This window comes from Vibrio sp. D420a, from assembly GCF_030248625.1.
In the GTDB taxonomy this organism is placed as follows: Bacteria; Pseudomonadota; Gammaproteobacteria; order Enterobacterales; family Vibrionaceae; genus Vibrio; species Vibrio fortis_A.
This window is the reverse complement of the sequence record NZ_JAHGAN010000002.1, coordinates 461,372-576,714: the sequence shown is the minus strand read 5'-3', so window position 1 is coordinate 576,714 and position 115,343 is coordinate 461,372. Positions and strand designations below refer to the sequence as shown.

99 protein-coding genes and 2 tRNA genes (2 of these 101 running past the window's edge) are annotated in these 115,343 nt (G+C 44.1%); 53 read left to right on the top strand and 48 right to left on the bottom strand.

The genetic code is table 11. From position 1 onward, the window contains the following. Positions 1-4,840: the 3' portion of a transporter substrate-binding domain-containing protein gene (locus tag KI743_RS03380; protein WP_373417791.1), read on the top strand. It extends 65 nt beyond the left edge of the window; 4,840 of the gene's 4,905 nt are visible here — the last part of the coding sequence; the start codon falls outside the window, past its left edge; its stop codon occupies positions 4,838-4,840. A 22-nt stretch (positions 4,841-4,862) separates the two neighbouring features. Here KI743_RS03380 and KI743_RS03375 read toward each other — a convergent pair whose 3' ends face one another. After that, the gene (locus KI743_RS03375; RefSeq protein ID WP_285464943.1) at positions 4,863-5,759 is read right to left on the bottom strand and encodes a LysR family transcriptional regulator; all 897 of its coding nucleotides are present in this window, start codon (positions 5,757-5,759) and stop codon (positions 4,863-4,865) included. Between the two features lie 160 nt (positions 5,760-5,919). Here KI743_RS03375 and KI743_RS03370 point away from each other — a divergent pair, with 160 nt between their 5' ends. From KI743_RS03370 to KI743_RS03360, 3 genes are all read left to right on the top strand, one after another. Then, on the top strand, positions 5,920-7,095 hold the full coding sequence (locus KI743_RS03370; RefSeq protein ID WP_285464941.1) for an MFS transporter: 1,176 nt from the start codon (positions 5,920-5,922) through the stop codon (positions 7,093-7,095). 252 nt (positions 7,096-7,347) lie between these two features. Then, the gene (gene lpxL, locus KI743_RS03365; protein WP_150896603.1) at positions 7,348-8,283 is read left to right on the top strand and encodes an LpxL/LpxP family Kdo(2)-lipid IV(A) lauroyl/palmitoleoyl acyltransferase; all 936 of its coding nucleotides are present in this window, start codon (positions 7,348-7,350) and stop codon (positions 8,281-8,283) included. 217 nt (positions 8,284-8,500) lie between these two features. Beyond that, entirely contained in the window at positions 8,501-10,063 is a 1,563-nt protein-coding gene (locus tag KI743_RS03360; protein WP_285464938.1) for a methyl-accepting chemotaxis protein, read from the top strand. Between the two features lie 76 nt (positions 10,064-10,139). Here KI743_RS03360 and KI743_RS03355 read toward each other — a convergent pair whose 3' ends face one another. Beyond that, entirely contained in the window at positions 10,140-11,102 is a 963-nt protein-coding gene (locus KI743_RS03355; protein ID WP_285464936.1) for a hypothetical protein, read from the bottom strand. A 152-nt stretch (positions 11,103-11,254) separates the two neighbouring features. On the opposite strand from KI743_RS03355, the gene KI743_RS03350 reads away from it, so the two are divergent. Further along, positions 11,255-11,725 (top strand): Lrp/AsnC family transcriptional regulator, encoded by a 471-nt coding sequence (locus KI743_RS03350; RefSeq protein WP_150896600.1) that lies wholly within the window; start codon positions 11,255-11,257, stop codon positions 11,723-11,725. A gap of 49 nt (positions 11,726-11,774) precedes the next feature. On the opposite strand, the gene tkt is transcribed toward KI743_RS03350, so the two are convergent. After that, positions 11,775-13,766: a transketolase gene (gene tkt / locus KI743_RS03345; RefSeq protein ID WP_285464933.1), complete on the bottom strand. Its 1,992-nt coding sequence runs from the start codon at positions 13,764-13,766 to the stop codon at positions 11,775-11,777. Positions 13,767-13,845: 79 nt separating this feature from the next. Beyond that, entirely contained in the window at positions 13,846-14,796 is a 951-nt protein-coding gene (gene tal, locus KI743_RS03340) for a transaldolase (protein WP_004737207.1), read from the bottom strand. Positions 14,797-15,254: 458 nt separating this feature from the next. On the opposite strand from tal, the gene KI743_RS03335 reads away from it, so the two are divergent. Further along, positions 15,255-16,262 (top strand): sugar-binding transcriptional regulator, encoded by a 1,008-nt coding sequence (locus KI743_RS03335; protein ID WP_152469676.1) that lies wholly within the window; start codon positions 15,255-15,257, stop codon positions 16,260-16,262. Positions 16,263-16,353: 91 nt separating this feature from the next. Here the strand turns inward: KI743_RS03335 and KI743_RS03330 are convergent, their stop codons facing one another. From KI743_RS03330 to moeA, 7 genes are all read right to left on the bottom strand, one after another. After that, the gene (locus KI743_RS03330) at positions 16,354-18,651 is read right to left on the bottom strand and encodes a bifunctional diguanylate cyclase/phosphodiesterase (RefSeq protein ID WP_285464924.1); all 2,298 of its coding nucleotides are present in this window, start codon (positions 18,649-18,651) and stop codon (positions 16,354-16,356) included. Between the two features lie 187 nt (positions 18,652-18,838). Next, positions 18,839-19,681 carry a sulfurtransferase gene (locus tag KI743_RS03325; protein ID WP_285464922.1) on the bottom strand — a complete coding sequence of 281 codons (843 nt, stop codon included), beginning with the start codon at positions 19,679-19,681 and terminating at the stop codon, positions 18,839-18,841. 66 nt (positions 19,682-19,747) lie between these two features. Then, on the bottom strand, positions 19,748-20,071 hold the full coding sequence (locus tag KI743_RS03320; RefSeq protein WP_150870293.1) for a hypothetical protein: 324 nt from the start codon (positions 20,069-20,071) through the stop codon (positions 19,748-19,750). A gap of 145 nt (positions 20,072-20,216) precedes the next feature. Further along, complete coding sequence (locus tag KI743_RS03315; protein ID WP_373417790.1) at positions 20,217-20,753, bottom strand: hypothetical protein; 537 nt, start codon at positions 20,751-20,753, stop codon at positions 20,217-20,219. Between the two features lie 5 nt (positions 20,754-20,758). Further along, positions 20,759-22,903 (bottom strand): LruC domain-containing protein, encoded by a 2,145-nt coding sequence (locus KI743_RS03310; RefSeq protein WP_285464918.1) that lies wholly within the window; start codon positions 22,901-22,903, stop codon positions 20,759-20,761. A gap of 254 nt (positions 22,904-23,157) precedes the next feature. Then, positions 23,158-23,916, bottom strand: coding sequence for a molybdopterin-synthase adenylyltransferase MoeB (gene moeB, locus KI743_RS03305; RefSeq protein WP_285464916.1), 759 nt, complete (start codon positions 23,914-23,916; stop codon positions 23,158-23,160). Positions 23,917-23,928: 12 nt separating this feature from the next. After that, a complete protein-coding gene (gene moeA, locus KI743_RS03300; protein ID WP_285464912.1) occupies positions 23,929-25,164 on the bottom strand; it encodes a molybdopterin molybdotransferase MoeA in 1,236 nt (411 codons plus the stop codon). 188 nt (positions 25,165-25,352) lie between these two features. On the opposite strand from moeA, the gene folE reads away from it, so the two are divergent. Continuing rightward, complete coding sequence (gene folE, locus KI743_RS03295; RefSeq protein ID WP_150870299.1) at positions 25,353-26,006, top strand: GTP cyclohydrolase I FolE; 654 nt, start codon at positions 25,353-25,355, stop codon at positions 26,004-26,006. 524 nt (positions 26,007-26,530) lie between these two features. Here folE and KI743_RS03290 read toward each other — a convergent pair. The 4 genes from KI743_RS03290 to KI743_RS03275 form a co-directional block, all read right to left on the bottom strand. Further along, positions 26,531-27,076 carry a hypothetical protein gene (locus KI743_RS03290; protein ID WP_285464910.1) on the bottom strand — a complete coding sequence of 182 codons (546 nt, stop codon included), beginning with the start codon at positions 27,074-27,076 and terminating at the stop codon, positions 26,531-26,533. Positions 27,077-27,086: 10 nt separating this feature from the next. Further along, positions 27,087-27,626 (bottom strand): YaeQ family protein, encoded by a 540-nt coding sequence (locus KI743_RS03285; RefSeq protein WP_285464909.1) that lies wholly within the window; start codon positions 27,624-27,626, stop codon positions 27,087-27,089. A 112-nt stretch (positions 27,627-27,738) separates the two neighbouring features. Further along, complete coding sequence (locus KI743_RS03280; protein WP_032552737.1) at positions 27,739-27,948, bottom strand: cold-shock protein; 210 nt, start codon at positions 27,946-27,948, stop codon at positions 27,739-27,741. Between the two features lie 496 nt (positions 27,949-28,444). Then, positions 28,445-29,518 (bottom strand): PQQ-dependent sugar dehydrogenase, encoded by a 1,074-nt coding sequence (locus tag KI743_RS03275; RefSeq protein WP_285464907.1) that lies wholly within the window; start codon positions 29,516-29,518, stop codon positions 28,445-28,447. Between the two features lie 227 nt (positions 29,519-29,745). Here KI743_RS03275 and KI743_RS03270 point away from each other — a divergent pair, with 227 nt between their 5' ends. Continuing rightward, positions 29,746-30,936 (top strand): multidrug effflux MFS transporter, encoded by a 1,191-nt coding sequence (locus KI743_RS03270; protein ID WP_285464905.1) that lies wholly within the window; start codon positions 29,746-29,748, stop codon positions 30,934-30,936. Between the two features lie 26 nt (positions 30,937-30,962). On the opposite strand, the gene KI743_RS03265 is transcribed toward KI743_RS03270, so the two are convergent. Beyond that, entirely contained in the window at positions 30,963-31,748 is a 786-nt protein-coding gene (locus tag KI743_RS03265; protein WP_152469668.1) for an ABC transporter ATP-binding protein, read from the bottom strand. A 44-nt stretch (positions 31,749-31,792) separates the two neighbouring features. After that, positions 31,793-32,566 carry a siderophore ferric iron reductase gene (locus KI743_RS03260; protein ID WP_285465108.1) on the bottom strand — a complete coding sequence of 258 codons (774 nt, stop codon included), beginning with the start codon at positions 32,564-32,566 and terminating at the stop codon, positions 31,793-31,795. A 212-nt stretch (positions 32,567-32,778) separates the two neighbouring features. Between KI743_RS03260 and KI743_RS03255 the strand changes: the two genes are divergently transcribed. The 11 genes from KI743_RS03255 (at position 32,779) to KI743_RS03205 (ending at position 45,445) form a co-directional block, all read left to right on the top strand. Beyond that, complete coding sequence (locus KI743_RS03255; RefSeq protein WP_150896585.1) at positions 32,779-33,696, top strand: AraC family transcriptional regulator; 918 nt, start codon at positions 32,779-32,781, stop codon at positions 33,694-33,696. A 192-nt stretch (positions 33,697-33,888) separates the two neighbouring features. Beyond that, positions 33,889-36,018: a TonB-dependent siderophore receptor gene (locus KI743_RS03250; RefSeq protein WP_285464902.1), complete on the top strand. Its 2,130-nt coding sequence runs from the start codon at positions 33,889-33,891 to the stop codon at positions 36,016-36,018. A 140-nt stretch (positions 36,019-36,158) separates the two neighbouring features. Beyond that, positions 36,159-37,040 (top strand): iron-siderophore ABC transporter substrate-binding protein, encoded by an 882-nt coding sequence (locus KI743_RS03245; RefSeq protein ID WP_306416754.1) that lies wholly within the window; start codon positions 36,159-36,161, stop codon positions 37,038-37,040. Further along, a complete protein-coding gene (fhuB, locus tag KI743_RS03240) occupies positions 37,040-39,034 on the top strand; it encodes a Fe(3+)-hydroxamate ABC transporter permease FhuB (RefSeq protein ID WP_285464900.1) in 1,995 nt (664 codons plus the stop codon). Before KI743_RS03245 ends, fhuB begins: the two co-directional genes overlap by 1 nt. Positions 39,035-39,204: 170 nt before the next feature. Further along, positions 39,205-40,017 (top strand): crotonase/enoyl-CoA hydratase family protein, encoded by an 813-nt coding sequence (locus tag KI743_RS03235; protein WP_285464897.1) that lies wholly within the window; start codon positions 39,205-39,207, stop codon positions 40,015-40,017. Positions 40,018-40,114: 97 nt separating this feature from the next. Next, positions 40,115-41,269 carry an OmpP1/FadL family transporter gene (locus KI743_RS03230; RefSeq protein WP_285464896.1) on the top strand — a complete coding sequence of 385 codons (1,155 nt, stop codon included), beginning with the start codon at positions 40,115-40,117 and terminating at the stop codon, positions 41,267-41,269. 26 nt (positions 41,270-41,295) lie between these two features. Continuing rightward, complete coding sequence (locus KI743_RS03225) at positions 41,296-41,961, top strand: hypothetical protein (protein ID WP_285464894.1); 666 nt, start codon at positions 41,296-41,298, stop codon at positions 41,959-41,961. 185 nt (positions 41,962-42,146) lie between these two features. Continuing rightward, positions 42,147-42,782, top strand: a complete 636-nt coding sequence (locus KI743_RS03220; RefSeq protein WP_285464892.1) for an SDR family NAD(P)-dependent oxidoreductase — start codon at positions 42,147-42,149, stop codon at positions 42,780-42,782. Positions 42,783-43,013: 231 nt separating this feature from the next. Continuing rightward, complete coding sequence (locus KI743_RS03215) at positions 43,014-44,126, top strand: NADH:flavin oxidoreductase (protein ID WP_285464890.1); 1,113 nt, start codon at positions 43,014-43,016, stop codon at positions 44,124-44,126. A gap of 190 nt (positions 44,127-44,316) precedes the next feature. Further along, on the top strand, positions 44,317-45,063 hold the full coding sequence (locus tag KI743_RS03210; protein ID WP_285464889.1) for a helix-turn-helix domain-containing protein: 747 nt from the start codon (positions 44,317-44,319) through the stop codon (positions 45,061-45,063). 154 nt (positions 45,064-45,217) lie between these two features. Then, complete coding sequence (locus tag KI743_RS03205; protein WP_285464887.1) at positions 45,218-45,445, top strand: hypothetical protein; 228 nt, start codon at positions 45,218-45,220, stop codon at positions 45,443-45,445. Between the two features lie 72 nt (positions 45,446-45,517). Here KI743_RS03205 and KI743_RS03200 read toward each other — a convergent pair whose 3' ends face one another. The 3 genes from KI743_RS03200 to KI743_RS03190 all read right to left on the bottom strand — a co-directional run bounded on the left by KI743_RS03200 (position 45,518) and on the right by KI743_RS03190 (position 46,163). Then, the gene (locus KI743_RS03200) at positions 45,518-45,766 is read right to left on the bottom strand and encodes a hypothetical protein (RefSeq protein ID WP_032552721.1); all 249 of its coding nucleotides are present in this window, start codon (positions 45,764-45,766) and stop codon (positions 45,518-45,520) included. 208 nt (positions 45,767-45,974) lie between these two features. Further along, positions 45,975-46,049 (bottom strand) — tRNA-Gly (locus tag KI743_RS03195). A gap of 39 nt (positions 46,050-46,088) precedes the next feature. After that, positions 46,089-46,163 (bottom strand) — tRNA-Gly (locus KI743_RS03190). Positions 46,164-46,522: 359 nt separating this feature from the next. Between KI743_RS03190 and KI743_RS03185 the strand changes: the two genes are divergently transcribed. Next, a complete protein-coding gene (locus KI743_RS03185; RefSeq protein WP_032552720.1) occupies positions 46,523-47,686 on the top strand; it encodes a threonine/serine exporter family protein in 1,164 nt (387 codons plus the stop codon). Between the two features lie 318 nt (positions 47,687-48,004). Continuing rightward, a complete protein-coding gene (locus KI743_RS03180) occupies positions 48,005-48,559 on the top strand; it encodes a hypothetical protein (RefSeq protein ID WP_285464882.1) in 555 nt (184 codons plus the stop codon). Between the two features lie 66 nt (positions 48,560-48,625). Here KI743_RS03180 and KI743_RS03175 read toward each other — a convergent pair whose 3' ends face one another. After that, a complete protein-coding gene (locus tag KI743_RS03175; protein WP_285464880.1) occupies positions 48,626-49,231 on the bottom strand; it encodes a LysE family translocator in 606 nt (201 codons plus the stop codon). Between the two features lie 99 nt (positions 49,232-49,330). On the opposite strand from KI743_RS03175, the gene KI743_RS03170 reads away from it, so the two are divergent. Continuing rightward, a complete protein-coding gene (locus KI743_RS03170; RefSeq protein ID WP_285464878.1) occupies positions 49,331-50,251 on the top strand; it encodes a LysR family transcriptional regulator in 921 nt (306 codons plus the stop codon). A gap of 29 nt (positions 50,252-50,280) precedes the next feature. Here the strand turns inward: KI743_RS03170 and KI743_RS03165 are convergent, their stop codons facing one another. Further along, complete coding sequence (locus KI743_RS03165; RefSeq protein ID WP_285464876.1) at positions 50,281-51,393, bottom strand: AraC family transcriptional regulator; 1,113 nt, start codon at positions 51,391-51,393, stop codon at positions 50,281-50,283. Between the two features lie 21 nt (positions 51,394-51,414). Here KI743_RS03165 and KI743_RS03160 point away from each other — a divergent pair, with 21 nt between their 5' ends. After that, positions 51,415-53,421, top strand: a complete 2,007-nt coding sequence (locus KI743_RS03160) for a TonB-dependent siderophore receptor (RefSeq protein ID WP_285464874.1) — start codon at positions 51,415-51,417, stop codon at positions 53,419-53,421. 195 nt (positions 53,422-53,616) lie between these two features. Here KI743_RS03160 and KI743_RS03155 read toward each other — a convergent pair whose 3' ends face one another. The 5 genes from KI743_RS03155 to KI743_RS03135 all read right to left on the bottom strand — a co-directional run bounded on the left by KI743_RS03155 (position 53,617) and on the right by KI743_RS03135 (position 58,455). Beyond that, a complete protein-coding gene (locus KI743_RS03155) occupies positions 53,617-54,540 on the bottom strand; it encodes an amino acid ABC transporter permease (protein WP_285464872.1) in 924 nt (307 codons plus the stop codon). 157 nt (positions 54,541-54,697) lie between these two features. Further along, a complete protein-coding gene (locus tag KI743_RS03150) occupies positions 54,698-55,507 on the bottom strand; it encodes a transporter substrate-binding domain-containing protein (RefSeq protein WP_285464870.1) in 810 nt (269 codons plus the stop codon). A gap of 12 nt (positions 55,508-55,519) precedes the next feature. Then, complete coding sequence (locus KI743_RS03145; protein ID WP_285464868.1) at positions 55,520-56,317, bottom strand: amino acid ABC transporter permease; 798 nt, start codon at positions 56,315-56,317, stop codon at positions 55,520-55,522. Further along, a complete protein-coding gene (locus KI743_RS03140; protein ID WP_150897381.1) occupies positions 56,317-57,033 on the bottom strand; it encodes an amino acid ABC transporter ATP-binding protein in 717 nt (238 codons plus the stop codon). The genes KI743_RS03145 and KI743_RS03140 overlap by 1 nt, the downstream gene beginning before the upstream one ends. 273 nt (positions 57,034-57,306) lie before the next feature. Then, a complete protein-coding gene (locus KI743_RS03135) occupies positions 57,307-58,455 on the bottom strand; it encodes an iron-containing alcohol dehydrogenase (RefSeq protein ID WP_285464864.1) in 1,149 nt (382 codons plus the stop codon). 183 nt (positions 58,456-58,638) lie between these two features. Between KI743_RS03135 and KI743_RS03130 the strand changes: the two genes are divergently transcribed. The 8 genes from KI743_RS03130 (at position 58,639) to KI743_RS03095 (ending at position 69,504) form a co-directional block, all read left to right on the top strand. Continuing rightward, entirely contained in the window at positions 58,639-59,523 is an 885-nt protein-coding gene (locus KI743_RS03130) for an AraC family transcriptional regulator (RefSeq protein ID WP_285464862.1), read from the top strand. A 564-nt stretch (positions 59,524-60,087) separates the two neighbouring features. Beyond that, a complete protein-coding gene (locus tag KI743_RS03125) occupies positions 60,088-61,704 on the top strand; it encodes a polysaccharide lyase 6 family protein (protein ID WP_285464861.1) in 1,617 nt (538 codons plus the stop codon). Between the two features lie 263 nt (positions 61,705-61,967). Then, on the top strand, positions 61,968-63,065 hold the full coding sequence (locus KI743_RS03120; RefSeq protein WP_285464860.1) for a YcjF family protein: 1,098 nt from the start codon (positions 61,968-61,970) through the stop codon (positions 63,063-63,065). Next, positions 63,052-64,704, top strand: a complete 1,653-nt coding sequence (locus KI743_RS03115; protein WP_285464858.1) for a GTPase family protein — start codon at positions 63,052-63,054, stop codon at positions 64,702-64,704. Before KI743_RS03120 ends, KI743_RS03115 begins: the two co-directional genes overlap by 14 nt. 710 nt (positions 64,705-65,414) lie before the next feature. Then, positions 65,415-66,887, top strand: a complete 1,473-nt coding sequence (tnaA, locus tag KI743_RS03110) for a tryptophanase (protein WP_285464856.1) — start codon at positions 65,415-65,417, stop codon at positions 66,885-66,887. A gap of 210 nt (positions 66,888-67,097) precedes the next feature. Next, on the top strand, positions 67,098-67,601 hold the full coding sequence (locus KI743_RS03105) for a GNAT family N-acetyltransferase (RefSeq protein WP_285464854.1): 504 nt from the start codon (positions 67,098-67,100) through the stop codon (positions 67,599-67,601). A gap of 90 nt (positions 67,602-67,691) precedes the next feature. Beyond that, complete coding sequence (locus KI743_RS03100; protein ID WP_285464852.1) at positions 67,692-68,585, top strand: transglutaminase-like domain-containing protein; 894 nt, start codon at positions 67,692-67,694, stop codon at positions 68,583-68,585. A gap of 217 nt (positions 68,586-68,802) precedes the next feature. After that, positions 68,803-69,504 (top strand): lipoate--protein ligase, encoded by a 702-nt coding sequence (locus tag KI743_RS03095; protein ID WP_285464850.1) that lies wholly within the window; start codon positions 68,803-68,805, stop codon positions 69,502-69,504. Positions 69,505-69,613: 109 nt separating this feature from the next. Here the strand turns inward: KI743_RS03095 and KI743_RS03090 are convergent, their stop codons facing one another. After that, positions 69,614-71,200, bottom strand: coding sequence for a BCCT family transporter (locus KI743_RS03090; protein WP_285464848.1), 1,587 nt, complete (start codon positions 71,198-71,200; stop codon positions 69,614-69,616). Between the two features lie 452 nt (positions 71,201-71,652). Between KI743_RS03090 and KI743_RS03085 the strand changes: the two genes are divergently transcribed. Continuing rightward, on the top strand, positions 71,653-74,820 hold the full coding sequence (locus KI743_RS03085; RefSeq protein WP_285464846.1) for a chitinase C-terminal domain-containing protein: 3,168 nt from the start codon (positions 71,653-71,655) through the stop codon (positions 74,818-74,820). Between the two features lie 242 nt (positions 74,821-75,062). After that, positions 75,063-76,538, top strand: coding sequence for a diguanylate cyclase domain-containing protein (locus tag KI743_RS03080; RefSeq protein ID WP_285464845.1), 1,476 nt, complete (start codon positions 75,063-75,065; stop codon positions 76,536-76,538). Between the two features lie 50 nt (positions 76,539-76,588). Here the strand turns inward: KI743_RS03080 and KI743_RS03075 are convergent, their stop codons facing one another. Beyond that, positions 76,589-76,843, bottom strand: coding sequence for a YgjV family protein (locus tag KI743_RS03075; RefSeq protein WP_032552699.1), 255 nt, complete (start codon positions 76,841-76,843; stop codon positions 76,589-76,591). Positions 76,844-77,112: 269 nt separating this feature from the next. Here KI743_RS03075 and KI743_RS03070 point away from each other — a divergent pair, with 269 nt between their 5' ends. Next, on the top strand, positions 77,113-77,685 hold the full coding sequence (locus KI743_RS03070; protein WP_285464842.1) for a DUF4136 domain-containing protein: 573 nt from the start codon (positions 77,113-77,115) through the stop codon (positions 77,683-77,685). 165 nt (positions 77,686-77,850) lie between these two features. Then, entirely contained in the window at positions 77,851-79,017 is a 1,167-nt protein-coding gene (locus KI743_RS03065; RefSeq protein ID WP_285464840.1) for a D-alanyl-D-alanine carboxypeptidase family protein, read from the top strand. 129 nt (positions 79,018-79,146) lie between these two features. Here the strand turns inward: KI743_RS03065 and KI743_RS03060 are convergent, their stop codons facing one another. Further along, positions 79,147-80,046 (bottom strand): LysR family transcriptional regulator, encoded by a 900-nt coding sequence (locus KI743_RS03060; RefSeq protein ID WP_285464839.1) that lies wholly within the window; start codon positions 80,044-80,046, stop codon positions 79,147-79,149. A 117-nt stretch (positions 80,047-80,163) separates the two neighbouring features. On the opposite strand from KI743_RS03060, the gene KI743_RS03055 reads away from it, so the two are divergent. Further along, positions 80,164-80,529 (top strand): DoxX family protein, encoded by a 366-nt coding sequence (locus tag KI743_RS03055; protein ID WP_285464837.1) that lies wholly within the window; start codon positions 80,164-80,166, stop codon positions 80,527-80,529. Between the two features lie 33 nt (positions 80,530-80,562). On the opposite strand, the gene KI743_RS03050 is transcribed toward KI743_RS03055, so the two are convergent. From KI743_RS03050 to KI743_RS03025, 6 genes are all read right to left on the bottom strand, one after another. Continuing rightward, positions 80,563-82,251, bottom strand: coding sequence for an RluA family pseudouridine synthase (locus KI743_RS03050; RefSeq protein ID WP_285464835.1), 1,689 nt, complete (start codon positions 82,249-82,251; stop codon positions 80,563-80,565). Between the two features lie 109 nt (positions 82,252-82,360). Beyond that, positions 82,361-82,978: a glutathione S-transferase family protein gene (locus tag KI743_RS03045; protein WP_285464834.1), complete on the bottom strand. Its 618-nt coding sequence runs from the start codon at positions 82,976-82,978 to the stop codon at positions 82,361-82,363. Positions 82,979-82,987: 9 nt separating this feature from the next. Then, a complete protein-coding gene (locus KI743_RS03040; protein ID WP_285464832.1) occupies positions 82,988-84,016 on the bottom strand; it encodes an NADP-dependent oxidoreductase in 1,029 nt (342 codons plus the stop codon). Positions 84,017-84,152: 136 nt separating this feature from the next. Further along, entirely contained in the window at positions 84,153-84,740 is a 588-nt protein-coding gene (locus tag KI743_RS03035; RefSeq protein ID WP_285464830.1) for a TetR/AcrR family transcriptional regulator, read from the bottom strand. Positions 84,741-84,908: 168 nt separating this feature from the next. Further along, on the bottom strand, positions 84,909-85,382 hold the full coding sequence (locus KI743_RS03030; protein WP_032552689.1) for an FKBP-type peptidyl-prolyl cis-trans isomerase: 474 nt from the start codon (positions 85,380-85,382) through the stop codon (positions 84,909-84,911). Between the two features lie 45 nt (positions 85,383-85,427). Next, positions 85,428-86,054 carry a thiol:disulfide interchange protein DsbA/DsbL gene (locus KI743_RS03025; protein ID WP_150869693.1) on the bottom strand — a complete coding sequence of 209 codons (627 nt, stop codon included), beginning with the start codon at positions 86,052-86,054 and terminating at the stop codon, positions 85,428-85,430. 300 nt (positions 86,055-86,354) lie between these two features. Here KI743_RS03025 and KI743_RS03020 point away from each other — a divergent pair, with 300 nt between their 5' ends. Next, positions 86,355-86,999: an OmpA family protein gene (locus KI743_RS03020; RefSeq protein ID WP_285464827.1), complete on the top strand. Its 645-nt coding sequence runs from the start codon at positions 86,355-86,357 to the stop codon at positions 86,997-86,999. Between the two features lie 135 nt (positions 87,000-87,134). Here the strand turns inward: KI743_RS03020 and KI743_RS03015 are convergent, their stop codons facing one another. After that, the gene (locus KI743_RS03015) at positions 87,135-87,494 is read right to left on the bottom strand and encodes a glutaredoxin (protein WP_032552686.1); all 360 of its coding nucleotides are present in this window, start codon (positions 87,492-87,494) and stop codon (positions 87,135-87,137) included. A gap of 88 nt (positions 87,495-87,582) precedes the next feature. Continuing rightward, positions 87,583-89,184, bottom strand: a complete 1,602-nt coding sequence (norR, locus tag KI743_RS03010; RefSeq protein WP_032552685.1) for a nitric oxide reductase transcriptional regulator NorR — start codon at positions 89,182-89,184, stop codon at positions 87,583-87,585. 353 nt (positions 89,185-89,537) lie between these two features. Here norR and hmpA point away from each other — a divergent pair, with 353 nt between their 5' ends. Continuing rightward, positions 89,538-90,734: an NO-inducible flavohemoprotein gene (hmpA, locus tag KI743_RS03005; protein ID WP_285464825.1), complete on the top strand. Its 1,197-nt coding sequence runs from the start codon at positions 89,538-89,540 to the stop codon at positions 90,732-90,734. 689 nt (positions 90,735-91,423) lie between these two features. Continuing rightward, positions 91,424-92,257: an EAL domain-containing protein gene (locus tag KI743_RS03000; RefSeq protein ID WP_285464823.1), complete on the top strand. Its 834-nt coding sequence runs from the start codon at positions 91,424-91,426 to the stop codon at positions 92,255-92,257. A gap of 160 nt (positions 92,258-92,417) precedes the next feature. On the opposite strand, the gene KI743_RS02995 is transcribed toward KI743_RS03000, so the two are convergent. Together KI743_RS02995 and clcA are read right to left on the bottom strand one after the other, a co-directional pair. After that, positions 92,418-93,392, bottom strand: a complete 975-nt coding sequence (locus tag KI743_RS02995) for a TDT family transporter (protein ID WP_172974277.1) — start codon at positions 93,390-93,392, stop codon at positions 92,418-92,420. Positions 93,393-93,599: 207 nt separating this feature from the next. After that, positions 93,600-95,006, bottom strand: coding sequence for a H(+)/Cl(-) exchange transporter ClcA (clcA, locus tag KI743_RS02990; RefSeq protein ID WP_285464820.1), 1,407 nt, complete (start codon positions 95,004-95,006; stop codon positions 93,600-93,602). A 569-nt stretch (positions 95,007-95,575) separates the two neighbouring features. On the opposite strand from clcA, the gene KI743_RS02985 reads away from it, so the two are divergent. The 3 genes from KI743_RS02985 (at position 95,576) to KI743_RS02975 (ending at position 98,830) form a co-directional block, all read left to right on the top strand. After that, positions 95,576-96,559 (top strand): GTP-binding protein, encoded by a 984-nt coding sequence (locus tag KI743_RS02985; RefSeq protein WP_032552680.1) that lies wholly within the window; start codon positions 95,576-95,578, stop codon positions 96,557-96,559. 159 nt (positions 96,560-96,718) lie between these two features. After that, complete coding sequence (locus KI743_RS02980) at positions 96,719-98,005, top strand: DEAD/DEAH box helicase (protein ID WP_150869688.1); 1,287 nt, start codon at positions 96,719-96,721, stop codon at positions 98,003-98,005. A gap of 204 nt (positions 98,006-98,209) precedes the next feature. Continuing rightward, the gene (locus tag KI743_RS02975) at positions 98,210-98,830 is read left to right on the top strand and encodes a LysE family translocator (RefSeq protein WP_285464815.1); all 621 of its coding nucleotides are present in this window, start codon (positions 98,210-98,212) and stop codon (positions 98,828-98,830) included. Between the two features lie 213 nt (positions 98,831-99,043). On the opposite strand, the gene KI743_RS02970 is transcribed toward KI743_RS02975, so the two are convergent. Then, positions 99,044-101,068, bottom strand: a complete 2,025-nt coding sequence (locus tag KI743_RS02970) for a PhoX family phosphatase (RefSeq protein WP_285464813.1) — start codon at positions 101,066-101,068, stop codon at positions 99,044-99,046. Positions 101,069-101,305: 237 nt separating this feature from the next. Between KI743_RS02970 and KI743_RS02965 the strand changes: the two genes are divergently transcribed. The 5 genes from KI743_RS02965 to KI743_RS02945 all read left to right on the top strand — a co-directional run bounded on the left by KI743_RS02965 (position 101,306) and on the right by KI743_RS02945 (position 105,532). Next, a complete protein-coding gene (locus tag KI743_RS02965) occupies positions 101,306-101,644 on the top strand; it encodes a YggL family protein (protein ID WP_032552676.1) in 339 nt (112 codons plus the stop codon). A gap of 268 nt (positions 101,645-101,912) precedes the next feature. After that, positions 101,913-102,596 carry a spondin domain-containing protein gene (locus tag KI743_RS02960; RefSeq protein WP_152469621.1) on the top strand — a complete coding sequence of 228 codons (684 nt, stop codon included), beginning with the start codon at positions 101,913-101,915 and terminating at the stop codon, positions 102,594-102,596. Between the two features lie 9 nt (positions 102,597-102,605). Next, entirely contained in the window at positions 102,606-103,289 is a 684-nt protein-coding gene (locus KI743_RS02955; protein WP_150869683.1) for a spondin domain-containing protein, read from the top strand. 79 nt (positions 103,290-103,368) lie between these two features. Then, positions 103,369-104,100 (top strand): response regulator transcription factor, encoded by a 732-nt coding sequence (locus tag KI743_RS02950; protein ID WP_285464809.1) that lies wholly within the window; start codon positions 103,369-103,371, stop codon positions 104,098-104,100. A gap of 43 nt (positions 104,101-104,143) precedes the next feature. Beyond that, entirely contained in the window at positions 104,144-105,532 is a 1,389-nt protein-coding gene (locus tag KI743_RS02945; RefSeq protein ID WP_285464807.1) for a HAMP domain-containing sensor histidine kinase, read from the top strand. A gap of 31 nt (positions 105,533-105,563) precedes the next feature. On the opposite strand, the gene KI743_RS02940 is transcribed toward KI743_RS02945, so the two are convergent. Beyond that, entirely contained in the window at positions 105,564-106,019 is a 456-nt protein-coding gene (locus tag KI743_RS02940; protein ID WP_032552671.1) for a hypothetical protein, read from the bottom strand. Positions 106,020-106,100: 81 nt separating this feature from the next. Next, on the bottom strand, positions 106,101-107,051 hold the full coding sequence (locus tag KI743_RS02935; protein WP_285464804.1) for a DMT family transporter: 951 nt from the start codon (positions 107,049-107,051) through the stop codon (positions 106,101-106,103). A gap of 152 nt (positions 107,052-107,203) precedes the next feature. Between KI743_RS02935 and KI743_RS02930 the strand changes: the two genes are divergently transcribed. Beyond that, complete coding sequence (locus KI743_RS02930; protein ID WP_152469616.1) at positions 107,204-107,662, top strand: Lrp/AsnC family transcriptional regulator; 459 nt, start codon at positions 107,204-107,206, stop codon at positions 107,660-107,662. 107 nt (positions 107,663-107,769) lie between these two features. Here the strand turns inward: KI743_RS02930 and KI743_RS02925 are convergent, their stop codons facing one another. Further along, complete coding sequence (locus tag KI743_RS02925; RefSeq protein WP_084181908.1) at positions 107,770-108,012, bottom strand: hypothetical protein; 243 nt, start codon at positions 108,010-108,012, stop codon at positions 107,770-107,772. Between the two features lie 203 nt (positions 108,013-108,215). Then, the gene (locus tag KI743_RS02920) at positions 108,216-108,794 is read right to left on the bottom strand and encodes a hypothetical protein (RefSeq protein WP_285464800.1); all 579 of its coding nucleotides are present in this window, start codon (positions 108,792-108,794) and stop codon (positions 108,216-108,218) included. Positions 108,795-108,895: 101 nt separating this feature from the next. Between KI743_RS02920 and KI743_RS02915 the strand changes: the two genes are divergently transcribed. The 5 genes from KI743_RS02915 (at position 108,896) to phaC (ending at position 114,412) form a co-directional block, all read left to right on the top strand. Beyond that, positions 108,896-109,570: a hypothetical protein gene (locus KI743_RS02915; RefSeq protein WP_285464799.1), complete on the top strand. Its 675-nt coding sequence runs from the start codon at positions 108,896-108,898 to the stop codon at positions 109,568-109,570. A gap of 551 nt (positions 109,571-110,121) precedes the next feature. Next, positions 110,122-110,862, top strand: coding sequence for an SDR family oxidoreductase (locus tag KI743_RS02910; protein ID WP_032552666.1), 741 nt, complete (start codon positions 110,122-110,124; stop codon positions 110,860-110,862). Between the two features lie 20 nt (positions 110,863-110,882). Then, on the top strand, positions 110,883-112,094 hold the full coding sequence (locus KI743_RS02905) for an acetyl-CoA C-acetyltransferase (protein WP_285464798.1): 1,212 nt from the start codon (positions 110,883-110,885) through the stop codon (positions 112,092-112,094). Between the two features lie 103 nt (positions 112,095-112,197). After that, the gene (locus KI743_RS02900) at positions 112,198-112,542 is read left to right on the top strand and encodes a phasin family protein (protein WP_032552664.1); all 345 of its coding nucleotides are present in this window, start codon (positions 112,198-112,200) and stop codon (positions 112,540-112,542) included. Positions 112,543-112,630: 88 nt separating this feature from the next. Next, on the top strand, positions 112,631-114,412 hold the full coding sequence (gene phaC, locus KI743_RS02895) for a class I poly(R)-hydroxyalkanoic acid synthase (RefSeq protein WP_285464797.1): 1,782 nt from the start codon (positions 112,631-112,633) through the stop codon (positions 114,410-114,412). Positions 114,413-114,515: 103 nt separating this feature from the next. On the opposite strand, the gene KI743_RS02890 is transcribed toward phaC, so the two are convergent. The 3 genes in view from KI743_RS02890 to KI743_RS02880 are tightly spaced (at most 25 nt apart) and all read right to left on the bottom strand, a layout consistent with a single transcriptional unit that may run on beyond the window. Then, positions 114,516-114,653 carry a TIGR02808 family protein gene (locus tag KI743_RS02890; RefSeq protein ID WP_084181907.1) on the bottom strand — a complete coding sequence of 46 codons (138 nt, stop codon included), beginning with the start codon at positions 114,651-114,653 and terminating at the stop codon, positions 114,516-114,518. An 11-nt stretch (positions 114,654-114,664) separates the two neighbouring features. Further along, entirely contained in the window at positions 114,665-115,243 is a 579-nt protein-coding gene (locus KI743_RS02885) for a NapC/NirT family cytochrome c (protein WP_150869674.1), read from the bottom strand. 25 nt (positions 115,244-115,268) lie between these two features. Beyond that, positions 115,269-115,343: the end of a nitrate reductase cytochrome c-type subunit gene (locus KI743_RS02880; RefSeq protein WP_032552661.1), read on the bottom strand. 381 nt of this gene lie beyond the right edge of the window; only the last 75 of its 456 coding nucleotides appear in the window; its start codon lies beyond the right edge, outside the window; it ends in the stop codon at positions 115,269-115,271.

Genomic DNA, 115,343 nt, shown 5'->3' with positions numbered 1-115,343 from the left:
CTCTGTTAGTGCTGCTGAAGTGTCGGAGGGCGAGTTGGAACGATGGTTGGCTGACAAACCAACTCTGACTTTTATCGCGCTTACAAACCACTACCCTTATTCCTTTCTTGATTACAACGGAAAGGTTTCTGGGATCATCAAAGATTGGACACAAGATCTTGAAGAGAGGTTTGGCGTTCATGTGAGATTTATTAGTGTTAGCTCGCGCAGTGAAGCGAAAGCTGCGTTACTTGATGGTCGAGGAGATGTTTTCCCATTCCAACAATTTGACCCGAGTGACGGCGGACGTTTTTTAGCGAGTGAACCGTATATACCGTATCAGGTTGCTGTAATAGTCCCTACTGACAACAGAATAGATGGAAACTTAGACCAGAATACTAAACGACGCATTGCAATGGTTAATGAGAACATTGACTTGCAAAGAGCAGGCGTGCAGTTAAGTTCTATAGAAAGGGTCGATTTCGAAAATGTGGCTGATGCAGTACGTGCATTAGGAGAGGGGAGTGTTGATGGCATTGTTGGAGAGCCGATTACCACAATGGATTTGGCAAGCAAAGTGGGCGTTCATGATCTTGCCGTTAACTACGTATTGGAGCATTGGAAAAAATTAGAAGCTTCAATGGTAGTGAGAACTGGTGAAGTAGAAATTCTGAAGCTATTAAACAAACAGATTCAAACATTCTCCATAAGTAAAAAGAACAAAATTCTTTCGAAGTGGTTAGATAGTTCGCCTTATCGACCAGCTTTAAAAGGTGTGTTTGGTTTCGGTAATCCTCCTTATATGTATCCCGGTAGCACGGCTGTGGGCTTAGAGCACGACATAATACAGCGCGCTTTAAATGATATGGGGTACAAGTTAGGTGATGTTGTTACTTTGCCACCCAGCGCAGCTCGTAAAGCTATTGAAAATAACAATTCAATCTCCTTTGTATCTGGCGTTCAACTTGATGACCCAGATGCGCACTTCTTAAGTAATAGTGTGATTGATGTTGAGTTTGTGCCGGTTTCATTAGTGCGACGCAATCTGAACCTACAATCCAAAAGTGATCTCTCGTTAGGGGCTCTCTTATTCGACGATACCTCTCCAATTAAAAACTCAGTTGAAGTTCTGACTAGCCAGTTAAACATTGAGCGGGTTGAAGACTATGAGAGCCTTGAGTCAGCATTTGCGCAATTGAGAGCACAAAATGTCGACCTTTTAATGGTCGAGAAACGTGTTTTGAAATGGTTTATCACTAACACTCGTTTCATTGAAATGGCGGAATTGCAGCTGCACGAGGGTTATAAAGTCACATACCCTATTTATGTAGATTTTAAGACTCAAGAATTGAGGGATAGTTTTAATGCGGCGATCTCAAACCTAAAACAGACAGATGACTTGCGTCAAATCATCGAGAACCATGTCCAAAGTGACCTGAGCCAAATATTAAAAAAGGCGAGTATAATCGCGCAAATTTCAGCGTACTTCATCGTAAATGATCGTTTTGATGACCTGTCGGAGCTCTTCGACGTTTTTGATACGGATAGCACTTTTCAAGTGATTACCGCTCAAGCCGAGAACAACAATCGACCAATTAAGTCTTGGTATATCGGCAATTTAGTGGATGATCTCGGCGAGAAAAAAAATACTTCTCATTTTGCGTCGGTAACAAAGACTGCAAATTATAGAACTAAAGCTGGCGCGATTAATTCTGGCTCAATGACCTTCTATTTTGATACCCAGTCTCCAGTGCGTAAACACGTTTACTTTCCCAACATAGAACAGTTTAGCCAGTTCGGCGATGCTGCGAAGCGTTACATTGCAGATGTGTATCAAGCGAATAACTTAATTGGGGAAATATTAGATTTAAGCCCAGATGAAAGGTTGTGGGTCAAACAAAACCCTAACGTTAAGATCGGTATTGATCCTAATTCACTTCCTTATGAAGCGGTTTCGAGTGCCGGTGAGTATATTGGAATGATTGACGATTACTTGAAACTCATCGAACAAAAAACAGGGCTAAATATTGAGCACGTTGATGTGGCGAGTTGGTCAGAAACCAGGGGTTTAGTCGATCGCCAGCAGGTCGAGCTAGTCTCTGCAGCTAAAGAGAACAAATCGTTAGGTGAAAACGTTAGAGCAGCGAAAAGCTTGTTTTCGAGTCGTTTAGCCATAGCGTCCAGACGAGATGTAAGTAGTTTGGTATTAGAAGAAGCTTCGGGTTGGAAGATTGGTATCTTAAAAAATGCCGCAAATACCGATGCGATAGTTAAGAAATACCCTAATGTGGAATGGGTGTTGGTTGAATCAACAGCCGATGGCCTCAATAAACTTGATGACCAAACCTTAGATGGGGTGATAGATACTGTTGATGTCCTTAATTATCTTATCGACTCATTTGGCCATCGTGAGGTGGGAATTATTGGTCGACTCGACTTTTATCTCTCCCCCACACTACATGTAACTAAAGCAGAGCCTCATCTTTATTCAATCATTAATAAGGCTATCGAAAGTATTTCCGCAGAAGAACACCAACAGATATCTGCAAAATGGGCTGCACCTAAAGCGATAGAAAGGGTCGACTACCAATTAGTTTATACGATCTCAATTTTTTCTCTGGTAATTGTTCTGCTTATCATTTTTTGGAATCGAGAGCTCGCCAAACAGATTAGTATTGCAAACGAAGCGACGAACGCGCTTAAGAAAGCTCAAGCGGAGCTTTATAACATGCTGAATAGTTCGCCAATAGCGGCTGCTGTTGTGTTTGAGGAACAAGTTCGTTACGCAAACGATACAGCGAAGCAGTTGTTTGGAGTTGAGGATATGGAACTGAACTCGATAGATATTGCGTCTATTCATGTTTCATTGGATGTTCGCGATGATATCCACAATGAGCTCGGCGTGTATGGCAAGGTTGAGAACAAAGAGTTGGTACTCAAAAAACTTGATGGTACGCAATTTGTAGCCCTAGTCAGTTATTATTTGTTTGAGCTGGATGGTGGAGTTGCCACGCTGTTTTGGGCTTTCGATATATCTGAGATGAAACGTCTTAACGAACAATTGGGGGAAGAGAAAGAGAGGGCAGACCTAGCAAGCCAAGCCAAATCTGAATTCTTGGCAAATATGAGCCATGAAATTAGGACGCCAATGAACGCCATTATTGGTTTGTCTTATTTGGCTCTTGACGAGCTAACTAACCCTGTCGCTAAAAACTATATTGAGAAAGTTCATCGTTCAGGTCAGTCGCTACTCACTATTATCAATGACATTCTGGATTTTTCTAAGATAGAGGCTGGTGAGCTTGGCATTGATAGCATTCCGTTTAGTCCGTTTCAGCCTTTGAATGAAGTGGCAGAGTTAATGGAATCGAAAGCGATCGAGAAGCGGCTTGTTTTGCGAACAGATTTCAATATCCCAGAGCAACTTGCACTTGTTGGCGACCCGTTGAGGCTTTTCCAAGTCCTACTCAACTTAGTCGGTAATGCGATTAAGTTTACTGAGCATGGGAGAGTCACCATTCAATGCCACGTGGTAAGAGAGTCTTTAGACACAGCAACGTTAGACATTTCCGTCATCGACACCGGAATCGGCATATCGAGTGAGCATAAGAAACACCTCTTTGAAGCGTTCAAACAAGCGGATAGCACAACGACGAGACGTTTTGGTGGCACTGGGCTTGGTCTCAATATTAGTCAAAAACTCATTCAGGCTATGGGCAGTGAGATACATATCGACAGTGAGTTAGGGAAGGGTAGCCGCTTCTACTTCGAACTTGAGCTGCCTAAGACGTCACAAGCCGAAGTCGCTAAATTTAGAACAGAAGAAGCGGCAAAAACGCAAACTGTGTTATTTAACGGAGAGCGCGTGCTGTTAGCTGAAGATAACGAATTGAACCAAGACCTAGCGATGGCGTTTCTTAAAAGAATGAACTTAACGGTTGATTTAGCAGAAAATGGCCAGCAAGCGATAGATTACGTTAAAAACAATGACTACAAGCTTATCTTGATGGACTTGCAAATGCCGGTCATGGATGGCTATGCGGCAACTCGCCACATCAAGCAACTTAAGCGCGAAATCCCAATTATCGCCATGTCTGCGAACGCATTTTATGAGGCGAAGAAACGTGCAGTTGAAGCTGGCATAGATGACTTCATTGATAAACCTATTGTGCTTGATAAAGCGATGTCGACGATTGCACATTATTTGGGAACTGGTGTTGTGAGCGGCACGCCAAAAGAGAGTGAATTGCAAACAGTAAGTCAATGTCCAATGACTGCACCGAACGATGGTAATGACATACTGTCAGTGAATATTCTAGATCGATCTACTCAAGGTGATGAGTCGTTAAAACAGAAGCTATTCGCCCGTTTCAACGACCAAGCTCAACCTATGCTCAATAAGGCGCAAGGTTATCTGGATAATGGAGAGTGGGAGGGTTTAGAACGCGAACTTCACACGCTGAAAAGCATGTGTGGTGCCATTGGAGGAAGTAAGGCTCAGGGTGCATTTGCTGATTTTGAAGGTAAAGCGCAAGATAAGGCTTTGACTGATGCCGACTTAAAGGTTGCTACGAAAAGAGTCATTGAGCTGGTGGAAACTATTCAACCCTTAATCACAAAGGGGTTACAAGGCAATGATAGCTTGACCGATGAAACGCCCGATAATAAGCAAATGGCGGTTTCTCAAGAGCAGATACAGAAGTTGACCGAGCTCATCTCAAATTACGACAGTGAAGCGCTCGATTTAACCAATCAACTACTGTCGAGCACTGAGGTGTTATGGTTAAAAGGGGTGCAGCAAGCCCTTGAACAGTATGATTTTGATAGGGCGTTGGAGCGTATTACTGACGTGAAATCATAACTGCTTTAGGGCTAGAATATTTTTATAGGCTGTTAGCGAAAGTCTGTTTTATCAAGTCAATCACAGTGTCGTATCGACGTGGTAGGGTACGGTTTCTCTTCTGTACTAAGTAGAGTGCCTCTTCCACTTTGACCTTGGGTGGAACTACATGCAGTTGGTCTTTGTTTGGGAAGTTATCAACTGCACCTTCAGGCAGCACCGTAAATCCAAGTCCTTTGGAGACGGGCAGTAGAATTTGATGGAGCTGGTTAATGTATCCCGTTTTAGGAAGCTCGTTGATATTGAGCTTTTTCAGCGCGTCATCACCACATAAATCGAAATACAGAGAGAGATAATGGGTTGAGTCAGGGTGAGCGATTAGGCCCAACTCGTGGAGCTTTTCAGGAGTAATCTCGACGTTTTCCAAGCTCTTGTGAGTAATCAGACACAAGGCTTCCTTACCAATCATTTCTGTTTGATAGACTCGATCATTCGGTAGTTGAGTCACGATGCCTACATCAATTGTTCCTTGTAACACATCATTGAATATTCGTTGGTTGGGTGAAGCCTCGACGTGAATACTGAGCTTTGGATGCTCGGTTTGCAGTTCGAGAAAGTCGGGGTAAAGCTGCAGAGCAAGGGTACCAGAGCAAGACAGGTTGCATTGACCTGCAAAAGGGTTGTCAAACCGCAGAGATTCAAACAGCTCTTCTTGCTCTTTGTTTAACTTAAGCGCGTAGCGATAGATAATTCGACCTTGCTCGGTTAGCTCGAAGGTTTTGTTTTCTCGTGAGAGCAGGGAGCAGTTGCAGGCTTGCTCTAGTTTCTTGATATGTTGGCTGACTCCCGGTTGAGTCATATAGAGTTTTTCTGCCGTTTGAGTGAAGTGACCCACTTCCACAAGTGTTTTAAAAGTATTAAGCCAAAGCGGATTAATCATTACGCGCCCTATATAACAAATCATTATCACAATCTCTAATTAGCATAACCCATAGTAGTCAGAATGGATAAAGATATCGTTATAAATCTCAGCGATTAAAGGGTTGCAAGTTTGTTGTTGATTTGTTGTAGTTGCCACCTAGTGCATAAAAGGTGGCAAAATGAACAGGAACGTTTGGATACTCTCTCTCTGTCAGGCTCTATTGATGACGGGCAACATTCTTCTTATCTCGGTGATTGGTTTGATCGGTAAACAGATCGCGCCGAGCCAAAGTATGATTACTTTACCTGTTGCACTGCAGTTCCTTGGTTTAATGGCGGCGACCATTCCTGCGTCTCTCATCTCTGGAAAGCTTGGCCGTAAGCGTGGCTTTAGTATCGGTAATATCGTGGGTATATCAGGGGCGAGTTTGGCGACGTTCGCTCTCTCAACTCAACACTTTTACCTGTTCTGCTTTGCGACCTTTTTACTCGGCGTTGGTATCGGCTTTGGTACTTTGTATCGATTTGCTGCGATTGAAGTGTGTAGTGAAGATGCGCGCCATCGAGCGATATCGATTTCAATGGCAGGTGGTGTTCTGGCAGCCGTATTAGGGCCAAACTTGGCGGTAATGTCTCAGCAGTGGTCACAAGATAGTCTTTATATCGGCGCTTTTGCATCTCTAATCGGGCTGAACGTACTGGCACTGCTTATTCTCCAGACTGTTCAATTCCCTAAGTTCAATCTAACAACCCAACAAGTCAAGCCAGACCCTGTGTGTACCATGATCAAAGCGCCCAATTTCGTGGGTGCGGTGTTTGCCGCTATGGTCGCTTATGCCGTGATGAACATTCTAATGACAGCAACTCCGCTTGCGATGATTGGATGTGGTTTTGATTTCACCAAAGCCGCCGGTGTGATTGAGTGGCACGTATTAGGTATGTTCGTCCCTGCATTCTTCACGGGTGGACTCATCGAGAAATTTGGGGCAAAACGTATGATTCTAGCTGGAGCAGTACTGTTCTTGTTGTGTATCGCTATCAATATTCACGGTGAGTCAATTTGGCACTTCAGATCGGCGCTTGTGTTACTGGGGGTAGGTTGGAACTTTATGTTCATTGCGGCCACAGGGTTATTTAGTCAATCTTACCAAGCGAAAAACAAGTCTAAGGCGCAGGCCCTGAATGAGTTTGTGGTATTTAGCTGCGTTAGTGTCACTGCTCTTCTCTCTGGGTGGCTTGAATCTACGGTTGGTTGGCAAATGCTTAACATCTACGTATTACCGTTTGTTCTTTTGGTGATCATGGTGTTTGCGTTTAGTGCTAAGAAAGCGAGCCGCCCTTCATTGACTCAGTAATTCAATCAACATCAGCTTCTATAAACCCACTTTAATTGAAGTGCTCGCCCTGTTTAGGTGAGCACTTTTTTTGAATGTTGTATTGTTAAATATTTGATAAATAATTAAAAAGTTCAAACTTTCTCCATCTTTTATTGGGATTGTGGATTGTAATCCCATAATCGACAGATTTTATGCATAGCTTTATTCGATATTTACTTTTTTTTTATGAATCATATGTATAATTGCGCCGCTTTTATTCTAGGAGGCGTAATGAAAGTAGTAGAACGTCCAAAGTTAACGTTGTCTTTGTTGTTGCCAAAATATTGGTGTGTCTGGTTTGGTTTTGGCTTTTTAGCTTTATTAGTGAATCTTCTACCTTATCGAGTATTAGTTTTTATTGGAGAGGGCGTTGGTCAGCTTGCAAAGTTGATTATTAGTAAACGTGCGAAGGTGGCTCGACGTAACTTTGAGTTAGCATTTCCTGAGTTATCCGAGCAAGAAGTTGAGAAGTTAGTTCGCCGAAATTTTGATTACGCGGGAATGGCTCTGATTGAAACAGGTATGGCTTGGTTCTGGCCAGATTGGCGAGTAAAGCGCCATATGCGTGTTGTGGGTAAAGATCTTATTCTTGAGCAAGAAAAGAATGGACGAGGCGTGCTGGTGGCATGTGGCCATTTTCTAAACTTAGAAATGACAGCAAGAATTTTTAGTCTATTTGCACCGGGTTACGGTGTGTATCGACCACATAGTAACGCCGCTTACGAGTTTATTCAGCATCATGGTAGAACGCGTAAAGGGCATAAAATGATTGATCGCTCTGATCTAAAAGGCATGCTCAAGGTACTTAAATCTGGCAATCGTCTATGGTATCTACCTGACCATGATTACGGAGCAAATGCTTCTGTATTCGTGCCGTTCTTTGGTGTCGACAAAGCTTCAACCACGGCGGGCACTGGCTTCTTAATTGATGCGACCAAGTGTGCAGTGATGTCAGGAGTCAGTGTCAGAAAAGGTGGTGTTTATGAGCTGCAGATCAGCGAGGACTTTAGTGATAAGTTCCCACGTAAGCAGCCAGAAGTTGCAGCGCAAGTCATGAACCAAGAAATTGAGCGGTTAATCTTAAAAGACATCAGTGCTTGGATGTGGTTACACAGAAGGTACAAGACCCTGCCTGAAGATCATATCGGCCCTTGTCGCTATGCATAACCTATTTGTACAAAAGATTACATAACAGAATTCTGTTCATAATTTCCATTAAGCCTTGGGTGTCAATCCGAGGCTTTGTTGTATTTGTGACCTATTACGATAAGAAACGAACAAAGTACCGTCATTTGCGTAAAATGTGAGGTTCATATTTTGTCATAATTTCAATAATTGTATATATTCGCCTGCTAAAACTATAAATACCAATAAGCAACGAATAATGACTGCCAGCCTATCTTCTCAACGACGTGAAACACTTTTAAACGATACCGATCAGCTGGTATCGACGACCGACCTAAAAGGTGTGATTACCTACAGTAATGAGGCGTTTTGTCGCATTGCAGAATATGAACAAGATGAACTATTGGGTCAAAACCACAATATTGTTCGTCACGATGAAATGCCTAAAGCTGCGTTTGCCGACATGTGGGTTAACCTCAAACAAGGTAAGGCTTGGCGTGGCATTGTTAAGAATAAAACCAAGTCGGGCGGCTATTACTGGGTGGATGCCTATGTGACGCCAATTTACGACAATGGTGCAATCAGTGGCTATCAGTCGGTTCGTGTGAAGCCTAAAGCTCAATGGGTACAAATCGCAGATAAAGCGTATCAAGGTCTATTGAAGGCAGAGAAGAATGGTCGTCAATGGTCGTTGCAGATCAGTGATAGTGTTCGCTACGCTATTCTTCTCGGATCACTTTCAGCGCCGGTTCTATCGAACATGATGGATCTAGGTCAGGCTGCGCAGTGGCTGTTCAGCTTACTGCCTGTTTCTGCACTGGCACTGCTATTTAGACAAGAGCTTATCGACACACCGCGCGAGCTTAAAAAGCTTCAATCTAAGTTTGATAGTGTTAGTCGCTTAGTTTACTCGGGCAATAGTCAATTCTCGGTTGCAGACTTTCACCTTAAGTTGGCTTCGGCTCGTATTCGTACTGTATTAGGTCGAATGACAGATTCTGCGAAGCCAATTCAAGACTTGGCAGATAACTTAAGCGCGACTTCTTACCAAGTAACGGAAGCGCTTGATCAACAAACCAAAGACATTCTTGAAGTGCGTGAAGCAACTGCGGAAGTTGAAGTGACGGCCAATGAAGTGTCATCGACAACTCAAGAAGCGCACCAAATTGTAGATATCACCTTTAAGACGTGTGCGAGTGCTAAAGAGAGCATCGACCAAACACACAGTAACCTTGATAGTTTGAATGTACAGGCTGAAAAAGCGACTCAAACAACGTATCAGTTGAGCGATCAAGCTCAGAGCGTCAGCAAAATGATGGAAGAGATTGGTGGCATCGCAGAACAGACTAACTTGCTGGCTCTCAACGCTGCAATTGAAGCGGCACGTGCAGGCGAGCAAGGCCGTGGTTTTGCTGTTGTAGCAGATGAAGTTCGTGCACTGTCAGGTCGCACTTCAAAAGCAACTGTACAGATCAAAGAGAGCATTGAAACCATGCTGCATACCATTGAAGGATGGCAGCGTGATATCTTGGATAACCAAGCTCAGACAGCAAAGTGTGGTGAATCTGCACAGGTAAGTTCAGAGCGCTTATCTGAGGTTGAGTCGCTAATGGGGCAAATGAATCAATTGATGCAGTCTGTTGAGAGCGCAGCTAACCAACAGCGTCAGTTGACTAGCGATGTAAACCTGCATATTCAGTCAATCGCTTCTACGGCGGAACAAAACCAAGCGGCGACACATTCAGTTAAAGAGAACTCAAACGATCTAAAGAATCAAGTCGGGGAGTTCCATCTACTTGCGCAGCGTTTTGAAGAGAAGTAACGCTAGCAATTGGACCACATAGAATATGAAGCCCCGCACTCGCGGGGCTTTTCTTTTTTAGTTTCTTAGCTCTTGCCTAGCCATTGAGGCTCTTGTAGAGATACTTTTCACACGTGACGTCACTGATGCGTTTGAGTGCGTGGGAGATCAGTGCAACCACGATTAAGCCAAACAACAGCCGGCCCCAGAAAATAGTGATGAAATCCGCGCCAATTAACATAATAAGAATCGTGTCTTCGATCATACTGTGGACCAGATTCAACAGCATGATTGCTGTAAAGATATCTCGTGCGGGGATATGTCCTTTATTTGCTTCATTGATCAATAAGCCTCCACCAAAAGATATTCCTAGAGTCATGCCGACGATAGTCATATTGGTCGCTTCAGGGCTTATACCCAACACTCGCAGAACGGGACGCAGTGCAATGGCGATTAGCTTTTCGATACCTAACATCTTTAGCACTTTAAGTGTAAACAACAGCACAGCGATGATGATGAAAATCATAAACAGGCTTTCGACTTGGCTCCAAGCCCACTCAAGATAAGTCTGCTCGCTGTTTAAGTCTGGGGCCCATATTACTTGTGCCGTTTGTTCTAGTAGACCACCCCATGTATAAATTTGGTGAAGTATCCAAGCAAACAATAAGCCGCCACCGAGCCTTAGTACCATAGTCGCAAAGACACTCACACCCGCTCGTTTAGCGACGGCGGCTTCAATCGGCAGTGAGTGTGCAATCAACATTAATGAACCTAATACCGATACTTGTGCGACACTGAGTTCAGCATTGGTGTTCATGAAGACCAATAAGCCTGCATAAATGTTCGTTAGAAGGGTTGTAGCCCATACCAACCCCATCTCGCTAGGTAAACCGACAAAGCTCATTAAGGGGCTTAGCCATTCGCTCAGTAGCGTGATGCCGCCCATCTCTTCAACGATTTTGATGATAATGATGATTGGGATCATCAACTTGTATAGTGTCCAAGTTACATCAAATATTTCGCGCCAAAGCTCGGAGAAGAAATTTTGGAACTTTCTCATTGTTTCATCCTTTTCATTACAACTGATAGGATGAATGGTAAGATATTCATAAGAAATATGATTAACCAGTTTAGAGTTGAATTGAGCTAATTATTTTTTATTTATCGATAAGTGATAAATTTATTTCGCAAATTCTGGGTGTGGAGAAATATATGGAAATAGATCGAATTGATAGAAGTATCTTGAGCCTTTTGCAAAAGAACAATCGAATTGCCAATATCGATCTGGCCGAAGCCGTTGGGCTGTCTCCACCCGCTTGCTTGAAGCGTGTTAAGAGACTTAGAGAAGGCAAGATCATTGTTGGTGACGTCGCGCTGATTAACCCAGCATTGGCAGGAAACAAAATGACGCTGATAGTATCCGTCGAGATGGAACGCGATAGAGGGGATATCTACAGTGTATTTAGGCGTTCAATTGAGCAGGCTCCTGAAGTCACACAGTGTTATCAGATCACCGGAAGCTATGACTTCCTGATCATTGTTTCAGTACCCGACATTCAAGCCTATGAGCGCTTTATTGAAAGGGTGCTGCATCAGGATAAGAACATTAGAAAGTTTCATACTTCAGTGTCGACCAAAACCGTAAAGTTCAGTACTGAAGTCAATGTTGAAGAGATCCAATAAAAAATGCCCCGCTCAACGAGCGGGGCATTTTAGTTTCGAGATGCAGAGATTAAGCTAGAAGCTCTTTCGCTGTGTTTACTACGTTTTCAGTAGTGAAACCGAACATCTTGAATAGCTCACCTGCTGGTGCAGACTCGCCGAATGTTGTCATACCGATGATCTTGCCACCGAAGCCAACGTACTTGTACCAGAAGTCAGCGATGCCAGCTTCTACAGCGATACGAGCTGTTACGTCAGATGGAAGTACAGATTCACGGTACTCAGCGTCTTGTTTGTCGAATGCGTCAGTTGCAGGCATAGATACTACGCGTACCTTCTTACCTTCAGCTGTCAGTTCAGCTGCAGCGTTAACCGCTAGCTCAACTTCAGAACCTGTAGCGATAAGGATTAGCTCTGGCTTACCTTCACAATCTTTCAGGATGTAACCACCCTTCGCGATGTTAGCTACTTGCTCTTCGCTACGCTCTTGCTGTGCAAGGTTTTGACGAGAGAAGATTAGAGACGTTGGGCCGTCTTTACGTTCGATAGCCAGTTTCCAAGCGACTGCAGACTCAACTTGGTCACATGGACGCCATGTGCTCATGTTTGGAGTTAGACGTAGAGAAGCCATTTGCTCAACTGGTTGGTGAGTTGGGCCATCTTCGCCAAGACCGATAGAATCGTGCGTGTAAACTTGGATGTTCTGAACTTTCATCAGAGCAGCCATACGCATTGCGTTACGAGCGTATTCCATGAACATCAGGAATGTTGCGCCGTATGGTACGAAACCACCGTGCAGAGCGATACCGTTCATGATCGCTGTCATACCGAATTCACGTACACCGTAGTGGATGTAGTTACCCGCTGGATCTTCAGCAGAAACAGACTTAGAACCAGACCACATAGTTAGGTTAGAAGGTGCAAGGTCAGCAGAGCCGCCTAGGAATTCAGGTAGCATAGCACCGAACGCTTCTAGTGCGTTTTGAGACGCTTTACGTGATGCGATGTTTGCTGGGTTAGCTTGAAGATCAGCAATGATTTGGTTTGCTTTATCTTCCCACTGTGCAGGAAGTTCACCGTTTACGCGGCGTTTGAATTCAGCTGCCAACTCAGGGTGTGCTGCTTCATAAGCTGCAAGTTTCTCGTTCCACGCTGCTTCCTTAGCTGCGCCTGCTTCTTTCGCATCCCACTCTGCGTAGACTTCCGACGGAATTTCAAAAGGACCGTGCTCCCAACCAAGTTCTTTACGTGTAGCTGCAATTTCTTCAGCGCCTAGTGGTGCACCGTGACAGTCGTGTGAACCAGATTTGTTTGGAGAACCAAAACCGATGATAGTCTTAGTACAGATTAGAGTAGGGCGTGGGTCCGCTTTAGCGGCTTCGATTGCTGCGTTGATTGCTTCAGCGTTGTGGCCATCTACTGCTGGGATTACGTGCCAGCCGTAAGCTTCAAAACGCTTAGGAGTATCGTCAGAGAACCAACCTTCAACTTCACCGTCGATAGAGATGCCGTTGTCATCCCAGAAAGCGATAAGCTTACCAAGACCTAGCGTGCCTGCTAGAGAACATGCTTCGTGAGAGATACCTTCCATCAGACAGCCGTCACCCATGAATGCATAAGTGAAGTGGTCAACGATGTCGTGGCCTTCTTTGTTGAATTGTGCTGCTAGAGTTTTCTCAGCAAGCGCCATACCAACAGCGTTAGTGATACCTTGACCTAGAGGGCCAGTTGTTGTTTCGATACCCGGTGCGTAACCGTACTCTGGGTGACCTGGAGTCTTAGAGTGCAGTTGACGGAAGTTCTTAAGATCTTCGATTGATAGCTCGTAGCCCGCTAGGTGAAGCAGAGAGTAAATCAGCATAGAGCCGTGGCCGTTTGAAAGAACGAAACGGTCGCGGTCAGCCCACTCTGGGTTTGACGGGTTGTGGTTTAGGTGATCACGCCAAAGAACTTCAGCGATGTCAGCCATACCCATAGGTGCGCCTGGGTGGCCAGAGTTTGCTTGTTGTACGCCGTCCATGCTTAGAGCACGAATAGCATTAGCTAGATGTTTACGGTCCATAATAACTACCAGTGTTTAAATATTGGAATTGGAAATTGAAAGGGGAACGCAAACGTTCCCCTTTTTTAATTCTGTGTGATTACAGCTTAGCTGCGATCATGTCTTCTAGTTTGCCTTGGTCAACTGCGAAGTTGCGGATACCTTCTGCAACTTTCTCAACTGCCATAGCGTCTAGGTTGTGCTCCCATAGGAACTCAGCGTGAGTCATTGGAGCAGGGCGCTCTTTAGAGCCTTTAGAGTCAACTAGCTTCTCTACAACGTCACCTTCAGCAGCTTCTAGTTCAGCTAGAAGAGCAGGAGCGATAGTTAGGCGGTCACAACCAGCAAGTTCTAGGATCTCGCCGATGTTACGGAAGCTTGCACCCATAACAACAGTGTTGTAGCCGTGCTCTTTGTAGTAGTTGTAGATGTCAGTTACTGAGATTACGCCTGGATCCTCAGATGCTTCGAAGTCACGACCTTCTTTCGCTTTGTACCAGTCCATGATACGACCAACGAATGGAGAGATTAGGAATACGCCAGCTTCAGCACATGCGCGAGCTTGTGCGAATGAGAATAGAAGCGTTAGGTTACAGTTGATGCCTTCTTTCTCTAGGATTTCAGCAGCACGGATACCTTCCCAAGTAGAAGCCAGTTTGATTAGGATGCGATCGTTAGTGATGCCAGCATCGTTGTACATTTTTACTAGCTGACGAGCTTTAGCAACGCTGCCTTCAGTGTCGTAAGAAAGACGAGCATCAACTTCAGTAGAGATACGGCCTGGGATTGTTTTCAGGATTTCTTTACCGATGTTTACTGCAAGCATGTCACAAGTGTCTTGTACTTGTTGTGCTTTATCAGCGCTTTGTGCTTTAGCGTATTCGATTGAAGCATCGATAAGTGGCGCATACTCTTCGATTTGAGCCGCTTTAAGAATCAGAGATGGGTTAGTTGTTGCGTCTTCTGGCTGGTACTTTTTGATTGCATCAATTTCACCAGTGTCTGCTACTACTGTCGTTAGTTTACGAAGTTGCTCTAATTTGTTGCTCATTTTGATCATCCTATCTATCGCATAACATCTCGTGTGAAGAGAGATGTGGGCATTTGCAAGCTAGCTAATAAACTTCTCATCACCAAATCATTGGTTCAGTTGTTCATTAATTTTAAAATTTCGAGCTGACGAACATTTGCTTCGAACATATGTTCGTTGGCTGAGTAAATGATGAAGCCATATTTATCCGATCTCACGGCAAAGTCAATGGCAAATAGTGCAGTAAAGTGACTTTAATCAAATATAATTTACTCCAATAAACACGGGGTCTGAAAGCAAACGTTTAATGGTTGTGTATTGAGCAGTTCAATTACACTTTGGTGATATTGATTGTTGTGAGCATTTGTTTTCTACCATTACAAATATTCATGGTGTAAACTGATGCGACAGTTGCTTTGCTATCGGGCATTTGCTGCTTATTTAGGTGAATAAATTGTTAAATAGTTGTTGGGTGGTATATGAGTAAGAATATTCAAGATGTGTCGGAAGAAAATACTGATCTTCTCACTGAAGTGGCGGTTGCCTACTATCAAGACGGTGCGACACAGGAAGAGATATCGAAAAAGTTCTCAATCTCTCGTGCAAAGGTTGGTCGAATGCTCAAGCAAGCTCGAGACGAAGGTATCGTAGAAATTACAGTAAAGTACCACCCAGTATTTAGCGCTAAAATAGAACAACGCTTAATTGAGCGCTTTGGTGTCAAGCGCGCACTTGTTGCTCTGGATCAGCCGAACGAAGAGCAGCAACGTCTTCAAGTAGCTGGCTTAGTATCTAACTATTTAACCAGCACCTTAAAAAACGGCATGGTAGTGACAGTGGGTCAAGGCCGCAACGTATCGTCTGTTGCACACCACACTGGTGTAATTACCCCACGTGATTGTAAGTTCGTGTGTGGTATCGGAGGCATTCACCCAAGAGGCGGTATGTTCAATGCCGACCACATTTGCCGTCAGCTGGCGAAAAAGTACGGTGGTTCATCGGAAACTCTGTATGCTCCAGCCTATGCGGAGAACAAGGCTCAAAAAACCGCATTCATGGAAAACAGCACAGTTAAGCAAACACTCGATCTCGCTCGAAAGGCCGATGTGGCATTAGTGGGTATCGGTGACATGAGTGAAAACAGCTACATGGTTGACTTAGGCTGGTTTACCGCAGGCGAGGTAGTTCAATCTCGTTTACTACAAGGTGTCGTCGGTGACTTCGCAGGCTACGACTTTTTTGACGTACATGGTAAAGCGGCAAACACAGTAATGAGTGACCGTGTTATTGGCTTGGGATTGGAAGAGTTTCGCCCGATTGCAGAGGTGATTGCCATTGCTGCAGAGAACAGTAAACCGCTCGCGTTGTTGGGGGCTCTAAGAACTGGCGTGGTTGATGTAATAGCAACCAGCGTAAGCAACGCATTGACCGTTCTTAACTTGGATGAGCAGATGAAATATGCCGAAAAAGGCGAGAGTGCCAAATAACTGATTTGCCAATGAGTTTAGTTATTTAGCGAGATTCGGTTGGATTTGCTAGGCAATGAGATTAAAAAATGGAAGCACACGCTTCCATTTTTTATGCTTCACACTCTTCTTTTGTCGAAGGTGAATAGTGCTTCAGATATTGGCTAAGTTCTTCGTACGGTAATGGACGAGAGAAGTAATAGCCCTGCATTAAATCACAGTGACAAGCTTTTAGGACATCGAAGTGCTCTTTGGTCTCGACACCTTCTGCCAATACCACCATGCCAAAGTTTTTACCGATGGCAATGATGTTTTGAACCATCGTCAAAGATTGAGCATCGCAGTTAATGTTCTCGATAAAGCTCTTATCAATCTTCAGTTCGTAGATTGGTAATGCCTTAAGCATACTCAAAGAAGAGTATCCTGTACCGAAATCATCCAGTGAGATCTTAATGCCTATATCGTTGAGCGATTCAAAGATAGGACGCACTTGTTGTACGTCTTCTATGAATAAGTTTTCGGTGATCTCCAGCGTTAGGTAGTCACTCGGGAATTGATACTTTTCAAGTGTCGCAAATAGATGCTCTGCAAATGCAGCATGCATAAATTGACGCACAGAGATGTTGATCGATAAACCTAGTTTAAACATCTCAATTCGGTGTAGGTGCGCAATCTGTTGGACACTGGATTCAATGATGAACGCGCCTAATCTTGGCATCAGCCCGGTTTTTTCTGCCACGGGGATGAATACGTCAGGTGGTACAAAACCTAGTTCATCGTCAATCCAGCGCACCAGAGCTTCCACACCATGAACACTGCCATCTGCACATAGGAGAGGCTGGAACACCATAAAGAGTGTCTGTTTCTCAACGGCGACTCTTAGCTTTTGTTCCACCTTCATCTTATACAAGTGAGTTTCCTGCATCTCAGCTGTGAACATGCTGTACGAGTTCTGCTGTTGTTTTGCTTTGTACATTGATATGTCGGCTGAACGCAGAAGGCTATCGAGGTCCGTACCGTGTTGCGGGAATTGTGCAATACCGATACTACAGCTTAATAGGAATTGTGATTCGTCTACGTCATAAGGTTTCGATAACACCTCGATTATTCTTTCCGCCAAACGGTGCAATTCGCTCTCATTGGTCAAGGGCGTTAAGAATAAGAACTCATCACTTGAGTCCCTAATAACAAGGCTCAGGCGTGACTGGAAACGGCTCAAGCGAAGCGCAATTTGCTTGAGGATCTTATCGCCAAAGTCATGCCCATGAGTGTCGTTCACACTCTTAAAGTTGTCGATATCAATAAACAACAAGGTAAACGGATGTTTCTCATCATCAAGCCATTTACTGATGTTTTGGCGCATATAGAATCGATTCGGTAGCGAGGTTAATGGGTCGTGATTCGCTTGATAAATCAGCTGCTTACGAGTGCGAAGCTCACTCTTGGAAATCGATTTAACCAGTGCGTAAAAGCAAGCATGTAGCAGCAAGAACACAGCAATGTAGATGCTAAACTCTTCCCAGAAAACCTTATCTACATACGCAAGTTCTGTTGTGCCGATAACCCAAAGTTTGTAATCGTTCAGGTACGTAGTGGTGACAATGCTGTTATTGCCTTCTTGTTCAACGATCGCAGAGTAGATCTTTCCACTCTCTTTAGCGTCTTGAATTTTTATGTTGTACGACTTGGCGAAGCTTTTGGCGATGTGCTCGACCATATTGGCGTCAACGGGAGTAGAGTAGGCTCGTAGTGAAACCACATCCTTTGAATAGAACTGACGATAAAGGTCGTCGCGCAGCAGGCTCAAGCTGTTGTACTCAGCGGTGTTAACGTTCTTTTTAAATAGGATGGTACTGTTAAGTTTCAATCCTGCCGTCATTACCGCGGCGACATCAGTGCCGTTGGTGGAAATCGATTTACGAATAGGGATGATCAGTGTGCCAAGGGAGTCCTGGAAGTAGGTACGACCTAACACCATTTTTTGGCTTTCAATCGCCTCTAAAAAGGAGTCACGGGTGTAGTCATAGTCGAGAAGATTGCGCTGCTCAGTCAGCATCAAATTTGAGCTAACGGCTAAGTATTCACCTTTAGGATTGATCAAACCAAAAGCGGCGATCGCCGGGTGAGTGTCGAGCAGTTTGTCCAAGATAGGACGAATTTGAATTGCTGCAGTACGAGTAAAATCAGATTGTTGGAGTAATTGATGACCGACGACTTCTAGTAGCGCCTCTTGGCTAGTTAGAAGCGATTCAATAGAGTTCGAAAATAGCTCCAACTGCATGTGCTGTTGGCGGGTGAAGTCGTCTCGGTTAGTTTGCCATTTGATAAGCCCAAACGCAGAAAAAAGTATCAAAGTCAGCAGTACGATCAATACGTACAACGTCCAGATATTTTTTTTGAATACAGCCATACAACGCCTTTGGGTCTAGATAACACTCATGTAACGGCCAATTTTGAGAAACCTTGAATCGAAATTGTAAAAAAGAACGCCGTATTTATTCTGTTGTATAGTAACAAAACACATAGCGACTCAGTATTGTTTCGATCAAAATTATTTGTTGTCTAGACCTTTTATTGTGACATTCTTACCGTTATTTCTATTTTGGGGTGACCTCTATTGGCAATTCTTCGTTTGCTCCCCATTCAGTCCATGAACCATCATAAACACTCATTGGGTTGTTGTGCCCTGCAATTTTTGCAGCCAGAAGAATGATACAAGCCGTAACACCAGAGCCGCAGCTGAAAACCATAGGCAGTTGTTGTATCTCTAATCCGCTGAAGATTGTTTTCAGTTCTTGCTCTGACTTTAAGCGCCCATTTTCCATAACTTGTGCGAAGGGTAGGCAAACAGAGTGTGGAATGTGGCCGCTTCTCAACCCAGGTCGAGGCTCTGGTACTTTAGAGTCGAAACGTGCTTGAGAGCGTGCATCTAGAATATTGGCTTGTTGCGTTTTAGAGTAGTCGTTGACTTGAGTTGCATCGATAAAGTAACTCTTATCTAGCACTCCTTCAAAGTCCCCAAGGGCATCAACGGTGCTGTAACTTGGAACTGTCTCAAAGCCACTTTCGACCCACGCTGGTAAACCACCATCCAGAATCAGAGTATTGGTATGCCCCATAGCTAAGAACATCCACCAAGCGCGTGGTGAAGCAAAAGTGCCTGCGTTGTCATACACCACGACGGTACTCTTATTGTTTATGCCAAGCGCTTGAGCACGTTCATTGAAGTGTTTCTCGGTCGGAAACATATGAGGAAGCAAGGTATGCTTATCACAGAAATCTTTGTCGTAGTCGAATTTTACCGAGCCAGGGATGTATTGGTCAGTAATCTTTTCTGCTTCGCCCGGAATTTGAAATTCGATACTGGCATCGAGAAGGATAACGTCTTGCTGTTTTAACAGCTCGTTCAACTGAGCGGGTGTGATCAGAGGTTGAGTCATAGTACTCCACTTCCTGTGTTGTTATTGTTTGAATTGATATATCTACAAAGGTGAACTTTGGGCAAGCTATTGGGTGGTGTCTGCGGCAATACAGCGCTGATATTTATAACTTTGTTGCCCGGTTGATTGATTCAATAATGCATCAACAATCACTATAGAATCAATGGGGCATTCAATAGTTGCTGGGACTGACAATCGAAAGCTTGGCTCATCATCAAGTTTTAAAGTCAGATAGCGACGATGGCCATCAAGCGATTGGGTAAGGGTATTCGCCATGACGGTCGCCCGCTTTTCTACAGTGTTGGAGGAAGGGGTGGTTAATTGAATCAACGCCACTAAAACTACAACCCCCAAACCTAGAATAACAAACGCCAACTTTAGCTGTTTCATAGAGTTGTTTGAGCTCCTAGACTATGTGCAGTTAGTTTTAAGATACGCCAGTTATAACGAATTGAGTATAAAGATGCGCGAGTTCGTGAGGCAACTAACAACAAAAAGCGAGCCCAAATAGGCTCGCTTGTATTTACTCGAATATCTACCAGGTCACTTGCATCACATCGGATGAAACAATTTGCTGAAGCGGCGCTTGACCATCATAGAACCAGATCTCAATCAGGATGTTCTCCTCGCTGATTGGAGCGGTAAATGAAGAATTAAACTGCCCATTGTTCAAAGAGCCAGCCAGCAATCTGCTTGAATAGTCTGGCTTAAAAGTCGCGTCACTGCGTTCAGAATAGCGGCTATATACAGATACGAATGAACGGTTAGTTGATATATGACTGATATCGATATTAAGGTCGTGCTGTTCTACCGGGTTGTAGTCAAAACCATCGGGTACGGTTAAGTCGGACATCGTGCTTGCCACTGCTGGAGCGGGTGCAGCCGTTGAACCGCCACCTCCGCCGCCACCTCCACCACAACCAAAGATCAAAGTGGTACTAGCGAGCAGTGAAATTAACGAAGCTTGTTTAACCATGGCTCTGCATCCTTTTGTTGGTGTTTCCTGTAGTGCTGACGACTCAGTGTTACTACCGTTAGTATATGGTTTTGAGGATTTCATTTGCGTATTCATCATGATTACTCCTCTGAGCTCAAGTCATAACATTGGCCGGCTTCAGGTGACTGGAACCAAGTTGTCGCATCTTCGCCGCCAGACTCTGCAAACGTCTTGAATTGTGGGTATGCCGTTACGATGTCTACACGTTCTTGTGGCCATTCCCACTCGGCTGTTGACGTAATCATTAATGCCCAAGGGTGATTCTCTGCTGTTTTGAAGTACTTGCCCTCACTTGGACTACTGTCATCAACACCTAGGCCAGTCTCGAATAGGTTTGCACTGTCGAAGGCTTCAGTTGGTGCTTGATCAGCCAAGTGGACTTCCCAACTACGACCTGGGTGTAACGGTAAGTTTGGACCGTGGTAGTGACCAGGAGTCGCAAAGATGAATGGGTCGTACGGCATATCTGTCCAAGCACTAGTGTCAACGCCTTCACCGTCTAATGAAATACCAATTTGGAAAGCAAATTGTTCATCGTCTTTACAACCATTTTGTGTACGATAGAAATCACAACTGGTAGCGATTTTTTCAGTCAGGTTCTCAGCGACAACAAAAATGGCTTCACTGCGACCGCTTTCCATATTGAGAGACGTGAACACACCATTCTCTTTCATGTAAGAGTTACCAGTGTTGACAGAGCTTGGCGCTAAGTTCGGAAGGCGAACCGCAAAGCCATTAAGGTAGTCCGCGCCGACAGCCACCAGACGACCATCAATCGTTGATTTGACGACTTTGCCATCTTTTAAGATCTCCGTGATTCGGTAACGAAGTACGGCATCATTCATGTCGTAGTCAGCTTTGTAAGGCCAGTTATCTTCATACGCGAGAGTGGCGTAACCCGATGCGCTTGGGAAGTAACGAGCGGTAGCACCGTCATTTAGTACATCGACTTGAATATCAACAACTTCACCGGACGTTGAGCCGCCGTAATACTCGAGGTTGGTCTGTTGACTGAAACGGAACCTAGCCCACGTCGTACCGGTTAAGGCGTTAACGTCGACGTTGAGGAAAAGCTCGTTTTCACCAGCAGATAGTTGATAGTCAGCGAACACTTTTTCGTTCTCACCATCAAAGCTACCATCTTGGTTCCAATCTATCCAAGCAGACAGATAACCCGTGGTTGACGCTTCAACCATCACTTTAGAATCAAGCCCAGCCTCAAGCGCAGTAACAAAGCCGATACCGCCGTTGGTCCACTCATCATCTATACCGGTTGTCTCATCGGACTGTGGAGATACAAAACCGTCTTGCTCGCCATCTGGGGCTTCACTGCCGAGCCAAGTCACACCATCGAGCTCATGTCGCGGGCCGTTGCTATTAAGCAGTGTTAGATAGCTGTCTGGTGCATCACCAAAATCGATGTTGGAGTCTTCGTCAATAACAGGAGCGTTTGCACAACGAGCACCATCATTCTGATTAGAGCTAGGGCCGTTAGATACAAACTCAACGGCAGGAACGATACCTGCAACAATATTGGCCGCGTTATCTGGAGATAGATTCACACGGTAGATTTTACCGTCTTGGTTACGTGATACGTAGTAGTTACCGTTAACATCGAAATAGCCCGCACCAAACGTACCCGTTTCCCCGGTATCACCAATTGAGGTTGTGGCGCCAGTGGTTGGGTCGAAGGAGTAGAGCACCCCTGAGTTGTTATCGATTCCGTAAAGCTTGCCGTCACTTGGGTGGAATGCGAAGTCAGTGAGCTTAACCGTGGCTATATCAGACACTTTTACAACAGGTAAGACTGCGTTGGGGTCTGACGCGAGCGGCGTTAAGTCGATTGTGAACAGTCCTTTGCCAGTGCGATATAGATAGTAAGTACTGTTATAAACATCGCCAACATAAAAGGTGTGGTCGGTTGGTAAACCGCTGGTATTAACGACTTCAGCTTGGAAATTAGATCCCAGTCTTACGATGCGTTTGTTAGTAGTGTCGTAACCGTAGATATAGCGGTCATCAAAGCTAAAACCGACACCATTAATATTGGCGTTCATGCCTGTGTCTGATTGCAACAGCGTTGTAGACCCTGTGACTAGATTGACGCCATATACTTGAACTGGCGTTGATTGAAATAGGTATGCCTTGCTTGGGCAAGTGTCGAATGGCGCGGCTTGAGCTAGAAGCGGGGCACCGAGTAGCAAACTTAACGTTGGGATTCTCATATCAACATCCTTGTAATGGAAGATACTGTATGAGTATCAATTCTTATGCCATTTTTAAGTTGTTGTATTTATTGGTTTTATGTTTCTGTCTCTTAGTTTTCTCAAAATGAGAATTGAATTGGCGTCGAAATAAGCCAAGTAGCGAAGAGAGTTTTCAAAATGAAAATAAGTGGAAGCGGATAGAAAAAGAGCCTCAATCCAAGGAGTGAGGCTCTAATAAACGTGTTTTAGAACGAGACAGTACAGTGCGATGTTTACTTGGATTCGCCACACACTGTGCAAGTTGGCATTTTCATTAATTTCATTTCACGCCAACTGTGTGACATCGCATCTAAGATAAGAAGTTTACCTTCTTTCGGAGAGCCAAATTGCGCTATTACTTTAATGGCTTCTAGAGCCTGTGCAGCGCCGACCATACCTACAACAGGTGCCATAACGCCAGCCTCAACGCAGCTAAGCGCAGCAGAACCGAACAGTGCACTTAAGCATTGATAGCAAGGAGCATTTTCGTCTTGGTAGGTAAATACACTGATTTGACCTTCCATACGAATTGCTGCTCCAGAGACTAATGGAACCTTCGCTTGGTAGCATAATCGATTGAGTTGATTACGTGTCTCTACGTTATCACATGCATCCAGCACCAATGTGTGTGATCTAATCAGATTACTGAGTTCATCGTCTGACAGACGTCGGTCGACTGTCTCTACAGTCAAATGAGGATTCAGCAGTTTGAGTGATTCAGCTGCCGATTCGACCTTTTTCTTTCCGACGTCAGCATCGGTATGCAACACTTGCCTTTGCAAGTTAGATAGCTCTACTACGTCATCATCAATGAGCGTGAGCTTGCCAATACCCGCTGTGGCCAGATATTGGGACGCTGCACAGCCTAAGCCGCCTGCGCCCAACACAACAATGGAGCTTTGCTTGAGGGCTTCTTGTCCCTCAAAATCGAACTGTTTAAGAATGATCTGGCGGTTGTAGCGAAGCATCTCCGCATCAGACAGAATTTCCATTAACAAGCCTCGTTAGTAGAGTGTTGAATTAAACAGTTGGATTTGAACAGCTTCACCTGCTTCGACACGACCGCGCTCACGTTCAAGTACCACAAAGCAGTTCGCAAGGCTCATCGAGCGGAACGCGCCTGAGCTTTGGTTACCGGTTGTTTCGACGACAAACTGACCATTTTCGATGGTGTAGATACCACGTTGATAGTCGGTACGACCCGGTGCTTTTTTAAATGCTGAACGCGTTGTCGCTGGAATAGATTCAGGTGCCTTCCACGCTGTGTTGCCGGCCAATTTAGCGAGCATCGGTTGTACGAGTACGTACATAGTCAGAACTGCGGATACTGGATTGCCCGGAAGACCACAGAACCAAGCGTTCTCTAGTTCGCCAAACGCAAAAGGCTTACCCGGTTTGATTGCGAGTTTCCAAAAACCAATCTGACCAAGTTCTTCAAGAATGTCTTTGGTGTAGTCCGCTTCACCAACACTCACGCCACCAGAAGTCACGACAACATCAGCGAGCTCTTGCGCTTTTTCGAATGTTTGCTTAAGCGTAGCAGGGCAGTCAGGAATGATGCCTAAATCAATGGCTTCACAGCCGAAGGCTTCAATCAGAGGCTTAATGCCGTAGCGGTTGCTGTCGTAGATCTGACCATCTTCTAGTGGTTGACCTAAAGGCTTAAGCTCGTCACCAGTAGAGAAGAAAGCAACCTTAGGTTTGCGCAGCACTTGAATGTGGCTAATACCCAGAGACGCGATCATTGGAATGTCACGAGGTGTCAGACGTTCGCCTTTACTCAGCACAACGTCTCCTTGCTTGATGTCGTCACCCGTTGGACGAATGTTGTTGTTCGGCTTGATGTCAGTTTGCTGAATCTCGATGCCGTTTTCGGTTTCACGCGTATTTTCTTGCATGATGACCGCATCGCAACCTTCTGGAATTTTAGCGCCAGTCATGATGCGCACACAGGTGTTTTGTGGCCATTCGCCTTCAAAAGGCTGACCTGCGAATGATTTACCTGCGAGTGGGAGTGTATTGCCGTTTTCTAGGTCTGCTAGACGAAGGGCATAACCGTCCATTGCTGAGTTATCAAAAGGAGGAACAAAAATAGGTGAGAGAATATCTTCAGCAAGAACGTAACCTAGAGCATCCGCCAACGGCAGTGATAGTGTGTCTTGAATTGGTGTAATTGGTGATAGCAGCTTATCAAGTGCTTCTTCAATTGGCATTAAGCCCGGAGCGTCGCAACAGCCCATAATTGAATTCCTTTGATCGTTATTATTTTGATTTGTTTGTTGGTACATCGGTATCAACGAAATTGATGCCACTTTAGCATAGTTTGAGGCCCGTAAATAATGACCTCCCTTAAAATATGGGTGTAATTATTCAAAATTCCGAGTATCCTTGTCTGCCATCCAAAAGGGGTAATAGAAGAGGAAGTTCAATGTCAGGTCTTAGCGAATCAGCGAAGTTGGTTAAAGATGCGCTAGCGAGCCGCGGGTTAGAAACACCAATGAGCCCGAATCAGGTAAGCCGTGAAGAGAAAAAGGAACGAATCGAACACCATATGCGTGAGATTCTGACTCTTCTAGAACTTGATTTAACCGATGACAGCTTGGAAGAAACACCGCATCGTATTGCTAAAATGTATGTCGATGAAATTTTCTCTGGTTTGGATTACGCCAACTTCCCTAAAATCACCGTGATCGAAAATAAGATGGGCGTTCGTGAAATGGTACGTGTGAAAGACATCACAGTAACCAGCACGTGCGAACACCACCTAGTAACTATCGATGGCAAAACGGCGGTTGCTTATATTCCTCGTGGTAAAATCATTGGTCTTTCTAAGATCAACCGTATTGTTCGCTTCTTTGCTCAGCGCCCACAAGTTCAGGAGCGCATGACTCAGCAAATTCTTGTTGCACTTCAAACTCTGCTTGAGACGGATGATGTTGCGGTAACAATGGATGCAGTTCACTACTGCGTGAAGTCTCGTGGTGTTATGGATGCAACGAGTGAAACGACCACAACGGCACTGGGCGGTATTTTCAAGTCAAACCCAGCAACTCGTCATGAGTTCTTGCACGGTCTACGCTAATCTACGATTGATTAGATAAGTTCGATTTCACTATTTAAATCGACAAGAAACATTCGAAGCCTCGCATTCTGCGGGGCTTTTTTGTATCTGATTCGCACCATTGCCTAACGCGACAGCAAGCGTCATGGGGAGTTTCTTTAAACATATGTGTGTTTGTGCTGGCGATAAATCCCCGACTCAGTCGTCCCTCCTTCTCGGGAATGACGGGTTAGAGTTCCAGTGGCTGTTCGATATGCTGTCGTGTCTTAATAACTTTCGTCATTCCCTAAAGCGAGGGACGAGCGTAATAGGGAATCTGTGTGACTTTTCGACTTGGTATGAGATCCCCGACTCAGTCGTTCCTCCTTCTCGAGGATGACGGATTGAGCTTCGGAGGTAGATTGGTGTGCTGTCGCGTTTAAATAACTGTCGTCATTCCCTAGAGCGAGGAACGAGCGTAGTAGGGAATCTCTTGCGAAGGTAATGAATGCGAATAAAAGCGCTCTACAGGTAGCAAAGCGCAATATTTATAAGAGTAGAAGCGATTAAGACAGGTTAAACAAACGCTTGAGGTTATGAATTAAACCTGATGGCTTATTCTGATCTTGATAGATACTCAAGCCGTCGTAGAAGCTACCCATAAACGAGACACGAATCTCATCCTCTGTTTGTTTTACGATTCGACAAAGTAGGGAAGCTGTCGCGGCGGCGTGATCGTTCGCTAGGCTATAATCCATACCCATGCGGCCTTGAACAAATAGCCATAGGTGAGTGATGAATTGCAGCTTCTTTGAACTTGAGTGGCTAAATTTCTGACTATGCTCTTGGCCAACGGTCTCTTCCAGCACTTGCTGCATAGCTTCGCTGGCATCTTTATCAGAACTAAATTCATAGCTCGCATCGATGTGCGTTTTTGTCAGCAAGCCAAGCAGAGTTTGAATACTGGAGTTGTCAGGTTTGTTTTCACACGCGTGCTTGAACAAAGACTGATTACTCTGGATAAAGTCTTTCGATTCCTGCTCAAACCCAATTTTTAAGGCTTGGATCTGTTCAAAACCTGCTTCTGATAAACAGTGTTCGAGTTTACTCATCGTGCTGGTGCTATTCGTTACTTTGTAATTCTTCCCAAGTCACTTCAGCTGACTCGGTATCACTGTTCACAAAGGCTGAATTGCCCGTTAACATCACTGACAGATCCATTGTACGTTCTGTCATTTCCGCCATTTGCTCGATGCCTTCATTGCTCAGACGAACAATTTGAGCGTCCAAGTAACCAAACTTACCGCGATTTTGTTCCCACCAAACATTTGATTTGGTGTTAAAGCTAAATACTTTGACTGACTTTGCTAAGCGAGTGGCTTTTTTAACGCGCTCTGGATCCGGTTCACCGACATCGATCCACTCTAAGATCTGATCATCAAGAGACTTTTGCCAAAGGTCTGGTTCTTCAATAGTCGACAAGCCTTTGGTGAATTGAAGCTCTGGCGATGCATTGATACAAAACGCCATGATACGCGCCATCATGCGTTGCTCTGTCTCAGAAGGGTGTTGTGCGATAGTGAGGTTGAATGAGTCGTAGTAGTCTCGATTCATGTCAGTGAGTGAGATACGAAATTTGTAGATTGTAGGTTTAAGAGCCATTAGCGCAGTCTTGTATTATAAATTGACCTCTATCTTACCTTAACTGGATGAATTTTGGGTAAAAAAATAGCCAGCGTCGGCTGGCTATTTTAGGAATGCGTTAAGCGATCAATTAGATTACTTTGATGCTGTCTGCTTGAGGACCTTTTTGACCTTGAGATACTACGAACTCAACTTTTTGGCCTTCAGCAAGAGTTTTGAAGCCGTCACCAACGATTGCAGAGAAGTGTGCAAATACGTCTGGACCGTTCTCTTGTTGGATGAAGCCGAAACCTTTAGTTTCGTTGAACCATTTTACTGTACCAGTAACTGTGTTAGACATGATGATATCCTAAATTATTTTTTATTTGAGCCTATTGCGGCACCGATAGCGTGGAAAAGTTTATTGCTATTGCGTACAACACAACGGGGGGTTACTAGTAATCCGACGATATGTTTATATACAAAGAACTTTCTTTCTAGCCGAAATCGAGTCTAAATCAAACAGGGTAGGTGTCAATGGGATATTGTGCTAAAGGTTGCAGAACTTTGGGGACAGTCAAACTTTCCATCCCTTAGATATCATGTAGTTACAATGGTATGGTGTTTTGTTGTACTTTTTGTGACAGATAGGTGTGATTTTTGGCAAAAAACTGGAGTCAAAGCACTAATTCAACAATTATTAATATCAATAATGGATGTGAAATGTGAGGCGTAAAACAAATATAGAAACGAGACTCATTCGAACAATTGATTGATTACCGCCCCGTCTCTAAACGGGTTTTTAAGGCAGGTATCACACCCAAACGACTGCAATACCCAACCTTGGGAGTCTCTGCTTAATGGGTTATGCGATACAAATTCCCATTGTCGGTACTGAAATAGATATCACCTTCTGGCGTGACTTCAATATCACGGACTCTCTCTCCCATATCTTCAAACAATCGTTCTTCAGCTACGGCCTGGTTTTTCTTATTCAGGGTAACAACATTAATATGAGCGAGCTTCAACGCACCCGAAAGTAGCTTGCCATCAAGCTCAGGGAATTTCTCTCCTCGATAAAGTACTAAACTGCCCGGAGCGATAGAGGGAATATAAACCTTTACAGGTGACTCAATGCCTTTCTTCGTTTCTGCTTCGCCAACTTTAATTGGGCCCCAATACTCTTTGCCATGGGAAGTCACTGGCCAACCATAGTTTGCACCTTTCTTAATCAGATTGATCTCATCACCACCACGCGGCCCATGCTCAATCGACCAAAGCTTCTTAGTTTTTTTATCATAAAAAAGACCTTGTGGGTTTCGATGGCCGTAACTCCAAATCTCATTAAGTACGTTTTTGTTTTTCACAAAAGGATTGTTTTTGGGTACCTGCCCGTCAGGCGTTAGTCGTAAAATAGAACCGGCGTGGGTTTGCGTGTCTTGGCCGTTGTCCCGCTCACCACGATCACCAATGGAGAAGTAGAGACTGTTGCTATCGAAAGTAATGCGGCTACCAAAGTGACGACCTGTATCTGTTAGGGATTGAGAGACGAAGACATCTTGCCAGTCGGTAATCTGCGTTCCGTTATAGGTCGCACTTGCGAGAGCAGTGACGGCATCACCTTGTTGCTTTTTACTGTAGGTGACGTAAATTTTGTTTTGTTCAAATGGCGATAGGGCGATATCTAAGGCGCCACCTTGACCTTTAGCCCAAACATCAGGCAGACGAAAAAGAGTCTCTTGTTCGCCAGTTTTGAGATTAACCTGTTTGATCACGCCTTCTCGTTCAGTCACTAACATTGTATTGTCATCAACGTACGTAAGCCCCCAAGGAATCAATAATCCATCGGTGATCTTCTCAACTTGAAGCGCTTGGCTGGGTAACGCAACAGCTAGGCTTAAAGCCGCTGTAATACAATGACTTAATCTCATACAGTCTCTCCAAACAATCCCTTGTCTTTTAGTGTAGCGTTACTATTGCTCATGAAAAGTGACTATTTCGAAAATAAATGTAAATAGTATTGTATGAATAAACCATGTGGCGTATGTTATCTCGTCTTTCCTCACGATGCTTAACAAGCATGCTGATACGGTGGCTTGTTATGCAAGCATTGTTTCTATCGCTCTAGTAACACTCATCAAAATTAGGTTGTGCAACCATGAAGTCCAGTTTTGAATTTAAAACTATCTTGCTCGCTTGTCTGATCATCAGTGTTGGTCAACTTAGCATGGGCTTGGTGTTTCCATCACTACCTTGGATTGCCAAAGACTTTGATGTTTCACTGGAGCAGGCTCAGCTTTTGGTGAGTATCTATCTACTTGGCTTTGGACCCTCGCAGTTTTTATATGGCCCTATCTCCGATGCGTTAGGGCGCAAAAAAGTGTTATTGACCGGTCTTTTGATTGCCTTGATGGGACTACTAGTGATCATTTTCCTGAGTCACTCATTCTCGAATATGGTGCTTGGTCGCTTCCTGCAAGGTCTGGGTACGGGTTGTTGTGCTGTATTAGCTAGAGCGACAACACGAGATAGATATTCGGGTTCAGAGCTACCCATCGCAATGTCTTATATTGCTATGGTGGCATCAATTACACCTCTAATTGCGCCAATAATCGGCGGTTTTATTAACTTCCACTTTGGCTGGAGTATGGTGTTCATCTCGCTGCTTGGCTACGTGAGCTTGGTGTGGTTTGTGATTGCTTTTCGTTTCAAAGAGACGGTTAGCCAGTTTTCGAAGATTCCTTCACCAAAACGAATGACCATCCAGTACAAAGAGTTACTGAGTTCGCGATATTTCATCAGTTTTGCCAGCATAGGTTGGCTTAACTTCAGTTTGATGATCACAACTGTTTCAGTGATGCCATTTATCATGCAGAACCAAATTGGCATGACGTCGGATCAATACGCAATGTGGGCGGTGATACCGGCATTAGGTATGTTAGGCGGGACCAGTTTGTGTAGTCGGATTCGACCTATCTTAGGCAGTAAGAAAACTCTGTTGATTACGCCTGTTCTTCATACCTGCGCGGCTGTCTGGCTGTTTGTGTGTCCGCTAGAGCCGATGTACCTAATGCTCGGACAGTTATTGATGATTCTTGGAAACGGTATTGCATTGCCATGTGCTCAAGCCCTAGTGATGCTTCCATACAAAAAGAATGCAGGTGCGGCTGCAGCTATGTCTGGAGGAGGGCAGATGGTGGTGTCGTCACTGGTGAGTATGGGATTGGTTAAACTGGGTTTAGGAGAAGCTTGGCATCTGTCGATTGTGATCGCTGTGTTTACGTTAATTACACTGTTTAATATCACTCGTGGTTTTAATAGCCCAGAAGCGCAGCAGGCAAATACTTAGCCTGCTACAAAGTTGGTCTCGTTCGATTATTCACACACAACGGCTACTTTTTGACTCGCCAATGTATCCGCTGGAACAGGATGATCGATTAGTTTGATGGGTGATTCATACAACTCTGAGAGTGTTTTCTCACTCAATAAGGTATCGGTGCCACCTTCAAAGGCAATCTCTCCCTGCTTTAGAGCGATAATGTGAGTTGCGTAACGCAGTGCCAAATTCAGATCATGAAGAATGACTATGATACCCACACCTTCATTTCGATTGAGCTCCGCAAGTAAACTCATTAACTGAAATTGGTGATGAACGTCGAGTGCCGATGTTGGCTCATCGAGAATCAACAGTGGGGATTGTTGAGCAAGTAGCATTGATACCCAAGCTCGCTGGCGTTCACCACCAGATAGCTCATCGGCCAACGCACTTGAAAACTGATCTACGCCAGTGCGTTTCATCGCTTGTTCAATGATCGCGGTATCTTCTTGATTCCATCGTCCAAAGGCACCACGCCAAGGGAATCGTCCCAATCGAACCAACTCAGAAACTGTTAGGCCAGCTGAAGTAGGAAGCTTTTGTGGCAAATAAGCGATGCGTTTGGCGAGATCTTTACTTTTGAGCGAGCTCAACGAGGTGTTGTCGAGCTTTACTTCTCCCTGTTCTGCTTGCACCTGACCGGACAATAAATTTACCAACGTTGATTTTCCCGAGCCATTATGACCGAGTACCACTGTGAGTTTATCGGTGGGGATCGTTAAGTTAGGCACTTGTAAAATGGTTCGATCATCACGAATCACTTCAATATTAGAGAGCTGGAACATAAATAACCTTTGTTAGGGTAGATACTCAACGTCAACGTCGTCTTTTATCTTGTCGGTTTAGTTGTTTGGCGTTTGTTGTCTGGGTGTCGGGGACAATCATCACACAGTTTACGAGAATCACATTTATAGACCAGACAACAGCTGGTTCTAACCAACTTTAACATGCCCGTTTCAGGATCCGTTTTGAGGCTGGTTAAGTGGCGGAGTGGGAGTTCACATGCTTCTAGCCATAGTTTCGCTTGTTCAAGAATGTACTCGTTACTGAATTCATTGTGGTGACGTTGAACCTTTATGAGTGCTGCCAGAAGATGGTCTGCTAACAAATGCTGAGTAAAGCCTGGGCGAATGCGTGTCCAAGTATTAATTTGTTCTCTATAGAACTCAGCTAAGGCCAGCAGCGCTTTTCCTGCTTCTGGGATTAACTCTTCCGGCGTTCCATGTTTGTGCGCATCAGTGCCGAAGCGGTAGCCAGTGATAAATCCTTTTAAACGCGACTGACCAATATTTTGAATATCAGGCAGTGAGTGCAACGCATAAATGGAAATAAAGCTGACGTATATCGGTTGCCAGCTGAGTAGATCCCAAGTGCGAGTTAACCAATATGGATTTCCTGCTTCCGGATGGTTTTTTGCCAAGCTATCATAAACACGTTTGATCTCGATATGGCTACCTGGATTGCTGATCACAATGCTTTTGCCGTAGATGGGCCCGAAGCTACCTTTTAAGAAAGGAGTAATTTCTTTTGAAAGCGAAAATACTTTTTGATGAAGAGGAGGGGCTTTTTTACGGGTAACAATATCGTGAATCTGGGCCAGCATAAGATTGGTATAAATGATAATCAATTTCGTTATCATAACTAAACGATGCACACTTCACCATACAAATTGGTGCATTGATGTCGTTTGAAATGGATTTTTAAGGCAGAACAACAAACGATACGTGACCAGAATAGAGTTAAATGATACTAATATTTGTAAAGTGAATGTTATTTATCGATCTATCACCCACTCAAGACGAAGAAGTATAAACGTTGAATAAGAATACCCCTGCATTTGAGCGAATTAGTAAGGTTCTAGGTTTTATTCACACTAACCTTAGTAGCCAACTTTCTTTAGAAGAGATAGCGACCCAGAGCTGTTGGTCTCGTTGGCAGTTGCAGCGCGTTTTTCAGTCGGAGACGGGGATGACAGTGGCGAACTATGTCCGAGAGCTCAAATTAAGTAGAGCCGCTGAACTGCTGTTGGATGATGATCAAAGAGTGATTGATATTGCGATTGCTCTGGGCTTCAACTCAGAAATTAGCTTTAGTCGGGCGTTTAAGCAGATGTTTGAGATTAGCCCTAGCCAATATCGAAAAAGTGGTAAAAGGGTTGGCTTGAAGAAACCTATCGAGGTTTCGGATTTCTCTACTGCTCTAGAAGAAGAGAGTGGTGCTCGTTTTGTTGAGGTAAAAATTGATGAGCGTGATGCCTTTTTGATTAAAGGCATGAGCACAGAAATCAGTGGCTTGTTTTCTCTTACGCAGGACTTTGCTCAAAAAGTTCCACAGTTGTGGGCACATCTCGAGCAAGAAGTGGTGTTACCAAAAGAACAAGACCTGCGCTTTATTGGGGTTGTAGATATCACTCAAGCGAATTTTGATGGTACTAACCTTAAATATTGGGCTGGTGTCGTATTGGATGAACAAGTCTCTATGCCAACTCTTCCTAGCGTGGTTTCAGAAAAACTAGAAGTGCTTACTGTGCCGAAACAGACCTATGCAGTAGTCAAACATAAAGGGCCTATCCAAGGTTTACCTAAAACACTGTCATGGTTTGTTCTAAATTGGCTTCCAGCTTCAGGTTATCGAGGGATTGATGGTTATGAATTGGAAGTGTATCCAAAGGACTATCAATCACAGTCACAAGACGCTGAGATGGAGTATTGGGTTCCAATAGTAAGAGCCTAATTGACCTTGTCCTGTTTATGGGTAATCCATCATTTGACCGTATTTATATAAGGGTCAATTGCTTTTTTCGTAAGCAATTGACCCTTTTTTATAGATATTTGCACCAAATTGTTAATTATCACGCTGCCAGATACATACAATGCAAATGAGATTTATTATTATTTAACTTAAGCATTGGTATCTGAGGGACTCATGAACACCCACACTCATTTCAAGTATTCCGCAATAACTATCGCGCTCGTTAGTGCTTTATCTGCCACAGCATATGCAGAAGAGTCGAAAACAAACTCTGAGCAAGATGTAGAAACAGTAACGATCCTAGGTAAGGCGTATCGTAATACGGCGACTAAGACCGTTTTGGCTCCAGAAGAGACGCCGCAAACTTTAAATGTGATAGAAGGCGAGCAGTTAGAGCAGCGTGGTGTGAAGTCTGTAATGCAGGCACTACGTTATGCTCCAGGTGTTTCTACCGAAACGAAAGGTGGTGCGGTTGTTCTAACGGATTGGGTGAACATTCGTGGTTTTAGTTCTTCAGACAACTACTACGATGGCATGATGCTTCCAACTCTTCCAGGATGGAACGTGAAACCGCAGATCGATGCTATCGCAATGGAGCGTTTAGAGATCTTCAAAGGACCTACATCGGTTCTTTACGGCACAATGCCTCCTGGCGGTATGGTTAATATCATTGCCAAGTCACCTCAATTTGAAGAGTCGACAACCGTAGGTTTAGCGACAGGTTTGAACAACCTTGTTGAAGCATCAATTGATACAACTGGCGCATTGAGTGACAACGTGGCGTATCGTTTGGTTGCGCTTGGCCGCAAGCAAGATACGCAAGTCGATGGTGTGGAAGAAGAACGTTACTTGATTGCACCTTCTATTGACTGGTATCTATCTGATAAAACCTTTATTAACTTCAATCTTTATTATCAGAAAGATCCGGCACTTGGACAAAACGTAACGGTTCCTCTAGCTGCAATAAAGTCAGGCAAGATTTCACCTTCAACGTTCGCTGGTGATGTTAACTACAACACTATCGAAAGAGACTTTTTCATCGCAGGTTACAAGTTTAACCACGACTTCAACTCAAATTGGGCATTCTTGCAGAACTTCCGTTATATGCAGGCTGATTTTTATCAAGAAAGTACCAGTAGCGACGCATTTGATGCCACAACAGGTACGCTGAGCCGCTCTGCTTTCAGCACTGACGAAAGCTCAAAAGGTATTTCGGTTGATAACCAACTTTCTGGTTTGGTAACGACGGGTGCTTTAAACCATTACTTGCTGTTTGGTGTCGATTATCGAACTGTTGAAGGTGATGTCGCTTATGACTATTTCGTCGGCGTTGACAGCCTTAATCTCTACAACCCAAACAATGACAAGTTAAATCCGGGTGACTTCACTAAGACATATTACGAAAACAGCGACATCGAGATGAGCCAACTTGGATTCTACTTCCAAGACCAAATGTTGGTTAACAACTGGGTATTTATCGCTGGTGGCCGTTTCGACAAAGTAGAGACGACGACTAAGAAATCTGTGATGGGAGGTGCTGCGACCAAAAGTGACACCGACGACACAAATTTCTCGTACAGATTGGGTGCGTTGTACCAGTTTGAAAATGGCCTCTCTCCATTTGCCAACTTTGGAACTAGCTTTGAGCCAAGCGTAAAACTGGACGCTGCGGGTAATAACTTAGAACCGGAAACAGGTGAACAAGTCGAGCTAGGGATCAAATACGATTCTTACGAGACTATGTTGTCGGGTTCTGCTTCTTTGTTCCAGATTAAGAAGAAAAATGTTGGTGTTCGTCCTGATGGAGCGTCTCCTTGGACCGCTGTAGGTGAAATTCGCTCACAAGGCTTGGAACTAGAAGGACGTGCTGAGGTTACCGACAACTTAGACGTTATTGCAAACTACACATACACCGATATGGAGATCACCGAAGACAAAGACACATCAAACATTGGTCAAACACCAGTATTTGTTCCAGACCACACGGCTAACTTGTGGGCGAACTATTTCTTCCGCCAAGGTGCAATGTCTGGCCTAAGAGTCGGTGGTGGTGTTCGTTATTTCGGTGAAACGGTGTTGAATGACACATCAGATAAGAACGCAGGTAAAGTGCCTTCGTACACATTAGTCGACCTGTCATTGGGGTACGATCTTGGTGAAATGAATAGTTCATTGAAGAATGCAACGGCAAACATTATTGCTAACAACCTTTTCAATGAAGAGTACTACACCTGTTGGAACGAAAGTTACTGTTGGTACGGTCAAGAGCAAACCGTAGAGTTCAATGTTAAGTATGAGTTCTAACTAAACAAAAGCAATTTTATGAGCAGCCCAATGTGGCTGCTTTTGTCGTTTAAAAGAAACAACTAAAACCGATAGGGAATAATATGGATCTATTAAATAAAGGCTTACGATTTTCCAAGGTAGGAATTGGTTTATCGTTCATGGTTTGGATGTGGTCAGGCCAAGCATTGGCTGAGTTTAAAGTACAAGACAGCGAAGGTACAAAAACCTTACCGGCAGAGCCTGCGCGAATTGCTGCACTCAACTGGGATATTGCAGAACAGGTGATTGAGCTAGGAGTGACACCTATCGCGGTGCCTGATATCGCCGGATATAATGAATGGGTTGTTCAGCCTCCTATCCCAGAAGGGGCGCAAGATGTTGGGACACGTACAGAACCTAATTTCTCCGTTCTTAAACAGCTAAAGCCAGATGTTATTTTGATCGCTTCACCGCAGAAAGATCTCGAATCCCGTTTGTCTGAAATCGCACCTGTTCTCTACTATCAGACATACAGTGAAACACATAATAACGCGCACGCTGCGATCGATAACTTCAAGAAAATCAGTCATGTCCTTGGTAAAGAAGAAGTGGCTGATCAAAAACTACAAGCGATGAATGAAAGAATCGCTGAACTTAAAGGCCTGCTTGATAAAGCATATCCGGCAGACAAACCGAAAGTAACGTCGTTTCGTTTTGCAAGCACCAACTCGGTGTTCATTTACGGTGATAACTCGATTCCTCAATATGCGCTGGAACAGCTTGGCTTTGAAAATGCGATTCAATTGCCAGCCAGCCAATGGGGTATCACTCAGAAACGAATTACAGAGCTTAAGCACGTAAAAGATGGAATTGCACTGTACTTCGAACCTTTCCCTTACACGGCCAAACTAAATCGTTCACCTGTATGGAAAAGCATGCCGTTTGTGAAGAATAACCAGGTAGGGCCTGTTGCGCCGAGTTGGAGTTATGGCGGTGCGATGTCAATTCTTTACAACGCAGAAGCGATAGCTGAATCAATGCTGGAGCTCGCTGAGAAGTAATGAAATATAACGGGTTAATTGTTGTGGCTGTATTGTTGTTAGCAGCCACCATTCATTTGTGGCTAGGGCAGAGCGATTTTGGGCCCGTATCTTTATTAATGAATGAGGTAGCGGCAGCAGGAAGTTGGTCGGCTCTGCAAACCTTATACTCAGAATCGTTTGAGCTGATGGGGTTTATTGATGTCAATTTACCGCGTTTGGTGATGGCGATATTGGTGGGTGGGTCTCTGGGTACCATTGGTAGCCTTTTCCAGCAATTAACTCAAAACAGAATGATGTCACCATTGACGCTGGGTACATCAGCAGGTGCTTGGCTTGGACTTGTGCTGATGAATGTCTTTACGCCAATGCTAGTCGGTCAATTTTCGGTCTTTTTTGCTCTATTAGGTGCTTTGGCTGCGATGGGGCTGATTGTCGCGATTGTTGGTCTGAAAAACATGAGCGGCTTGCCGATAGTATTAGCCGGTATGGCCGTCAACTTGCTACTTGGCGCATTTGCGACGGCGATTATTCTGCTCAACGATCAATATGCACAGAATCTATTTATTTGGGGAGCGGGTGATCTCGGCCAGAATGGCTGGGAGCAAGTTGAATGGCTGCTTCCAAAGCTTCTACCTATTATCGCTATATTCCTGTTTGCACCGCGAGTATTGACGTTGTTATCTATTGGAACCGAAGGTGCTGCAGCTCGTGGTTTAAACATTGGTACCACATTCTTTCTTTTGATGTTTATCGGTGTTTGGCTGGTTTCTGTGTCAATTACTACAGTCGGGGTGATCAGTTTTATCGGTTTGATTGCGCCCAACATTGCTCGCTACCTTGGTGCTATTAAGGCGAAACACGAGTTGTACGCGAGTGGGTTATTAGGCGCCTTACTTCTGTGCGCAACGGATAGTCTTGCTATCTTCATGGGGCAATGGTCATTAGATATCATCCCTACAGGTACAGCGACGGCAGTTATCGGTGCTCCCGCGCTGATTTTAATTGCAAGAAAACAGTTAACCGCGCAAGACCAGATGTTCTTTTCGATGCCGAAAGGAGCAAAGCAAACTGATGCTAAAGTCTATCTTGCGATAGGTACGGTAATGCTAGTGTTGCTTGGATTGAGTTCTTTTTCACATCCGTTATCTAACGAGCACTATTTTCAGATTCCTGATGCGTTTGAATGGTCGATTCGTTGGCCACGTATGTTAACGGCTATTTTTGCTGGTGGTGGCTTGGCGGTGGCTGGGGTGATCCTTCAACGATTGGTTTACAACCCGCTTGCGAGCCCAGATATTCTGGGGGTATCGTCGGGGGCGGTATTAGCGTTGATTCTGAGCAGTTTATTATTTGGTCATTCAATCCATACATTAAGCCCTTGGGTCGCGTTTTCGGGTAGTTTAGGCGCTCTTGCCCTTCTACTTTTTCTCGGAAAGAAACATCAATACGCGCCTTCCATCTTGATCTTAACTGGGATCTCGTTGACCGCTGTATTAGAAGCTCTAGTGCAGTTTTCATTAACACGAGTGGGTGAGGGTAAGTACACTCTGTTGGCGTGGCTCGCTGGTTCGACTTATCGTGTTAAGCCAGAGTCTGCGTTAATTCTTGCTTTAATTATCTCACTGGTCGTTATCACTGCTTTGTCGCTGAGCCGTTGGGTCACCCTTATTGGTTCAGGGCGTCAATTCGCATCCGCTCGTGGCCTAAATATTTCAACTGCTTACTTGGTGTTACTGTGTTTGGTTGCGGTATTGTGTGGTGTAGTAACGACAACGATGGGGCCAGTGGCATTCGTTGGCCTATTAGGTCCGCATATCGCCGCTATTGTTGGTGCTCGAACGGTCAAAGAGCAAATCTTGCTCTCAATGTTAATCGGCGCAACGCTTATGTTGTTTGCCGACTGGTTAGGACAAATTGTGGTATTTCCTGCTCAACTGGCAGCAGGGACTCTGGTCTCGGTCATTGGTGGTAGTTACTTTATCTTCCTCTTGTTAAAAGCAAGACGCGATTGATGAACAACGTGATTATGTTGATTTAATACTGGGCAGTACTTCGGTACTGCTTTTTTATGTGAATCAACATGAATACATCGACTACGTATCAAATTTACCTATAGATATTTGAGTATGTTAATAAAATGTTTACTCTAAAAGTAAGCCCATGACATCGGATGTCTTACATTATGCCTAATCAAGATCGTGTAACTTGCGCTATAGATGACAACAATATCGCGACAGTAACCCTCAATCGACCAGATAAACTGAACGCCATCGACATGGATATGTTTATGGCAGTGAACCAGCTCACTCGAGAACTAAAGAAAAATAAAACCCTTCGAGCAGTGATTGTGACTGCTAACGGAAGTGACTTTTGCTCGGGCCTCGATGTGAAATCACTACTCACCAGCAAAGTCGGTGCATTAAAGCTGCTGTTCAAATGGTGGCCTACCCAAGCGAATGCTGCACAACGCTTTTCAACCGGATGGCGAGAGATTCCATGCCCCGTCATTTTCGCAATTCACGGTAAGTGTTGGGGAGGAGGTCTGCAGTTAGCCTGCGGTGGGGATTTCCGTATTGCGAGCTATGATTCAAACTTTTCGATAATGGAAGGTAAGTGGGGTTTGATCCCAGATATGGGAGGCTCGCTTGCTTTTCGAGAAGTGATGCGCCAAGACCATACATTAGAAATGGCAATGACGGCGAAGGTGATCGATAGCCAGACAGCGAAAAGCTACGGTTTGGTTACTCACCTCTCTTCCGATCCTTACATGGAAGCATACAATTTGGCGCTTGAGTGCGTTAACCGAAGTCCAGATGCTATTGCTGCAAACAAAAAGTTGTACCAGAAAACGTGGTGGACGAGCCCCGGCAAAGCACTCATGTTAGAGACTTGGTATCAGATAAAAGTTGGTATGAGTAAGAACATGATTATTGCTGGTCAGCGAGAGAGAAACAGAGAAGAACCGAGAGCTTTTGAGGCAAGGCAGTTTAAGTAGGCCTTGGCTAGTAATACGCGTTATTCCATTTGTTTATAGAGGTTTGAGATACCCTAAAGCTAGTCAAATTATTCACTAGCTAGATGAGCCTCCTTTAATGAAAAACGGTTTAAAAATCTCAGTAGCTGCAGCCGCGATTATGGCAAGCCTTAACGTTTCTGCTAGCGGTATCTTTCTCCAAGAAGCAGTGATAGCAAATGCAGGTACCGCAGGTGCGGGTGATGGTGTCTACACTCGTTCTGCTGCTGCGATGTGGACTAACCCAGCCACTATGTCTTATATGGGCGAGAGTAAAACGACCATCAATACCATGGTGTTCGATCTGGAGATGGAATACACAGACAACAATAATCCTTCTGGTGATGGCCGCGGTCACTCAGTTTTACCTTCAGCTGGTGCGTTCCATGCCCACCAAATAACTGACAAACTTCATTTAGGTATTGCACTGGGCGCAGCCGGTGGATCTAGCCTAGATTATGGTAGCAACTGGGCGGGTTCAGCTTTGCTCGAAGACATCACGCTCACAGCGATGCAGATCAACCCTGCATTGAGTTATCAAGTGAATGACCAACTGGCTATCGGTGCTGGTGTTCAGCTGGGTTGGGCAGCTTTTCAGCAAACCACCTCAATGTTAACGGCAAAACAAGACACTGATTGGGCTTATGGTTATAACTTGGGTGTGATGTACACGCCAACCGAGCAGTTGAAACTAGGCCTGAGTTACCGCTCTAAACTGGAACATGAATTCAACAATGAAGTAAAAGGCCCAATCGGAGGCGATCGTTCACTTGCTACAGATGTCGCCTTGCCTGAGATTGTTGACGTGAGCGCTAGCTACGCTGTTAATGAAAGACTCGATCTATTAACTAGTGTTCAACTGCATCGTTGGAGCGCATGGGATGAAACTGTTTTAGATTTTGGTGCTGCGGGTGGTGTGCCAATCAAGCGGGATTGGGATGATGTTTGGAAATTGGCTGTTGGTGCAGATTATCAACTGAATTCTGACTGGCGATTAAAGGCCGGCTTCTCTTATGAAAGCTCTCCACAAGATGATCCTTCAATGCAGTGGGTCGATGTACCTGTAGGCGAACAATACCGTTACTCAGTCGGTGCCTCTACCTATTGGGATGATATCTTGATTGATGTTTTCTATGAATACGCAGACTTTGGTTCAGTCGAAATGGAGCGAGCGGGTGTAGATGGTACATTTGACGGCCGCATCCACTTTGTTGGGATTAGTGCGACGTTCTAATGAGATCCAAAAGCAGACTACTCGCAATGATTCTTTTACTCTTTGGCTCAGCAGGGTTGCATGCTGAGGAAAAGCATCATGAAGACCCGACGAAGATCGTCACCAAAGCAGGGCTGGCCTATAACGAAGAGCTGAAATTTTCGGGTTCGATAGGGTTGGATGACGCTCGAATGATTAACGCTCGCATTAATGCCGATGGCGATGAGTGGCGTTTAGGTGGGTCGTGGTTGCTCCCTTTGGGAATTGTTAATTTCAACTTCAGTCGCTCTGAATACGACAACGATGCATACAAGAATAACTACAGTATCGGTACGTTTGTTCCACTGAGTTATTTTGGTTTTGAACCCTATGGTTGGCAGCTCTTCCCTATGGCGGGATACAGTTACAATGATGGTGAAGTTGCGTACTTTGACGACTCTAGCGTTGATAACGACTATGTCTTGATGCCAACGTCGACTCATGGTGGCTATCTGGGAGCATTTGGCCTAAAGCCAATCAATGAGCAATGGTCGCTGTTAGCGTTTGGTGGCGGTTCGATGGGGTCTGATGACTATTCTGGTTATTGGGCTGGGATTGGAGCTAGCTACAAGATTTCAGATTCACAATCCTTCAACCTTTTCAGTATCTTTGCTGAAGACGATTTTGGGGAAAACAACAGTGTTGGTGTCTCTTATACCTATGAGTTTAATTAAATCCGTTTAGTTTTTATCTGAATGAGACAAGGCTGGCTTTTATAGTCAGCCTTTTGCTTTTCTGGTTGGCACGCTGGAGCACAGGTGTGAAAATACGAATGATTTTCATTTTATTGATCTGTATGTAAGAAACTGCAACGAAAAATAGATAGTATCACCGTATATTCAACTGTTTAGAGGTCTGTATGAAAACTGTCGCAATCTGGGGGGCAGCAAGTGGCTTAGGTGCTGCTATGGTCGAACAATTTCACCAAAGTGGCTTTAACGTTATCGCTATAGCTCGAAATCCGAGTAAGAACCCACGTTTGGGCGAGCTTAAAGTGCAAACCTTAAGCTGTGATGCAACTCAACAAGACCAAGTTGAAGCCACAGTGGAGGCGTTACCTCAAGACTGTTTAGTTGTGTCTAGTATGGGTAGTTTTAGAGCTGAGGTCCCAGTTGACTACATCGGGCATCGTTACTTGATTGATGCTCTACAGAAGCGTGAGATTAAGCGATTTTTATTAGTGACATCATTAGGATGTGGCGATTCATGGCAATATTTATCGGAGCGTGCGAGACAAGGGTTCGGCGCTGCAGTAAGAGAGAAGAGTCTTGCTGAAGCTTGGCTTGCGTCAAGTGATCTGGACTTTACGATTTTAAGACCGGGTGGACTTATGGATGGCGAAATCACTAACCGAGGTGAAGTATCTCAATCGGGCGAAATCCATGGCGTAATTTACCGTCAAGAGGTGGCACGCATCGTAGAGAGCTTGGTAATAGATAACGCGTGTATTGGTGAGATATACCAATGTGTCGATCCAACGGTTAAATATGGTTAATTGCAAGTATTAGCACCCCAAAAGCTGACTATCAATTGGCTAGGTGTTTGTTTCTCACTAAAGGATGCATCAACCTTAATCTAGATTAAGTTTTGGCTTGTCATTAGTCGTTACTATTCGCGTCATTCACGACATCGTTCGTTTTGAACAGTGAAGAGCAATCCTCGATATTGTATCGGTGGTTGCTCTTTTTTATTTGTCGATATCGAAAACAGATCTAGAGGGTTTCACTTGAGTACTTTGTTCACCGAAAATCGCCTTGGCAACATGCTTCTAAAGAATCGCTTCATGCGTAGCGCGACGTGGGAAAATATGGCGACAGAAGATGGTCATATGACGGATAAGCTCTATGCGATTTATGAAGAGCTTGCTCAAGGACAAGTTGGGTTGATCGTTACAGGTTATGCGAACATTGTCGAAGAAGAAAAACCAAACGCAGGAATGATGGGGATCTACGATGATTCGTTCATCCAAGAGTACCAAAAGCTTACCCAACTGGTTAAAGGCTATGGTTCGAAGATCGTTATGCAGCTTGCCTATGGTGGCACCAAAACCACCTATAATGTTGGTGAACGTGTCATTTTTGCACCGAGTGATGTTCCTGAAATGGGCACTAAAACTCAAGGTAAAGCGATGTCGAAGCAAGATATTGACTACATTGTTGACGCTTTCGCTAAAGCGAGCCTTAGAGCAAAACAATCTGGCTTTGATGGCGTAGAAATCCATGCTGCTCATACCTACCTTATTAACCAGTTTCTCAGTCCTTACTACAATCAGCGTCAAGATGAGTACGGTGGCTGCTTAGAAAATCGTATGCGTTTTTTGATCGAAATTTTCAATAAGACACGTGAGCTGGTGGGAGAGGATTACCCAATTTTCGTAAAACTAACTGCTACTGAGTTTTTTGAGGGCGGCTTATCATTCAGTGAGACTCGACAAATCTGCCAACGTCTTGATCAACTGGGTGTAGACGGCATCATCATGTCGGGGAACGTGCATGGTAAAGCCAATACTATGGTGGGTGATTGTTACGATGGCTACACCGTGCAAGAAGAGGGCTACTTTCATGAGTATGGTGATATTGTTAGCCGTGAGATCAAAGCACCGGTTATTACGGTGGGCGGACTTACCGATATCGCTGCTATCGAAGATATCGCAAACAACACCGGTATTGAGTACTTTGCTTTGTCGCGTCCTTTGCTTTCGGAACCCAAACTAATTAAACGTTGGCAAGAAGGCGACCGTGCTCCAGTAGAGTGCGAACGCTGCTCTAAGTGCCGAACCAAACGTGGTAATTTCTGTGTTGTCAATAAAGACAGGAAAGCGCAGCTAGCACAAATGTAGAAATAAGATACTGTGTAAGTAACAGCACAGGTGCTCTAACCATCTGAAAGGCAGTCCAATTGGGCTGCTTTTCTGTATTCTTGTCGCCCTACTCACAAAACACCTCAATCTTCGGGTTAATAGGTTTTCTAATGTGCGTTGTTTGTTAATTTATAAACTGAGTCCATCAGCAATGAATTAAGAAAACGATATGTCAGGAACGCAATCCATAATCAAAGAGCTCAAAAAGCAGCTCAAACTTCACGATGTTCATTATCAAGATATCGCGACAAAGTTGGACTTGAGTGAAGGTTCGGTGAAAAGGCTACTTGCAGACGGCAATAACATAAGTTTGGCGAGACTTAGCGCGATATGCGAACTCATCAGCATGGATATATGTGAGTTGGTTAAGTTAGCTGCGAACGCTGAGAAAAATCTCCAGAGCTTAACGTTCGAACAGGAACAACAGATTGTTTCAGACAAGGCTTTGTTAATGGTCTCAGTATGTGTGCTGAATGGGTTTCAATTTAACGAAATCATCGAACGTTACAACATCAATAAACAGCTGTTGATGCAAAAGTTGATTGAGCTAGACAGGTTAGGGGTATTGGAGCTGATGCCTGACAATCGAATTCGATTACTGTTGTCACCCAATTTTGATTGGATAGCGGGCGGACCGATTCAAACCTTCTTTTTAACTCAAGTGCTACCAGAGTTCTTTAATAGTCACTTTAGTCGACAAGATGAAAAGCTATTGATGTCGACCGGGTTAATGTCACCACACACCAATCAGAAGTTCCAGTTGCGTTTGCAGAAGTTAGTTGAGGAGTTCTATAGCGCTTGTCAGGGTGATAATGAACTTGATATGAGTGATAGAAATGGAACGTCTTTGGTTATTGCCTTAAGGCGCTGGCACTTTGATATGTTCGATAATATTGATTATATCAATGCTAAGTAACATTTTATAAGACTTAGAGTGCCATTATAAGTTACTTGATTGGTTTTGGTTTCAATATCTGATTTATGAATGCATTCTTAAATCCAGTGGTACGAGGAGTAGTTGGCAGTGTTATCCCCTCGAGAATATCGGACTCAGATTTAAGGACAAAGCAATGAAAATCAAAAACAAACTTCTAGTGGCTATGGTTGGTCTTATCTCAATGACGGGATGTACTGCGACACAACAGCTTTCCAGAGTAAAAGTACCTGTACCTACTAAAAGCATCAATATCGCTCCTACAATGATTACACTAGCAAGAGTCACAAAGGCATTGACTCCTGTAGTCCTGACTCTTGCTCAGCCCGTTGTGATTTCCCCTAGAATCGTAATCAGTCAATAATAATAAAAAGCCCAGCAAATTAGTTGGGCTTTATCAATCTAGCGGTTTTGTGTACGACGTTGAGTTTGCTCGTTACAACAGGATAGAGGCCTCAAGGACATGGTGTGCTTCGCCGCTAAGATCAGGCATATCGGTCATGATCTTTTTCAGCTTATCGTCTATCGAATCCGCTTCGCTCAGTGCTTGGAAGTTGAGGATAGCCTGTGTAGGCTGCTGCTCAATGTAACCCTTCAGCATACTAAGCTCAACCTTGTTCGCATTTTCTACTTTAGTCAGCGCCACTGTAATGGCTTCTATGCTTAAATCTTTGTTTTTTAACATTTTAATTATTACAACATTGCTTTTAATGCGCGAACACTAACACAAAGAAAAGATTGCTATATTGATTGAGATTATGAAATGGTTTTGAGCGGTTAAAAATTTCTAAGTATGTGAGTGTGTACTCATATGAATAGAATGTTGCTGATATAAAACTAAATTAGTAATTTTAGTTTGCAATACTGAGATGTTTACGTGGACAGGAGAGTATTGGAGCGTGCAGCGGGAATCGAACCCGCATCATCAGCTTGGAAGGCTGAGGTAATAGCCATTATACGATGCACGCTTATCGTCTTATTGAGAAAGACTAAGCAGGTTGAAGAGTTGGAGCGTGCAGCGGGAATCGAACCCGCATCATCAGCTTGGAAGGCTGAGGTAATAGCCATTATACGATGCACGCACATCGTCTTAACGAGATCGATAATGCCACATCTAACTGAAAACGAAACCTTTTTTTCCTGATTTTTATGCTAAGTGGTCGCATAATCACCGTTGCGCTATTTTTTTGTACGTTATGGTCTTATCACCGCGTATTCTGCGTGAGCAAAGTCTCACTTGTGGTTGGAATTGGTTTGTGAATGATTCAGGTGTCTATATGGCATTGATATGATTGATAACTACAAAGTAGTATGATGTGCGCTATTATTTTTGTACAACGAAAAAAAGTATAAAAATGAGGAACTAATTACTCCAAATTGCTCGTCAAGCAGCCTTACGTTTGTTACATTTGCCGCATATTTTTTCACCTCTATAACGTCCATGCCTTCCCAGTATCGAATTAACAAAATTGTTGAAATCGGCGACACTCTGCATCGCAGTGGCTGTGCACCATATAAGCTCGAAAAATACACACAGCACTATGCGAAAAAGCATGGTGTAGATGTGATGATCCAAGCGACTCCAACGGCGATTAACTACCAGTTCCCTGATGACAACAACGCGGTTATTTTGAAGCGCCTTAAACCTGCTTCAATTAACTTGAGCCTGTTAGCAAATACGATCATTCGTATTAACCAGCCAAGTAGCGAACCCGTACCTGAGCCTGTAGGTTACTCGAAGTTTGTCACGGCTCTAGCGAATATGGGCATTCCACCGGCGTACTTAATGTTGGTTGGTAGTACTTTGGAAGCGGTTGGTTTTTCTGTTCTACTGGGACTTATGGTGTGGCTGTGTCAGCAAGTTTGTCATGGGCGACGTGCTATTGCAGTAGAGTTCATTGCCGCTTTGATCACAGGTATTTTCGTTGCCTTCCTTGCCAGCACTGGCTTACCCGTTCCTGTATGGGCTTTGTGTATTGCTTCGATTGTTCTGTTTGTGCCCGGATTGTCGATTGCTAACTCCTTAGAGTGTTTAGCATTTAATGACTTAGTTTCGGGCACAAGTTTATTGGGGCAGAGCGCGTTAACCTTGATTAAGCTGTTTGTTGGCATTGTCATGGGGCTGAATATTGGCGAAGCGTTATGGGGACAGGCGGCGTCTATCTCATACACCAATGAGGTGCCAACGTGGATGCATATATCCGGTCTAGTATTGATCTCAGTATCGATTGGTGTGATGTTTAATGCTCGTCCAACAGATATCTTGCTGGGACTGCCAGTCGCCGTGTTGGGTATGTGGGGGCCGTTCTACTTAGGCTTTGATAGTGGCTGGGTTGTGGGTACTTGGGTGACTACGGTATTAATCACGCTATACGGTACTTGGATTGCCAAGAAAATGGATCTCACTGGCTCTATCTACATTGTTCAAGGCATTATCATCCTAGTTCCCGGTAGTCGTGTGTTAGTGAGTGCCAGTCAATCGGTATTTGAGCAATCTATTTTGCCGATTCCAAGCATTGGTCTGTCAGCGCTATTTATGTTCTCGGCTATTGTCGCGGGACAAATTACTGCATATTCAATTTACTCTCCGAAAGTAGAAAGATAACCTTCTATGCTAATGGTGCCTGTTTTACCCGGGCACCATTGATCGCTTCTTGGTTTTTGTTTTCATTTTTCAACTTCTAACTTATAGCCGTGTTGCGACTAACGCTGATTAGCGCTATTTGAACGCCAACCAACTTGTTTTTGCCTCTCGTACTTCACTGTGACATACAGTGTGCTTTACCTCTCTCCCCCCAATTGAAGGTGCTTATAACTCGATCAGATTTGTAAAGTAGGTCTTAAGTTATTAAATTTATTCATTTATTGTTTGAATTCTGATAATGTTCGCGGATTATTAAACATAGATATATACAGGCTTAATATGAAACGAATGATGGCGGTGGCCCTAGTTGCTACTTTAGCAGGATGTCAGGTGACATTACCTAATACGTCTACGGAAACACTATCTGAACCTCATGGTAAGGGCGCATTAGCAATCGCGACGGCAATCAGTAAACAGCAAGTTACATACCCTTGTGAGACCTTCTCGTTTGATTTATACGAAAAGGTAGATGGTGAGATATCTGATTCAGAAGCACAAACGCTACGATTTTTTGTGTACGAAGATTCAAATTACGCATTATTCGATGGCATTGCGCCAGGCGAATATGTTTTAAAAGAAGCACGTTGCAATATACGTCGCGGATTTGTGGTTGATGGCAAGTCGTTTTTGACTTTAGAGATGAACTCTGAGCACATAATTAAGCCTAACACTGTGACAATATCACCGAACTTTATTTATGCAACTCAAGATAAAAACGGCTATTTTAGTATCCAAATTTCTGAATTTGAACCTAAACATGCAGCTCAATTTCAGAAATTTCTAGGTGACGAAATTAAAAACGACAGTTGGTCTCTAGGTTACTTTAAGGGCTAATAAAGCTGATAATGACTATGGCTATCACTATCACGGTTAGCCATAGTCATCATTGAGCTACGCGCGTTACGACTTCAACGCTAGCGCCGACCCAAACAACACCAAACCTGCACCACATACCTGATTTAAGCGTTGTTTGAAGCGATTTAACCAACCTTGCAACAACGGTGATGTAAAGAGAATCGCTACTAGCGCAAACCATGCCATATGCAGTGCCATCATATAGATACCGTAAGCCAGTGCGAATGTATTGTCGGTTGAATTATTGGTGATCAACTGACTAAAAATACTTAAGAAAAACAGCATTGTCTTTGGGTTAAGAACGTTGCAGAAGAAACCTTGTGCAAAGTAGCGCTGCCCCTTTTCTTGAGTTACCTCCGCTTCATTTGATACTTGCTCTTTTGACAAGATACCTTTCAATCCTAGATAGACTAAATATCCCGCGCCTAAATATCGAATAGTCTGAAAAGCTAATTCATTTTGTGAGATTAAGTAACTTATCCCAAACATTGAATAACTGATGTGTACGCCAATTGCGAGGCTAATTCCCACCGCAGATAGAATACCAGCCCTGCGTCCGAAGTTGATGCTGTTCTTTAATACCAGAACAAAGTCAGCCCCTGGACTGATAACGATTAAAATACCCAAGATGGCTAAACTGATGAATTCCATATTATATGACTCTGATGTGAACCGAGCCGCTATTGTATGGACTATCGTGCAGAACTATAATCGAAAAGAATTCTGATGATATGTGAGTAAAATTCACCAATGAGGCATCTAAAAGCTTTTCAAGTATTTAACGTCGCTGCCAGTGTCGGGAGTTACAGTGAGGCCGCTAAACAGCTCAATATTACTCATGGTGCTGTGAGCAAACAGATTCGAGTATTGGAAGAACATTTAGCCTGTTCGCTGTTTTACAAACAAGGACGTGGGGTTCGTTTAACCTCGGAGGGGGAATTGCTTAAGGACTATACTGAACAAGCATTTTCGGCACTTCAGGCAGGTGTTAACGTGTTGAGCATGCAAAATAACAATGTTCTCGAAGTATCCTGTGAGCCAACATTGACCATGCGTTGGTTAATGCCGAGAATATCTGAATTCTTTGCTAAGTCTGGTATCGATGTGCGTTTATCGACAGCGGGTGGTCCTGTTACGTTAGGCGCTTCGGGGCTTTCGCTAGCCATTCGCCGTGATGACTTTGAAGCAGGAGCAGACTACCAAAAACTGTTTTTAGTGGAAGAGTGGGTTGGGCCTGTTTTCTCTTCGCAATATTGGGAAGAGATATCTTGCAAAAATACTGATGTGACATGTTTACACAGCGAGACTCGGCCAGAGGCTTGGAAAAACTGGTTATCCCATTTTGATATCGCCAATTCAGCTAAAAAACAGCCAGAGCGCAATCAATGCTTGAATCAATTTGAGAGTGCACTTAAAACATCATCCAAGAACCACACCATGGGTCACTTCTATTTCTGCTTGCAAGCGGCGGTTGATGGGTTAGGGGGCGCAATTGGTTCTTATCCTCTAATACAGGACGATTTGAGTCGAGGTAATTTGATAGCGCCGTTCGGCTTTGTTAAATCTGGTTTTAATTATGTTTTACTCGCTGAGCAAGACAAACTGACTCATAACGAAGAGCAGTTTAGCGACTGGCTTAAAGCGGAACTCGCAAAATCGGTGCCTCAATAGCTTAAGCTTTTACTGATTTGAGCCGGAGTTTATGACGCCCTTGCAGCAATATCATGAGGTGGCATGCCGAAGGTCTTCTTAAACGCGTTGGTAAAATTGGATGGATGTTGATAACCCGCTTCGTAAGCGGCTTCAGTGATAGAAACGAGGCCTCTCTCTAAATGTTGTCGCGCGATTTCAAGGCGTCTGAAACGAATGTATCCGTTGATCGTCATGTTATAAGACTGCTTGAATCGTCGTTGAATATTAGAAACACTCATCGAGAACTGCTTGGCTAGCGTTTCTAAGCTGAGTTCTTGATCCAAATGAATTTCAATATAGCTGATCATCGCCTCAATACGTTCATCATTACTTTTGTTTTGTATTGCACTCGAACTTTTGGCCAAGCCTAGTTTCGTAGGACTACTTTGACAAATTTGGCAGCAGGCTAAGGGAAGTTGTGAAAGTGAGCTCGCTAACAACTGTTGTGTTAAGGCTTCTATATGCAGCTTTTGGTGGAAATCATCCGGAGTAGAACTTGTTGTTAGTTTTTGGGCAAGCTCTAAGATTTGGTCGGTGATTTCTAGATGGTAGTTAGCGGTATGCGATTTAATAAAGTTGCGACTGGTGCAATCTTCGTTCATACGTGCTTCGAGCCATTGCGGCTTTATTAAGATATTGATTTTATTTAAGTGGTTGTTGGCGACCATCGCACGACGAAAATTCGCAGGCTTAGCGAGATTGACGACAACACCTTGCGGTTTTTCGGACGCATCGAGGTTAAATTCGAGGTCGTCGTAGCCAAACGATAGCTTACCTTCCAATAGAATGGTTACTAAGACGGCTGCATGTGCGGTAGATACAATTTTAGTATCGACCAACTCTACACATCGCCCACCATGAACAAAAATCTGGTCATTGTACTGATAAGAGAGAAAGGTGCCTTCTGCAAGCGAAGTCTGTTTAGGTTGGCCTTGTGTGACAATAATCTGCTTTTCTGTCTGCTCTAGCTTTTTTGTTAAAGTGACTTTGCCAATTCTAGCTCGTTTTGATGCTACTTCACCCATTTGACCTTTCCTCATAACACCTATGCGATTTTGCATAAGTGAATCGCCTGTCCATTTATAAACTCGACCCATATTATACATGAGAATTATTATCATTTATATCTAGGAACAGAATTTATGGAAAGCCCAATCCATTTGACCATTAAGCGCTCAACATTATGCCTCGCAATTGGCGCGGCTATCGCTAGCCCAGCCTTTGCCGACGATACAACATCAAACTTTGAAGAAGTGGTTGTGTGGGGTACTAAGGTATCGAGTAACTCTGAGTCTATGGTGTCTGAGGACATGTCACTCAAACAGGCGGACCATATGTCTGATCTACTGCGCGATATTCCTGGTGTTGATGTCGGGGGAACGCACTCTGTTAACCAACGTATTACTATTCGTGGCTTAAGCGAAACGGATCTTGATATTCGTTTAGATGGTGCGTCTCAACATGCGAACATGTTCCACCACATCGGTAACCTGACGCTAAACCCAGATATTTTAAAGTCTGCTGACATTCAGGTGGGTAACAACTCAGTGACTCAAAATGGTTTAGGTGGTGCGGTTTATTTTGAAACGAAAGATGCGAAAGACTTACTGCGTTACGATGAAACCTTCGGTGCTCGCGTCTATGGTGGTTATGCGACGAATGACAGCCAACAAGGCTCGTTAACGGTTTATGGTACACCGACTGATACTATTGATCTAATGGTGTACGGCAACTTTGTAACTCGTGATGATTTTGAAGATGGAGATGGTAATAAGACCTTCGGTGCGTCAGGTGATGTTTATAACATTCTAGGTAAAATTGGCTACGAGCCGAGTGACCTGCATCGTTTTGAATTAGCTTATGATCTTTACAGAGATAGTGGCGACTATAGCCCACGTCCTGATATGTCTGGTGGTGCGAATGAAGGTTTGTCGAGTGATAAGCTTATTCCAACGGATTATGATCGTGACACGGTCACGTTAAGTTATGAGATGCGCGGTGATACTCATCAAGCTGACGTAACACTGTATAACACCATGACTGAGATTATTCGTGATGAATCTGTTATGGCTCCAGCATGGCCGGGTAATCGTCAATCAAAAAACAAGGCGAAAAACCAAAACCTTGGCCTGACTGCAAAAGTTCAATCTGACTTCAGTATCGCAAGCTTCGACAATACTGCGACCTATGGTTTTGATTACATGGATAAGACATCAAGTTCTTACTACGGAAGCCGTAAGTTCATGGATGAATCTGCAATTTCAACGGCCTTGTTTGCAGAAGACCAATTCTACTTTACAGACAATTTCTCTGTGACAGCCGGTCTACGTTTTGATGACTATAAACGTAAAGCGGAAACCGGTACTGACAACTTTGATGATGTGACATGGGCTTTGGCAACCGAGTGGGGTGTAACACAAGACTGGACTCTGTTCGCCAGTGCACGCTCGCTATTTAAAGGCCCAGAGCTGCTAGAAAGTTTTATCGCTTATCAAGATGTGGCGTATTTAGCTGATGACATCAAAGCTGAAACAGGTCTAAACACGCAGGGTGGAGTTCGATTCAACAAATACATTGAAGATCATTTCCTAGGCGCAAACGTAACGGTCTTCCAAACTGACATTGATGATTACATTGTTGAAGCGTACCAAGGTGCTACATCATCTTATTTAATCTATAACTTGGGTGATGTTGAAATCAAAGGTTTCGAAGCGAGCGTATCTTACGGCTACGATATGTTTAACAGTAAGCTGTCTTACTCGCGTTCAGACACCAAAAACAAAGAGACGGGTGGCTATGTACCGGGTGGTAACGGCCGAAGCATTGATATGGGTGACAGCATAGCGCTGACGTTGGATTATCAAGCGGACTCACTAGAGACAATTTTCGGTTGGACGTCGATCCTTGTTAAGGATGAAACAAACGTGGCTGATGGTGCGCCAATCAAAGAGGGTTACGATGTACACAACCTTTATGCTCAATGGGTGCCAAATAGTGTTGAGGGTTTATCGGTTACGTTCGGTATAGATAATGTATTCGATGAGTTGTACACCTCTCATGCGTCACGTTCAGGTACAGCTCGTGGTTTTGTGCTAGACGATTACGAACCGGGTCGTAACTACAAACTGTCAGCAGCATACCAGTTCTAACGGCGTAGGGTTTTGAAACAGCGCGACCAAAACGAGTCGCGCATAATCAGAAGAATACATGCAAGCAGGTTAACGTTCACTCAATATGATTTATCCCCATAGGTATCAGTATTGAGTTGGCTTGGGCGCTAAACGAACGTTAATTTTATTGTGGCAAAATGGCCTCGGGCAATCAGCTTGAGGCCATTTTTTTGTTTAGCGATTGAGATAGGCGCGAGAGCGTATTTCAATCCACTTAAACAGGCGAGATAGGGCGAAGCACAAGGTGAAGTAAACTGCGCCAACAATCAGCCAAATCTCAAAGATAAGCCCAGATGAGTTTGCCATTTCTGTTCCAACAAACGTCATCTCCTGAATCGAGATCAAAGAGACGATGGAGGTATCTTTGACAAGAGATATTGCTTGCCCCGCAAGAGGTGGGGTAATTGCTGTGAGTACTTGTGGGCCAATCACGAAACGGTATTTAGAAAAGCTTGACAACCCTAATGAATCCGCTGCTTCCCATTGTCCTTTCGGGACACTCTCTAATCCAGCACGAATTACCTCTGCAATATAGGCAGAAGAGAGCAAGCCAATACAGATAACGCCAGAGGCTAGATTTTCCCATAGGTTAGAAGGGCCGAATAGGAAACTCTGCAGACTGTTAATCTCTCCGTTATGCTCGCGCAAGAGACTCTCAAGCCCGAGTAAAGGGATGAGCTGATTAGAGATAAAAAAGTAGAAGATGAACACAAACACCAAGGGTGGAATATTACGAACCAGTTGAATGAACAACAATGCAGGAGTTCGAAACACAGCTATGGATGCGTGACGTGCAACACCGAGCACAATGCCCACAGAGAGTGCTAATACCATACTCCATAGACTCAAGCGTAATGTCGCGATTAAGCCCTGAAAGAAATACGGAATGCTTCCTTCAGATGGTGGAATGAAGATGAGATTAAACGCATCTTCCCAGCGCCAGTGATAATTGATGCCAACCGAGGAACGATAATATAGCCAACCAGAAAAAAGGCCGACAAGGAGAAGTAGCACGCCATCGAGAAGAGTAAGGCGTTGGTACCAAGCTTTGCTTTGGGGGCTAGGTTTGGTTGCTATGAGAGGGCTTGTATCCGTCACTGATAACCTATGTGTAGATTCATATTTAATAATTTTCGTTTCAAAGTAGGCTCATAGAACCCACTTTGAAACTCAATTATAAAGCGGCCAGCCAATTCACTGGCCGCTGTGTTTGTCTTTTTTGGAGCTTAGAGATTACTCAGAGCGCCGATTCTGATTACTGACCTTGAGCGATCTGATCTTGCCAGTCTAGAGTTGAGAACCAATACTCGTAACGCTCTTGTAGCCAGCCATCTTCAGTACGTGCTTGAATCCATTTGTTGAAGAATTCTGCTTTGTCAGTTTCACCTAGGCGTACCGCAAAAGCTTCGTTACCTTTTGATAAGCGCTCTGTGAACGGAATGAACAGAGTATCAGAGTTTTTAATGCTCTCGTGCTCAGGTTTAGGGCTCGAAGCAATCACAGCGTGCGCGTTACCGTTAAGAACCTCTTGGAATGCTTGAGCATCGTCATCAAACTGTAGAACTTTTGCTTTCGGGAAGGTCTCGCGAGCGACTTGAACGGTGAATGCGCCGCGGCGAGCAGCTATTTTCACGCGACGAGAGTCGAAGTCAGAGATTTCAGTGAAACCTTTCGCCAGTTCTTTGTTCGCTGCAAGCTGAACGCCAGAGTGAGAATAAGGTTCAGTGAAAAGAACACTCTTAGCACGAGCTTCAGTGATCGACATACCACCGATAATCACATCAAATTTCTTAGAAAGCAGAGAAGGAATAATGCCGTCCCAAGCTGTTGGAACAAACTCAACTTTCCAGCCTGAATCTTCTGCTAGGCGTTTCGCAACATCAATCTCAAAACCGACAAGGTCGCCTTGCTTGTTACGCATTGCCCAAGGAACAAAGGTAGACATACCAACACGAAGCGAACCACGTTCGTTAATCTTGTCTAGGTTAGGTGTTTCGGAGGCTAAAGTCGGTATGCTGACGGCTAACGCTAAAAGCGCAGTGATGGCAGATTTAAATAGCTTCATGCTGATATTTCCTTATTGTGTGCGCCAATTAGCGCCGAGCTTGTGCTCGAGCCAGGCAGCGATGGCAGAAAGTGAAAGAGTTAATGCAAGATAAATAAGTGCCACAGAGAACCAAATCTCAAACGGCATTGCGGTTTCAGAGACAATGTTACGCGCCTCTGTTGTGAGATCGAAAATCGCCATCACACTCACGATTGAAGAGTTCTTGATAAGCGAGATCACTTCATTGGTTAGTGGTGGCAAGGTTCTTTGTATGACTTGAGGTAGCACAATATCCCAGAAGGTAAACGTTCTTGAGAGCCCTAATGATTGTGCTGCTTCAAATTGGCCTTTGGCGATACTGTTCAGGCCCGCACGGAAAATTTCTGCGGTGTAAGCGCCCTGAAACAGAGCGAGCGCAAGTACTGCTGTACTAAAACGCTCTAAACCAAGTACCGGTCCAAAGACAAAGTAGAGTAGATAAATCTGCACTAGCAGTGGTGTGTTGCGGATAAGTTCTACATAGCTACTCGCGATGGTACGGCCAACAATGGAATTTGAGTTACGTAGTAGTGCCGTTGTTAAACCAATCAATAGCGTCGCGATTAAAGCGAGCAAAGATATCTTAATGGTGACGAATAGTCCTTCAATGAGCTCGGCTGGCCACCATTCACCATCTTCATAAAATGCTATGTAGTCAGGAACACGCTCCCATTGCCAACGATAGCCCATGGCTTGTGCACCGGAGTCTAGAATCCAGCTTACCGCAGCAACGAGCACAACGATTTGCAACAAGGCTGAAAGGGTTGGCTTTAAAATTCGGATGCTCATCAATAGCTCAGTATTTGATTCAAAAAGGCTTGAGTTCGCTGATGTTTTGGGTTTTCAAAAAGCTCGGTTGGCGTATTTGACTCAACAATCTCTCCCTGATCCATAAAGATGACTCTGTCCGCTACTTTCTTGGCAAAGCCCATCTCATGAGTCACACACACCATAGTGATGCCTTCTTCAGCAAGTTCGACCATTACGTCGAGCACTTCGTTGATCATCTCAGGGTCGAGTGCCGAGGTTGGTTCATCAAACAGCAGTAGGTCGGGTTTCATGCATAGAGAACGAGCAATTGCTACTCGTTGCTGTTGACCGCCTGAAAGCTGAACAGGGTATTTGTGTGCTTGCTCAGCAATGTGTACGCGTTCCAAGTAGTGCATAGCCAAGGCTTCTGCATCGGTTTTACTCATTTTGAGTGTGCGGATTGGCGACAAGGTGAGGTTTTCGAGCACTGTGAGATGTGGAAACAGATGAAAGTGTTGGAAAACCATGCCGACTTGGCCTGGAGTGTTGAATTTACAAGGCAGAGTTTGATTGACGACACTGAGCTCACCAGAGTCAAAAGGCTCTAATTGGTTAATGCAGCGAATCAAAGTGGATTTACCTGAACCAGAAGGGCCGCAAACCACCACGATTTCACCCTGTTGGATACTCAAATCAATGTCTTTCAGGGCATGATAATCACCATACCACTTGTTAAGTGACGTAAACTTAACCATCTTAGAAGTTGCGTTCAAATTGCAGTACATCTGTAGTTACGGAATGAATTACCTTAACAATATAGAAATATGATTGCACATAAAATTAAGAGCTTATGAGAATTTCGTTATATCGTTTGGACAAATAAAAAGCAGCGCCCAAATTGGGAGCTGCTTTTGTATTTACGTAAGAACTCTGCGTTTGGTTCAATCTGATTGAAAAAACGTTGTAGTGCCTTGTATCAATAAACTCGGTTTTATGAATCAACCAATCTCGAGCGCAAAAATAACAGACTACGCAATCGCTGATTCTAGGATTTCACGCGTTTTCTCAGGAGTAATCGCTTGGTTTTCACCTAGTTTTACATAACCGTGAGACTCCAGTTGAGCGATAATATTATCAATTGCGCTTTCTTTGCTTGCTTCATAGCCGTCGAACTGAGTTGCGACGTCTAAGCTATGGTAGAAGGCTTCGATTGCATCAATGGCACGCTCTGCTAGATCTGCGCCCGATTCAAGGCCAAACACGTTGCGACCCATTTGTTCTAGCTTGCCACGTTTAACTTCGATTTGGTTACGTAGAAGTGAAGGTTGAACAATCGCTAGAGAGCGAGCATGGTCTACATGCCATAGTGCTGTGAATTCGTGGCCAATCATGTGTGTTGCCCAGTCTTGAGGAACGCCAGTACCGATCAGACCGTTCAACGCTTGGTTCGCTGTCCACATTAGGTTTGCACGCCATGAGTCGTTATCGCGCTCATCGTATTGTTTACCCAGAACAAGCAGATTCTTGAGCAGTGTTTCTGCATAGCCGTCTTGAACCATCGCCTCTGTTGGCATCGTGATGTATTGCTCACATACGTGTACCCATGCATCTACTAGACCGTTGATAAGTTGGCGTTCTGGAAGAGACTTCATTACATCTGGGTCCATAACTGCAAACTTAGGCTGAACTGCAGGGTTCATGAATGCCAGCTTCTCTTGAGTCTCTTTACGAGTGATTACTGCACCCATGTTAGATTCAGAGCCCGTAGCAGGCAGTGTCAGTACTGCACCGATTGGCGTCGCTTCTGTTACTTGGTGTTTGCCTGCTAGGATATCCCAACCGTCACCATCATATTTTGCTGCTGCAGCAACGTATTTCGAACCATCGATTACTGAGCCACCACCGACAGCGATAATGAATTCAACGTTTTGCTCTTTAACGATAGCCACCGCTTTGTCTAGTGTTTCTTTGGTTGGGTTGGCTTCAACGCCAGAAAACTCGATCCAAGAGTGATCTTTCAGGGATTCTACAACTTGGTCGTAAACACCATTCTTCTTAATTGAACCGCCACCGTAGATGACCAGTACTTTCTTAGCGGTATCCACTGCCTGGCTGATTGCGTTGATTTGACCTTTACCAAAATGAATCACGGTTGGGTTAACGTATGTAAATTGCATCATTGTATCCTTGTGTAAAGCGGAACTTGTTATTCTGATTGATTGCTCAATTTCTATATTTGCATATTAGTACAGTAATCCTGGGTCATGAAGAGCTGATCCTCCAAATAAATTGCCTATTTCTACAATCTTGTTATTCTCTGTTGGCTTTCGACTCTCAATCAGCACGGAAAATGACCGCCAATGAAGACACTTGCACAGTTACTACAATCCTACGTTGAATATAAAGGTTGGGATGATCTAGAAGGGATCAGAGAAACCGGTATTGAGGGCGTTTGGCTATACAGAAGCAGTCGTGGTAACCATCGTCAGCCGTTTACCTATCAGTCTGGAGTCATCATGCTCGGTCAAGGTAAGAAGAATATTTATATTGGTGACAGGCCAGTCACCTATGCAGCAGGTGATTACTTAGTTGTTGGTGTACCGATGCCGTTAGAGTGCGAAGCACTGCCTGTCGATGATGAACCTTTGTTAGGTTTATCGATTAATATTGATTCCCAACGATTGCATAGCTTAGTGAAAAAGCTGGAAGACCAAGGCTTTTTGGAAAGCTATTGCAATAAGCACAAACAGAATGCGAGTGGCTTAGAGTCAACACCGATGGAAGAGGCGATGTTAGAGAGCTTTAAGCGATTGGTGAAAATGCTGCATTGCGACATAGAAGCCAACATTCTTGGAGACTCTATTGTTACCGAGATTGTTTACCGCGCGCTCACTGGCTCAGAAGGACGTGTTCTTTTTGACCTTGCCCATCATGATGGACATTACGCTCGTGTCGCTAAGGCTTTATCTAAGGTGCATGAAGAGTACGATCAAACCATTACTGTTCAATCTCTAGCTGAAGAAGCAAACATGAGTGTCTCTGCTTTCCATAGCGCTTTTCGTAGTGTTACTTTTGAATCGCCACTTCAATATCTTAAGAAAGTACGGCTTAATAAAGCTAAAGAGCTGATCCAGCTTGAAGGTGTGCGCATTAGCGATGCTGCGCGTCGAGTGGGTTATTCAAGTCCATCTCAATTCAGCCGTGAGTTCAAGCGCCACTTCAATACTACACCAAGAGCGGTGTAAATCGTCGCATAGTTCCATTTCCCTTTGTGCTTGTTTCCAATCAAGAGTGATTTCCCCATGAAGCTCGCTGGAAATGAGTGCCTGATATGGAAAAATAACCTTTATTTGTAATACAAGTTGGGCGCGGGAAATGGTTTTTTAGATAACATTAAGACAGGTTGTTTATCGACTTGTCTTTGATCTTTCCTTTCAATTTATGAGTGAGCATTGAACGTTGGTTTGATTGCTTTCTGATCTAACTTCACACAACTCCAACTTCTCTCAAATATAGGTAAGACTTGGTATAAGTGTAAGGAAATATTTATCGATGAGCGTAACTATTGAGATTTTGCATATCAAATCATCCATTCAGTTAGGCGGTTTCTGTTGCCAATAAATCAAATTTAAAACTGCAAGATCGCTGTCACGCAATTAAATTATTGTAGTACAAATTAGCTCATCATCTATCTATATTGTTCTCAAAAAGAAACAGCAATAAATAGCCACAAGAGCAGTGTAAATAGAACGCTCACCCATTTAGGTGGCGGTTAATTTGATAATCCATTATTTAATGTGAGAAGTAAGATGAAGAAAAAACTAATTTCGGTAAGCATTGTTAGCGCGTTTACCTTGGCTTTCGCTACGGGTTGTACAACTCAAGACAACTCAGCATCAGAGGTTACAGCGGTTGAGCAAGCGACTCCTGCAATTAATGACATCGATCGCAGCTACCTTTTAAGCAGCGACCGCTTAACTGAAGTTGATGGCGACACGCTAGCGGTGGCCTCTGAAGAGCAAGTTGCTGCTCTGAAGGCGCGATTTGAAAACCTACAAGATGGCGACGAAGTGGTTATCCCTAACGGTAAATACGCCAACTTGGGTCAAGTGACGATCACAGCAAATGACATCACTATTAGATCGGAGCAAGCGGGCTCTGCGTGGCTGACAGGCCTGATTCAATTCGAGTTAAAGGGTGACGACATTACGCTCGATGGCTTAGTGTTTACCGAAGGTGGTCCAAACGAGCGCTTCGGTGCAGTTCGTATGATGGGTAATGGCAATACGCTTCAAAATTCGACCTTCTATTACTTCAACCACGACTACACTTACGAGCCTGATGAGCGCCGCTCTGAATATCCTAAGTATCTATGGGTTTCACTGTGGGGCAAAGACGGTAAAGTGATCAACAACCGTTTCGAAGGTAAGCAGAAGCGCGGTACCTTGATCGGTGTCCAAAAAGACGATACGTCAGATAACCATCTGATCGCGAACAACATCTTTATGGATCAAAAGCCAAATCAGTTTAATGAGTTCGATATCAAAGAAGCGATTCGCTACAACGGCAATAGCTGGGAAGCGATCCGTATTGGTGATTCTAAATCTTCACAGTGGGATTCGAGCTCGAAATTTGTCAATAACCTGATGATCGATATGGATGGTGAGCGTGAGCTTATCTCGATTAAATCGGGCGACAACACAATTGCAGGCAATACTATCTTCCAAAGTGCAGCGTTGATTTCATTGCGTCACGGTAAAGGTAACACGGTTGAGAACAACATGATTTTGGGTAACGAGAAGCGCCTAACAGGCGGTGTTCGTATCTATGATGAAGACCATGTGATTCGTAACAACTATATTACTAACACGCGTGGTCGTGATGGTGTGATCGAAGGCAATGCTGACTTGCGTGGTGGTATTGTAATAAATACTGGTATTATCGATGTTGCGAACGGCGAGCAGCTTGATCAATCGGTGAAAGGTAAAGAGCTTAACAAGCAGTGGACTCCGAAAAATATCACGATTGAAAACAACTCTCTGGTCGACACTGAGTGGGGCATTGTTTATGGAAACCAAAGCCACCGTGTAAGCTTGTTCAATAATGCAGAAGTAGAAGGCATTTATGCCGGTGTTGATATCGCGTTCAATAGTAACGTGGTAGATAACTCTAGAACGCCTGAGTTTGTTAGTGTTCGAGCAACCCAAGACTTCCCATTAGTCGGCGCGACTTACAGCGATGAAACCTATGTTGGCCAAGTCACTGAGTCAGAGCTTATTGGAAGCTATTCGGTTGAACTACCACAAGTAACGGTTGAGAACGGCGTTAATTCTTACCAAGGTGAAGGTGCAGACGTGTCTAAGCTTGCCATTGTGACAGCAGAAACAGCAGGTCCAGACTATGTGCTTGAGAACACGACTAAGTAACCTTTCTTTTGGAGGCGTGAACGTTCAATTAACGTAGCGCTGGTTGCCCTAAAACTTAAAAAGCCTCAGCAAGGTTAACTTGTTGAGGCTTTCTCGATCTAAAGGGGGATTTAGAGTATCTATTAACATAAGTTCATAAAACAGTCGCCTAAGTATTGTAAATCCGCTCTGGTGAACAAACATATAGTAAGAGCGCGCATGCGATTGTATGAATCGTCGCGCTATGTTCCCAATCTCAATACCAAGTGAGAATTAGCCTAACTATGTTTGAGCAGATTAAAGATTTCATCAACCCGAGCAAGAACCCTGACCTGACTCAGGCGCACGAGTATCAACGCAAGCATTTGCCCACTTTGTGGTTGTTGGGAAAAACGGGTGCAGGTAAGTCTTCGTTTATTCAAGCGCTCACGGGCGATTCTTCGGTGGAAGTGGGCAATGGCTTTGCGCCATGCACAATGACTGCAATGTCGTACGTGTTTCCTCAAGCCAAGCCGATAATGCGCTTTCTTGATACTCGAGGCTTGGGTGAAGCGGATTATGATCCCACAGAAGATCTGAAAGAAATCGGCCAGGCGGGTAATGCGTTAGTAGTTGTGATGAAAGCGGATGAGCCTGAACAATCGTCTGTGCTGTCTGCTCTGAAACAGATCAAGAAGCAAAACAAGATTAAGCACTTGCTGCTTGTTCATACTGCCGTGTTGTTTTCCCAAGAACCAGACCGCGCAAGGCAAATTCAATTTAACACTCAACAAGTCGAGAAGGTTTGGGGTAAGAGTTTTGAATCTGTGGCAGTTGATTTCGAGACTGGTAACGATGATGTCTATAACCACGACATCTTGTTAGAAAAACTGACCAACATTCTCCCGGTAATTGGAATGATGGTGCAAAACAAAGAGCATTCAACCCAAGAAGAAGCCAACTTTGACAAAGTCGAAAATGAAGTGCTTTGGTATGCTGGAAGTGCAGCGGCTAGCGACTTAGTTCCGGGCGTGGGCTTGGTTTCAGTGCCTGCGATTCAAGCGAAAATGCTTCATAGCTTGGCCAACCAATATGGGGTTGAGTGGAATAAGCGAGTCTTTAGTGAACTCATTGGTACTTTGGGAAGTAGCTTTGCGGTGCAATATGGAATGAAGCTTGGCACTCGGCAACTGGTTAAGTTGATACCTGTGTATGGGCAAACGGTTGGTGCCATCGCCGCTGCGGCTATGAGTTTTGGTACCACCTATGGCCTTGGCAGAGCGGCGTGCTACTACTTCTATCATAAGAACAGAGGCGAAGAAGTCTCTGAGCAAGAGATGCAAGCAATCTATAAAGAATCCCTGAAAAAAGGTAAGGCAGCGTCGGGCTATGAAGAAAATTAGAAACTTATTTCGACTACTTTCTGCGCTGTCGAGTGGTCGTTGGGGTATTGCTCTGATTTCGGCTATCTTCCCAAGCCTTATCATGATGGGCTTTGGTTTGTTCTTGGCGGTCAAGTATGGCTACCTATTGGAAATGTCGATAGCCATTGCTCTGAGTACCTTGCTATTCACGACTCCGTTATACATCTCCAGTCGTTCTTCACGTAATTCGACCAATAGTGATGCGGAAGTAAATACAAGAGATGAAGTCAAAACTGAGCCATCGAATCACAACATCGACGATGCGTTGGTCAAAGCGTCGAATGAATGGTCTCAAGCTGAGCTGTCGATCTGGAACGACTCAAAACATTACATTCGCCAACAATTAGTCGACGACATTGAGTGGGGAAATCTAGACCAAATTGGTTTGCAGGTACTAGAGTTCGTCGCCAAAAAGTTTGGTAAGAAGTCGCTCGATTTTTCAATTCCTGAAGGGCTCAAGCTGTTTGAAGAGGTAAGCCGTCGTTACAAAGTGGTGGTAAAAGAGCACATACCGGGCATTGAGTACCTTAAGGTTTCTTACATCAAGGCAGGCTACGAAGCCTATGACAAATATGGTGAGTTGGGGCAAAAGATTTTCAAAGCGGCGATTTGGGGCAATCACCTTAAAAACCTCTATTTGAACCCATTGAAGGTTATTTCTGACTTAGGTCGTGAGCAAGCGACGGCCTCTATGACAAAGGGCGTTGTCGATGATATGCAATATGCCGCTAAACAAGCCTTGCTCGATGAAGTGGCAGCCGTTGCTATTGATTTGTACAGTGGGCGTTTCAGTATTGAAGATGAATCGATGAGAGCCTCAGAGGTTTCAGAAGCTGACGAGAAACGTTTTGCACCTGAATTAGAACCAGTGAGAATTGTGCTGGTGGGGCAAACTAGCTCTGGTAAATCATCGCTTATTAATGCTCTCAAAGAGGAAATGGTTGCCGAGGTAGACGTTCTGCCATCAACGGATAGCTCTACCGTTTACAACGCATTTGTTGATGACAATGACGTGAGAGTGGTTGATCTTCAAGGATTGGATGGGAACCCGAAAACCGAAGCTGTGATGCTGAAAGAGATGACTCAAGCCGATGTGGTGTTATGGGTACTTAAAGCGAATCAGTCTGCTCGTGAACTGGATAAGCAGCTTAAAGATAAGTTTGATGCATTTTATGAGGATCCAAAGAACATCTCGCGCAAGCAGCCGATCGTGGTCACTGTCGTTAACCAAGTCGACCGGTTAAAGCCGGTGGAAGAGTGGCAGCCACCTTACGATTTGGATAATCCAAGCTCGGCGAAAGCGAAGATCATTGAACAGGCTCTCGACTACAACCAAGCGCTTTTGAACTCAGATATAGCGTTACCCTTGGCGATTGCACCTGATAAGACGCAGTTTGGTTTGGAAGTGTTGAAGCAAACGCTGATAGAACACATTGCAGACGCCAATAATGTACAAAGAAATCGCCAACGCCTCGAAGCAATCAACAGAGGAACATCGGTTAAGGGGCAATTAAACAAAGTCGTGAAGGCAGGCAAGAAGGTTGCACCGAGTGCCTTAAAAGCGGCTTCACCGAAGCTAGCTGAGATGGCGATAAAACAAGTCACTAAGAAAAAATAACCAACAATACAAAGCGATATTTGTTAAACCGTAATATCGCTTGGATAGTTAATTTTTATTTTTCGGATTTTACTGGTTAGTTCTATTTATAACTGAAATTTAATGAACTAGTATAATAGTTCGCTAGGTCGATACACTGATGAGTTTTATATGATGTTAATCACTGTAAGTACATCAACGTAAATATTGATCACATTTATGATTGATAGGTCTTTATTTATAAGATTACTACACTATATTTAAATTTCGGATCATTTTGATTTCAACATAGGGATATATTGTGAACATGTATCTGAAATGGCAATCAACAACATGGCTAACCTTGTTAGCTTGGTATACTTTAGATCATCAGATCTCGTTCCATCTTTCTTCAGAGTAGTACCTTTTGGGCGTCACGTGCCAGCAGAGCTCCTGTGCTTTGCCAATCCTGTTAATTTTGTTTTAAGAAATGCCGTAACCTGTGCGTAAGATAATAATTTATTTATGCATGGCACTCTTTGTCTTAGCCATTATTAATAGGGCCTCAATCAATATCTTATTGATTCAATAATTTGTCTGTCGCTATTAAGTTTTATCGTAATTATCACGTGTGTGATGGTGCAATAAATAAAATTAGTAGTGATGATTTGTGACATCTGAAAAATAATGAGCTTAAACTTTTTTTAATGTTTCTTCATTAGGAAATACTGGGTTCGTTGAAAGGTACTATTATGGAAAACTTCAAACATCTACCTGAACCGTTTCGTATTCGCGTTGTAGAGCCAGTTAAAAGAACCACCTACGCTTATCGTGAGCAAGCCATTGTCGAAGCGGGTATGAACCCATTTCTACTCGATAGCGATGACGTGTTCATCGACCTGCTGACAGACAGCGGTACGGGTTCAATTACTCAACGTATGCAAGCGGCAATGTTAATGGGCGACGAGGCTTACAGCGGCAGTCGTAGTTACTACGCACTGTCGAATGCAGTAAAAGATATCTTTGGCTATGAGTTAACTATTCCGACTCACCAAGGGCGCGGTGCAGAGCAGATTTATATTCCGGTTCTGATCAAAAAGCGTGAGATGGAAAAGGGGTTAGACCGCAGCAAAATGGTCGCCTTGTCGAACTACTTCTTCGATACTACTCAAGGTCATACACAGGTGAATTGCTGCGTGGCCAAAAACGTCTACACCAAAGAAGCGTTTGATACTTCAGTGAACGCCGACTTTAAAGGTAACTTTGATATCGATAAGCTTGAACAAGCGATATTGGAAGCGGGTGCTGCCAATGTCCCTTACATTGTGAGTACCATTACTTGTAACTCGGCTGGTGGGCAGCCTGTTTCTATCGCTAACCTCAAAGCGGTGTATGAAATCGCTCAGAAATACGATATTCCCGTTATCATGGATTCGGCTCGCTACGCTGAAAATGCTTACTTTATTCAGCAGCGTGAACCGGGCTATCAAGATTGGACGATCGAACAAATTACTCGTGAGTCCTACAAATACGCAGACGGCTTAGCCATGTCCGCTAAGAAAGATGCGATGGTGCAAATGGGCGGTTTGTTGTGTTTTAAAGATGATTCTTTGATGGATGTCTACACAGAGTGTCGAACCTTGTGTGTGGTGCAAGAGGGCTTCCCGACTTATGGTGGCTTAGAGGGTGGTGCCATGGAGCGCCTTGCGGTTGGGCTATACGACGGAATGCGCCAAGATTGGTTGGAGTACCGCATCGGTCAGGTGCAATATCTGGTTGATGGCTTGGAAGCGATTGGTGTTGTGTGCCAACAAGCGGGCGGCCATGCTGCGTTTGTTGATGCAGGTAAGTTACTTCCACATATTCCGGCGGGTCAATTCCCTGCCCATGCTTTAGCGTGTGAGTTGTATAAAGTAGCGGGAATCCGAGCCGTAGAGATTGGTTCATTGCTGCAAGGGCGAGACCCAGCAACAGGTGAGCAGCATCCATGTCCTGCTGAGCTATTGCGCCTAACCATTCCACGCGCGACTTACACTCAAACTCATATGGACTTCATTATTGAAGCGTTCGAAAAGGTCAAAGAGAAAGCAAGTAAAGTGAAAGGGCTCGATTTTGTTTACGAACCACCTGTACTAAGGCACTTCACTGCACGTTTGAAAGAGGTGGAACCTCATGAGAATCAATCAGTAAAAAAGAGTGAGCCAACGCTCGAAGAAGCATTTTAAAATAATAAAACAAGCGAATAGTCACTAATGTAAAAAGCGTATAGGTTTAGGCCTATGCGCTTTTTTTGTATGGTTGAATGACCAACGCGAATTGCGGAAACCTAATTTAAATATCTGTTATTTATAGAAAATAATCACAGGATGTGTTGCATATAAAGCAGGAGAGGCTTACTCTGCCTAATAATCGTGATGCAATAAGGACAGTACGCAATGATCATCAACACAGATAGACTCACCATGGCTCAAATCACTACCGAAGACTGGGCCCTTTTTCAGTCTTTAAATCGTGAGCCAGAGGTCATCCGACTGTGCTTTGACGAACCATCACCTTCCGATATTAAAGAAGCTTTCGAATCTCGATTGCCTGCTTGGAATAAAGATTCAACACATTGGCTGTGTCTTACTATCACAAACAAAGAGACTGGCGAAAAGATTGGGGTGACGGGCTTTCGTATGGTCGATGGTGTTGCGGAAGTCGGTTATCTGATTTTACCTAAGTTTCATGGCTTCGGCTTTGGTACGGAGTCTTTAAAGGCCCTTATTAGCTGGGCAACCAAACAGCAAGGGATCACTTCATTTCAAGCTATTGTAACAGAGGGGAATATTGGGTCTGAGAAAGTGCTATTGAAAAGTGGTTTTTCACTCAAAGAGGTCGTTCCAGACGCTTACACCATTGGTGGCAAGCTCTACGCTGATCATATTTACACCCTTTAAAATCAATGCCTAACCCTCAAAACCGTGTTGTTTCCTTAAGCACAACGCGCCAGTTTTGAGCTTTTCACTTTCTGACAAGGATTGAAGTATATGGACGTCATGGAACATGCCGTTATTTCTGAGTTTATTACACCATCTGAATTTACCGACCTCGCCAGTATTAAGTTGGATATCAAGCAAGTGCCAAATGATGTCGAGGGAATCTGTCAGTTTGTACAAGGAAACCTTATCCATGCTTATTGGTTAGAGCATTATGGTGTAGAGATAGACATTTCTATTCAACGCACTGAAATGCAGACGCGATATGCGAAGGATTTGCTGTCGTTAGCCATGTTGAAATCAGGGCAAGCTGCGCATGTTATTAAAGCGCCGAATCATAGAGTGGTCAGTATTTGCCGAGACTTCTCCCTTTTGGTGTGTTCTATCTTCAGGATGAAAGGAGTGCCTGCTCGTATAAGAAGTGGTTTCGCAGTGTATCTAGGGCCAGATCATTTCGAAGATCACTGGGTTTGTGAATATTGGAATGGTCAACGTTGGGTATCGGTTGATGCACAGCTCGATGGCGTTCATCAACGCATTCTGAAGTTTGAATTCGATCCGTGTGATGTTCCGTCATCTCAATTCTTAGTTGCGGGTCAGGCTTGGAAACTCGCTCGTGAAAACTCAGTACCAGCTGGGAAGTTCGGTTTTGCCGATTTTAAAGGGCTAGCCTTTATTAAAGCGAGCCTGATTCGCGACCTGTTCGCGCTGTCTAAATATGAAATGCACACATGGGATATCGGTTGGGGGATCTTGCCTCACTTCATGGCCCCAGTTTCTAATGATGATGAACTTCACTTACTCGATGAACTTGCCAAAGTGAGTTGTTCTGGGGACGCGACGCAGGCGCACAAACTGGTGGAATCGTGTGAAGCGATCAGGCTTCCTAGTGACTGGAATACTACAAAATTCCCAACACTGAGTGAGCTTTATGCTTCTCTATAGTTTTAAGCTTAGGTGTCATTGAGTAAAGAGTTAGCTCAAAGGAAGCTATGCAGTAGGTCTTGCCAAGAAGTTCAGGAATTGGCCTTAATGCCGCAAGGGCAATGATACTGTTTATGATTCTTAATATATGGCATCAATAATGTGAGATATGTTGAAAATCTCAACTGCAGAGAAATAGTTGATATGAGTTCACGATTAGTTTTAGAGGAATAGCGCATTGAAGTTAACGAATAAACTTGTACGTTACCCGCACATAGATGTTGATCGTGCGTTTGAAAAAGAAGATGAGCTACTGCAGCAAATTCAGTCTGGTGAGATTGGACAAGCCTTGTTGTTGTGGCAAGCAAAAGCGCCGACACTCGTTTTGCCTTCAGGTAAAAAGTGGCCAGTAACCTTAGAGTCTCGAAAACAACTTGAGGCGCAAGGTTGGCAACTCTCTTCGCGAAAAACAGGTGGCGCTCCCGTCCCCCAGTTGCCGGGGATTATTAACCTATCGCATATTTATCATTGGCCTAGTAATGAAGCCTACGACATCAAAAAAGCGTATCTACATCTATGCAATGTCTTAACTCTGTTTTTTAAAGACTTGGGCGTCGATGTGGATGTGCATGCGACTCCCGGTTCTTATTGTGATGGCGACTACAACCTCAATATCAACAAACAGAAAATAGTAGGTACGGCTCAGCGTGTTTTGCTTAAACGCGGTGGCGGTCAAATAGTCCTTTCGCAAGCCTGTATTTTGTTAGATGTCGACTTAGAGAGCAGTGTTGCGCCTGTTAATTTTTATAATCAAATATGCGGTAATCCAACCGTTATAGACCCGCACGTTCATACTCTGTTGTCTGAGCATGTGAAGCCTCTGCCTAGCGTAGACTCACTTTTTCAGCAGTTAACTCAAGCCTTCATTAAGTATGCTTAGTACGAGTTTCTGATGCTGAAACAACGGAACAGATAAAATAAAGCCACCCTGGTGAACCCTAGAGTGGCTTTTTGTTTTAATACTGAGCCGAAGTTTGTCGGCTTTGGTATTAGGCGATACCTTGTTCTTTTGCCATTTGCGTCGCGATCTTAGGTGCGTGCCATAGACACGGCAATAAGATGAATGAGACAGGAACTGCGGTGATTACAATGAATGACTGAAGAGCAGAGATGCCGCCAGAGCCCATAGAAATTAGCGCAATAGCCACTGCACCCATGATGATGCCCCAGAAGGTGCGTACCGCTGCGTTTGGTTCAGTGGTGCCTGTCATAACCACACTGATGGTGTAGGTCATTGAGTCACCTGTCGTTACGATGAACGTGGTGGTCAGGATAAGGAACAGTATTGCAATCAGAGTCGGAAATGGCAGTTGTGCAGTGATAGCTAGTAATACAGCCGGAAGATTAAAGCCCTCGAACGCACTAGAGATCACGCCTGGGTTTTCTAACTCAAATGCTAGGCCACTGCCACCAACAATACTGAACCAGAAACAGGTTACCAATGGAGCAACGATACTGATAGAAACGATCATTTGGCGAATGGTGCGACCACGCGAAATACGAGCAATAAAGATCGCCATCATTGGACCATAACCTAAGAACCAACCCCAGAAGAATACTGTCCAGCCACCAAGCCACGCGGTATCTTGGCGATAAAGCGCCATAGGGATAAAGTTGTCGATCATTTCGCCCATGCCTTGCAAGTAGCCGTCAACGATGAAGCTTGTTGGGCCGACAACAAGGATGTAGCCGATCAGGCATACAGACAAGATGATGTTGTAACGGCTCACTAGTTGGATGCCTTTGTTGACGCCACTTAATGCCGAAAGGGTATACATCGCAATAGCAAACAGGATAACTACGCTTTGTGTCGCGAAGTTGTCGGTGATACCGAATAGTTTGCTCAGTGCGTAGCTAATTTGAAGCCCAAGGAAGCCAATAGGACCAATAGTGCCCGCAGCGACAGCAACGATGCTACATGCGTCAACCACGTTACCAATCCAACCATTAATTGCTTTATCACCTAGAACTGGATAAAGCAGAGTACGAGGTTTTAGAGGCAGACCTTTGTCGTAATGTAGGTGCATCAATACGATAGAAGATAAACCGCCTAAGATTGCCCAAGCAAGAAAACCCCAATGCATGAAAGACTGAGAAAGCGCGTTGAACGCCATTGCTTGTGGATCCGCTTCACCATACAAAGGCGGTGCAGAGACGAAGTGAGCGATTGGTTCAGCCGCCGCCCAGAACACGCCACCACCTGCAAGTAGGGTACAAAGAACAATCGACATCCATTTGAAAGTGGACATTTCTGGTAGGTCAAGCGTTCCTAAACGAACTTGACCTGTGCGGCCCAGTGCTAGCAGTAAACCGAGAATAAAGTTGAGCAACAATAGCACTTGCCAATAAGCACCGAACCATTGAGTAGAGTAGCTAAAACCGATGTTGACCAGTGCAGACAAAGCTGAAGTGTTGGTAAAAGCGAGAACGACAAAGAGCGTTAAAAAACTGCCGCTGAGCCAGAACACTGGGTTTCCAAGTTCGAGCTTTTCACCCAGAGACTGGGCTTTAGTGAAGTTGATAGAAGTAGATTCTGCGTTGATGTTTTCGTTGGCGACTTGCGTCAAGTTAGACATTATTTGTTCGCTATATTTGGCCGTGAAGCCTGTGTATTTCCCGCACATCTCCCTTTGAAAATGTGAGGTTCGTCAAAAAAGTCGCAGATACTAACATATCTATCACCAGAAAGTCGGCGAATTGCAAAAAGAAATCCATTCCTCCTATAAATCTGTCCTTTTTGGTTACTTTAAGCTCATCTTGCCCATGTTTTAGATACGGGCTTTAACGATGAATAGCGATTATTTTTTTAGCTTTGCGAAATAAATTTAATATTAGTTGTCGGTGCAAAATAAGTGTCGAGTCATTGCAGAGTGTAAGCAATTATTTGCGAGTCATTTTATAAATAGTGAATATTCTAAGTGCGAAACTGGCTTTGTTATCTACAGTTGTTTTGCGAAGAGATTTAAGTGGTCGTACGAATACAACCGAAATTAAACATCTTGAAACAACAACTTAAGGGATAGCACACATGCACCTAAACCAAGGAAGAGTGGCCAAGAAGGTTTTCACACTCAGCACACTCACCGCGTCATGCTTAATGGCGTTCAACAGTTATGCAGCTGTTGATTGTTCAACATTAGAAACATGGGACTCTGCGACCGTATATACTGGCGGTGATCAGGTTTCACATGACGGCAGCGCGTACTCAGCGAATTACTGGAATCAAAACAACAACCCGAGCCAATTTGAAGGTGACTATGCACAATGGAAAAAGATTGATGTGTGTAGTGGCGGCGGAGGCGGTGGCACGCCAAATGAAGCGCCAACCGCTTCGTTAACAGCACCTGCCGCGTCAGATGTGATCGTTGAGGGTGATGATGTCGTGTTAAGTGCAACGGCACTTGATGCTGATGGTAGTGTCGCTTCAGTAGAATTCTTTGTCGATGGTACTTCAGTTGCTGTAGTCACAGCGGCACCATTTGAAGCGGCTTGGGCTGCAACATCGGGCAACCATCAGGTATCTGTTGTTGCAACAGACAATGAAGGTGCAGCGAGTGTAGCAAGCGCGGTATCTGTTTCTGTCGATTCACTGCAACCTGGAAATGAAGCGCCAACGGTATTTGTTGCACTTTCAGCGGCTTCTGTCGATGTAGGTGGCGTGGTAACGCTCACGGCAACGGCTGCAGACAGTGATGGTACGGTTGATAAAGTTGATTTTTATGTGGCAGGTTCTTTAGTTGGAACGGCTGCAACAAGCCCGTATACGCTTGACTACACAACCACTCAAGCAGGTACTTTAGCTGTTTACGCTAAAGCAACCGACGATCAAGGTGCGACAACGGATTCAGCCTTGGCTTCTTTAAAGGTGAATGGTGCTCCTACGGTGAGTACATGTCGTCCTGATGGCTTGTATCAAACGCAAGGTGTCGATGTTCCTTACTGTACCATTTACGATGATGAAGGCCGTGAGAAAATGGGCGCGGATCACCCTCGTCGTGTGATTGGTTACTTCACCAGTTGGCGTGCAGGGGACGACCCGCAAGCAGCTTACTTGGTAAATGATATTCCTTGGGAACAACTCACACACATTAACTACGCGTTCGTGAGCATCGGTTCAGATGGCAAAGTGAATGTTGGTGATGTAAATGATCCAAATAATGCTGCTGTCGGTAAAGAGTGGCCGGGCGTAGAGGTTGACCCTGCATTAGGCTTTAAAGGTCACTTTGGTGCGCTCGCAACAGCCAAGAAAAAACACGGTGTTAAAACGTTAATCTCAATTGGTGGTTGGGCGGAGACTGGCGGTCACTTTGCCACAGACGGCAGCCGTGTTGCTGATGGTGGTTTCTACACTATGACGACCAATGCTGATGGTTCAATCAACCACCAAGGCATCGAAACATTCGCGACATCAGCGGTTGAAATGCTGCGTAAGTATCAATTCGATGGCCTAGATATCGATTATGAGTACCCAACCTCAATGGCAGGCGCGGGCAACCCATACGACAAAGACTTCATGGAACCGCGTCGCGAGTACCTATGGGCTTCATACCAAGTATTGATGAAAGTACTGCGTGAGAAGCTTGATGTGGCGTCTGCTGAAGATGGAACACACTACATGTTAACTATCGCAGCCCCTTCTTCTGGCTACCTATTACGCGGCATGGAAACATTCGATGTCACTCAATATCTCGATTATGTGAACATCATGTCTTACGACCTTCACGGTGCTTGGAATGATCACGTTGGTCATAACGCTGCCTTGTTTGATACAGGTAAAGATTCAGAGCTAGCACAGTGGAACGTATACGACACGGCGGCTTATGGCGGTATTGGCTACCTGAACACGGATTGGGCTTACCATTACTTCCGCGGTTCAATGCCAGCTGGTCGTATTAACATCGGTGTGCCTTACTACACGCGTGGTTGGCAGGGTGTAACAGGTGGTGAAAATGGTCTTTGGGGCCGAGCTGCACTGCCTAATCAATCTGAATGTGCCGCTGGTACAGGTGAAGGCGAGAAGAACAACTGTGGTCATGGCGCGATTGGTATCGATAACATGTGGCACGATACCGATCCTAAAGGAAATGAAATGGGTGCAGGCTCGAACCCAATGTGGCATGCGAAGAACCTAGAGAAAGGCATTTGGGGTTCTTATGCGGATGCTTACAAGCTTGATCCTGTAAACGATCCAACGGATGTCTTAAGAGGTACTTACACACGTAACTACGACAGCGTTGCGGTTGCACCTTGGCTATGGAATGCTGAAAAAGGCGTGTTCCTTTCTACGGAAGATAAAGAATCTATCAACGTGAAAGCGGACTACGTTATCGACAAAGAAATCGGCGGCATCATGTTCTGGGAACTGGCTGGCGACTACAACTGTTATGTACTTGATGCAAGTGGCAACCGCACAACGGTTGATACCACAGAGCAAGCGTGTAACAGCGGTAACGGTGAGTTCCACATGGGTAACACAATGACTAAAGCTATCTACGATAAGTTTAAGTCGGCAACGCCATATGGCAACAAAGTCGCGACTGGCGCAATTCCTACCGAAGCATTAGACATCGCAGTATCGGTTGGTGGCTTCAAAGTCGGTGACCAAAACTACCCAATTAATCCTAAGATCACGTTTACCAACAATACGGGTCAGGCACTGCCTGGCGGTACAGAGTTCCAGTTTGATATTCCTGTATCTGCACCAGATAACGCGAAAGATCAATCTGGTGGTGGCTTGACGGTGATTGCTTCGGGTCATACTCGTGCAGATAACATCGGTGGTTTAGACGGTACTATGCACCGCGTAGCCTTCACATTACCTGCATGGAAAGAACTGCCTGCTGGTGGCGTGTACGAGCTGGACATGGTGTATTACTTACCAATTTCAGGCCCTGCAAACTATGCCGTTAACGTGGGTGGTGTCGATTATGCGTTTAGCTTTGAGCAACCAGATTTACCTCTAGGTGATATCAGTTCTGGTGGCGGTAACCCTGGCGATGGTGGCACAAACCCTGGTACTTGTGATACTGCAGGCTTAACTGTGTACCCAGATCTGCCTCAGAAAGACTGGGCCGGTAACCCAAGCCATGCAAACACGGGTGACCAAGTGGTTCACAACGGTAGCATTTATCAAGCTAATTGGTGGACAAGTTCAGAGCCAGGTAGTGATGGTAGTTGGACTGTTGTTTGTCAGTAAAATGATGACTATGAATTCTCAATACTGAGAAAAACATTTATAAAACAAGTGTTTATAAAATTATAAATTCGCCACATTGATATTATCAATGTGGCGTTTTTGGTATTGGTCACATATCAATGAATCAAACGTTTTTAAAGGCAATACCTTAATTCATACCCCCTACCGTTTGTGATATAAAACTCGCTGCTTATTGAGGGCAAAAGCCAGACACTGTTGTAGTGAGGGCGCATGGGGTAATTTTGAAATTCAAACGTAAATATATTCTTAACTTCTCGATAGCACTGGCCACGGTTTCTATGGTGCTGTCTGCCATCCAATTTAATCGCACTAAAGAAGCGTTATTGGAATCCAACCAAGTGTTTTTTAATACCATCGTAAATGCGAGCTATGACATTGTGGATACGACGGTTAATGAAGCGATTAAAACGTATCTAAAGGGAGTTATTGATACAGCTCACTCTTATGTAGAGAGCCATAAACAGCTACCAGAAGCTCAACAACTGGCGGATCTCGCAAATACATTAAAAGTAGGGCAATCCGGTTATCTCTATTTGCTTTCCCCTGACGGCGTTCATTTATATCACCCATTTTTGCAAGGTCAGGACAGATCAAACGTAGAGCATATTCAGCGGCAACTGAAGTTGGAAGAAGGTGTATCGCAGTATTATCACGCCAACCCTCATGAAACAGGGATGAGGCCAAAAGTTGCGTATTCGAGAAAGTTGCCGAGCGGCAATACCTTGGTAGCAACGACTTATAAAGATGAATTGATGTTCTTGGTGGATCAGGTGCAGTTGAAGGAAAAACTCAGTAAGTATGCCTATGGCGAGAGTGGCTACATCTATATCGTTGATCTTGATGGGAAGCGTATTCTACAGAACCAGTTTGATAATAGAGCCTTTGAATCCGTGGTTGAGTCAACCTCTCAGAGTTTCATCCGACAGGTTCTTAATAATCGAGAAGGACACGTTAAGTTTGATTTAGAAAATGAGTCTGGAGTGGCGACTAAAAATATCTTCTACAAGTTTTATCCTTACCTGAACTGGGTAATTGTTGCTGGTATCTCTGAACAAGAGCTAAATAAGAATCATAGTTTGCTGTTTGTTAGCCTGATGGCGCTCTTTGCCAGCTTAATAGCGATCATTTCAGTGTTAGTCCTCTATCTCAAGAATCGACACGATAAAATGTTAGAACTGGCGAGTCTTGACTATCTAACAGGGATCAACAGTCGCAGAAGCTTTATGGAACAGTTTAAAGTCAGAATACAAAAGCATCAGGCACCTGTTTCACACATAGGGGTTGTTCTGCTCGATATCGACCATTTCAAACGTGTTAACGACGATTTTGGCCATACACAAGGAGATAAAGTGATTCAGGCCGTTGCTGTTAAGTTGAAGGAGTATGAGACAGAAAATCGTTTGATAGCACGCTATGGAGGAGAAGAGTTTGTCGTTGTGACATTTGATTGTGAACAAGCTGAATTGATGGAGTTGGCAGAGACAATACGTTTGGATGTGGAGAAGACTCATGGGTTGTGCCGACAGATCACAATTAGTGCAGGTTGTTGTTATGCACCAGTGAATCAAGGCGTCGAAAAGGTCATAGAGAAGGCTGATGCTGCGCTCTATCGAGCAAAGGAGGCCGGTAGGAACAACACCCAGTGTTACTCAAGTCCTAATTGGGAGTGTTTGCCTCATATTAAACACTGCATATGAAAAAAGCCCGAACAAGATTAATTGTTCGGGCTTTTTATCAGATTCGAATGCTAAGCTTTAGCAGCTTTTAACGCTTCCGTTTTTTTTTCCTTTTGCATTTTAGCAAGGAAATAAACGTTTACGATTGCGATGAAACCATTGGTCGCTACTACTGGCCATGCATCAATCATTACACCGTAAGCAGTGAAGAGAGCACAACCAATAAAGTTAAGAACACGTAAGCGAACGATGTCTTTCATAGTTAATGAAATCGCAACCATGATAGATGCTGCGTAACCTAAAATTTCAACCATATTAAATTCCATTGTTGGACCCTCTTAGTTTTGCCGATACAGTGTCGGTACCAATCCTTCTCTTCATGAGATTATTGAGGAAGCTCCGTGCCTCGAATGGTCTGGTTTTGTTTAACTGGTGCTGACTATAGCAAGCCTTTTTTTGTGATAAAAGCCCCAAAACGAGTGAAAGTGAAGGTTAGCGATTACGCAAACGTTTAAAAGGTTTTTGGATAATATAATTACTGAATGTGTTGGTGTTGAATCCAATTGTAGAACATATAACGAAAAGGAAGCGACGAATGAAAAATAAATATCTAGGCGGCTTTTTAGCGAGCGTTATCTTGGCGGTTAGTTTGATGGGATGCACAACAGAGCCTACGCCGATGAAGCATGATTTCGGTGTGGTAACCAGTGGTGGCTTTACGTTTATGAATCAGGGCGTACAGACGTATTCATGGCACCCAAGTTCAGAACAAGCTTACCTTTCCAAAAACTACAACAAGACAGAAGTCACCGATATTGTTCGTTCTGCAATTGAAGACCATTTGACGCAAAAGGGCTATCGATCAGCTAATAATGGTGCCCAAGGTGACGTTGTCATTGGCTTTGGCCTAGCGCAAGAGTCAGAGCTGAGTGACCAAGCTATCTTGAATCGATTGAATCTTTCGACTGGCGTCCCTTTTTATAACGAAAAGGGTAAAAAAGCAGAAAAAGGGTCGCTATATATCGTATTTTTGCTTCCAAATAGCGCAGTTATACAGTGGCAAGCACTGGCACAATCTGGCATTCAAGGTGGGCTAACTCATTCGCAGCTCGACCAACGTATATCGAGTTTTGTTGATAGGTTATTCAGAGATATACCTAACCGATAGAATCATTAGTTAGGCCAATAATATTGACTCAATATTTGAACATAATTCAAGCTATCAATTGAAATTTGTAACTAAAGGTTCATTTGAGTAAAGCAACGTAAAGTTTCGGCGTCTTTTCTCAGTATTTAGCTATACTGAACAAAACGTTAACTCAGGTTTGATCTAATGAAATTGTTCGCTAAATATTCACTTTCCCTTGTTGGTTTATTGGCTGCGAGTAATGCTGTAATGGCAGCACCAACGATTGTCCCTTCTCCTCCTAGCCTGGGCGCAAAAGGCTATGTCTTAATGGATTTCAACTCAGGTGAAGTCCTAGTTGAAAATAATGCGCATACGAAATTGAATCCTGCGAGCTTAACCAAGTTGATGACCAGTTACGTCGCTGGTCAAGAGATGAAGCGTGGTAACATCTCAGCGGACGATAAAGTTAGAATCAGCGAAAACGCGTGGGCCAAAAACTTCCCAGATTCCTCCAAGATGTTCATCGAAGTTAATACCAATGTCGATATGATGGATCTCTACCGCGGTTTGATTATCCAATCGGGCAATGATGCCAGTGTGGCTATTGCTGAACATGTGGCTGGCTCTGAAGGTGCCTTTGTCGACCTAATGAACTCATGGGCGGCGTCTCTTAACCTAGAAAACACGCACTTTGCAAATGCTCATGGACTCGATGCTGAGGACCTTTATTCAACACCTTACGATATTGCGTTGTTAGGTCGTGCAATTATTCGCGATCTACCAGATGTTTACGGTTTATACAGTGAGCGTTCGTTCAGCTATAACGGTATCACTCAGCATAACCGTAATGGTTTGCTGCGTGATCGAAGCATGAATGTTGATGGTATGAAAACGGGCTACACCTCTGGCGCGGGCTACAGCTTGGCGAGTTCTGCAACACAGGGTGAGATGCGTTTGATTGCGGTAGTCATGGGATCAAGCAGCATTAAAGGTCGTGAATCGGATAGCAAACAGCTGCTGAGCTACGGTTTTAGATTTTTCGATACACTAAATCCACATCAAAGCGGAGACTTGATCTCAGAAGAGAGGCTATGGTTTGGTGAGCAAGACACACTTAAGCTCGGTGTCGACCAAGATACTTACATTACGCTACCAAAAGCAGACGGCAAAAAACTATCAGCGTCGGTTGAACTGACTTCTGATTTGAAAGCACCGATCGAAAAAGGTCAAACCTTGGGTGTGGTTCACTACACCGTTGATGGTGAAGATATTAAGACTCAACCATTGGTCGCGTTAGAGTCTGTACAAGAGGGGAGCTTCTTCAAGCGAATTCTTGACCATATCAAGCTGTTCTTTACTAACTTGTTCTAAGCTTTGACTTCGCATTATCCTGCATGAGCTGATTTGCGAAGTTGGGCAATTAGCTGTTACTTGATGACGAATGGACCTTTTGTATTCTACATCAGAGTGTAAAAGGTCCATTTTTTACTGCATCAACTCTTAGTCGATAGCATATTCTGCGAAGTAGTCTGCAAGGAAATCGATCAAGGCGCGCAAGCGAACAGGAAGGTAGTCACTGGAGTGATAGAGCAGATACATAGGGAGCTTTTGATGGCTCCAAGGCTGTAACACTTCGATCAATTGACCCTGCTGTACCCACTCTTTTCCCATCCAACTTGGCAAGGCACAGATCCCCAGGCCAAGCCTACTCATATTCAGTAACGTTTCTGGACTGTCAGTCGAGAAGCTTTCATTAACTCGAACTTTTGTTTCGGTTCCTTTCGAGTCTTTAAAGATCCAGTCGCTGGATGGCTTCATCAGCGAATATGTAAGGCATTGATGGTTAATCAAATCCGCTGGTGTCTCAGGCAAACCATGGCGCTCCACATAATCTGGCGAAGCGTAATAATGAACATGATTTTTAAATAACAGCTTTGCTTTTAAGTTTGAGTCACTGAGCTGAGAGGCTCTAATCGCAAGATCAATCGTGTGATCATTTAAATTAACGAAGCTATCGCTGACACTCAGATTAATCCTGATCTTTGGGTGTTGAACCATAAACGCCTTGAGTGCGCGAGTGAGGACTTGGTTTGAGAAGGCTGAGGGGGCTGAGATTTTTATTTCTCCCTCAACGGATTGAGCCTCCCGAGTCAACTTAGCTTCGAAACTGCTCATCTCGTCTAATAGTCGCAAACAGTATTGTTGATAGTCTCGTCCAGCCGGGGTTAATGAGATCTTTCGGCTATTACGCTGAAAAAGGGTGAGCTTTAAGTTGTTCTCTAGCCACGCAATTTTTTTGCTCACAGCACTCTGAGTGGTGTCGAGCTCTTCGGATGCCAACGTAAAGCTGTTGAGTCGAGCGGTAACAACAAACGCCTTAATACAGTCAATTTTATCCATTTTGCATTCCATTTGGGAATCTTAACTATCTAAATATTAGCATTTAACCAGTTAGTTAAGAATGTTCAAATGTCGTCAGTGTTTTAGAAAGCAGAAATGAACAAGGTGGGTAGTATCATGAACGTAGTGAGTATTGTATTGATCGTGTTTTTTATGTTGGCGAGTTCAATTAAGACGTTAGGGTGGCAGAAAAAGGTATTTGAAACTCAGTTGGCGTTTTTTAAGAACTATGGGTTAAACAGACAAATCATGTTTGTAGTAGGGTGTTTAGAGCTTACTGGCGCGGTGTCTCTGTTATTGGGCTTGGTTGGATGGGTACCTGAGTTAGTTGTGTCTTTGGGGGCGTTATTATTGGCTGTAGTTTCAATCGGCGCGATATTCTTTCATTTACGCTTTGACTCATGGCAGGCTGGGATACCTGCCATGGTGACGCTTTCATTATCAAGTTATGTTGCTTATCCATTGATTGCGCTGTTTCATTAGGAGCAGCGTCAATAAGTCAAACCTCTTAGCTTGTTAGAACTCGCTGGGTACTTCGAATTCGATCCACTCCCCAGTTGTTGGATGCACCAGTTTTAAGTAGCCCGCATGTAAATGGAGGCGGTCGCGTTTATAGCCGTACAGGTCATCGCCCGTAATTGGAGTGCCTAGACCATCAGGGTGAGCACAATGAACACGAAGTTGATGCGTTCGTCCTGTTTTAGGGTAGAGGTGAACCTTGGTCTTGCCGTCACCTCGACGTACCACTTGCCAATGGGTCTCCGCTTTTTTCCCGTATTGATGACAAACCAATTGTCTTGGGCGGTCGGTGATATCGCCTCGTAATGGCAGGCTGATATCACCACTTTCACCTTTGATGTCCCCATCAAGTAAGGCGGTGTAGCGCTTCTCGACAGTCCGCTCAATAAATTGCTTTTGGATATGGCGGTTTGATTCCGCTGTGAGCGCAAGTATCAATAAACCTGAAGTCGACATATCTAGGCGATGTATGATGAGTGGTCCCGTTGCGTCTGGGTATCGCGCTTTAATCCGAGAGTAGACGGAGTCCTCGATAAACTTCCCTGGAACAGACAGGAATTCTGCAGGCTTATTCACCACAACAATCTCTTTGTCTTTATAAACAATATCGAAATGCTTACCAACTGCTGGGTTCACGATTAGAGGGTTATCTTCTAACTCGATGCCTTCAAGATGATGCTCCAGAATTTCGAAACTTCGGCTCTGACAAACTGGGTATAAATTGCCATGCTGACGTATTTCTTGACGCGGTGGACGACCCCACCAGAACTCGGCAAGAGCAAGTGGTTTTAGGTTGTGTTTAAAGGCGAAATTTAGGAGTTTTGGTAGGCAACAATCACCAGCCCCCTCTAGAGCCTCTTTACCGTTCAAAAGTTCCAACAGTGATTTGGTCTGATTATTCGCATTGAGAAAGTGATAATGCGACAAGCGCTGTTCTTCTAGTTGCGCAGAAAGTTCAGAATATTGCTGGCGTTGATCGCGAAGGGTGGCGTCTATTGTATTTATGTTTGATTGCAGCTCAGCGATCGCTTGTTTCCATTGAATTCTCAAAGCCTTGAGATCACGCTTCTCTTGACTGCTTTCTGCACCTAACTGCTTGAGAAGGTCGCTGTTTTTAACAGTGTGCTCAGAGTTGTCCGAGCTTGATTGTATAGACGCTTCATAGTTAGCACGAAGAGCATCGCGTTGTGCTTTGTTCGCTGCCATTTGCTTTTGGAAGTTGGCAATTTCCGTTGCAGCTTGTTCTTTAGATGATTCGAGTCTGGTATGAAGCTCAGCAAGGTTATGGCGTTGTTCGAAAGTCTCGATCTGTTTAGCTTGCGATGTAACTTGGTCGATTAAACTACGGCACTCTAGTTCGTATTGGGCTTTCTCAAAAGCAGAAGGCACAAATTCAATTGAAGACAGTGAGACAACAAGGCTTTCATCAAGTGCTAACCCTCCATGCGCCGCCAAATAGCCAAGTTCACCTGTGGTTGGGTCTTGTGTAAGCAATACTGCATAGAGCTGACCAAAAGAGTCTCCGTCAATATCTGCTTTTTGTAGGCGTGATTGCAAATCGAGCATCGCCAGTTCACACGTTTTATGAGGCGTGTAGTAATACGGGAACGTAAAACGGTCTGGTAGTGTGTGATGGTCAGCCGGAACGGTATACAGTGGCGTGAAGTGCAAAAGACGCTGTGGCATGGGATGAACTCTTTGACGAACGATAGAGCTCGGTATTGTTGACGAAATGAAGTCAAATGAGAAGCCAAAGCAGCGCTAAAACGTACTTTGGCTTCGAGGTAGTGGTTAACTAGCCGTGTTTTTGCTCGATCTCATCCGCTTTTTGGAAACTTGGATGAGATTTAAGACGCTCGGTGTAAGCGACAAGGTTAGGATAGGTGTGTGATGCACCAAAGTTATCCATCGCTTCCACAATAAATGACATCATAAAGTCTGCACCGGTAAGAGTCTCTCCCACAAGGTAGCTTTTTCCTTCAAGCGATTGCTCTAAGTAAGCCATGATCTTACTGTTTTCGTCTTCAGCATATTGCGCCAAGAAGTTGGTTTCACAACCGTCTTTTGCCACAAAGATCTTAAGTAGAAGCGGCAGAATGCCGGAGCTTTCTGCAAAGTGAAGCCACTGACTGTATTCGAGGTGCTCTTTAGTCCCTCTTTGTGGTGCAAAACGACCATTACCGTATGTTTCAATGAGGTAATCTGTAATGGCGCCCGACTCAGTAATGATCATTCCTTGATCTTCGATTACAGGCGATTTGCCGAGAGGGTGAACTGATTTTAATTCAGGTGGTGCTAGAAACGACACGGAATCGCGCAAGTATGGCTTGATCTGGTAATCAACGCCCAGCTCTTCTAGTAGCCAGATGATTCGCTTTGAGCGAGACTTGTTTAAGTGGTGTAGAGTGATCATAGTTATTGCCTACTTTGCTTGATTAGTTTTAATGACGAGTTTGCCGAAGTTCTCACCTTGCAAAAGCCCGATAAAGGCTTGAGGCGTATTTTCAAATCCTTCAACCACCTGTTCTTTATATTGAATTTTGCCTTGTGCTAGCCAATCTGCCATTTGAGTTGCGAACTCGTTGTAACGGTGTGCGTAGTCATCAAAAATAATGAACCCTTGCATCTTAATGCGCTTCACTAGCAGCATTCCCATCAGTGCCGACATGCGATCAGGACCGTCTGGAAGTGATGTTGCGTTGTATTGAGAGATCAGGCCACAAACAGGTACGCGCGCACCTGTGTTTAGCAATGGCATAACCGCATCGAAGACTTTTCCTCCTACATTTTCGAAGTAGACATCAATGCCTTTGTCGCACGCTGCGGCTAGCTGTTCTGCAAAGTCTTCTGCTTTGTGGTCGATACACTCATCAAAACCAAGTACTTCTTTAGCATGGCGACACTTTTCTTCCCCACCAGCAACACCAATAACTCGGCAGCCTTTAAGCTTACCAATTTGACCCACAGTTGCGCCTACTGGCCCTGTAGCCGCTGCAACTACAAGAGTGTCCCCTTCTTTTGGCTGACCGATATCGAGTAAGCCCATGTAAGCGGTGAAACCTGGCATACCCATGATGCCGAGGGCGAAAGAAGGGTGGCTCGGTTCCATGCCCAGCTTTACTAAGCCTTCACCGTTCGAAACGCCGTAATCTTGCCAACCGGTATATGCCAATACCCATTCGCCAACTTGATAATCTGAATGCTGTGACTGTTCTACTTGGCAGACTGTTGCGCCAACCATCACTTCATCAATCGCTACCGGTTCTGCATAGGATTTTGCGTCATTCATTCGACCACGCATGTACGGATCAAGTGATAGGTAAATAGAACGTAGTAGAACCTCGCCATTTTTAATGCTTGGCACTGCGGTGGTTTCTAGTCGAAAGTTGTCTTGCGTAGGTGCGCCAACGGGGCGAGAGGCGAGCACGATTCTTCTGTTGTTATCAGTCATTGGATATCCTTAATGATCGCTGTTAAATATTAGACCAGTCGTCTAGTTTTGATTTCTAAAAATCCCGCCTTTTTATACGTAGACGGTAAAATACGTAAGCGGGAGAGTCGTTGTTATGTTCGTGTCATTTGAGTGACTAAGCTAGTGCGATGATACGTTTTGTCTCGTCAAAAGCACTGTCTAACGTGTCTGGACTTTGGCTCAACTTGCTTAAAAGACTAGCGCCTAACCAGAGCGAGTATAGATTCTTAGCAACTTGTTGGTGGTCCATCGAAGTGATAGAACCTTCTTTAACGCCATTTTCTAAACACGTGGCCATTTGCTGAACCACACTGTCAGCACCTTTTTGCAAAGCGAGTCGCATTGAATCAGAAAGATCGGATACCTCTGCTGAGAGCTTCACAACCAAACATTTGTGAGCGTTGCAAACACCGTTTTGCGTATCACGCCAGCGAGATAGATAATCGAGCAGCCGCTCTGCATGATCACCTTGCCCGTGTACCAAGATAGACTCAATTCTTGTTAAGTAACTATCAAAGTAGTGCTCAATCAAGGCCTCACCAAAAGCTTCTTTTGATTTGAAGTAGTGATAAAAAGAGCCTTTTGGAACATCAGCAGCCTTAAGCAGTTGAGATAACCCCACAGCCGTAAAACCCTGATTTACGATAAGCTCGTAGCCGACATCTAAAATGTGTAGGCGTGTGTCGTTTGTTTTCTGATTCATGGCGATACTATAAATAAAATTAGACCAGTCGTCTAGTTGGTTGGTTTTCTTTGACTCTATCTATGATTGGGTCAGAGGCTGACAAAAAATCGGGATGAAGGTTGGTTACTGATTGGCATAAAAAAGCCCTGCATTACTTGGCAGGGCTGTCACTGTTTCGTTAGCAGGTTACTTGATTGATAGTAGCTCTACGTCGAAGATCAGAGTTGCTGAAGGTGGGATTGGACCTGTACCACCTTTGCCGTAGCCAAGCGTGCTAGGAATAAAAAGGCGAACTTTTTGGCCCTCAACCATGTAAGTTAGACCTTCCTGCCAGCCTTTGATTACTTGCTTAAGTGCAAATGTGATCGGCTCACCACGCTCTACTGAGCTATCGAAAACTGTACCGTCGATCAGAGTGCCGTGGTAATGAACCGTAACTTGGCTGTTCTTCGTTGGGTGTTCTGTACCAGTACCTTCTTCAAGTACTAGGTACTGCAGGCCGCTCTCTGTCGTTACAACGCCCGCTTTTTTACCATTTTCGATAAGGAATTGTTGGCCTTGTTCGAAGTTCTCAGAACCAGCTTTGTGGTTAGTCCAAGTACGGTAAATCATGAAACCAGCCATGATGAAAACAATAATTGGAATGACAAATTTAGACATATTGAAACCTATTTATAAAAATAATCTGTTGTTGAAAATCAACCATTAAGGCTGAGTCAAAAGGAAGTTGATGGTTTTGCCGATACCTTCCAAGTCTTGATGACCCGCAGTCAGTACTTGGTATTTACCGTTAACGATGAAGGTCGGTACTGAGTTGATCTGACCTTTTACAGAGATCTCTTCGGCTTTTTGCACGTACTCAAACAGCGCAACTTGCTGCTCTTTTTCTAGTTGGTATGGGCTTACTAAACCGCGAGAAGTAAACGCCGTTTCCAGAGCTTGCTGGCGAGCTTCTGGTGTTGCGTCGCCACCCATCTGAACAGCGGCAAATAGGTCTTCCATGAAGGCATGGTCTGGCGTGTCATTCAACTGCATTACGGCAGTGTAAAAGATCATTGCGCTGATTTGAGCGCTTTCATTAAAGGTAACATGTACCTTACCAATCTTCTGGTTAGTCAGTGATTCGATCTCAGGAATCGCGCTCTCCATTGTGCGGCAGTGGCCACAGTTAAGCGAAAAGATTTCTGTCACTGGAGATAGGTCGTATTCAGTTAGCGCAACAGGAAGCGCTTCGTATTGAACGCCGGCTTGCGGCTCATTGCTTTCACTACAACCAGCTAGGGTTACTGCGGCGATAAGAGCAACAAATAATTGGGTAAATGGCTTGAACATATAATTTACTCTAGCGTTAAAAAGTCGGTGAATTCTAACGATTTAGTGGGAATAGGAAAACAATTATAAAGTAATTAAATGCAAACAGGTCGATGTGTTGAGCAGTGAGCAGCCAATTCCCTGTTAACTGTGATCTAAACCACTTTTTGCTTGGAACACTCCATATGTCGATGAAAGGGTATAACTCCAGTGGCTTACCTACGCCTTATTCAAATGGATCGTAAGTTTGGGCTAAAGTTATAGCAAAGCCGCCGATATAGAGTTTGGTAGAAGTAATACGTTTACGTGGTGGATGAATTAATGAAGTATTTAGCACTGATTTGCAGTTTGGCGTTGGTAGGGTGTGAAGCCACCGACTCAATGGCAATGCTGGGCGGTAACATGTTGGAGACCGCACCACAAACTGACTACGATGTGATGTACCCAGAGTGGGGCGTTGTACAAGAGACACGTGTTGTGACCAATTACCGTCAAGCACAAAACTCTTCACAGAAAACCATCACCACCAATTACGGCGTAGGCATTTCTACCGATGACCCGCTTGAAGTCTTCCTCAGACAAAATCGCATTGATTACGAAGTGCTACCGGGTAATCACGTAATGGTGAAATTGAACCATCACGTGAACTTTAAAACAGGTTCGGCAATTCCGGCTCCTGTGAATGATCACTGGTTAGATACGTTAGGTAGCTACCTTTCACAGCGTTCGGACATCGATATCGTCATTGAGGGGCATACCGACAACACGGGTAACGACCAAATTAACGATCCTCTCTCAGAGCAGCGAGCGAAAGAGGTGAAAGCGAGATTGGAGCGCAATTACGTATCGAGTCAATCTATCTATACGCGTGGCTTCGGTGAATATGTTCCAGCATGTACCAACGCCTCTTCTCAGGGCAAAGCGTGTAATCGACGAGTGGAGTTAATGCTGATCGTTGCTAAATAGTCCAGCTACCACCACCTACACACAGATATAAAAAATCCCTCAACGACGAGGGATTTTTTGATTCTGGCTTTCAAGAGCAACTGTTACTTGAAGAACACATGTTACTTGGAGAACGACTGCTATTTTGAGAAAGAGTTAAGCGAAGTTCTTTTCTAGGTATGCAACGATGTCTGAAGACTCGTACATCCATTCCGTTTTGCCGTCTTTCTCAATGCGAAGGCATGGTACTTTCACTCGACCACCACCAGCTTCAAGTTCAGCGCGGTGTTGATCGTTATTTTTCGCATCACGCAGCTCAATTTTTACAGATTGACGCTTCATTGCTCGACGCACTTTTACACAGAACGGACAAGCTTCGAATTGATACAGAGCGTAGCTCTTTGCTTGTTCATCAACTTTAGATTGATCTTCAGCTGAGCGTTTAACGCCACGCGGCGTAAATACAAAGTTAAGTAGCAGAATGATGCGGCCTAGGAACCAACGGATAAACTTCATAATTATCTCTATATTTTCACAATTAGGATTACAATTCGCAGCATTATATACACAAGTCTAGAAAGATGCTCGTAACAATTGTGAAACTCTATTTCGTTCGTTCAATACTGTGCGACTTGGCGACATTAAGACCTAATCGCTTAGCAAGGCGAGTTAAGTTAGCCCTGTCGGTTTTTAATGTTCTACCGGCTTGAGCCCAGTTGAAGTTCGCTTGTTCGAGAACATCAGTAATGATGGTTCTTTGGAAATCTTCTGTTGCACCGCGTAAACCTTCTGATAGGTCAATTTCAGGCGCTGCCATTGAGCCTTGACCTTGTGTATTGGAAGCGGGTGAATTGAGCGCGAGCTCTTGATCCAGCGGCCCACAATCTTCTTTAGTGATGGTCACTAAACGTTTGTTGGTGCTTCTTGCTAATGCTTTGAGTGCCGAACGGCTGATTACGTGTTCAAGCTCACGCACGTTACCTGGCCAGTTATAACGATTCAGGAATACCAATACATCAGAGCGGAATTTGATCTGATTAATACCCAGCTTGCGTCGAGCTTGCTCTAAGAAGAATCCCGCTAGCAGGCTAGTGTCATCCCCGCGTTCACGAAGCGCTGGCACAGCGATAGGGTAAACACTCAGTCGGTGGTATAAGTCCGCTCTGAAGTTACCATCTTCGACTTCTTGTTTTAAATCACGGTTAGTGGCCGCAAGTACACGTACATCAATGGTTTGAATGTTGTCTTGGCCGACAGGCTGAATCTCATTGTTTTGTAGCGCACGCAACAGTTTACTTTGCGCGGCTAGAGGCAGTTCGCCAATCTCATCTAAGAACAGTGTGCCGCCATCTGCCAAAGCAAACTTACCAGAGCGGTTTTTGTCAGCACCAGTAAATGCGCCACGTACATGGCCGAACAGTTCACTTTCAACTAAATTTTCAGGTATAGCCGCGCAGTTTACGTAGACCAAGGGTTTGCGTTTACGTGCAGACTGATGATGTAACGTTCGAGCAACCAGTTCTTTACCAACACCGGTTTCACCATGGATGAGGATATTAAACTCAGAAGGAGCAACGACAGCGATGTCGTTTTTCAGAGCCATCATGGTATCGCTTTTACCAATGAGCTCTCCGCCTTCGCGTTCCCAAGCTTCTTCATTAAGCTCTTCTAACAGCTGCTTTGACTGTTTAGCTTGGCTCTCTAGTTGAGAGAAGGTGAGGGCCATCTGCATGGTTGAAGCGGCAATGGCTGCCAATACCTCTAAGTTGCGCGCTGGAATGTTAGCGAAAACATCTGGCGTAAGACTATCTAAGGTAAGAACGCCAAGCAGTTTGTCGCCAAAAAGAAGTGGTAGCCCCATACAAGCGTGCATTGGAAGATCGCCATCATGGTCGATCAGCAGACCGTCGAACGGGTCAGGCAGCGTGCTATCAGAGTCGAAGCGAACAGGAGTTTTAGAAGCACAAATTGCATCAAAACGTGGGTGCTCTGAAATGATGAAGCGGCGTCCGAAAGTGTCTCGACTGAGACCTTGCATAGCAATAGGTACCAGCGTATCGCCTTGGAGACTCAATAACGCCACACAGTCACAGGTAATCGTCTTACGAATCGCATCAATAAGGCGATTGAAGCGGTCTTGGTCGTTAACACCACTGGCAAGGCCGATGGTCATTTCCATAAGGGTTGATGCGGAGATATCTTGCATGATTCACTCTAACTGCGTGGGTTTATGTACATGATAGAGTCTTAATGACTCAAATAAAAGGTCTTTTTGACATTTTTATAAAGTGTATTTTTGCTCGAAAGCTAGTGATGACGGGAGTTGGGAAAGTTGGCACTGAATGTGCAAAAGAGACATCGAAGGCTAATTATACCAATGATTTATTGATGTATTTTTGATCTCAATCAATCGATGTTTATTAATTGGCTTTTGTGATTTTTTGAAATAAAAACAAGTCAAAATAACTTAGATCTCAAAAAGTCGAACAGTCATTCTTATTTTTTAAAGGTAGTCAAAGTGACACACATGTCACAAGGCTCAGTGTTCGGAGTAAATTCATGCTTAACAATGTACATATCGATATCATCAAGTCTACGATCCCACTACTTGAGAGTGCTGGCCCAGCGTTAACAACACACTTTTATCAACGTATGTTTTCTCATAATCCAGAGTTGAAAGACATTTTCAATATGACTCATCAACAAACTGGACGCCAAGGTGTTGCACTGTTTGAGGCTATTGCTGCTTACGCAAAGAACATTGAAAATTTAGCGGCGCTGCAAGGTGCTGTTGAACGCATCGCTCAAAAACACACCAGCTTTAATATCCAACCAGAACATTACCAAATTGTTGGCCACCATCTCATTGAAACATTACGTGAGTTAGCCACTGAAGCGTTTACACCAGAAGTTGAAGAGGCGTGGACGGCTGCGTATCTTTTCCTTGCTCAAATTTTCATTGATCGTGAAGGTGAGCTTTACCTACAGCGTAAACTGGCCGTGGGTGGTTGGGAAGCCGCGAGAACCTTCGTTGTAGAGCAAAAGATTGTAGAATCTGATCTGGTTAAGAGCTTTGTATTCAAGCCTAAAGACAATGGTCCAGTATTGGATTATGTTCCGGGTCAATACATCGGTATTGAAGTGAAACCTGAAGGTGCGTCGAATAATGAAATTCGTCAGTACTCGCTTTCAGATACACCAAACGGTGAAACTTACCGTATTTCGGTTAAACGTGAAGGTGAGGGCGGTCAGTTCTCAGGTCTCGTTTCAAATCACCTACATAACTCTGTAGAGGTGGGCGATGAAGTGAAGCTTTACGCGCCAGCGGGCGACTTCTTCTATCAAGAGCGTCAAAAGCCGGTAACCTTGATCTCTGCAGGTGTGGGTGTTACTCCAATGCAATCTATGCTGGAGTACTTAAGCAAACAGCAGAAAAACGAGCCAGTTCTGTACCTTCACGCATGTGAAAAAGTAGAGCAGCATTCATTTACCCAACGTGTGTCTGACATTGTTGCTGATAAAGGTTGGTCAGCAAAAACGTGGTACATGAACAAGCCTTCAACGGAGTGTGAAAACGTGTTGGAAGGTCAGATGAACTTATCTCAAGTGAGCGAAGCTGCAGGCTTCGAAGACAGCGATTTCTACATCTGTGGCCCAGTTGGCTTTATGAAGAATATCGTTGAACAGCTGGATGCGCTGAACATCGATCGCTCTCGAGTACACTACGAAGTGTTTGGACCTCACTCTCAGTTTTAGATTGAATCCTAACTTATCGCTACGAGGCCTCACATTTGTGGGGCCTTTTTTGATCGTGAAGTGGCGGATTAGGCAGTCGCTACTGGAGATCTATTGTGAATTCAGCCACTAGAACGATAACAGCACATCAAGCGAACTTCATAAAGCGGACTTGTTTGAGTTTCAGGTGAGCTCTATTCCATATAATGATATCGCTCAGAAGAGCAAAGCAATCATATTTGGGCCAAAAATACCGTTATATATCATATTGTTAATTTGAGGGTGCGGTCTAAGTAAAGCCTCAAAAGATCAACTCTTCTATTGGTGTGCTTTACAACACTCTACATGTAAGCGCGTGTAACTGCTGATATATTGCGCAATTTATAGAGTTTTAACTCTAATTTTGCGTAAGTTGTGTCCTTTTCTATTTTTTATTTCTTCAAATAAAGTTTTAGTAAATACAGGTTTGCCTAATTAGCTGATCAATTCGGTAAATCAATTGATCTGCGTAAGTTTATGTAAGAGATGTATCCTTTGTGACGCTAATCCAATCCTCCCTATGTGTCACTAGTTGCACCTTTTTGGCTGCCGTATACTGTTTTTGCCACATAAAATGAATGTTGGACACATATTCATTCAAAACAACTCAATAAGTGGTTCGAATTAAAATTAGTAAATTTGCTTGCAAATAAGTAAAAATGAGACAGAAAATGATCACTTATAACAAAGATGAACAGGTTCTTGAAATACAGATACTGGGATACAAAATACAGAGCGTTTACCAAGAAATTAAAACCGAAGAGGGGGTAATTCACGGCTACGAAGCTCTTTGTCGAGCAACTAAAAACGGTGAGGGTGTCAGTCCTAAAAAGTTGTTTAATTTTCTAGAGAAGTTGGATGACGACCTCGAGTTTAAAGTTAAATTTGCAATCAATGTAATGCACATTCGAGGCTTCATAGAGTCAGAGATTTACAACGAAGAAACCAAACTGTTTCTAAACTTTAGCCCATGTTTCTTTAGAGCTTTGTCTAAACAAGACAGTTTAATCAATGATTGCGTCAAGCATATTCTGACAACTGGTATCAAACTAGAGCAGATCGTAGTTGAGATAGTTGAGGATTACTGCCCAATCGATGAGATCACTAACTTTTACGATGGTATTAATAAAATCCGCTCTCAGGGCGTGTCACTTGCGGTTGATGACTTTGGTACGGGGTGGTCCGGTTTCTCAAGGGTTGCAGCGATCAGTCCGGACTATATCAAAGTAAGCCGAGAACTGCTGGTGGCGAGCCAGGTTGGGTTAACGGAAGAATTAGAAGAGCTGAAAGTGATTTGCGGATTAAAAAATACGATGCTGATTTATGAGGGCATTGAGTGTATTGAGCAGCTGGAATTGGCGAAGGCATACGGCTCCAATTTGTATCAAGGGTACTACTTATCTTTTCCACGTAAGCACCCATTTCAGCGCACGGTTAATCACAAAGCAAAAATCGAAAAAACGATAAAAACCAACGCATTTACTAGCATCCACCTGAAATGCTAGCTTTCGATTAGAATCAATTAGCATTTGAACAACAAACACAACACATACACTTAGGCACATGGATGTGCCACTCTCTTCCCATTTCTAGATTTCTTCTTATTCGTTTCTTCAAAAACGATAGCCGTAAGTTCGAGAGGTGATTATCCCGCGATACAATGGCTTATTTCGCTTTTTTCATGAGTTGCCTGGGATTGAACAATTCTGGCCAGTACATTTTTACGTAACCCCCTGCAACCCAAATGACTAAAATGGTTGCAATGGTGAGTTCGAAGAAACCAAATTTATGTAACCAGTACCACTGTGGATACTCGGCCCCGAAAAAGGTAGTTAACCGATGCATAGCGATCGCACTGATCACTGATGGAAAGGTTACCGCCGCGATGGAAGGCTGAAACTTCAATCTCATCAAGCGGATGTAACACAGGTAGATTAGCAGCGTCATGGTAATGGCGATACCCGCTAAAGCGCCTGTAAGAATTGGATCTGGGTGGTCGAAATTAACTAAGTAAGCTGCTAGTGACAAGTTCACCGGAGCTGCCATGATTGCCAATGTAGGTCTTGCTCTACGAGGCAAGTTCCCTTCAAACACCAAGCGATACAGCACTACTGGAAGTAAGAAGAAGTAGATACCGATACAGGTCGCTGCGAGTGTTTCTGAAAATACCGTGTGCCCAAATTGTGTACCCGCTAACGAGCTGCTGATCAAACCTACTGGGTATAAGAACCAGCTGGGAACAATGTTCGACATTTTAAAGTTGATGATCTGGAAACTAAAAAACAGCACCATCATCGTAAAGTGAAGCAACAGGGCGCAGAACCAGATAGGGTAGGCGATGATCGGTGATATCTCGGCTAGGTAGTCACAGAGGATCAACAGAGCCATGCTCATAGGGGCCATCAAGCTTCCACTTAACGGGTGGCGAATGTCGTTGATGAAGGTATTAAAACTTGTGAGATAACGAAGTAAAACAGGGACTAACAGTAGTGCGCCAACTGAAGCGAGGTAGGGACGAACGATTTCACCAATCCCCGGAATATATAGAGCCCATGCTTGTCCTAGCCCAATAACGCCAAGTGCTAACGACGCCTGAGACGGCGGCACATTTTTTACTTGGGTTAATCTTCTCCAGTTCAACGACTTGTTCCACCTTAAGTTACATATTAAACATTAGACTTATTGCTCTAGTTAGAGCGTGTAGTTGTGCTCTCAATAGATGTTAAGGGTGCTCAACTAATTTTGAGTGGATGATATCAAGATTAACGTTTGCTTTTTTGATTTTGATGCGAAATCGGGACACTAAGCACGTTGAATGTGTGCTTTTGTTTCATGAGTCTTTTGTTACTAACGTACTTCCTCTTGTTGCGGTAGATCTTGTTGTCTTAATTTCTCATTTTTTAATGTACGGTTCAGTAGTTGACTGTAAATCGGCTGGCCGCCTAACACCTGAGCAATGATTACGGCACCTAGGCACGTGATGATCAACGGTAATATCAGGTAGTAGTTATTAGTCATTTCGATAACCAATAAAATCCCTGTTATCGGGGCACGTACAGTCGCCGCAAATAGTGCTCCCATACCTGCAATCGCAAACATGCCCGGATCGATATTGAGTTCAGGAAAGAGGGCCGAAGCGATAAGTCCAAATGCGTAACCAAAGAGTGTACCAAGTGCAAGCATCGGGGCAAAGATACCGCCCGGTGCACCAGAGCCGAAACAGAGTAGGGTGGTAAGCACACGTCCCAAGAAGATAAGTAACAGCACGTTGGTACTGTAATCACCATGGGTGACATTAGGGATAATACCAATACCACCGCCAGTTAGCTCTGGAATATAGAGAAGCAATAAGCCAAAGCAACCGCCAAGCAGAGTACCCGTCATTAAGTAGCGTTTGCGGTCGTTTTTGTGTATTGCGACAAACATGTCTTGTGAAAGGGTGATCAGCTTATTGAAAATTACGCCAAAAATCCCGAACAGCACGCCTAGTAAAAGGAATAGCCACAACGCATTTAGCTCAGGTGGTTGATATTGGGGCATGGTGATAACAGCCGACTGACCGTTGATAGAGCGAAACACGATGTTGGCTGAAACCGCAGAAATGATCACGGCCTTGATAGAAATGAGTGAGTAACGAAACTGCGGTCGCATCTCTTCAACAACGAACATGATCCCAGCTAAAGGTGCATTGAATGCAGCGGCTAATCCGCCGGCGGCACCAGAAGCGAGCAAAGAGTGGCGGCTGTCGTCATCTTTTACACGAAAGATATCAGTGACCATGCGACCGATGCTGCCACCCATTTGTACCGTTGGTCCTTCACGACCTAACACCATGCCTGAACCGAGAGCGCCCATACCACCGAAGAACTTGACTGGAAGCACTCGCCACCAACGAACAGGACGCATGCCGTCCATCGCACCTTCAATTTCAGGAATACCTGATCCTGCGGCTTCGGGTGCAAAACGGTGGACAAGAAAATAGCCGATGAATGCAAAGGCTGCACTAATAAGAAATGCGGCTAGCCAAAGCGGTAGATAGCTGCCAATTTCATCTTTTAGCCAGTCGGTACGAGTTTCTGTGATGAAATGAACCGCAACTTCAAAATAGGTACCAACTAAACCTGCAAGGATACCGACGATACAAGAGAGGATTAAAACAGATACCGGGGTTTTGTCTCTGGAGAGAAATTGGTTGATAGCATCCCTTGGCATTTTTGCTAAAAAGGATTGCTTTATTTTCTCTCTGTTGGTCATTGAAACTGGGTTCCTGAGTTGGTGCGGTGGGATTGTCGTAAATTATACGCCTCCGTTACTTATCCTATAGCAACAAAGATGCAAAGTTGAATTCCATTTATGAAAGTAGCGTGCGACATAAATAAGAACTATAGCCAATACTGTGGAATCGTCGTCACAAATTTGGTCGAATCTATAGTGGCGACTTGAATTACTGCAAAAATGAACCATAGTTAAATTGTAAAGCAACATAACGAACCGCAAGGAGAAGTGAGGTTTTACACACAATTTGGATGGATTCAAAAAAGAAATTTTCTAGTTCCTCGTTAAATGTTCAGGTCGATGACAAGACTTCCTGATTCGCGAACTCACGATTGAGTAACGAGGGTAAGGCGCGCTACCGAAGTGCGCCTTTAGTCTGTTTGGGACAGCATAAATTTTGACCTCCAACCCACTTCATTTCATCCAGATTTGAAACTCTTGTAATACGCTTCCCTAAATCTACTTTTATTCCTTTCTAGTCGTCATAAATCCGATGCGGACAAACCTTTGATATTCGGTATATACTCCTAAAAAAAGGAGAATGGACTATGACGAACAGAGTTCCTACCAATATTATTACTGGCTTTCTCGGGGTGGGTAAAACGACCGCGATTTTAAACTTGCTGAAGAACAAACCAGAGAACGAAAACTGGGCGGTATTGGTTAACGAATTTGGCGAAATCGGTATCGATGGCGCACTGATGACTGATCAGGGTGCGTTGATCAAAGAGGTCCCTGGTGGATGTATGTGTTGTACGGCAGGTGTTCCTATGTCTGTTGGAATTAACGCATTACTTCGTCAAAAGCCAGATCGTCTCCTAATTGAGCCAACTGGACTAGGACATCCTAAGCAGGTTATTGCGACATTAACCTCTGAACAATACACACCTTATGTTGACCTAAAGGCGACATTAGGTTTGGTTGACCCGCGTTATCTTTCAGATGAAAAGTACACATCGAATCAAAACTTTAACGACCAGTTAGACAGTGCAGATGTGATTATTGGCACTAAAGTGGACCTTGTTCACTCTGAAGATATCGATACCTTTAATGACTGGGTAACGAATCAATCTCCGGCCAAGGTATTCCATAAACTGATCCATGATGGCGAAGTGCCGCTTGAAGTGTTAGACATCGAACGTGTTCGAGGTGGTGCATCGTTTGGAATTGAAGCACATCATCATGAACATGCTGAACAAGAGCCTCAGTTTGAGCTTCCACCGGGTGAAGATTTCATTCGCAAAGAGAACAAAGGGCAGGGCTACTTTAGCTGCGGTTGGTTGTTTGGTGCTGAGCACAAATTTGATTTCGACCAGCTGTTTTCTATGCTCTCGGCACTGCAAGCTGAAAGGGTAAAAGCGGTAGTCAATACAGATCAAGGCTGTTTCGCATTTAATGTGGCTAACCAAGTGGTATCGGTTAATGAAATCAGCTTAGATGGCTTTGAGTCTCGCCTTGAAGTGATTGATTCGCAACTCATGCCGTGGGCAGACCTTGAACAGGTATTGCTCAAACTTTGTGGCCTGAAGTAGTAAAAGATGGCACTTGTTGGGCTCCAAGCTCAATAAGTGTCAATTAGAGTGATAAAATTTGCGTTATATCACGATAAATGTGAGATAAATCACTCTAATTACTTTATAGTGCTCGGCTGAAATAAAAATGTAGGCTGTCTGCTTAAGGAACTCGTAACAATGTCATTTTCCTCTCAAGGTTTTGCTCCTGAACTCGTAAAAGCGCTGACTGAGTGTGGTTATGAAAAACTCACACCTATTCAACAAAAAGCGATACCAATGGCGCGTAAAGGCCATGATATTTTTGCTACGGCACAAACGGGTACGGGCAAAACAGCTGCGTTTTCATTACCTGTCATTCAGCATTTGTTGAACAGCGGCAACAAAGCATCACGCGGTACAGCTCGCGCTTTGATCCTTGCGCCAACACGTGAACTGGTTGCTCAAATCGCACAGAACATCAAAGATTACGTTAAGTACACAGAGCTGAGCGTAGCGGCGGTTTATGGTGGTAACAAGATGTCATCACAGGTTCGCCAGTTAGATCTGGGTGTGGACATTCTTGTAGCAACTCCGGGTCGTCTAGAAGAGCACCTAGAAGAGGGTAATGTCTCTATCTCTAATCTTGAGTTCCTAGTTTTTGATGAGGCAGACCGTATTCTCGATATGGGCTTCATCAATGCGGTACGTAAGATCATGATGGATGTTGAAACATCACCTCAAATCATGATGTTCTCAGCGACAACATCAACTCAGTTAAACCAGCTTTCAGTTGATATTCTGCGTAAGCCAAAGCGCATTAGCGTAGAGCGTGAAAACTCAACGGCAGCAACAGTTGGTCACGTGGTTTACCCTGTAGACCAAGAGCGTAAAACTGAATTACTTTCTGAGCTGATTGGCCGTAAAAACTGGCGCCAAGTGCTTGTGTTTGTGAACTACAAAGAGACAGCAAACGAAGTCGTTAAAGAGCTTAAGCTTGACGGTATCAAAGCTGTGTTGTGTCACGGTGATAAAGCGCAGAGTGCTCGTCGTCGTGCGCTGGATGAGTTCAAAGAAGGCAAAGCTCGTGTGATGGTAGCAACAGACGTTGCGGCTCGTGGTCTGGATATCGAAGACTTACCACACGTAATCAACTACGACATGCCATTCCTTGCAGAAGACTATGTTCACCGAATTGGTCGTACGGGTCGTGCAGGCAAACAAGGTCACGCTGTTTCTTTTGTTAACCGTGAAGAAGAGCTGACGGTTGTACAAGTAGAGAAATTGATTCAGCAACGCATTCGTCGCGTAGAGCAACCTGGTTACGAGCCTAAAAAGCGTGATGCGTACATTGAGAAGCTAAACACCAAATCGGCTTATAAGAACCGCCAAGGTCGCAAGAACAATGCGAACGAAGAAAAGCCAGACCAAGCGAATGCTGAGCGTCGTCTAGCAATGATGAAGCGCATCAAGAACCGTCGCAAGTAAGCTACGGTTAATGATAGAAAGAGCCACAGTGATGTGGCTCTTTTACGTTTCAACAGTGGCTTAATTTATAGATGAGTTCGTCATATATAAATGATTACGCAGCATCTGTCGCCCCGATGTTTTCAATAGCCACGACTTTCAACATGCTGTTTCTAAATTGGAAATAGTTAGTTTTACGTAGTAACAAAGCAATAAGGTAACAATATGGATAGTGCGCTACTTTTGGCTTTCATCCCCACATTTTTCTTTGTCTCAATTACTCCCGGGATGTGTATGACCTTAGCGCTTACGCTGGGTATGAGTATTGGTTATCGTCGTACTCTATGGATGATGGCTGGCGAACTGGTTGGCGTGGGAGTTGTATCGGTGGCAGCGGTACTGGGTATTGCTTCGATCATGTTTAATTACCCTTGGTTGTTTACTGGCTTTAAGTTCGTTGGGGCAGCGTATCTGTTTTACCTTGGCGTTCAAATGTGGCGTTCGAAGGGTAAACTGGCGATCAGCACTGATAATCAAAATCAAGCAACAGGTAACGATTGGGACCTGGTGGTTCAGGGCTTCGTTACGGCCATCGCGAATCCCAAAGGTTGGGCGTTCATGATTTCTCTGTTGCCACCGTTTATCAATAGCTCTAAGGCGTTAGTGCCTCAGCTCTCTATCTTAGTTTCTATTATCTTGGTATCGGAGTTTGTGTGTATGACGTTATATGCGACGGGAGGTAAGAGTCTGAAGCACTTATTGGGACAAGCAGACAATGTTCGTTTGATGAACCGTATTGCTGGTACCTTGATGATGGGTGTTGGTGTATGGTTGTTTGTGAGTTAATTTTGATTGACGAGAACGGGTAGAGATCCCCGACTCAGTTGTTCCTCCTTCTCGAGGATGACGAGCAATAGTAATGTGAAAGCTCGGACTCTTACTTAAACCTTAGATTGAATAGAATATAAAAAGAGCGATAGGGTATTTGGCCTTATCGCTCTTTTGGTTTTCGTTAGCTAAATAACAGTAAGGTTACTGATCTTCGCCTTTATCATGTATCTAAACCGCGATTTCACCACCATCTTCACGACGGATAACCACAGTTGCAGCTCTTGGGCGAACCTTGCCTTTTGTCTCAGCGGTTGCATCATCAGACATTGGCCAGTTTGCGGGGTGCTGAATGTTCACAAACAGTGACTTGTAATCAGGGCTAATGGTAAAGCCTGTTACTTCACAGCCATTTGGACCAACAAAGAAACGCTTCAACTGGCTTTGGTTTTCCGCACTGATAACAGCATGGTCACCATTGTCATCTGTTAGCTGAGACGGAACGACAGCCAACATTTGATCGTTGGTGTACTGAGTTACTTCATCAGCGCCATTATCGGTTTGAATCCACAGAATACCGCGACCATCGAACGCCAAGCCGTCTGGGCTAGCAAATTGGTTGATGTCGTTTAGGCCTGAACGGTTGATCTTAGGATCTGAAACCGCTGGTGAGCCAAACACAAAGATATCCCATTGGAACGCGTCTGCGGTTTTGCCTTCATCCCAACGAATCACATGGCCAAACTTGTTGTTAATGCGAGGGTTCGCAGAGTTTGGCTCTTTGCGCTTAGTGTTGTTAGTGAGCGTTAGGTAAGCCGTGCCAGTCATTGGGTCAACTGCACACCACTCAGGGCGATCCATCGGTGTTGCACCAACAAGGTCAGCGGCGCCAGCAGTATTTACAATCAGCTCAGCTTGAGAATTGAATGTGTCAGAAAGCTTGCCACCTTTCGCAGCCATGCTGTTTAGTGTTAACGGTAACCAAGAACCTGTGCCATCTTCGTTGAATCGAGCCACATAGAGCGTACCTTTGTCCATGTACTTATCGCCGGCAACAAGTCGGTTTTCTGGCTTCGCATCTTTTGGATCCCACTTCGCGTCAGAAACGAATTTGTAAAGATATTCGAAGCGAGAATCATGACCAGAATAGAATACAACTGGCTGACCTTCGGTCACTTTGCCAAACGTACAGCCTTCGTGACGGAAACAACCTAGTGCAGTACGCTTCTTTGCACGTGAATTAGCAGTATATGGGTCGATTTCAACGATGTAGCCGTGGCCATGTGCCTCATTACGGTAGTCATCTTTTGCTGACTTGCCATTAGGAGTTACATCAAAGCGTGCGAACTCATCTAGTCGCTCTTCAGCACTGCCAGCTAGTGTATCCCAGCCGTAACGCGTTTTATCTGTTGCAATACCGATACGCTCTTGCGCTTTGGTCGATTGACCTTTGTTAACAAAGTAGCCTGGCCAGTTTTCCTCACATGTTAGATATGTGCCCCAAGGGGTGTAGCCATTACCACAGTTATTTAGTGTTCCACGAGCTTGGCTGCCGTCGGGAGAGTATTTAGTTTTCACTAACTCTGTGTGGGCAACAGGGCCTGAAAGATCCATTGTTGTCGCACCTGTGTAGCGGCGGTTTAGTGGATCGTTGTCGACCATAACCCACTGATTGCCATCTAGCTTAACGCGAACGACACTCACACCATGTGCGTTGATCTCTTTACGCACTTCATCAATGCTGGTGCGAGCGCCATCTTGGTATGTTGGGCCATTAGGGTGCAGTGCTTTCTGATCGATGTATTCGTGGTTGATAACCAGTAGGCCATCGTTGTTGTTGTCGTCTAGCGGGAAGAAGTGCATGCCATCGTGGTGCATGCCGAGTGCGTTTGCTTGGTCGTCGCCAGTGTTTTTACCATCTTCACGCCATGCATTACCTTGCGCGTTTAATGGTGTTCCCCATGGTACAAGCACCTGTGCTACGTAACCTTTAGGTACAACGACACTGTCGGTTAGAGACCCTTTTACAGATTCAAAAGCAAGCTGTGCGCTGCTCTTTGCTGATGATGCGTGAGATGCCGCTGCAGCCGGTGCACTATGACCTGCTAAGCCGAAAGCACCAAATGCCGTCATTGCACTGATACCTAAACCACCTTTAAGAATGCTGCGACGAGATAGGCTCGCTTCTAACACTTCTTCAAAGGGTTTGTTATCACTATTGTTAAAGCGACGGCTATCGAATGTTTCCTTGCTCATGAACTTACTTCCTATTGCGGTTGAGATGGTTATTAGAGTAATAGTTTCAATATGAGGCTAATCCTGATGGAAGTAAGTGACATATTTTTATAAATTATTTTAAGGTTTTGTTGCTGTAGCACGATTCTTACGCTTTTGGGCTCAATGCCTTATAAATCTCTTTGGAATTGATAGGCAACTGTGTATAAATGCTTATATCCCCATGAGAAATGGGCGACACAATCAAGAGAGAATGCTATGAAATTAGATAAAATCGAAAACAAGAACCGTCGTCTACGTAAAAAGCTATACCTAGGTGAATTCGCTATTTTGGGTTTTGAAGTGAGCTGCACAACATCTATTACTGATTTTGATCAGTACGATGTATTCATCGATGAGTTCATTGATTTTATCGATGGTATCGGATTGTGCTTTGGTGGCGGTGGCCTTGAGCTGTTTGAAGGTTTTGTGTGCGCAACGGAGCGCTACCGTTCAGTAACAGAAGCAGAGCAGTTGCAAGTAGCACAATGGCTTGAAGCTCGTGCAGAGGTGAGCAAAGTTGAAGTGAGCGAGCTAGTAGACGCGAACTACCTATAACCTCTTACTGCTTTAAACATTCAGTGAAATGTCTAAGCAAATCAGAACAATCAAGGCCCAGTGTTCACCCACTGGGCTTTTTTCTACGCGTTTGTTCAGACACTGTATCCTGAGTGAGAGAAAACCAAGAAACTTGTGAGACTTTTATGAGAATTGAATGAAGTCGCTGATAGATCTCATTGCCATCCTATTTATCAACACCTTGGTCGACGACCATTTTTGATAAAGGCATAACTCGCTCAATGAGTGAAACTAGGATGGAATCATTATGAACAAGCAAAAAGTTTTCGGACTCACATTTTCTGCGCTGGCATTGTCTATGTCGGTTTCAACACTTAATGCGGCTGAGTTGGATATCTCTATTACCAATGCGACGAAAGGTATCTACTTCACACCGATTCTAGTCGCTGCGCATGACTCAAGTTTATTCATGTTTAGAACTGGTGAAACGGCCAGTGCTGAATTGGAAGCTATGGCCGAAGGTGGCGATATTTCAGGCCTGTCGAGTGTTATCACCAACGCTGGTGGTGTCGTATCGGAAAACCCAGCTAGCGGTATCCTAAACCCTGGAGTAACAACGTCACTGACTATTGATACTGGTGACCTGAAATATCTATCTTTAAGTGCAATGCTCCTTCCAACCAACGATGGCTTTGTTGGTTTAGATAGTTGGAAAATTCCAGAGCAAGCCGGTACCTACAAAGTTTCACTCAATGGCTATGATGCTGGTACAGAAGCGAATGATGAACTTGCCGGAAGTATGCCAAACCCTCCATTCATTACATTCGGTAGTGGCGGTACGGGTGTAGAGACAGCGGTGTCAAACAATAAAGTCCATATTCATCCGGGTAACATTGGTGATGACAACGCGACTGGTGGGATAAGTGATCTCGATAACAGCAGCCATCGTTGGTTAAACCCGGTTGCGACGATCACAATTGAAGTGAAATAGGGGGCAGTTATGAAATTACGTATTTTAGCCATTGCTGCTTCTGTGGGGGTGCTCGCAGGTTGTCCAAGCGATGACAATGATCACTATTATCGCTACAACGTGACAGTAACGAATTTGACGCCAAGTCAACCAATGTCGCCGCTAGCTGTATTAAGCCACAATGGTAACTTTGAGCTGTTTGCTATTGGGTCAAGCGCGTCAACTGAACTCGAATATTTAGCGGAAGGCGGAAGTAACTCTCAGCTAATTGATCTGATGAACAGTGATAGCAATGTTTATCAGGGTGTGTCGGGTAATGGCTTGATTCTACCGGGAGAGGGTGACACCGTCACATTGACCCTTAACTATAAACAAGCTAAGTATCTCTCATTAGCCTCTATGCTAGTGAATACCAATGACGCGTTTATCGGTGAATCAGGTATCAATATCAAAACCCTGTCTGTCGGTGAGACCTTTACCATGAATATGGATGTGTGGGATTCAGGTACTGAGGCAAACAGCGAAACCGCAGCGACGATCCCTGGACCAGCAGGTGGCGGTGAAGGTTTTAATGCTGCTCGCGATGATACAGATGCAGTCTCATTTCACTCTGGTGTGATAAGCCAAGATGATGGTTTAACTGCATCGACGTTGAGCGCATCGCATCGTTTCTTAAACCCCGGCGCTCGTCTGTCTATTACTCGAATAGAGTAGATATTAGCCAATTGAATGAAATAATTCTTTCCGTGTTCCGGTCGAATAGAAATGGACGCTACTGGAACATGGTTGAATTATGGAATCGACAGCAAACAAAATGACAGCGCAGATACTACTGGTTGAAGATGATAACGATCTCGCCGAATTAGTGACCATGCACTTGCGCTTTCAGGGGCAAGAAGTGTGCAGAGTCGCCAGTATTGGAGAGGCGATGTCCGCCTATCAAGAAAACGATTTTGATCTAGTCGTACTTGATCGCGGTCTACCCGATGGAGATGGCGTGGAGTTTTGTCGCTCTGTGAGAAAAGAGAAAGATTGGACGCCAATGCTGATGTTGACCGCTCGTGATAGTGAGATGGACAAAGTCTCAGGTTTAGAAGCCGGCTTAGATGACTATATTACCAAGCCGTTTAGTGTCCTAGAGTTTCAAGCTCGAGTACGCAATGTGCTCCGAAGAATCAGTCACGAAGACCTTCCAGCTCAACCAACCTCTCAGCAAGAACATACGATGTCTTTTGGTCCACTGGTTATTGATACTGAGCTTCACCAAGTCGTGTTAGACGGAAGAGAGGTCTCTTTGACGGCTATGGAGTTTTCCTTGCTGTCATTTTTAGCAACAAAGCCAGGGCGCGTGTACAGCAAAGACCAGCTTTTGGACCATGTGTGGAACACTCATCATGCCGGATACCATCACACTGTGTGTAGCACCGTAAATCGTCTACGCAGTAAGTTGGTTACTCAAGACGGTGAACAAAACTATATCCAGACGGTGTGGGGGGTTGGATATAAGTTTCATGCTAAGCATTGATTCGTTTAAGCAAAAATAGGATAGGGCAGATGGAGGTTGAATTATGAGCTTCAAGTCTCGATTGATGGCATTCACTAGTATTTGGTTTTTGCTGGCGAGTGTGGCAATTGGTTTTACATATCATTGGCAAAAACAAACGATCGAGCAGAGAACCAAGCAGAGCTTACACAAGGACTTGGCGCGTCATATGCGTGATGACAATCCTCTTATGGTCGGGACTGATTATAACCCTGTAGCGCTTAAGAGTATTTTCCATACCTTAATGTTGATTGGCCCTGACTTTGAGATCTACTTTCTCGATGCTCAAGGTAAGATCACCACTCACGCTGCTCCTGAAGGCACAGAGATGATGGAGTATGTTGATTTAGGACCCATCCAACGTTTTCTCGCCAACGAAGCATATCCAATCTTAGGGGAAGACCCTCGTACGCCGACAGACCCTAAAGTGTTCTCTGTTGCAGCTATTCAAGAGTTAGGCTCAACGGTGGGCTATCTATATGTGTTGATTGGTAGTAATCGCCACGCTGTGATTGCTGATGCCCAAGTTGATTCCTCGTACATTGCACTCGCAGCTTTGGTATTGATATCGATTTTAGGTTTTGCAGTCGGCGCTTACATGCTAGTAAAACGAAGTTTGCTTAATCCTATTGAGAAAGTGACAGACAAATTGCAGCAGCAAGCAGAGCATGACTTTAGGTTAGAGCCTGATTTCACCAAGCAGGTGCCTGAATTAGTGCCTGTGGCGAGGTCTTACGAATTGATGGCCAAACATATACAGCAGCAGTTTCTGCACCTTGAATATCAATCCTCACAACGTCGCCAAACATTAATCCAATTAAGTCATGATCTAAAAACACCACTGTCTAGCGTATTGGGTTACTTGGAAACGTGGCAGTTACAGAATCCTCAACCTGATCCATTGATTGATGTTGCGTATCGAAACAGCAATAAATTGTTCGAGCAACTTAACTCGCTACTGGACACGGCGAAACAAGAGAAAGAGCTGCCGACCTATGAATACCGGACGATTGATTTCAATCGCTTACTGACGTTATGTGAGGAAACATTCAAGAATCAGCTCGATGCCAAACATATTAATCTCAATGTGAGAATCGATAGTGCTGTATCGATCGTCGGGGAACAGAAATTGATCGAGCGATTGATGTTTAATTTGATGGAGAATGCAATTCGTCACGCTCCACACGATGGTGAGTTAAGCATTGTTGTCGAGCAAGGTACGCAAGATAAGCGAACAAGAGTAACCATTCAAAATGAGGTCGACAGCCTCGCTGCTAAAGGCTCGCTCGGTATAGGTACGCGCATTGTACAATCGATTTTGATGCTTCATCACAGTGTTCTAGAAACAACAAAGGCAGATAACACCTTTAAACAAAGTTTTTATCTGCCTTCTGCAAATGTTCTTGGGTCCTAGGGAGGGGAGCTAGGCTCACTCCAACAAGGTGTTATTGTTCGCCGTTCTGCTCGTTCACTTTTGCGTAGAAGTGAAGAAGTTCGGTGAGCTCTTTCACCCAACCGAATGCATCTTTCGGTGCGTTCTTCAAAATTGATTCTACTTTTTCACAGTGAACCTCAATCGCGATCGCTTCTTCCAAATTGAATGAGATCGAATAGAAGTGCCAAAGCAGAAGACGAGTCATACGATCAATATTCTGCTGAGCGTTCTCTGATTCAGAAAATGCCAAATTAACTTCACCTAACGCGATCGCCGTCATTCGTAGCATCGCGTCAAATTTAGCTGACTGCATGCGCTCTTCGCTGGTCACTTCTTCTTGCTCAAAGGTAAACAGCTCATTCATCGCATCTTCTGGAACCAGACGATGGATCATTCTTAGACTGAACTCTTCAAGCTCATGACGTGGCATGGTGATCAGGCAGTTAAGTGTGTAATCGCGTTGCATGACATTCTCTCTTTAGAAAAAGGTGCGCCAGTGTAAATGAGAAACAGCTCGATAAAAAGTGAATTATCACTGTATCTTCTTTTATGCGTGGCGCTTTGGTGGCTCGTAATCGAGTGACGCATCCTTTTTAAGAAAGATGTTACTTGCGAGTAGGCTGCCACTGCAGATGAATGCTAGCGAGAGCCAGCTGCTTACACTTGGTACTTCGTGGAAGATTGGTATAGCCAATAGAGTAGCGATCACAGGCGTTGAACTGCCAAAAGCGGCAGAGCGCTCGGCGCCAAGTGTCTGTACCGCATATAAGTAAGTAGCTGCCGCAATAATCCCAGCTCCCACCCCCTGAATCGCACTGTGCGTAAGTAATTCGTTGACTGGCCATTGGGTCATCGATTGTTCATATAGGTAGCTGGGAAGCACTCCTGCGACGATTAAAGCTATTAATAGGATGCTCGACATCAAACTGACCAAGCCCGCAACGACAAGGGCATTCAGATTCGCAACTCGCGCTGAAATTGTAAATATCGCCCACATCAAACTGGCAAACAGAAATAGCAATTGGCCCAATGTCTCAGAGCCAATTAATGAGTCACTGGTGTGCTCTTCATGCTTAGATAAGCCAGTAAACAAAAAGATAACAATACCGATGATTACAAGTGCGAAGCCGATAACGCGATGATGGCTGAGTGGTTGCTTGAAAAAGAACACTGCGATCATGGTAACGAACAGTGGCAACGTCCCCGGTACGAGCGCACTGCCTTGAGCAACAGACACATACTGCATCGCTGAACTCGTAACCAGTAAGTAGGGCAGTCCGCAACCGATGAACATACCTATCAAGTAGATTTTAGGTACTGATGCAATCGCGTGGCGAGCTTTGTATACCAGAGGAAAAAGAACGAGTGACGGGATGAGAAATCGAGTCAATGCGATATCTGAGGGAGCTAATACCGAGTTGGCTCCTCCCTTTAAAGATAAAAAGAAACTAGCCCAAATCATTAAAGTGACGGCAATTGAGGTGTACCCGAGCAACATTGTATTTTCCTATCCTTGGTTGATAGACATATTATGAAGCACGTGGAAAGGTGAAAATTGGCAATATTTACTTTGAATTGATGATTACTTAACTGATATCGTTAATTATTAGTAATTATTTGACGATTTACACCAATATGGGGGTTAATGCGATGGATCGTGTCGATAAACACTTGTTAGAGCTATTACAGCGAGATGGTCGCTTAACCATTGCAGAGCTAGCGGATCTCGTCGGGTTGTCTCCGTCTCCTTGTGCCAGAAGAATCAAGCGCCTAGAGCAGAATGGCATTATTGATAGCTATCGAGTGAGCCTGTCCCGAAGTCATGTTGGCATTGCAATGAGTGTGTTTGTGGAGGTGAGCCTGAGTAATCACCAAGAGAAATCAATCAATGAATTTGAACATGCCATTGTTGAGATGGAAGAGGTGATCAGTTGCCATGTTGTGTCTGGAGCGTATGACTATTTATTGGAAGTGGTTAGTGAAAACTTAAACGCGTACGAGTCGTTCACTAGGAAACTACAGCGTTTAGAAAACGTAAAAGATATCCATACGCACTTAGCAATCAGGCAGGTTAAAGGCAATACACCGTTACCTATTTATAAGGGGTAAGTTTGAAGCCAGTTAGCGAAAGGTGTGAGCTGGTGGAAAAGGTGTGGGGCTAGAAACGAAAAACGGAGCACATAAATGTACTCCGAATCCAAAATCAGTCGCTAATTTTAGTGATATTTGAAATTGGAAATTGAACAATCTCCAGTTTTCGTGTCAATTCTGAATGAGAAAGCATGAGAATGGTAATCAACGCCGTCATTCCAAATTGTCTCGCCAAATATCTTGCATAGCTCTAGCTCACTTACTGAACCGAACTCTTCCATGTGTTTTACTACTGATAAAAGCTTAGCTCTTATCTCCGCAGTCCATTCCGTGTTACTCAAGCAGTTTAAAGCCATCGATTTTTGCATATTACCTAGCCAATATATTACTTGTTATTAAGTTATATGAATGGCCATCATAGCAATTTTTGAGAGTTTGTAAATATTTTTTGTGATGAGTGTCGCAGATAAATTTGGGTTTTGATGTTGTTTTAACCGATGTTGTTGAAATGGATAAAACTAACGTTACAAGTTGTTGAAAGTGTGAGTGTTTATAAAAACTACATAAATAGTCACTTCAGGTCGGCGTCATCTCCCAGCGCCGCTTGTTTGGCCGAGAGTATAGAATTTGATTCATTAAGGTATCTGAGGGCGAGATTTCTGAATTTATCACTCAAACTGGCATAGTCTGAAATGAGTGTTTGTGTATGAGCAACGTGGCTCTGCGCTGTCTTATATTGATACTCTTGACTTTGTGAACGACAGCTCTCAGCGGTGCTTGTCCATCCGTCTCTTAGTTCAATGACTTGTTCGATCTCAATTTGTGTTAAATGTGCTTGTTTTAAAAGTAACTTATACGCTTGGCGTGCTGTTTTTATTTGCAAATTAAGCTGACGCTGAAAGTAAGGGTTGTTTTGCTTCCAAAACGAAATGAGCTCTTGGTGTGAAAATTGTTTTGAAAGAAAAATGTGTGATTTGAATGTTCCAAGAACAAGATTGAACTCCTTTGAGTAATCATTATAACGATTCTCAGCTGTCAATTGACTATCCAGTAACTGATCCCACTCATATTGATTGCATTCAAAGGCATGAACTCGAAAGGTTATTGTGGCGGTTGCGAGTGCGATTAAACAGGCTGGCGCAAATCTCATACTGACCTCCATCTTCCTAACATATTGAATAGAGTATAGATGAGCATCAGAAAGAGTTGTTGTACACTGAGTTCATCTATGGAGAGTGAGTAGCATTTGTCATGAAAAAAGTAATCATAGCGTTGGTGATATTGTGTCTTCTTGGTGGAGGAGGAGCCGCCTATTACTTTTTAGTAATGAAAAAAGACGATGTGACTCCCCTTGAAGAGGAAAAGGCGCCTGTTGAACAGACGTCAGAAGATCCGCAAGAGGAGCTTAAGCCAATACTGGATCTATCTGCTTTGCCCGAACAAACCGACTATTACGTTTCTGAACGAAAGATAGCGGTTTACGATGAACCGAATGTCGATGCTTTGATAAAGGATTATTTCTACAAAGGAGAGCACATCGAAATCCTTGAAAAATCGAATGGTTGGGGACGTATCACCGACTACATCGTTTTGAGAGAGGGCGCACCAGAAATGGCAGAGTGGGTTGAGATGTCTAAGTTAAGCGAAGATGAGGTCATTATATCTGCCGATGAACATGTTGAGATCCTAGATTCATACTTGGTGAAGTCCGACGATCTAAAAACCTACCGTAAACCTTTTAGAGTTGCCGTTGACAGTTTGATCGAGAATGGCACCTGTGAGCCAGGCGATTTTGAAGAGCTTGGTGGTTGGGTCAAGTCGGTTAAGTACTCGAATCGCAATGTCTACTTCATTTATTGTGGCGGTTTAAAACTGGAAAACAAGATTTATTTAGACGCGGATACCGGTGAAATATTTTCACTTTAAAATATTAATTTAAATGAAATATATTTGAAATTAATATAGTCAATTAGACGTTAGTTTAGTGGTTAATAACAAAAAGCTCATCAGTTATGATGAGCTTTTTTTATTTTTGTATATTTAGTTATTACCTTGGTTAATAACTTTTATGTAGGGTTCTTTTGGAGGATTAATCAATTCGGTTAAAGTTGGATAACCAGTAATTATTACAGTGAATATGATGAAAATCAGACTTTGCACTTATTTTGTAATGTATGAAAAAATAATAACAATATCTACGAATTCAAACGCTTACATCTTATGTTGATAAAATTACCAATAATAAAATCGTTGTAAATCAGGGTTTTATGTTAATTTACAAGCTGATAACATTTCATTGGGGTTGAGATCTAGGTCAAATTTTGGTCATTAAATATGAAATTAGTTTAGTTTGTAATAAAAGTTTTTAGTCCGAGCATGTAGGGTTTAATTAAAGCGGTAGTCATGGATTTAATAAGACGCGCTAAGCATTTTTTCTTAATAGTATTGTTATTTGCTTGTATCGGATGGAGTTATCAATGAAAAAACTTGCTTTAATTACAGGTTCGAAAGGTGGGATAGGTTCAGCAATTTCTTCTAAGTTGGTCGAACAAGGCTATCGTGTGATTGCGACTTACTTTACTGGTAATCACCAGTGTGCAGTAGATTGGTTTAATGAAAAACAGTTCACTTCAGAGCAAGTCAGATTGTTCGAGCTTGATGTGACCAATACTGAAGAATGTGCTCAGCGTTTAAGCAAGTTATTGGAAGAAGAAGGCACGATTGATGTGTTGGTAAACAATGCTGGCATCACACGAGACAGTGTCTTCAAGAAAATGGATGCAGCAGCGTGGCGAGACGTTATCGATACGAACTTGAACAGCTTGTTCAACGTTACCCAACCTCTTTTCGCTCCAATGTGTGAAAAGGGAAACTGTCGAGTTATTAATATTTCGTCAGTGAACGGACTTAAAGGTCAGTTTGGTCAAGCAAACTACTCGGCGGCAAAGGCTGGCATGATTGGCTTCTCTAAAGCTCTAGCGGCAGAGGGAGCGCGCAGTGGCGTAACCGTGAATGTTATTGCACCTGGGTATACCGCAACGCCTATGGTCGAGCAGATGAAATCAGAAGTGCTTGAGTCCATTAAAGGCCAAATTCCAATGAAACGTTTGGCAACGCCAACTGAAATCGCAGATGCGGTTGGTTTCCTTGCAGGTGAATCGGGTGCGTACATTACAGGCGAAACACTGTCTGTAAATGGCGGCTTGTACATGAACTAAGGACTCGTAAGGAATAAACCATGGAAAAGATATTCATTGTTGCCGCGAAACGAACGCCTATTGGCTCTTTCACCGGCGCTTTAAAAGATACATCGGCCGGTGAGCTGGCTGGCGTGGCGATCAAAGGTGCTTTGGAAGCTGCGCAACTAGACCCTTCAAATGTAGATGAGGTCATCGTGGGTAACGTGATTTCTGCAGGGCAAGGAATGGGAGTTGCTCGACAAGCTTCACTGTTTGCTGGAGTTCCGCAAGAAGTTCCTGCGTATGCGGTCAATATGATCTGTGGCAGTGGTATGAAGTCGGTGATGGACGCTGCAGCCCACATTAAAGCTCAAGATGCAGACGTTGTTGTTGCGGCAGGCGTTGAAGTGATGTCGCAAATACCTTTTGTCGTGCCTGCTTCAGTGCGTAATGGGCACAAGATGGGCAACATCTCGATGACCGATCTCTTAATTGGTGATGGACTGACTGATGCTTTCAATCAGTACCACATGGGTGTTACGGCAGAGAACATCGCAAAAGAACTGAACATTTCTCGTTTAGCGCAAGACAACTACGCATTAGAGAGTCAGCAAAAAGCGGTTGCGGCGATTGAGGCAGGGAAGTTTGTTAACCAAATCGTTCCGGTAGAGGTGAAACAGCGCCGTCAAACCGTCGTTTTCGATACCGATGAATACCCTAAGTCAGATGCAACCTTCGAAGGGTTACAGAAGCTAAGGCCTGCATTCGATCGTGAAGGTAGTGTGACTGCTGGGAACGCTTCAGGCATTAATGATGGCGCAAGCGCAGTCATTGTCGCTTCAGAAAGCGCAGTGAAAAGACTAGGGCTTACGCCACTAGTGGAACTCGAAAGCTATGCGCAGTCGGGGCTGGACCCGAAAATAATGGGGTTAGGACCAGTTGAAGCGGTGACTAAAGCCTTGGCTAAAGCTGACATTCAACTGAAAGATATTGAGTTGTTTGAGCTTAATGAAGCGTTTGCTGCACAAGCTCTGGGAGTTATGTATCAGTTAGCTGAAGAGCATGACCTACCGCTAGAGGCATTTAAGCATAAGGTGAACGTTAATGGGGGTGCGATTGCATTAGGTCATCCACTTGGCGCTTCGGGCAATCGCATTATTGTCTCTTTAGTTCATGAAATGCTATCAACTGACGCCAAATCTGGCGTGGCTTCGCTGTGTGTCGGTGGTGGTATGGGTACGGCTGTTTTATTGAAAAACGTCAACGAGTAACTTCAGCAGTGGCGGGTGGAAATGGATTCGCCACTGTTGGTCAACCTCTAGAAACGAACAATACGAATTGTAATTCAATCTTTGAAATCTTTAGGAGTTATGTATGTACACGGATATTTTTAAATCAATGACAGACCAAACAGAAAAGCAATTTGAACCTTACTTCAAGTTCAACAAGTTGATTGCTAAGAATGTCGAGGTTATGACTGAGCTGCAAATGAACGCGATGAAGACTTATACAGATATGGGTCTAGCGCAAATGAAAGCAGTAACAGACATCAAAGATGTAAACGGTCTTGCTGCATTCAATAGCCAACAACTTGCTGTACTTAGCCAACTGTCACAGCAAATGATGAGCGACAGCAACAAGTTCCAAGCTGCGGCGAAAGAGTTTAAAGAAGATGTGGAATCGTTGACGACGGAAAACCTAAACACAACATCTGCCTAAATTAAGTCGCCACTGGGTCATACGTGTAGTCTTTGGGACTATCCATGTATGAAGTCAGTGGCGATTTTCCGATCATTGGAGTTAGATTATGTTCCAACACTTCTTTTCGGACTACCTTGTAAAACTTCAGCAGACAAACCAGCAATGGTGGGAGAACTTTGAACAAAGCAAGGAAGCCGCACAATCACCCCTCAATAAAGCGATGCAAGAGATCAATTTCGAAGATGCATCTAAGATCTTTGAGCAAGCCATTAACCAACCTGCAGATATGTTGAAGCTTCAAACACAATGGTGGGAGCAGCAACTACAAATCTGGCAGAATACCGTTTTAATGGGTAATACCAGCAGCATCGTATCTGAAGAGCGCGACGATAAACGCTTTATCGACGACGCGTGGAAGAATGACCCTTTCTATAATTTCATTAAGCAGTCCTATTTGCTGTTCAGTAAAAGCTATTTAGAGACAATTGAATCGATGGAAGGCATTGATGAGAAAACAAGAGAGCGTGTTGCTTTCTTCTCGCGTCAGGCGATCAATGCACTCTCGCCAACAAACTTCATTGCGACTAACCCTGAGTTAATGAAGATCACTTTAGAGCGCAACGGTGAAAACCTTGTCGATGGCTTAGAACAATTGCGTGCGGATATTGAGTCCAGCGCCGATATTCTCAAAATTCGTATGACTAACAACAATGCCTTTAGGTTAGGGCAAGATGTTGCGAATACGGAAGGGGACGTGGTGTTCAAAAATGAACTGTTTGAGTTGATTCAATATCACCCAAAGACAGAGCAAGTGAATGCGACGCCAATGTTGATTGTTCCGCCGTTTATCAACAAATACTACATTCTTGACCTTCGAGAAAAGAACTCAATGGTTCGCTGGTTGCTAGAGCAAGGGCATAGTGTGTTTATGATGTCTTGGCGCAACCCTAGCGAAGCACAAAAAGACCTTGAGTTTGGTGACTATGTGACTGAAGGCGTTGTCAAAGCTGTCGCTGCCATTGAAGACATTACAGGTAGAGAGCAAATCAATGCGGCGGGTTACTGCATTGGTGGTACTGTTTTGGCTTCAACGGTCGCTTACTATGCGGCTAAGCGTATGAAGAAACGCATCAAGACAGCAACCTTCTTCACAACATTGCTTGATTTCTCTCAACCGGGCGAGGTGGGTGCCTACATCAACGACACCATTATCAGTGCCATTGAGAAGCAGAACGATATGAAAGGGTTCATGGACGGTCGTTCATTGAGCGTTACGTTCAGCCTGCTCAGAGAGAACAGCCTCTACTGGAATTACTACATCGACAACTATTTGAAGGGTAGTAGCCCAATGGAGTTCGATTTGCTCTACTGGAATAGTGACAGCACCAATGTTGCTGCTAAGTGTCATAACTTTCTGTTGAGAGAACTCTATTTAGAGAACAAACTCGTTCAGGAAAAGGGCGTGAAAATCGGTGGGGTATGGATTGACCTTAATAAGATTAAAATCCCGAGCTACTTTATCTCGACCAAAGATGATCATATTGCGTTATGGCAGGGCACTTATCGAGGTGCACTCAACACTGGTGGCAACAAAACCTTCGTACTTGGTGAATCTGGTCATATTGCGGGAATCGTCAATCACCCAAGCAAGAATAAGTATGGCTACTGGCTGAATGACAATCTCGATGATTCTGCTCAAGAGTGGCTAGCGAATGCGAAACACAACGAAGGGTCTTGGTGGGTTCACTGGAATAAGTGGCTAGGTGGATTTGAAAGTGATGAGCCGAGAGCGCCGTTTAACCGAGGGTCTGAGTTAAACCCTGTGATTGGAGCTGCGCCGGGTGACTACGTGAAACAAGTATTGCCAATCGTGGATACTGAAAACTAACTCGCTTTTCAGTGTCTGTTTCTGACACACGTAAATAATAAAAAAGCCACTGTAGTCAGTGGCTTTTTAGTATCAACTAAATAGGCAAAAAAGTTGATGTTAATTAGTCGACTTCTTTATCTTTACCGAATGAAAGAATCCAGATAGAGATAGCAGCAACTACTGCGAAGCCTGAAAGAATGATGAATGGCATCGCGCTGTAACCAAGGATATGCCAAATTACTGATTCTAAAGTACTCATTGCTTATCCTCTTATTGCCAGCCTTCAACACCGTGCATGTCAGGCAGTTTGTGTGCGATACCTTTGTGGCAATCTACACATGTTTTTTCGCCTGAAGCTAGTGCTGTTGAGTGCTGCTTAGCACTGCGTGAACTCTGCTCTGAGAAGTCCATGAACTCAAATTGGTGACAGTTACGACACTCTAGAGAGTCGTTCTTCTTCAAACGAGCCCACTCACGCTCTGCTAAGTGATGACGACGCTCTTTGAATTTCTCAGGAGTGTCGATTGTCTTAGCAATGAAGTGTGCGTACAGCTCTTTTGATGCTTGAACTTTACGAACGATCTTATCAGTCCATTCATGTGGTACGTGACAGTCTGAACAGATTGCACGAACACCTGAGCGGTTTGAGTAGTGAATCGTCTCTTGGATCTCTTCAACGATAGGAGCGTGACAGCCAGAACAGAACTCTTCTGTGTTGGTTGCTTCCATCCCCGTGTTAAATGCACCCCAGAAAAGTAGACCACCTGCAAAGCCCATGAACAGTAGTACACCTGCTGCCGCTTTACTTGGCGTCGATAGCCTTTTCCAAAACGTTTTTAATAGTTTCATAAATTCGCCTCTTCTCAGGTACGGATTAGCGAAGAGATTCTACGCGCTGGTATTCATTCTCAATCAATGGTTTTGCATTTGCTTGAGGTACGTGGCACTG

Excerpts from the sequence above, each read along its gene's own strand:
- KI743_RS02985 (WP_032552680.1), top strand. The coding sequence starts at position 95,576 with ATGACGAACAGAGTTCCTACCAATATTATTACTGGCTTTCTCGGGGTG.
- KI743_RS03270 (WP_285464905.1), top strand. The coding sequence starts at position 29,746 with ATGAAGTCCAGTTTTGAATTTAAAACTATCTTGCTCGCTTGTCTGATC.
- KI743_RS03220 (WP_285464892.1), top strand. The coding sequence starts at position 42,147 with ATGAAAACTGTCGCAATCTGGGGGGCAGCAAGTGGCTTAGGTGCTGCT.
- KI743_RS03315 (WP_373417790.1), bottom strand. The coding sequence starts at position 20,753 with ATGAATACGCAAATGAAATCCTCAAAACCATATACTAACGGTAGTAAC.
- moeB (WP_285464916.1), bottom strand. The coding sequence starts at position 23,916 with ATGGAAATTCTGTCTGATGCGGAGATGCTTCGCTACAACCGCCAGATC.
- KI743_RS02950 (WP_285464809.1), top strand. The coding sequence starts at position 103,369 with ATGGAATCGACAGCAAACAAAATGACAGCGCAGATACTACTGGTTGAA.
- KI743_RS03330 (WP_285464924.1), bottom strand. The coding sequence starts at position 18,651 with ATGGCTGTATTCAAAAAAAATATCTGGACGTTGTACGTATTGATCGTA.
- KI743_RS03025 (WP_150869693.1), bottom strand. The coding sequence starts at position 86,054 with ATGTTCAAGCCATTTACCCAATTATTTGTTGCTCTTATCGCCGCAGTA.
- KI743_RS03225 (WP_285464894.1), top strand. The coding sequence starts at position 41,296 with ATGATTCTTTTACTCTTTGGCTCAGCAGGGTTGCATGCTGAGGAAAAG.
- KI743_RS02945 (WP_285464807.1), top strand. The coding sequence starts at position 104,144 with ATGAGCTTCAAGTCTCGATTGATGGCATTCACTAGTATTTGGTTTTTG.
- KI743_RS03280 (WP_032552737.1), bottom strand. The coding sequence starts at position 27,948 with ATGTCTAACACAGTTACTGGTACAGTAAAATGGTTCAACGAAACTAAA.
- KI743_RS03105 (WP_285464854.1), top strand. The coding sequence starts at position 67,098 with ATGATCATCAACACAGATAGACTCACCATGGCTCAAATCACTACCGAA.
- KI743_RS03000 (WP_285464823.1), top strand. The coding sequence starts at position 91,424 with ATGATCACTTATAACAAAGATGAACAGGTTCTTGAAATACAGATACTG.
- KI743_RS03100 (WP_285464852.1), top strand. The coding sequence starts at position 67,692 with ATGGACGTCATGGAACATGCCGTTATTTCTGAGTTTATTACACCATCT.
- KI743_RS03285 (WP_285464909.1), bottom strand. The coding sequence starts at position 27,626 with ATGGCTCTTAAACCTACAATCTACAAATTTCGTATCTCACTCACTGAC.
- KI743_RS03205 (WP_285464887.1), top strand. The coding sequence starts at position 45,218 with ATGAAAATCAAAAACAAACTTCTAGTGGCTATGGTTGGTCTTATCTCA.
- KI743_RS02965 (WP_032552676.1), top strand. The coding sequence starts at position 101,306 with ATGAAATTAGATAAAATCGAAAACAAGAACCGTCGTCTACGTAAAAAG.
- KI743_RS03180 (WP_285464882.1), top strand. The coding sequence starts at position 48,005 with ATGAAACGAATGATGGCGGTGGCCCTAGTTGCTACTTTAGCAGGATGT.
- KI743_RS03150 (WP_285464870.1), bottom strand. The coding sequence starts at position 55,507 with ATGAAGCTATTTAAATCTGCCATCACTGCGCTTTTAGCGTTAGCCGTC.
- KI743_RS03055 (WP_285464837.1), top strand. The coding sequence starts at position 80,164 with ATGAACGTAGTGAGTATTGTATTGATCGTGTTTTTTATGTTGGCGAGT.
- KI743_RS03335 (WP_152469676.1), top strand. The coding sequence starts at position 15,255 with ATGAGTAAGAATATTCAAGATGTGTCGGAAGAAAATACTGATCTTCTC.
- KI743_RS03085 (WP_285464846.1), top strand. The coding sequence starts at position 71,653 with ATGCACCTAAACCAAGGAAGAGTGGCCAAGAAGGTTTTCACACTCAGC.
- KI743_RS03245 (WP_306416754.1), top strand. The coding sequence starts at position 36,159 with ATGGTTTGGATGTGGTCAGGCCAAGCATTGGCTGAGTTTAAAGTACAA.
- KI743_RS03375 (WP_285464943.1), bottom strand. The coding sequence starts at position 5,759 with ATGATTAATCCGCTTTGGCTTAATACTTTTAAAACACTTGTGGAAGTG.
- KI743_RS03120 (WP_285464860.1), top strand. The coding sequence starts at position 61,968 with ATGTTTGAGCAGATTAAAGATTTCATCAACCCGAGCAAGAACCCTGAC.
- clcA (WP_285464820.1), bottom strand. The coding sequence starts at position 95,006 with ATGACCAACAGAGAGAAAATAAAGCAATCCTTTTTAGCAAAAATGCCA.
- KI743_RS03170 (WP_285464878.1), top strand. The coding sequence starts at position 49,331 with ATGAGGCATCTAAAAGCTTTTCAAGTATTTAACGTCGCTGCCAGTGTC.
- KI743_RS03065 (WP_285464840.1), top strand. The coding sequence starts at position 77,851 with ATGAAATTGTTCGCTAAATATTCACTTTCCCTTGTTGGTTTATTGGCT.
- tal (WP_004737207.1), bottom strand. The coding sequence starts at position 14,796 with ATGAGCAACAAATTAGAGCAACTTCGTAAACTAACGACAGTAGTAGCA.
- KI743_RS02925 (WP_084181908.1), bottom strand. The coding sequence starts at position 108,012 with ATGCAAAAATCGATGGCTTTAAACTGCTTGAGTAACACGGAATGGACT.
- KI743_RS03310 (WP_285464918.1), bottom strand. The coding sequence starts at position 22,903 with ATGAGAATCCCAACGTTAAGTTTGCTACTCGGTGCCCCGCTTCTAGCT.
- KI743_RS02935 (WP_285464804.1), bottom strand. The coding sequence starts at position 107,051 with ATGTTGCTCGGGTACACCTCAATTGCCGTCACTTTAATGATTTGGGCT.
- KI743_RS03355 (WP_285464936.1), bottom strand. The coding sequence starts at position 11,102 with ATGAGAAAGTTCCAAAATTTCTTCTCCGAGCTTTGGCGCGAAATATTT.
- KI743_RS03165 (WP_285464876.1), bottom strand. The coding sequence starts at position 51,393 with ATGATAATAATTCTCATGTATAATATGGGTCGAGTTTATAAATGGACA.
- KI743_RS03140 (WP_150897381.1), bottom strand. The coding sequence starts at position 57,033 with ATGGTTAAGTTTACGTCACTTAACAAGTGGTATGGTGATTATCATGCC.
- KI743_RS02960 (WP_152469621.1), top strand. The coding sequence starts at position 101,913 with ATGAACAAGCAAAAAGTTTTCGGACTCACATTTTCTGCGCTGGCATTG.
- tkt (WP_285464933.1), bottom strand. The coding sequence starts at position 13,766 with ATGGACCGTAAACATCTAGCTAATGCTATTCGTGCTCTAAGCATGGAC.
- KI743_RS03030 (WP_032552689.1), bottom strand. The coding sequence starts at position 85,382 with ATGTCTAAATTTGTCATTCCAATTATTGTTTTCATCATGGCTGGTTTC.
- KI743_RS02900 (WP_032552664.1), top strand. The coding sequence starts at position 112,198 with ATGTACACGGATATTTTTAAATCAATGACAGACCAAACAGAAAAGCAA.
- KI743_RS02910 (WP_032552666.1), top strand. The coding sequence starts at position 110,122 with ATGAAAAAACTTGCTTTAATTACAGGTTCGAAAGGTGGGATAGGTTCA.
- fhuB (WP_285464900.1), top strand. The coding sequence starts at position 37,040 with ATGAAATATAACGGGTTAATTGTTGTGGCTGTATTGTTGTTAGCAGCC.
- lpxL (WP_150896603.1), top strand. The coding sequence starts at position 7,348 with ATGAAAGTAGTAGAACGTCCAAAGTTAACGTTGTCTTTGTTGTTGCCA.
- KI743_RS03320 (WP_150870293.1), bottom strand. The coding sequence starts at position 20,071 with ATGAAACAGCTAAAGTTGGCGTTTGTTATTCTAGGTTTGGGGGTTGTA.
- KI743_RS03135 (WP_285464864.1), bottom strand. The coding sequence starts at position 58,455 with ATGCAATTTACATACGTTAACCCAACCGTGATTCATTTTGGTAAAGGT.
- KI743_RS03060 (WP_285464839.1), bottom strand. The coding sequence starts at position 80,046 with ATGGATAAAATTGACTGTATTAAGGCGTTTGTTGTTACCGCTCGACTC.
- KI743_RS03275 (WP_285464907.1), bottom strand. The coding sequence starts at position 29,518 with ATGAGATTAAGTCATTGTATTACAGCGGCTTTAAGCCTAGCTGTTGCG.
- KI743_RS03035 (WP_285464830.1), bottom strand. The coding sequence starts at position 84,740 with ATGAATCAGAAAACAAACGACACACGCCTACACATTTTAGATGTCGGC.
- KI743_RS03090 (WP_285464848.1), bottom strand. The coding sequence starts at position 71,200 with ATGTCTAACTTGACGCAAGTCGCCAACGAAAACATCAACGCAGAATCT.
- KI743_RS02930 (WP_152469616.1), top strand. The coding sequence starts at position 107,204 with ATGGATCGTGTCGATAAACACTTGTTAGAGCTATTACAGCGAGATGGT.
- folE (WP_150870299.1), top strand. The coding sequence starts at position 25,353 with ATGTCAGGTCTTAGCGAATCAGCGAAGTTGGTTAAAGATGCGCTAGCG.
- KI743_RS02915 (WP_285464799.1), top strand. The coding sequence starts at position 108,896 with ATGAAAAAAGTAATCATAGCGTTGGTGATATTGTGTCTTCTTGGTGGA.
- KI743_RS03370 (WP_285464941.1), top strand. The coding sequence starts at position 5,920 with ATGAACAGGAACGTTTGGATACTCTCTCTCTGTCAGGCTCTATTGATG.
- KI743_RS02940 (WP_032552671.1), bottom strand. The coding sequence starts at position 106,019 with ATGCAACGCGATTACACACTTAACTGCCTGATCACCATGCCACGTCAT.
- KI743_RS03020 (WP_285464827.1), top strand. The coding sequence starts at position 86,355 with ATGAAGTATTTAGCACTGATTTGCAGTTTGGCGTTGGTAGGGTGTGAA.
- KI743_RS02975 (WP_285464815.1), top strand. The coding sequence starts at position 98,210 with ATGGATAGTGCGCTACTTTTGGCTTTCATCCCCACATTTTTCTTTGTC.
- KI743_RS03070 (WP_285464842.1), top strand. The coding sequence starts at position 77,113 with ATGAAAAATAAATATCTAGGCGGCTTTTTAGCGAGCGTTATCTTGGCG.
- KI743_RS02980 (WP_150869688.1), top strand. The coding sequence starts at position 96,719 with ATGTCATTTTCCTCTCAAGGTTTTGCTCCTGAACTCGTAAAAGCGCTG.
- KI743_RS03050 (WP_285464835.1), bottom strand. The coding sequence starts at position 82,251 with ATGCCACAGCGTCTTTTGCACTTCACGCCACTGTATACCGTTCCGGCT.
- KI743_RS03250 (WP_285464902.1), top strand. The coding sequence starts at position 33,889 with ATGAACACCCACACTCATTTCAAGTATTCCGCAATAACTATCGCGCTC.
- KI743_RS03015 (WP_032552686.1), bottom strand. The coding sequence starts at position 87,494 with ATGAAGTTTATCCGTTGGTTCCTAGGCCGCATCATTCTGCTACTTAAC.
- KI743_RS03360 (WP_285464938.1), top strand. The coding sequence starts at position 8,501 with ATGACTGCCAGCCTATCTTCTCAACGACGTGAAACACTTTTAAACGAT.
- norR (WP_032552685.1), bottom strand. The coding sequence starts at position 89,184 with ATGCAAGATATCTCCGCATCAACCCTTATGGAAATGACCATCGGCCTT.
- KI743_RS03185 (WP_032552720.1), top strand. The coding sequence starts at position 46,523 with ATGCCTTCCCAGTATCGAATTAACAAAATTGTTGAAATCGGCGACACT.
- KI743_RS03350 (WP_150896600.1), top strand. The coding sequence starts at position 11,255 with ATGGAAATAGATCGAATTGATAGAAGTATCTTGAGCCTTTTGCAAAAG.
- KI743_RS03130 (WP_285464862.1), top strand. The coding sequence starts at position 58,639 with ATGAAGACACTTGCACAGTTACTACAATCCTACGTTGAATATAAAGGT.
- KI743_RS02890 (WP_084181907.1), bottom strand. The coding sequence starts at position 114,653 with ATGAGTACTTTAGAATCAGTAATTTGGCATATCCTTGGTTACAGCGCG.
- phaC (WP_285464797.1), top strand. The coding sequence starts at position 112,631 with ATGTTCCAACACTTCTTTTCGGACTACCTTGTAAAACTTCAGCAGACA.
- KI743_RS03045 (WP_285464834.1), bottom strand. The coding sequence starts at position 82,978 with ATGATCACTCTACACCACTTAAACAAGTCTCGCTCAAAGCGAATCATC.
- KI743_RS03125 (WP_285464861.1), top strand. The coding sequence starts at position 60,088 with ATGAAGAAAAAACTAATTTCGGTAAGCATTGTTAGCGCGTTTACCTTG.
- KI743_RS02905 (WP_285464798.1), top strand. The coding sequence starts at position 110,883 with ATGGAAAAGATATTCATTGTTGCCGCGAAACGAACGCCTATTGGCTCT.
- KI743_RS03265 (WP_152469668.1), bottom strand. The coding sequence starts at position 31,748 with ATGTTCCAGCTCTCTAATATTGAAGTGATTCGTGATGATCGAACCATT.
- tnaA (WP_285464856.1), top strand. The coding sequence starts at position 65,415 with ATGGAAAACTTCAAACATCTACCTGAACCGTTTCGTATTCGCGTTGTA.
- KI743_RS03290 (WP_285464910.1), bottom strand. The coding sequence starts at position 27,076 with ATGAGTAAACTCGAACACTGTTTATCAGAAGCAGGTTTTGAACAGATC.
- hmpA (WP_285464825.1), top strand. The coding sequence starts at position 89,538 with ATGCTTAACAATGTACATATCGATATCATCAAGTCTACGATCCCACTA.
- KI743_RS03175 (WP_285464880.1), bottom strand. The coding sequence starts at position 49,231 with ATGGAATTCATCAGTTTAGCCATCTTGGGTATTTTAATCGTTATCAGT.
- KI743_RS03040 (WP_285464832.1), bottom strand. The coding sequence starts at position 84,016 with ATGACTGATAACAACAGAAGAATCGTGCTCGCCTCTCGCCCCGTTGGC.
- KI743_RS02970 (WP_285464813.1), bottom strand. The coding sequence starts at position 101,068 with ATGAGCAAGGAAACATTCGATAGCCGTCGCTTTAACAATAGTGATAAC.
- KI743_RS03075 (WP_032552699.1), bottom strand. The coding sequence starts at position 76,843 with ATGGAATTTAATATGGTTGAAATTTTAGGTTACGCAGCATCTATCATG.
- KI743_RS02885 (WP_150869674.1), bottom strand. The coding sequence starts at position 115,243 with ATGAAACTATTAAAAACGTTTTGGAAAAGGCTATCGACGCCAAGTAAA.
- KI743_RS03235 (WP_285464897.1), top strand. The coding sequence starts at position 39,205 with ATGCCTAATCAAGATCGTGTAACTTGCGCTATAGATGACAACAATATC.
- KI743_RS03210 (WP_285464889.1), top strand. The coding sequence starts at position 44,317 with ATGTCAGGAACGCAATCCATAATCAAAGAGCTCAAAAAGCAGCTCAAA.
- KI743_RS03115 (WP_285464858.1), top strand. The coding sequence starts at position 63,052 with ATGAAGAAAATTAGAAACTTATTTCGACTACTTTCTGCGCTGTCGAGT.
- KI743_RS03200 (WP_032552721.1), bottom strand. The coding sequence starts at position 45,766 with ATGTTAAAAAACAAAGATTTAAGCATAGAAGCCATTACAGTGGCGCTG.
- KI743_RS03160 (WP_285464874.1), top strand. The coding sequence starts at position 51,415 with ATGGAAAGCCCAATCCATTTGACCATTAAGCGCTCAACATTATGCCTC.
- KI743_RS03260 (WP_285465108.1), bottom strand. The coding sequence starts at position 32,566 with ATGCTGGCCCAGATTCACGATATTGTTACCCGTAAAAAAGCCCCTCCT.
- KI743_RS03145 (WP_285464868.1), bottom strand. The coding sequence starts at position 56,317 with ATGAGCATCCGAATTTTAAAGCCAACCCTTTCAGCCTTGTTGCAAATC.
- KI743_RS02955 (WP_150869683.1), top strand. The coding sequence starts at position 102,606 with ATGAAATTACGTATTTTAGCCATTGCTGCTTCTGTGGGGGTGCTCGCA.
- KI743_RS03325 (WP_285464922.1), bottom strand. The coding sequence starts at position 19,681 with ATGACTCAACCTCTGATCACACCCGCTCAGTTGAACGAGCTGTTAAAA.
- moeA (WP_285464912.1), bottom strand. The coding sequence starts at position 25,164 with ATGGGCTGTTGCGACGCTCCGGGCTTAATGCCAATTGAAGAAGCACTT.
- KI743_RS03230 (WP_285464896.1), top strand. The coding sequence starts at position 40,115 with ATGAAAAACGGTTTAAAAATCTCAGTAGCTGCAGCCGCGATTATGGCA.
- KI743_RS02920 (WP_285464800.1), bottom strand. The coding sequence starts at position 108,794 with ATGAGATTTGCGCCAGCCTGTTTAATCGCACTCGCAACCGCCACAATA.